The sequence below is a fragment of the Pseudomonas sp. FFUP_PS_473 genome (assembly GCF_002858665.1).
Lineage (GTDB): Bacteria > Pseudomonadota > Gammaproteobacteria > Pseudomonadales > Pseudomonadaceae > Aquipseudomonas > Aquipseudomonas defluvii.
Map to the genome: position 1 here is coordinate 57,672 of NZ_PJQQ01000005.1, position 115,343 is coordinate 173,014.

At 60.1% G+C, this 115,343-nt stretch carries 96 protein-coding genes, 5 pseudogenes and 1 riboswitch (2 of these 102 cut by a window edge); of the genes and pseudogenes, 76 read left to right on the forward strand and 25 right to left on the reverse strand.

Going from position 1 to position 115,343, the window contains the following annotated elements:
• Both CYD26_RS04795 and CYD26_RS04800 read left to right on the forward strand, forming a co-directional pair.
• On the forward strand, positions 1-283 hold the 3' portion of the coding sequence (locus tag CYD26_RS04795; RefSeq protein WP_102051914.1) for a hypothetical protein. The gene continues 74 nt to the left of window position 1, outside the view; 283 of the gene's 357 nt are visible here — the last part of the coding sequence; the start codon falls outside the window, past its left edge; the stop codon is at positions 281-283.
• A gap of 3 nt (positions 284-286) precedes the next feature.
• Positions 287-469: a DUF1289 domain-containing protein gene (locus tag CYD26_RS04800; protein WP_102051915.1), complete on the forward strand. Its 183-nt coding sequence runs from the start codon at positions 287-289 to the stop codon at positions 467-469.
• Positions 470-567: 98 nt separating this feature from the next.
• On the opposite strand, the gene CYD26_RS04805 is transcribed toward CYD26_RS04800, so the two are convergent.
• From CYD26_RS04805 to CYD26_RS04815, 3 genes are all read right to left on the reverse strand, one after another.
• Complete coding sequence (locus CYD26_RS04805) at positions 568-1,419, reverse strand: CAP domain-containing protein (RefSeq protein ID WP_102051916.1); 852 nt, start codon at positions 1,417-1,419, stop codon at positions 568-570.
• Positions 1,420-1,487: 68 nt separating this feature from the next.
• Positions 1,488-2,348 carry a CAP domain-containing protein gene (locus tag CYD26_RS04810; protein WP_102051917.1) on the reverse strand — a complete coding sequence of 287 codons (861 nt, stop codon included), beginning with the start codon at positions 2,346-2,348 and terminating at the stop codon, positions 1,488-1,490.
• Positions 2,349-2,568: 220 nt separating this feature from the next.
• Positions 2,569-3,822 carry an aspartate aminotransferase family protein gene (locus CYD26_RS04815; RefSeq protein ID WP_099775178.1) on the reverse strand — a complete coding sequence of 418 codons (1,254 nt, stop codon included), beginning with the start codon at positions 3,820-3,822 and terminating at the stop codon, positions 2,569-2,571.
• Between the two features lie 386 nt (positions 3,823-4,208).
• Here CYD26_RS04815 and CYD26_RS04820 point away from each other — a divergent pair, with 386 nt between their 5' ends.
• The 5 genes and pseudogenes from CYD26_RS04820 (at position 4,209) to CYD26_RS04840 (ending at position 10,884) form a co-directional block, all read left to right on the forward strand.
• Positions 4,209-5,609, forward strand: coding sequence for an amino acid permease (locus CYD26_RS04820; RefSeq protein WP_102051918.1), 1,401 nt, complete (start codon positions 4,209-4,211; stop codon positions 5,607-5,609).
• Positions 5,610-5,638: 29 nt separating this feature from the next.
• Positions 5,639-5,841, forward strand: a riboswitch (cobalamin riboswitch).
• Between the two features lie 58 nt (positions 5,842-5,899).
• Positions 5,900-8,091 (forward strand): annotated as a pseudogene (locus CYD26_RS04825) (TonB-dependent receptor).
• 20 nt (positions 8,092-8,111) lie between these two features.
• Positions 8,112-8,897 carry an ABC transporter ATP-binding protein gene (locus tag CYD26_RS04830; protein WP_102051920.1) on the forward strand — a complete coding sequence of 262 codons (786 nt, stop codon included), beginning with the start codon at positions 8,112-8,114 and terminating at the stop codon, positions 8,895-8,897.
• Positions 8,894-9,865, forward strand: coding sequence for an ABC transporter substrate-binding protein (locus CYD26_RS04835; protein ID WP_102051921.1), 972 nt, complete (start codon positions 8,894-8,896; stop codon positions 9,863-9,865). The genes CYD26_RS04830 and CYD26_RS04835 overlap by 4 nt, the downstream gene beginning before the upstream one ends.
• Complete coding sequence (locus CYD26_RS04840) at positions 9,865-10,884, forward strand: iron ABC transporter permease (RefSeq protein ID WP_178081688.1); 1,020 nt, start codon at positions 9,865-9,867, stop codon at positions 10,882-10,884. The genes CYD26_RS04835 and CYD26_RS04840 overlap by 1 nt, the downstream gene beginning before the upstream one ends.
• 57 nt (positions 10,885-10,941) lie before the next feature.
• Here CYD26_RS04840 and CYD26_RS04845 read toward each other — a convergent pair whose 3' ends face one another.
• Positions 10,942-11,844 carry a LysR substrate-binding domain-containing protein gene (locus CYD26_RS04845; protein WP_065758631.1) on the reverse strand — a complete coding sequence of 301 codons (903 nt, stop codon included), beginning with the start codon at positions 11,842-11,844 and terminating at the stop codon, positions 10,942-10,944.
• 108 nt (positions 11,845-11,952) lie between these two features.
• On the opposite strand from CYD26_RS04845, the gene CYD26_RS04850 reads away from it, so the two are divergent.
• From CYD26_RS04850 to CYD26_RS04875, 6 genes are all read left to right on the forward strand, one after another.
• Entirely contained in the window at positions 11,953-13,044 is a 1,092-nt protein-coding gene (locus CYD26_RS04850) for a tartrate dehydrogenase (protein ID WP_065758630.1), read from the forward strand.
• 193 nt (positions 13,045-13,237) lie between these two features.
• The gene (locus CYD26_RS04855) at positions 13,238-14,839 is read left to right on the forward strand and encodes a BCCT family transporter (protein ID WP_102051922.1); all 1,602 of its coding nucleotides are present in this window, start codon (positions 13,238-13,240) and stop codon (positions 14,837-14,839) included.
• A 141-nt stretch (positions 14,840-14,980) separates the two neighbouring features.
• Complete coding sequence (locus tag CYD26_RS04860; protein ID WP_065758628.1) at positions 14,981-16,102, forward strand: aromatic ring-hydroxylating dioxygenase subunit alpha; 1,122 nt, start codon at positions 14,981-14,983, stop codon at positions 16,100-16,102.
• 51 nt (positions 16,103-16,153) lie between these two features.
• Positions 16,154-17,602: an NAD-dependent succinate-semialdehyde dehydrogenase gene (locus tag CYD26_RS04865; protein WP_065758627.1), complete on the forward strand. Its 1,449-nt coding sequence runs from the start codon at positions 16,154-16,156 to the stop codon at positions 17,600-17,602.
• Positions 17,603-17,664: 62 nt separating this feature from the next.
• Positions 17,665-18,636, forward strand: coding sequence for a PDR/VanB family oxidoreductase (locus CYD26_RS04870; protein ID WP_102051923.1), 972 nt, complete (start codon positions 17,665-17,667; stop codon positions 18,634-18,636).
• 180 nt (positions 18,637-18,816) lie between these two features.
• Positions 18,817-19,899 (forward strand): helix-turn-helix transcriptional regulator, encoded by a 1,083-nt coding sequence (locus CYD26_RS04875; protein ID WP_065758625.1) that lies wholly within the window; start codon positions 18,817-18,819, stop codon positions 19,897-19,899.
• 6 nt (positions 19,900-19,905) lie between these two features.
• On the opposite strand, the gene CYD26_RS04880 is transcribed toward CYD26_RS04875, so the two are convergent.
• Positions 19,906-20,256: a hypothetical protein gene (locus tag CYD26_RS04880; RefSeq protein WP_102051924.1), complete on the reverse strand. Its 351-nt coding sequence runs from the start codon at positions 20,254-20,256 to the stop codon at positions 19,906-19,908.
• A 316-nt stretch (positions 20,257-20,572) separates the two neighbouring features.
• Between CYD26_RS04880 and fdnG the strand changes: the two genes are divergently transcribed.
• Genes fdnG through fdhE form a run of 4 tightly spaced genes read left to right on the forward strand, consistent with a single transcriptional unit; the run spans position 20,573 to position 26,084 of the window.
• Complete coding sequence (gene fdnG / locus CYD26_RS04885) at positions 20,573-23,623, forward strand: formate dehydrogenase-N subunit alpha (RefSeq protein ID WP_102051925.1); 3,051 nt, start codon at positions 20,573-20,575, stop codon at positions 23,621-23,623.
• Between the two features lie 18 nt (positions 23,624-23,641).
• Complete coding sequence (gene fdxH, locus CYD26_RS04890; RefSeq protein ID WP_281182059.1) at positions 23,642-24,532, forward strand: formate dehydrogenase subunit beta; 891 nt, start codon at positions 23,642-23,644, stop codon at positions 24,530-24,532.
• On the forward strand, positions 24,529-25,176 hold the full coding sequence (locus tag CYD26_RS04895) for a formate dehydrogenase subunit gamma (RefSeq protein ID WP_065758622.1): 648 nt from the start codon (positions 24,529-24,531) through the stop codon (positions 25,174-25,176). Before fdxH ends, CYD26_RS04895 begins: the two co-directional genes overlap by 4 nt.
• On the forward strand, positions 25,173-26,084 hold the full coding sequence (fdhE, locus tag CYD26_RS04900) for a formate dehydrogenase accessory protein FdhE (protein WP_102051926.1): 912 nt from the start codon (positions 25,173-25,175) through the stop codon (positions 26,082-26,084). The genes CYD26_RS04895 and fdhE overlap by 4 nt, the downstream gene beginning before the upstream one ends.
• Before the next feature lie 61 nt (positions 26,085-26,145).
• Here the strand turns inward: fdhE and CYD26_RS04905 are convergent, their stop codons facing one another.
• Positions 26,146-27,111 (reverse strand): toxin-antitoxin system YwqK family antitoxin, encoded by a 966-nt coding sequence (locus tag CYD26_RS04905; RefSeq protein WP_102051927.1) that lies wholly within the window; start codon positions 27,109-27,111, stop codon positions 26,146-26,148.
• A gap of 216 nt (positions 27,112-27,327) precedes the next feature.
• On the opposite strand from CYD26_RS04905, the gene CYD26_RS04910 reads away from it, so the two are divergent.
• From CYD26_RS04910 to CYD26_RS04990, 17 genes are all read left to right on the forward strand, one after another.
• Positions 27,328-28,026 carry a YoaK family protein gene (locus CYD26_RS04910; RefSeq protein WP_102051928.1) on the forward strand — a complete coding sequence of 233 codons (699 nt, stop codon included), beginning with the start codon at positions 27,328-27,330 and terminating at the stop codon, positions 28,024-28,026.
• 115 nt (positions 28,027-28,141) lie between these two features.
• Entirely contained in the window at positions 28,142-28,699 is a 558-nt protein-coding gene (locus CYD26_RS04915) for a cytochrome b (RefSeq protein WP_102051929.1), read from the forward strand.
• Between the two features lie 406 nt (positions 28,700-29,105).
• Positions 29,106-32,264: a calcium-binding protein gene (locus CYD26_RS24960; protein ID WP_145991781.1), complete on the forward strand. Its 3,159-nt coding sequence runs from the start codon at positions 29,106-29,108 to the stop codon at positions 32,262-32,264.
• Positions 32,265-32,432: 168 nt separating this feature from the next.
• Positions 32,433-34,142 (forward strand): type I secretion system permease/ATPase, encoded by a 1,710-nt coding sequence (locus tag CYD26_RS04925; RefSeq protein WP_102051930.1) that lies wholly within the window; start codon positions 32,433-32,435, stop codon positions 34,140-34,142.
• 23 nt (positions 34,143-34,165) lie between these two features.
• Complete coding sequence (locus CYD26_RS04930; RefSeq protein WP_256587497.1) at positions 34,166-35,485, forward strand: HlyD family type I secretion periplasmic adaptor subunit; 1,320 nt, start codon at positions 34,166-34,168, stop codon at positions 35,483-35,485.
• Between the two features lies 1 nt (position 35,486).
• The gene (locus CYD26_RS04935; RefSeq protein ID WP_102051931.1) at positions 35,487-36,818 is read left to right on the forward strand and encodes a TolC family outer membrane protein; all 1,332 of its coding nucleotides are present in this window, start codon (positions 35,487-35,489) and stop codon (positions 36,816-36,818) included.
• Positions 36,819-37,259: 441 nt separating this feature from the next.
• Positions 37,260-40,721, forward strand: coding sequence for a T6SS effector BTH_I2691 family protein (locus CYD26_RS04940; RefSeq protein ID WP_102051932.1), 3,462 nt, complete (start codon positions 37,260-37,262; stop codon positions 40,719-40,721).
• The gene (locus CYD26_RS04945) at positions 40,718-41,497 is read left to right on the forward strand and encodes a hypothetical protein (protein WP_102051933.1); all 780 of its coding nucleotides are present in this window, start codon (positions 40,718-40,720) and stop codon (positions 41,495-41,497) included. Before CYD26_RS04940 ends, CYD26_RS04945 begins: the two co-directional genes overlap by 4 nt.
• Before the next feature lie 209 nt (positions 41,498-41,706).
• Positions 41,707-42,960, forward strand: a complete 1,254-nt coding sequence (locus tag CYD26_RS04950; RefSeq protein ID WP_102051934.1) for a ferric reductase-like transmembrane domain-containing protein — start codon at positions 41,707-41,709, stop codon at positions 42,958-42,960.
• 235 nt (positions 42,961-43,195) lie between these two features.
• Positions 43,196-43,786 (forward strand): amino acid synthesis family protein, encoded by a 591-nt coding sequence (locus CYD26_RS04955; protein ID WP_065761139.1) that lies wholly within the window; start codon positions 43,196-43,198, stop codon positions 43,784-43,786.
• A 25-nt stretch (positions 43,787-43,811) separates the two neighbouring features.
• Entirely contained in the window at positions 43,812-44,645 is an 834-nt protein-coding gene (locus tag CYD26_RS04960; RefSeq protein ID WP_065761138.1) for an alpha/beta fold hydrolase, read from the forward strand.
• Positions 44,642-46,123: an aldehyde dehydrogenase gene (locus tag CYD26_RS04965; RefSeq protein ID WP_065761137.1), complete on the forward strand. Its 1,482-nt coding sequence runs from the start codon at positions 44,642-44,644 to the stop codon at positions 46,121-46,123. Before CYD26_RS04960 ends, CYD26_RS04965 begins: the two co-directional genes overlap by 4 nt.
• Before the next feature lie 12 nt (positions 46,124-46,135).
• Positions 46,136-46,621: a flavin reductase family protein gene (locus CYD26_RS04970; RefSeq protein WP_102051935.1), complete on the forward strand. Its 486-nt coding sequence runs from the start codon at positions 46,136-46,138 to the stop codon at positions 46,619-46,621.
• A 68-nt stretch (positions 46,622-46,689) separates the two neighbouring features.
• On the forward strand, positions 46,690-48,141 hold the full coding sequence (locus tag CYD26_RS04975) for an NAD-dependent succinate-semialdehyde dehydrogenase (protein WP_102051936.1): 1,452 nt from the start codon (positions 46,690-46,692) through the stop codon (positions 48,139-48,141).
• A 20-nt stretch (positions 48,142-48,161) separates the two neighbouring features.
• Positions 48,162-48,551 carry a carboxymuconolactone decarboxylase family protein gene (locus tag CYD26_RS04980; RefSeq protein ID WP_065761134.1) on the forward strand — a complete coding sequence of 130 codons (390 nt, stop codon included), beginning with the start codon at positions 48,162-48,164 and terminating at the stop codon, positions 48,549-48,551.
• A gap of 89 nt (positions 48,552-48,640) precedes the next feature.
• Positions 48,641-49,393 carry a GntR family transcriptional regulator gene (locus CYD26_RS04985; protein WP_102051937.1) on the forward strand — a complete coding sequence of 251 codons (753 nt, stop codon included), beginning with the start codon at positions 48,641-48,643 and terminating at the stop codon, positions 49,391-49,393.
• Position 49,394: 1 nt separating this feature from the next.
• Positions 49,395-49,958, forward strand: a complete 564-nt coding sequence (locus CYD26_RS04990; protein ID WP_065761132.1) for an NUDIX hydrolase — start codon at positions 49,395-49,397, stop codon at positions 49,956-49,958.
• Between the two features lie 18 nt (positions 49,959-49,976).
• On the opposite strand, the gene CYD26_RS04995 is transcribed toward CYD26_RS04990, so the two are convergent.
• Positions 49,977-50,270 (reverse strand): DUF1330 domain-containing protein, encoded by a 294-nt coding sequence (locus CYD26_RS04995; RefSeq protein WP_099775199.1) that lies wholly within the window; start codon positions 50,268-50,270, stop codon positions 49,977-49,979.
• A 70-nt stretch (positions 50,271-50,340) separates the two neighbouring features.
• Between CYD26_RS04995 and ribBA the strand changes: the two genes are divergently transcribed.
• The 5 genes from ribBA (at position 50,341) to CYD26_RS05020 (ending at position 55,675) form a co-directional block, all read left to right on the forward strand.
• Positions 50,341-51,450 carry a bifunctional 3,4-dihydroxy-2-butanone-4-phosphate synthase/GTP cyclohydrolase II gene (gene ribBA, locus CYD26_RS05000; protein WP_102051938.1) on the forward strand — a complete coding sequence of 370 codons (1,110 nt, stop codon included), beginning with the start codon at positions 50,341-50,343 and terminating at the stop codon, positions 51,448-51,450.
• A 270-nt stretch (positions 51,451-51,720) separates the two neighbouring features.
• Positions 51,721-52,746 carry an ABC transporter substrate-binding protein gene (locus tag CYD26_RS05005; protein WP_065761129.1) on the forward strand — a complete coding sequence of 342 codons (1,026 nt, stop codon included), beginning with the start codon at positions 51,721-51,723 and terminating at the stop codon, positions 52,744-52,746.
• Complete coding sequence (locus CYD26_RS05010; RefSeq protein WP_065761128.1) at positions 52,743-53,687, forward strand: ABC transporter permease; 945 nt, start codon at positions 52,743-52,745, stop codon at positions 53,685-53,687. The genes CYD26_RS05005 and CYD26_RS05010 overlap by 4 nt, the downstream gene beginning before the upstream one ends.
• Positions 53,688-53,693: 6 nt before the next feature.
• Complete coding sequence (locus tag CYD26_RS05015; protein ID WP_099775202.1) at positions 53,694-54,503, forward strand: ABC transporter permease; 810 nt, start codon at positions 53,694-53,696, stop codon at positions 54,501-54,503.
• A 17-nt stretch (positions 54,504-54,520) separates the two neighbouring features.
• The gene (locus CYD26_RS05020; protein ID WP_065761126.1) at positions 54,521-55,675 is read left to right on the forward strand and encodes an ABC transporter ATP-binding protein; all 1,155 of its coding nucleotides are present in this window, start codon (positions 54,521-54,523) and stop codon (positions 55,673-55,675) included.
• Between the two features lie 487 nt (positions 55,676-56,162).
• On the opposite strand, the gene CYD26_RS05025 is transcribed toward CYD26_RS05020, so the two are convergent.
• On the reverse strand, positions 56,163-57,569 hold the full coding sequence (locus CYD26_RS05025) for a cytosine permease (RefSeq protein ID WP_102051939.1): 1,407 nt from the start codon (positions 57,567-57,569) through the stop codon (positions 56,163-56,165).
• A gap of 322 nt (positions 57,570-57,891) precedes the next feature.
• Here CYD26_RS05025 and CYD26_RS05030 point away from each other — a divergent pair, with 322 nt between their 5' ends.
• A complete protein-coding gene (locus CYD26_RS05030) occupies positions 57,892-58,377 on the forward strand; it encodes a flavin reductase family protein (RefSeq protein WP_065761124.1) in 486 nt (161 codons plus the stop codon).
• Positions 58,378-58,570: 193 nt separating this feature from the next.
• Positions 58,571-59,614: an LLM class flavin-dependent oxidoreductase gene (locus tag CYD26_RS05035; RefSeq protein ID WP_099775204.1), complete on the forward strand. Its 1,044-nt coding sequence runs from the start codon at positions 58,571-58,573 to the stop codon at positions 59,612-59,614.
• Positions 59,615-59,684: 70 nt separating this feature from the next.
• Here CYD26_RS05035 and CYD26_RS05040 read toward each other — a convergent pair whose 3' ends face one another.
• From CYD26_RS05040 to glnT, 5 genes are all read right to left on the reverse strand, one after another.
• Positions 59,685-61,010 carry an ammonium transporter gene (locus CYD26_RS05040; RefSeq protein WP_102051940.1) on the reverse strand — a complete coding sequence of 442 codons (1,326 nt, stop codon included), beginning with the start codon at positions 61,008-61,010 and terminating at the stop codon, positions 59,685-59,687.
• A gap of 128 nt (positions 61,011-61,138) precedes the next feature.
• On the reverse strand, positions 61,139-62,461 hold the full coding sequence (locus CYD26_RS05045) for an FMN-binding glutamate synthase family protein (RefSeq protein WP_065761881.1): 1,323 nt from the start codon (positions 62,459-62,461) through the stop codon (positions 61,139-61,141).
• A 15-nt stretch (positions 62,462-62,476) separates the two neighbouring features.
• A complete protein-coding gene (locus tag CYD26_RS05050; protein WP_099775206.1) occupies positions 62,477-63,160 on the reverse strand; it encodes a protein glxC in 684 nt (227 codons plus the stop codon).
• An 11-nt stretch (positions 63,161-63,171) separates the two neighbouring features.
• The gene (locus CYD26_RS05055; protein WP_065761883.1) at positions 63,172-64,077 is read right to left on the reverse strand and encodes a glutamine amidotransferase family protein; all 906 of its coding nucleotides are present in this window, start codon (positions 64,075-64,077) and stop codon (positions 63,172-63,174) included.
• Positions 64,078-64,144: 67 nt separating this feature from the next.
• Positions 64,145-65,479, reverse strand: coding sequence for a type III glutamate--ammonia ligase (glnT, locus tag CYD26_RS05060; RefSeq protein ID WP_065761884.1), 1,335 nt, complete (start codon positions 65,477-65,479; stop codon positions 64,145-64,147).
• A 298-nt stretch (positions 65,480-65,777) separates the two neighbouring features.
• Here glnT and CYD26_RS05065 point away from each other — a divergent pair, with 298 nt between their 5' ends.
• The 8 genes from CYD26_RS05065 to CYD26_RS05100 all read left to right on the forward strand — a co-directional run bounded on the left by CYD26_RS05065 (position 65,778) and on the right by CYD26_RS05100 (position 74,359).
• Positions 65,778-66,377, forward strand: coding sequence for a helix-turn-helix domain-containing protein (locus CYD26_RS05065; RefSeq protein ID WP_065761885.1), 600 nt, complete (start codon positions 65,778-65,780; stop codon positions 66,375-66,377).
• Between the two features lie 279 nt (positions 66,378-66,656).
• Positions 66,657-67,523, forward strand: a complete 867-nt coding sequence (gene purU, locus CYD26_RS05070; RefSeq protein ID WP_102051941.1) for a formyltetrahydrofolate deformylase — start codon at positions 66,657-66,659, stop codon at positions 67,521-67,523.
• Positions 67,520-68,419, forward strand: a complete 900-nt coding sequence (gene folD, locus CYD26_RS05075) for a bifunctional methylenetetrahydrofolate dehydrogenase/methenyltetrahydrofolate cyclohydrolase FolD (protein WP_102051942.1) — start codon at positions 67,520-67,522, stop codon at positions 68,417-68,419. Before purU ends, folD begins: the two co-directional genes overlap by 4 nt.
• The gene (locus tag CYD26_RS05080) at positions 68,401-69,642 is read left to right on the forward strand and encodes an FAD-dependent oxidoreductase (protein ID WP_099775209.1); all 1,242 of its coding nucleotides are present in this window, start codon (positions 68,401-68,403) and stop codon (positions 69,640-69,642) included. The genes folD and CYD26_RS05080 overlap by 19 nt, the downstream gene beginning before the upstream one ends.
• A gap of 14 nt (positions 69,643-69,656) precedes the next feature.
• Positions 69,657-69,962, forward strand: a complete 306-nt coding sequence (locus tag CYD26_RS05085; protein ID WP_065761534.1) for a sarcosine oxidase subunit delta — start codon at positions 69,657-69,659, stop codon at positions 69,960-69,962.
• Complete coding sequence (locus tag CYD26_RS05090; protein WP_102051943.1) at positions 69,959-72,862, forward strand: 2Fe-2S iron-sulfur cluster-binding protein; 2,904 nt, start codon at positions 69,959-69,961, stop codon at positions 72,860-72,862. The genes CYD26_RS05085 and CYD26_RS05090 overlap by 4 nt, the downstream gene beginning before the upstream one ends.
• 3 nt (positions 72,863-72,865) lie before the next feature.
• Complete coding sequence (locus CYD26_RS05095) at positions 72,866-73,459, forward strand: sarcosine oxidase subunit gamma (RefSeq protein WP_102051944.1); 594 nt, start codon at positions 72,866-72,868, stop codon at positions 73,457-73,459.
• 90 nt (positions 73,460-73,549) lie between these two features.
• Positions 73,550-74,359, forward strand: coding sequence for an IclR family transcriptional regulator (locus CYD26_RS05100; protein ID WP_102051945.1), 810 nt, complete (start codon positions 73,550-73,552; stop codon positions 74,357-74,359).
• Here CYD26_RS05100 and CYD26_RS05105 read toward each other — a convergent pair.
• On the reverse strand, positions 74,356-76,521 hold the full coding sequence (locus CYD26_RS05105) for a methyl-accepting chemotaxis protein (RefSeq protein ID WP_102051946.1): 2,166 nt from the start codon (positions 76,519-76,521) through the stop codon (positions 74,356-74,358). The genes CYD26_RS05100 and CYD26_RS05105 overlap by 4 nt on opposite strands.
• Before the next feature lie 1,001 nt (positions 76,522-77,522).
• Here CYD26_RS05105 and CYD26_RS25810 point away from each other — a divergent pair.
• A pseudogene (locus CYD26_RS25810) lies at positions 77,523-77,753 on the forward strand (HAMP domain-containing protein); the annotation flags it as partial.
• Entirely contained in the window at positions 77,754-78,617 is an 864-nt protein-coding gene (locus CYD26_RS25815) for a methyl-accepting chemotaxis protein (RefSeq protein ID WP_371917192.1), read from the forward strand.
• A gap of 80 nt (positions 78,618-78,697) precedes the next feature.
• Here CYD26_RS25815 and CYD26_RS05115 read toward each other — a convergent pair whose 3' ends face one another.
• Together CYD26_RS05115 and CYD26_RS05120 are read right to left on the reverse strand one after the other, a co-directional pair.
• The gene (locus tag CYD26_RS05115; RefSeq protein ID WP_102051948.1) at positions 78,698-79,648 is read right to left on the reverse strand and encodes a magnesium transporter CorA family protein; all 951 of its coding nucleotides are present in this window, start codon (positions 79,646-79,648) and stop codon (positions 78,698-78,700) included.
• A gap of 67 nt (positions 79,649-79,715) precedes the next feature.
• Entirely contained in the window at positions 79,716-81,245 is a 1,530-nt protein-coding gene (locus CYD26_RS05120; protein WP_256587955.1) for a RimK family protein, read from the reverse strand.
• Between the two features lie 149 nt (positions 81,246-81,394).
• Here CYD26_RS05120 and CYD26_RS05125 point away from each other — a divergent pair, with 149 nt between their 5' ends.
• Together CYD26_RS05125 and CYD26_RS05130 are read left to right on the forward strand one after the other, a co-directional pair.
• Positions 81,395-82,522, forward strand: a complete 1,128-nt coding sequence (locus CYD26_RS05125; RefSeq protein WP_102051950.1) for a GNAT family N-acetyltransferase/peptidase C39 family protein — start codon at positions 81,395-81,397, stop codon at positions 82,520-82,522.
• 260 nt (positions 82,523-82,782) lie between these two features.
• Positions 82,783-84,684, forward strand: coding sequence for a potassium transporter Kup (locus tag CYD26_RS05130; RefSeq protein ID WP_102051951.1), 1,902 nt, complete (start codon positions 82,783-82,785; stop codon positions 84,682-84,684).
• Between the two features lie 85 nt (positions 84,685-84,769).
• Here the strand turns inward: CYD26_RS05130 and CYD26_RS05135 are convergent, their stop codons facing one another.
• The gene (locus CYD26_RS05135) at positions 84,770-85,063 is read right to left on the reverse strand and encodes a hypothetical protein (RefSeq protein WP_102051952.1); all 294 of its coding nucleotides are present in this window, start codon (positions 85,061-85,063) and stop codon (positions 84,770-84,772) included.
• Between the two features lie 81 nt (positions 85,064-85,144).
• Positions 85,145-86,029, reverse strand: coding sequence for a methyl-accepting chemotaxis protein (locus CYD26_RS25700; protein ID WP_102051953.1), 885 nt, complete (start codon positions 86,027-86,029; stop codon positions 85,145-85,147).
• A gap of 466 nt (positions 86,030-86,495) precedes the next feature.
• Here CYD26_RS25700 and CYD26_RS05145 point away from each other — a divergent pair, with 466 nt between their 5' ends.
• Entirely contained in the window at positions 86,496-87,827 is a 1,332-nt protein-coding gene (locus tag CYD26_RS05145) for an OprD family porin (RefSeq protein WP_099775212.1), read from the forward strand.
• Between the two features lie 325 nt (positions 87,828-88,152).
• Positions 88,153-88,371, forward strand: a complete 219-nt coding sequence (locus tag CYD26_RS05150; protein WP_102051954.1) for a hypothetical protein — start codon at positions 88,153-88,155, stop codon at positions 88,369-88,371.
• Between the two features lie 26 nt (positions 88,372-88,397).
• Here CYD26_RS05150 and CYD26_RS05155 read toward each other — a convergent pair whose 3' ends face one another.
• A complete protein-coding gene (locus CYD26_RS05155; RefSeq protein WP_102051955.1) occupies positions 88,398-89,339 on the reverse strand; it encodes a LysR substrate-binding domain-containing protein in 942 nt (313 codons plus the stop codon).
• Positions 89,340-89,806: 467 nt separating this feature from the next.
• On the opposite strand from CYD26_RS05155, the gene CYD26_RS05160 reads away from it, so the two are divergent.
• The 10 genes from CYD26_RS05160 (at position 89,807) to folE (ending at position 98,256) form a co-directional block, all read left to right on the forward strand.
• Positions 89,807-90,577, forward strand: a complete 771-nt coding sequence (locus CYD26_RS05160) for an ABC transporter substrate-binding protein (protein WP_065759650.1) — start codon at positions 89,807-89,809, stop codon at positions 90,575-90,577.
• Between the two features lie 132 nt (positions 90,578-90,709).
• Positions 90,710-91,399, forward strand: coding sequence for an ABC transporter permease (locus CYD26_RS05165; protein ID WP_065759651.1), 690 nt, complete (start codon positions 90,710-90,712; stop codon positions 91,397-91,399).
• Positions 91,396-92,109: an ABC transporter permease gene (locus CYD26_RS05170; protein WP_065759652.1), complete on the forward strand. Its 714-nt coding sequence runs from the start codon at positions 91,396-91,398 to the stop codon at positions 92,107-92,109. Before CYD26_RS05165 ends, CYD26_RS05170 begins: the two co-directional genes overlap by 4 nt.
• Before the next feature lie 30 nt (positions 92,110-92,139).
• Positions 92,140-92,907 carry an ABC transporter ATP-binding protein gene (locus CYD26_RS05175; protein WP_102051956.1) on the forward strand — a complete coding sequence of 256 codons (768 nt, stop codon included), beginning with the start codon at positions 92,140-92,142 and terminating at the stop codon, positions 92,905-92,907.
• Positions 92,908-92,980: 73 nt separating this feature from the next.
• Positions 92,981-94,102 (forward strand): DUF2817 domain-containing protein, encoded by a 1,122-nt coding sequence (locus tag CYD26_RS05180; RefSeq protein ID WP_102051957.1) that lies wholly within the window; start codon positions 92,981-92,983, stop codon positions 94,100-94,102.
• 203 nt (positions 94,103-94,305) lie between these two features.
• On the forward strand, positions 94,306-95,379 hold the full coding sequence (locus tag CYD26_RS05185) for an aromatic ring-hydroxylating dioxygenase subunit alpha (RefSeq protein ID WP_102051958.1): 1,074 nt from the start codon (positions 94,306-94,308) through the stop codon (positions 95,377-95,379).
• A 1-nt stretch (position 95,380) separates the two neighbouring features.
• The gene (locus CYD26_RS05190) at positions 95,381-96,508 is read left to right on the forward strand and encodes an FAD-binding oxidoreductase (protein WP_102051959.1); all 1,128 of its coding nucleotides are present in this window, start codon (positions 95,381-95,383) and stop codon (positions 96,506-96,508) included.
• 180 nt (positions 96,509-96,688) lie between these two features.
• A complete protein-coding gene (locus tag CYD26_RS05195) occupies positions 96,689-97,072 on the forward strand; it encodes a VOC family protein (protein ID WP_065759657.1) in 384 nt (127 codons plus the stop codon).
• A gap of 147 nt (positions 97,073-97,219) precedes the next feature.
• The gene (locus CYD26_RS05200) at positions 97,220-97,699 is read left to right on the forward strand and encodes a thiol-disulfide oxidoreductase DCC family protein (RefSeq protein WP_102051960.1); all 480 of its coding nucleotides are present in this window, start codon (positions 97,220-97,222) and stop codon (positions 97,697-97,699) included.
• On the forward strand, positions 97,696-98,256 hold the full coding sequence (gene folE, locus CYD26_RS05205; protein WP_102051961.1) for a GTP cyclohydrolase I FolE: 561 nt from the start codon (positions 97,696-97,698) through the stop codon (positions 98,254-98,256). The genes CYD26_RS05200 and folE overlap by 4 nt, the downstream gene beginning before the upstream one ends.
• A gap of 50 nt (positions 98,257-98,306) precedes the next feature.
• Here the strand turns inward: folE and CYD26_RS05210 are convergent, their stop codons facing one another.
• Together CYD26_RS05210 and CYD26_RS05215 are read right to left on the reverse strand one after the other, a co-directional pair.
• The gene (locus tag CYD26_RS05210; protein ID WP_102051962.1) at positions 98,307-98,453 is read right to left on the reverse strand and encodes a DUF2256 domain-containing protein; all 147 of its coding nucleotides are present in this window, start codon (positions 98,451-98,453) and stop codon (positions 98,307-98,309) included.
• Positions 98,450-99,988: a cryptochrome/photolyase family protein gene (locus CYD26_RS05215; protein WP_102051963.1), complete on the reverse strand. Its 1,539-nt coding sequence runs from the start codon at positions 99,986-99,988 to the stop codon at positions 98,450-98,452. Before CYD26_RS05215 ends, CYD26_RS05210 begins: the two co-directional genes overlap by 4 nt.
• Positions 99,989-100,288: 300 nt before the next feature.
• On the opposite strand from CYD26_RS05215, the pseudogene CYD26_RS25820 reads away from it, so the two are divergent.
• The 3 genes and pseudogenes from CYD26_RS25820 to CYD26_RS05225 all read left to right on the forward strand — a co-directional run.
• A pseudogene (locus tag CYD26_RS25820) lies at positions 100,289-101,005 on the forward strand (PAS domain-containing protein); the annotation flags it as partial.
• 108 nt (positions 101,006-101,113) lie between these two features.
• Positions 101,114-101,548 (forward strand): annotated as a pseudogene (locus CYD26_RS25825) (methyl-accepting chemotaxis protein); the annotation flags it as partial.
• 247 nt (positions 101,549-101,795) lie between these two features.
• Entirely contained in the window at positions 101,796-102,566 is a 771-nt protein-coding gene (locus CYD26_RS05225) for an EAL domain-containing protein (RefSeq protein WP_102051965.1), read from the forward strand.
• Positions 102,567-102,669: 103 nt separating this feature from the next.
• Here CYD26_RS05225 and CYD26_RS05230 read toward each other — a convergent pair whose 3' ends face one another.
• Positions 102,670-103,176: a DUF1993 family protein gene (locus tag CYD26_RS05230; protein ID WP_102051966.1), complete on the reverse strand. Its 507-nt coding sequence runs from the start codon at positions 103,174-103,176 to the stop codon at positions 102,670-102,672.
• Positions 103,177-103,359: 183 nt separating this feature from the next.
• Here CYD26_RS05230 and CYD26_RS05235 point away from each other — a divergent pair, with 183 nt between their 5' ends.
• Positions 103,360-103,746, forward strand: a complete 387-nt coding sequence (locus CYD26_RS05235) for a hypothetical protein (RefSeq protein WP_245704329.1) — start codon at positions 103,360-103,362, stop codon at positions 103,744-103,746.
• A gap of 340 nt (positions 103,747-104,086) precedes the next feature.
• A complete protein-coding gene (locus CYD26_RS05240; protein WP_102051967.1) occupies positions 104,087-105,769 on the forward strand; it encodes a SulP family inorganic anion transporter in 1,683 nt (560 codons plus the stop codon).
• A gap of 139 nt (positions 105,770-105,908) precedes the next feature.
• Here CYD26_RS05240 and CYD26_RS05245 read toward each other — a convergent pair whose 3' ends face one another.
• Complete coding sequence (locus tag CYD26_RS05245) at positions 105,909-106,793, reverse strand: LysR substrate-binding domain-containing protein (protein ID WP_102051968.1); 885 nt, start codon at positions 106,791-106,793, stop codon at positions 105,909-105,911.
• A 104-nt stretch (positions 106,794-106,897) separates the two neighbouring features.
• On the opposite strand from CYD26_RS05245, the gene CYD26_RS05250 reads away from it, so the two are divergent.
• Both CYD26_RS05250 and CYD26_RS05265 read left to right on the forward strand, forming a co-directional pair.
• Complete coding sequence (locus CYD26_RS05250; protein ID WP_102051969.1) at positions 106,898-107,857, forward strand: DMT family transporter; 960 nt, start codon at positions 106,898-106,900, stop codon at positions 107,855-107,857.
• 749 nt (positions 107,858-108,606) lie between these two features.
• Positions 108,607-109,515: a LysR family transcriptional regulator gene (locus tag CYD26_RS05265; RefSeq protein WP_102051971.1), complete on the forward strand. Its 909-nt coding sequence runs from the start codon at positions 108,607-108,609 to the stop codon at positions 109,513-109,515.
• A 6-nt stretch (positions 109,516-109,521) separates the two neighbouring features.
• On the opposite strand, the gene CYD26_RS05270 is transcribed toward CYD26_RS05265, so the two are convergent.
• A complete protein-coding gene (locus tag CYD26_RS05270; protein WP_102052011.1) occupies positions 109,522-110,325 on the reverse strand; it encodes an SDR family oxidoreductase in 804 nt (267 codons plus the stop codon).
• 16 nt (positions 110,326-110,341) lie between these two features.
• The gene (locus CYD26_RS05275; protein ID WP_102051972.1) at positions 110,342-111,472 is read right to left on the reverse strand and encodes an FAD-dependent oxidoreductase; all 1,131 of its coding nucleotides are present in this window, start codon (positions 111,470-111,472) and stop codon (positions 110,342-110,344) included.
• A 244-nt stretch (positions 111,473-111,716) separates the two neighbouring features.
• On the opposite strand from CYD26_RS05275, the gene CYD26_RS05280 reads away from it, so the two are divergent.
• The 4 genes and pseudogenes from CYD26_RS05280 to CYD26_RS25835 all read left to right on the forward strand — a co-directional run.
• Positions 111,717-112,496, forward strand: coding sequence for an alpha/beta fold hydrolase (locus CYD26_RS05280; RefSeq protein ID WP_102051973.1), 780 nt, complete (start codon positions 111,717-111,719; stop codon positions 112,494-112,496).
• Positions 112,497-112,563: 67 nt separating this feature from the next.
• Entirely contained in the window at positions 112,564-113,787 is a 1,224-nt protein-coding gene (locus CYD26_RS05285) for an NAD(P)/FAD-dependent oxidoreductase (RefSeq protein WP_102051974.1), read from the forward strand.
• 963 nt (positions 113,788-114,750) lie between these two features.
• Positions 114,751-114,939 (forward strand): annotated as a pseudogene (locus CYD26_RS25830) (HAMP domain-containing protein); the annotation flags it as partial.
• A gap of 144 nt (positions 114,940-115,083) precedes the next feature.
• Positions 115,084-115,343: the 5' portion of a methyl-accepting chemotaxis protein gene (locus CYD26_RS25835; protein ID WP_371917193.1), read on the forward strand. The gene runs 454 nt beyond the window's last position; 260 of the gene's 714 nt are visible here — the first part of the coding sequence; its start codon is at positions 115,084-115,086; its stop codon lies beyond the right edge, outside the window.

The following is a 115,343-nucleotide window of genomic DNA, read 5'->3' on the forward strand; positions in this document are numbered from 1 at the left end:
GGCCAAGGCAGAAATCGTCGGGTTCTGCTGGCTAACCCACACGGTGGATTACCGGGCGTTCCCCTCCAGCCTGAGGGTGACCTGGGTCTTCGATACCCTGACCAACAAGCAACAGGCCCTGGCCAGCGGGCAAGGCGCGCGCATGGTTGAGCTGACGGCAATGGCGCTGGCTGAAGCCGGGATTGCCCTCGACCCCGTGTCGACACATGTGCACTACGACACGGAAGAACAATGCCAGCGCACCCATGCGGGAAACTGGCAGCAGCGTTTGGCGCGGGGTTGAAGCATGGCCAAGGATATCGAGAACCCGTGTATCTCCGTCTGCCAGCTCAGCGGCGACCTGTGCCTGAGCTGTGGTCGCAGCAAGGAAGACATCAAGAAATGGAAGCGCATGAAGCGGCCGGAAAAGATGGCCGCCGCACAGCGCGCAACCCAGCGCCTGAAAAGCCTGCAAAAGAAACGCCCCTAAGCCAAATACCGAAAGCGCAGTGCTCCTGTGGGAGTTGGCTTGCCAACGATGCAGGCACCGCGCACGTACTGACACCGCGCCGATACCATCACAGGCGCTCACGGCGTACCGAACATCGCGGTCCAGTAGATCCCCGCGTCACTCTTGGGGTCGACTGCGTAGGCTGCGCCCAGTTCGCGGAACCGTGGGTTCATCAGGTTGGCACAATGGCCAGGGCTGGCCAGCCAGCCGTCGACCACCTTGCGTACGGTGTCCTGCCCGGCGGCAATGTTCTCGCCAATCAGTTGGCCGCTGTAGCCTGCCAGTTCAGCGCGGTCACCCGGTGTACGGCCCTCGCGGTCCTTGTGATCGAAGAAATTGTTGTTGGCCATGGATCGGGTATGGCCTTCAGCCGCCGTTGCCAGTGTCGCATTCCAGGTCAACGGTGTTGTCGCGCCAAAGGGCTGGGTGCCGCACTGGCGGGCCTGCGCACGTGCGCTGTTGATCTGCTCAAGGAGCTTCTGGCCCTCGGCTTGCCAGTCGCCCAGTCGCCCCGCCAGCAGCGGCCGGGCCAGCACGATGCGCCAGGCACGGTCTTCGCGGCTGACGCCGATATCGACGAACTGCGGGTCGAGCACAATCTGGCAGAAACTCTCCTGTACCGCCTTCATCGCCGCCTGCGCATCACGTGGCCCGGACAAGCTGATCGCCTGCACATTGACCATCGGGTACGAGGCTCGCGCCAGTGCCTGCTGCAGGTCACCGACACCACTGGCAGACAGCACCAGACGCGGATCGGATGCAAGTGGCGGCAACTCCTGCGAGGCCTGCCCCGCACAGCGCTGCACCTGGCTGCGGTAGGCATTGATCGACTGGACCAGTTGCGTCTCCTCGGTCGCGGCTGCCGTGGCGGCTAACACCAACCCCACAGACAACGCGGCAAAACGCAAAGCGGATGATAGGACGCGCATGTAACTCTCCCTTTTGCTGATGGTGCTAATAATGCGCGAAATCCCCCCCTGCGGCACAAGGGCTTTACTCAGGGCGCACCGAACACCATCGTCCAGTAGACCCCCGCATCGCTACGCGAGTTTGTCGCATAGGCCGCGCCAACCTGGGTAAATATCGGGCTCATCAGGTTGGCGCAGTGGCCAGGGCTGGCCAGCCAGCCCGCCAGGGCCTTGTTCGCTGAACCTTGCCCGGCGGCGATGTTCTCGCCAATCTGCCGGCCACGGTAGCCAGCCGCCCATGCCCGGTCTGCAGGCATGTCACCATCAAGGTCCCGATGGGCCAGGTAGTTGCCGCTGGCCATCGACCGGCTATGCCCTTGCGCTGCGGCCCCCAGGGCGCTACTCCAGGTAAGCGGCCGGGCGGCGGCAAACCGTTTACGACCACAGAGGCGCGGCTTTGCCCGCGCCGCATTGACCTGTGCCAGCAAGGTAGCGCCCGCTGCTCGCCGATCCTCCAGATGCCCCTCGAGCAAGGGGCGCGCCAACACGACTCGCCACTCACTGTCGTCACGACGGATGCCGATATCCGCGTACTGGTTATCGAGCAAGGCTGCGCAGTAATCACGCGCTAGCTGGTCGAACGCCTCATCAGCGTCGTAGGCACCCACCAAGCGGATACTCCGCACTGCAACGGCCCGATAGCCGGAATCCTTCAGCGCCTCGCGCATTTCACCGTGATAGCGAATCGGCAACGCCAGGCTCGACTTCAGCGCCAGTGGCGGCAAGGCGCGGCCCGCACTTCTGCTGCAACGCTGGGGATGAGCACGGTAGTCGTTGATCGCCTCCGCCAGTTGCTGTTCCCCGCGCGCATGGGCGGGGCTGGAAAGCAGCGGCAACAGCGGGACGAGGCAGAGCGAAACAACGCGGGAACAGTGGACGGCTTGGCGCATGAGGCAGACAGCTCTGAAGAGGTGACGACAGAAAAGGCAGTAACGCAGCCAAGGCAAGACATGCCAAGGCAGGGCCTAAGACTGGAGCCGCTGCACAAGGTTCATGGGGTGAAGGGTATTTTTTACCGAGGTGGCAAGGTCGCCAGCCGGGTCAGGGTCTTCAGGACGTGGTGCTACAGCGGCCCGAGGGCCGCTGCGAGCAGTAAGGCGGGCAATGATGTCAGGCGCTGAGTCCAGCCAGGCAGCGTTCGAGAATATCCAGGCCTTCCTCGAACACCTCGGGTTCAATGGTGAGCGGCGCCAGCAGGCGCACGATATGCCGGTATTTGCCACTCGGCATGATCAACAGCCCCGCCTCACGGGTGGTTTGCAGCAACGTGGCCAGCGCCTGAGGCGCTGGCGAGCCGTCCGCGTTTACCAACTCGATGCCGCGCATGGCGCCCGTGCCGGTCAAGCGCCCCAGGTAAGCGGACAAACCGGACGCTTTCCAGCGCTGATAACGCTCGACAATCGCCTTCTCTTGCCGCTCGCCCCAGGTGGCGAGGTTGCTGTCGCTCATTTGCTCCAGGCTGGCCAACGCCGCCGCACAGGCTATTGGGTTGCCTGAATAGGTACCGCCCAATGCGCCGCGCTGCAGCGTGTCCATCAATTGCCGACGGCCCACCACCGCGCCCAGCGGAACCCCGCCAGCAATACTCTTGCCCAGCAGCAGCAGGTCCGGCTCGATACCCAGGCGACCGAAGCCGAAACGCTGCCCGGTGCGGCCGAAGCCAGACTGAATTTCATCGACAATCAGCAGAATCCCGCGCTCATCGCAGAACTGACGCAGGTGCCGGGCAAACGCTGGCTCCAGCGCCAGGAAACCACCCTCGCCCTGAATCGGCTCCAGGATAAAACAGGCCACCTCGTTGACGTCGATTTCGACACTGAACAGGCGCTCCATGGCCTTCAGCGCCTGGTCGACACTGACGTCGTTGTCCGGGCTGGGGTATGGCAAGTGATAGACCGGCCCCGGCAACACACCAATGCCTTGTTTGTACGGGGCGACCTTGCCATTGAGGTTCAGGGTGGCCAGGGTGCGGCCATGAAAACCACCGTCGAACGCCACCACTGCAGTGCGCCGGGTAACGCCCCGGGCAATTTTCAGGGCATTTTCGGCTGCTTCGGCACCACTGTTGGTGAGCATGCCACTGGCTGGGTAGCTCAGGCCGATGAACGCCACAAGCCGCTCCATCAACTGAAGGTAAGGCGTGTGCGGCACAGCGTTGAACGCCGAGTGGGTCAAGCGTGCTGCTTGCGCCTGAATCGCCGCCACCACCGCCGGGTTGCAATGGCCCAGGTTGAGCACGCCGATACCGCCGACAAAGTCGATGTAACGCTTGCCATCGACATCCCAGACCTCGGCATTGCAGCCATGATCGAGTTCGATCGGGTGAACTATTGCGATGGAATTGCTGATGGTTTGCGCAGGCATGACAAGCGCCGCTCCCGTGGCTTGAGGGTCGTGTATGGCGGCTATCTAAGCGAGTGACGGTGGCCTGGCACAAGCGAATAAAAATTCTACTGTCATTCCTAAAAGTATCGAATTTGGCGTCACCGGTCACAAAGCACTTAGCAAGAAGGTTTTCCTTAAGACCTCGCACGGTCGTCCCAGGCACACCTTGAATTCCTCCAAGGAATGATGTTCTGAGTATTGCTCGTTTGTTGAAGCCCCGTTCGTCGACCAATACTGATCTGGATCAATTACCAGGACCAGGACGCAGTACCGACACGGAAGGTTTCCTTACTAACGATTGTTCAGCGCCGGCTCACCCCGAACGGACCTGTGAGCCAGGGGGCTGCTGAACCGAGGGTTGATGCATGAGTTCAAACAATAACAACCGCGGGCAACGCTCGCTCAAGCATGGCCTGACCACACGCCAGGTCTCGATGATCTCCATCGCAGGCATTATCGGTGCGGGTCTATTCATCGGCTCCTCCAACGCCATCGCCACCGCAGGCCCGGCCATCCTGATCTCCTACGCACTGACCGGCTTGCTGGTGCTGTTGGTCATGCGCATGCTCGGCGAAATGGCCGTTGCAAACCCGAACAGCGGTTCGTTTTCCACCTACGCCGGCGAGGCCATCGGCCCTTGGGCCGGCTTCACCATCGGCTGGCTGTACTGGTGGTTCTGGGTGTTGATCATCCCGGTCGAAGCCATCGCCGGTGCCGACATCCTGCATGCCTGGTACCCCGCCATCCCGTCCTGGGCCTTCACCTTCCTGATCATGGTCACCCTGTCGGCCACCAACCTGATCAGCGTGCGCAATTTCGGCACCTTCGAGTACTGGTTCGCCCTGATCAAGATCATCGCCATCCTGGCCTTCATCGGCGTATGCAGCGCGGCCGTACTGGGCTACTGGCCGCTGGCTGAAGTCTCGGGGGTCGGCCAACTGCTGAGCAATGGCGGCTTCATGCCGAATGGCTTTGGTGCGGTACTGGGCGGCATTCTTGTGACCATCTTCTCGTTCTTCGGCGCCGAGATCGTCACCATCGCCGCTGACGAAACCGAGAACCCCAAAGAGAAGATCCGCCGCGCCACCAACCTGGTGATCTACCGTATTGCGATCTTCTACATCTTCTCGATTTTCTTCATCGTCTCGCTGGTTGCCTGGAACGATCCACGGCTGCTGCAAGTCGGCTCGTTCCAGCGCGCACTGGAAGTGCTCAATGTGCCAGGCGCGAAACTGATCGTTGACCTGGTGGTGTTCGTCGCCGTGACCAGTTGCATGAACTCGGGCCTGTACACCGCATCGCGCATGCTTTACTCGCTGGGCGCACGCGGCGAAGCACCGACTGCAACCCGCTACATTTCGCGCAGCGGCGTGCCGACCGTGGCCGTGCTGATGTCCACCCTGGCAGGCTTCGTCGGCTGCCTGATCAACTACCTGTTGCCGGGCAAGGTCTTTGGCTTCCTGCTCTCGACCACCGGCGCCATCGCCCTGCTGGTGTACCTGGTGATCGCGGTGTCACAACTGCGCATGCGTAAACAGCTGGAGCAGAAAGGCCAGACCCCGGTGTTTCGGATGTGGCTGTTCCCATGGCTGACCTGGTTCGTCATCGCCTTGATCTGCAGCGTGCTCGGCTACATGTTGTTCAGCGCTGCATATCGCTATGAAACCCTGATGACCGCAGCGGTCGCCGGCATCGTCCTGATGATCAGCCTGGTGCGCAAATCGAGCACGACAACACCTGCCACTGCTGCCGCGCAACGCGGCTAAGTGATTGACTGAGCTGGCGTTCGATGTTCAGATGCGCGCCAGTTTCAGGTGTCCTGCGCCGCCGTGCGCAGGGTGAAACGGGAAGCCGGTGCGTCTCTTTGACCAGTCCGGCGCTGCCCCCGCAACGGTAAGCGAGCGAGGCCTTCGACAGACCACTGTGCCACGGCATGGGAAGGTGAAGGCCTCATGACCCTCGCAAGCCCGGAGACCGGCCTGAAGCCTTGTTTGGCAACCCCGCGGTGGGCGGGCGCAGGCCGGTTGGCGGGCGCCTGCGTGCTCGTCATGCCTCTATGCGTTATTCCCCCGGGATTCATTCATTCCTGTTTCAGCCTGGAACGACATGTCCCGCAATTACCTGTTTCACACCCTTGTGTCCTCTGCTTGCCTCTCGCTTTCACTGCCGACACTGGCCACCGATGATGCCGAGCGCATCCTCGCCCTGCCCTCGACAGCCATCACGGGCGATCGTGATAGCGAACGCGAAGCCATCAATCTGGCAACGCCACTGCCGACCGGCTCCCGACTGAACCTCAGTGCGCTGGAGACGCCTGCCAGCACCAGCAGCCTCGCTGCCGAGGCCATCGACGGGCGCAACAACCGCAGTGTGCAGGACGCGGTCAGTCGCTCGCCGGGTATCACCTCTGTGGGCACCCCGGGCAACGGCAACACAGCCCTCTCTGCCCGAGGCTTCAGCGGTCACAGCTCGGTGATGACCCTGTTCGACGGCTCGCGCTTGTACACCGGTGCAGGCACCCAGAGCTTCCCGGTAGACCCGTGGATGGTCGAGCGCATCGACATCATTCGCGGCCCAGCCTCGGTGCTGTATGGCGAAGGGGCAACCGGGGCCGTGATCAATGTTATCCCGAAGAAGCCCTTCACCGGCGAGATCCGTAACCACCTGCGCCTGGGCTATGGCTCGTATGACCGCCAGCAATTGGGCCTGGACAGCGGTGGTTCGTTAAACGAGCGGCTGAGATACCGGCTCACCCTCAACCGTGAGCAGAGCAACGGCTGGATTGATCGCGGCGACTCGGAAAACCTCGCCGGCAGTGCCGCGCTGCGTTGGGATGCCAGTGATGACCTGAGCTTCACCCTGGCCCATGAGCGTGGCGACAGTGAGCCGATGAACGACTTCGGTACTCCGCTGATCGACGGCCACTACCGCGACAGCCTGCGCAAAAAGAACTACAACCTCCATGACGCGGTACAGCGTTACCACGATGAATGGACGCGACTGAACAGCGACTGGTCGATAAACGAGAGCCTGACGGCCAGCAACCAGCTCTATTACATCAAGAGCCGCCGGCACTGGCGCAATGCCGAGGACTACAGCTGGGACAGCAGCCGCGACCAACTGCTGCGCCAGAGCTACCTGCACATCAAGCATGATCAGGAGCAAATCGGCGACCGCCAGAGCTTTTCCCTCGACCATACGTTGTTCGGCCTGACGAGCAAGACCGTGGTCGGTGCCGAATACAACCGGATTCGTTTCGACGTCGACAGCAACTCGCCGTACACCGACAACGGCGGCGACTACATCGACCCGTGGCAACCAGCCCCGGGATACTTCAGCAGCCAGGACCCCACCCGCCCACAAACTCACAGCACCACCCAGACCTTTGCCCTGTTCGCGGAAAACCGCACGCAATTGTCAGAGCGCTGGTCGCTGGTCACCGGTATTCGCCGCGACCAGAACCATATCGACCGCGACAACCGGGTCGACGGCACGCGCAGCGACCGCAGCCTCGACGGCGGCAACTGGCGTGCCGGGCTGGTGTATGCGGTCACCGATCAGCTGTCGCTGTACGGCCAGTACTCCACCAGTGAAGACGGGGTTGGCGACCTGATCAGCCTCAGCCCGGCTGCACAGCAGATGGACCTGACCGAGTCGAAGCAAACCGAACTCGGCCTCAAGCAGCAGTTCTGGAACGGCCAAGGCGAATGGACGCTGGCGGCTTATCAGATCGTGAAAAAGAAGCTGCCGGTGGTCACCGACAGCCACACGCGACTCACCCAGCAAGTCGGCCAGCAGTCTTCCGAAGGCCTGGAGGCGACCCTGGAGCTGGCCCTTGCGCAGCAGTGGCACGTCTCGGCAAACGCCTCGCTGGTGCGTGCCGCGTATGATGACTTCGACGAGGTGGTGGCCGGTAATATCGTGTCCCGCTCGGGCAACCGCCCGATCGGTGTACCACGGCGCACCGCCAACCTCTGGCTCAGCAAGGCCTTGCGCAACAACCTCGATGCCGGGCTGGGCTTGCGTTACGTTGATGCGCGCTATGCCGATACCGCCAACACCGCAACGGTACCGGGCTACACCGTGATCGATGGGAATCTCGGCTGGCAACTGCTGCCGGAGGTGCGTTTGGGCCTGCAACTGAATAACCTGCTCGACCGCCGCTATGCCGTCACGGCCCATAGCGCTGAGCAATGGCTGATGGGGGCGCCGCGCTCGTACTTCGCCACCCTCGATTACCGTTTCTAAGGCACAAGGAACCGCCGCTCATGGCCGCATTGAATATCCACCAACTGCGCTGGACGCCGGCAGCACTCGAGCGTCGCCAGCACTGGTTGCTGCACGGTATCGACCTGCACGTGGCGGCCGGTGAGTTCGTCGGTCTGATCGGCCCCAATGGTAGTGGCAAGACCAGCCTGTTGCGCTGCGCCTACCGCTTCAACCCGCCCTTGGCCGGGCACGTCAGCCTGGACGGCACTGACCTCTGGCAACAGCGCCCGCGCTGGAGCGCGCAACGCATCGCCGTCGTGCTGCAGGAGTTTCCCCAGGCGTTCGGCCTTACCGTGGCTGACGTCGTGGCCATGGGCCGCACGCCCCACCTGGGGATGTTTGCCGGCGACAACGAGGCAGACCGCCAACTGATCGCACAGACCCTCGACGCCGTTGGCCTAGGCAACCTTGATCAACACGATTTCGCCACCCTTTCCGGTGGCGAAAAACAGCGCGTGCTGCTGGCCCGTGCACTGGTGCAGCAACCGCAACTGCTGATACTCGACGAGCCGACCAACCACCTCGACCCACGCTACCAACTGGAACTGCTGGGCCACTTGCGCCGCCTGGGCTTGAGCACCCTGGCCAGTTTCCACGACCTGAACCTGGCTGCGGCATTCTGCGACCGCCTTTACGTCATCGACAACGGCTGCATTGTCGCCAGCGGCACACCGGCCGAGGTGTTGACGGCCGAACGCCTGCACCAGGTATTCGGTGTGCATGCACTGGTCGACACCCATCCACTGGCCGGCTACCCGCGCATTACCTGGATCACCGAACCATGAAACGAGCGCTTCCCTACCTCGCCTGGCTTGCGCTGCTGCCGGCCCTCTCGACCCAGGCCAGCCATTACCCGCTGAGTGTGCAGAGCTGCAACCGCCAGGTCACATTCAAGCAGGCGCCGCAGCACGTGGTCAGCCATGACATCAACCTGACCGGGATGTTACTGGCCCTCGGCCTGCGCGAACGCATGGTCGGCTACACCGGCGTCAGCGGCTGGAAAACCCTCGACCCGAGGCTCAGCACGGCCCTCGAGGGTGTGCCGGAACTCGCCAGCCACTACGCCAGCGAAGAGAACCTGCTGGACGCGGGTGCCGACTTCTTTTTCGCCGGTTGGGGCTATGGCATGCGGATTGGCGGCCCGCTCACCCCGGCCAGCCTTGAACCGCTGGGGATCAAGGTCTATGAACTGAGCGAGTCCTGCTCGCGGATCATGCCGCAACGCGAGGCCAGCCTTGACGACCTGTACCGTGACCTGGGCAATCTCGGGCGAATCTTCTCGGTCGAAGCCCGCGCCGAGGCGTTGATCAACGAGCTGCGCCAACGTATCGCCCGGGTTCAGGCGCGGCTGACGGCAACGAACGAAACGCCGCGCGTATTCCTCTACGACAGCGGCGAAGACCGCCCCATGACCTCTGGGCGCCTGGGTATTCCGCAGGCGCTATTGACGACGGCAGGTGGCCACAACGTGATGGATGACATCGCCGCCAGCTGGACCCAGGTCAACTGGGAAAGTGTGGTCGAACGAGACCCCGAGGTCATCCTGATCGTCGACTATGGCCCACGCACCTGGCAACAGAAGCGTGATTTCCTGCTGCAGCACCCGGCCCTGCAGGGCGTGAGCGCAATCCGCACGCAACGCTTTATCGTGCTGCCCTATGTGGCGGTGACGCCGTCCGTGGACAACGCCGAGGCCATCGAAACCATCGCCAACGCCCTGCATCCGCAGACCGTGGCGCGGGCAGGTCAGTGATGCCGATACGTAGCGTGGCGGCGTACCGCCTGTTGGTGTTTGGGTTACTGGGCGTGCTGCTGGTGTCGTGCCTGACGGCGCTGGCCTTTGGCTCGGCGAGCGTACCGTTGGCGTACGTCTGGGGGATTGTTGGCGAGCAGTTGGGGCTACGCGGTGGCGGTGAATGGACGCAGGGCCAGTCACGCATCGTCTGGCTGATTCGTGCACCACGGGTGGTGCTGGGCGCACTGGTTGGCGCCGGCCTGGCCCTGGTCGGCACCGCCCTGCAAGCCGTGACTCGCAACCCGCTGGCCGACCCGCACCTGCTGGGGGTCAGCTCCGGTGCGGCGCTGGGCGCAGTACTGGTGGTGCTGTTCCTCGGCGATTTTGCCGGGGTGTTCAGCCTGCCGCTGGCCGCCTTCATCGGCGCCCTGGGCAGCATGGCCCTGGTGCTGGCGGTAGCCAATCAACAAGGCCGCTTGAGCAGCGAACGGTTGTTGCTGGCCGGGGTGGCGGTGTCGTTCGTGCTGATGGCACTGGTCAACCTGCTGCTGTACACCGGCGACCAACACGCCAGCAATTCGGTGATGTTCTGGATGCTCGGCGGGCTTGGCCTGGCACGTTGGGAGATGCTCTGGCTGCCGGCACTGTGCTTGCTGCTCGGCCTGCTCGCCTTGCTGGCCCTGGCCCGTGGCTTGAATGCATTGATGAGCGGAGAACATACGGCCGTGAGCCTGGGGTTCAATGTCCAGGCGGTACGCGTGCAGGTGTTCGTCTGCACGGCATTGCTGACCGGGGTGCTGGTGGCGTTGTCCGGGGCGATTGGTTTTGTCGGGTTGATGCTGCCGCACCTGGCCCGGCGCCTGGTGGGCGCCGAACACCGGCGACTGCTGCCGGTCAGCGCCTTGCTCGGCGGTTTGTTTCTGGTCTGGGTGGACGTTGCCGCCCGCACCCTGATCGCCCCGCAAGACTTGCCCATCGGCATCGCCACGGCAGCGATTGGCGGGGTATTCTTCATCGCCCTGCTACGGCGCCGATAGGTAAGCCAGCTTTGCTGGCGATCCAGAAGCCGCGCACAGGGCGTGAGAACACAATGACTACCCAGGTAAAGTGTAGCGTTCGGCAAAGTACTGACGGAAAAACTCCACCGCAACGCGAACCTTCGCCGAACTGGCCAGCGGCGAAGCGTACACCGCCCAGATGTCCGCCGGCTGGTGGTACTCACTGAGCACCTGCACCAACCGCCCTGCCGCCAGGCTGTCGTGCAGGTCCCACCAGGAGCGCAGCAGTATCCCGCGACCATCCAGGCACCACTGGTGGGCCACTTCGCCATGGTTGGTCGACAATGTGCCAGTCACCCGCACGCTCTCCTCGCCCTGCAGTCCTTCCAATTGCCAGATCCCGAACGGGTGGTCACGTTCCTTGATCACCAGGCAGTCATGGCTGGCCAGTTCCGCCAGGGTTCGCGGCGTGCCACAACGTTCGAGGTAGTCTGGGGAGGCACAGAGCACACGGCGGTTCTTCGCCAGCGGCTTGGCGATCAGGTTCGGGGCGATGGTGTTGCCCACGCGGATATCCAGGTCGACCCCTTCGTCGATCAAGTCAACCAGGCGGTCATGCACGTCCAGCCGGATATCCAGCTTCGGGTAACGTTCGGCCAGTTCCGACAAGGCCGGGGCAACGAAACGTCTGCCCAGCCCCAGGCTGCTGGCAATGCGCAGTTGCCCTACCGGCTCGCGGTGCTGGGCACTGATGTCGTCGCCCATGCGCTGCACCGCATCAAAGATATGCAGCGCCCAGCGGTAGACACGCTCGCCCTCTTCACTCACCGACACACGCCGGGTGGTGCGGTGCAGCAACCGCACGCCCAGGTTGTCTTCAAGCACGCGAATGCGCTTGCTGATGAACGCGGCAGACATTCCAAGCTCATCGGCAACTGCCGCAAAGCTGGCACGTTTGGCGACCTGAACAAAAATGGTCAGGTCTTCAAGGCTCGGCATATTGTTCACGATACGTGTACTAAGAATCCATGATTGACGAGATTATCTCTAAGCGAAGCCCTTATAGCATGGTCCGCACCTGTTCCCTAGACAACGAGTGTGTCCCCCATGAGCAAGACATTCCGGATCGCCGCAATCCCTGGCGATGGCATCGGCAACGAAGTTCTCCCAGAAGGTATCCGCGTGGTCGAAGCGGCTGCGCGCAAGCACGGCCTGAACCTTGAGTTCGAATTCTTTGAGTGGGCCAGCTGCGACTACTACCTGGCGCACGGCAAGATGATGCCGGACGACTGGTTCGAGCAGCTCAAAGGTTTCGATGCGCTGTACTTCGGCGCAGTCGGCTGGCCGGACAAAGTACCGGACCATATTTCCCTGTGGGGTTCGCTACTCAAGTTCCGTCGCGATTTCGACCAGTACGTGAACATTCGCCCGGTTCGCCTGTTCCCTGGCGTGCCGTGCCCACTGGCCGGACGCAAACCTGGCGATATCGACTTCGTGGTGATCCGCGAAAACACCGAAGGCGAATACTCGTCGCTGGGCGGACGGATGTTTGAAGGCACCGAGAATGAGTTCGTCCTGCAGGAGTCGGTGTTCACCCGTCGTGGTGTCGACCGTATCCTCAAGTACGCCTTCGACCTGGCCCAGACCCGCGAACGCAAGCACCTGACTTCAGCGACCAAGTCCAATGGCATGGCGGTCAGCATGCCGTACTGGGATGAGCGTACCGCCGCCATGGCGGCGCACTACCCTGACGTCAGTTGGGACAAGCAGCACATCGACATCCTTTGCGCACGTTTCGTCCTGCAGCCAGAGCGCTTCGACGTGGTGGTGGCCTCCAACCTGTTCGGCGACATTCTCTCCGACCTGGGCCCGGCCTGCGCCGGCACCATTGGCATCGCGCCGTCGGCCAACCTCAACCCGGAACGCAAATTCCCGTCGCTGTTCGAGCCGGTACACGGTTCGGCGCCGGACATCTTCGGGCAGAACATCGCCAACCCGATTGCCATGATCTGGTCCGGTGCACTGATGCTTGAATTCCTTGGCAACGACGGTGCCGACCCACGCTACCGCGCCGCCCACGACGACATCCTCAAGGCCATTGAACAGGTCATCGCCGACGGTGACACCACCCGCGACATGGGCGGCAACGCGTCCACCCAGCAGGTCGGCAAGGCGATCGCCGAACTGATCGGGGCCTGATCCCCCAAGGCCGGTTGTCAGGATTGTCCGACAACCGGCCTTCGCGTGCTTGCAGTCCTCGACGATTCTATGCAAACTGTTAACCGAAAGATTCACGTTAACTTTTGGTTAACGACAAGGAGGTAGAGGTACCGCAGTACCCCGGACTTGCTCCGGGCCAAGCACTACGTACGCCAACGTCCAGGAGACGATGATGTCCCACAAAAATAAAAAGATTGATGTGTTTCTGATTACCGTGAGCCTGATTGCCGTGCTGCTCACTGTCATCGGGTTAGCCTTGTTCCCCACCCAGGCCGAAACCACGGCCAACCTGTTGTTCGAGTTTTCCACCCGCACCTTCGGTACCAGCGTGCAGTTGCTGGTGTTCATCAGCTCCCTGGCGGTGCTGTACCTGGCCTTCAGCAAGTACGGCAACATCCGCTTCGGCAGTGGTAAACCGGAATACTCCACGACCACGTGGGTATTCATGTTCATCTGCGCCGGCATGGGCTCCTCGACCCTCTACTGGGGCGTCATGGAATGGGCCTACTACTACCAGACGCCGGGCCTGAACATTGTTCCGCAGTCGCGCCAGGCACTGGAATACAGTGTCAGTTACTCGTTCTTCCACTGGGGCATCAGCGCCTGGTCGATCTACGCGCTGGCATCCCTGGCCATGGCCTACCACTTCCATGTCCGCAAGAAGAGCGGCCTGAACCTGGCCTCGATCGTTGAAGCGGTAACCGGCTTCAAGGCCACCGGCCCGGTCGGTCGTACCGTGGACCTGATCTTCCTGCTGACCATGATGGGCGCACTGACGGTATCCCTGGCCCTGACCGCCTCGACCCTGACCCGAGGCCTGGCTGACCTGGCCGGCACGCCCAACACCTTTACCGTGCAACTGATGGTGATCGGTGCCGTGGCAGTGCTGTTCTCGCTCAGTTCCTACATCGGCATCGATGGCGGCCTGCAGCGTCTGAGCAAGATGGTCTGTATCGGCGCGCTGGTGTTTGCCGGTGTGGTACTGCTGGTCGGCCCAACGCAGTTCACCATCAACAACACGGCCAACGCCGTCGGCATCATGATCCAGAACTACGTGCACATGAGCCTGTTCACCGACCCTGCCGGTGACGGTGCATTTACCCGTAACTGGACGGTGTTCTACTGGCTGTGGTGGGTGTCCTACGCACCGGGCGTGGCCATGTTCGTGACCCGCGTTTCCCGTGGCCGGCAGATCAAGGAAGTGGTCTTCGCCCTGCTGCTGGGTGGCAGCTTCGGGTGCTGGTTCTTCTTCGGCGCACTGGAAAGCTACAGCATGCACCAGTTCATCACGGGTGCCATCGACGTGCCGAAAATCCTGACGGAACAAGGTGGCGAAAGCGCCGTGAGTGCGCTGCTGACCGCCCTGCCGCTGGGCAAGGTGTTCCTCGCCGTGTACCTGTTCATCATGGCCGTTTTCTGCGCCTCGCACATGGACGCTGCTGCCTATGCGGTCGCAGCCACCAGCACCCCGAACCTGCGCGAAGGTGAAGACCCAACGCCAACCCACCGCCTGTTCTGGTGCCTGGTGTTGACCCTGGTGCCACTGGCCATGCTGTTCGCCAAGGCTTCGCTGTCGACCATGAAAACCGCTGTCGTGCTCACTGCGATCCCGTTCATGCTGATCCTGCTGGTGAAGATCTACGGCTTCTTCAAATGGATGCTTCAGGACTACAGCCATGTGCCGGCATACCGCATCGAAGAAGAAGCGGCGCGGCTGGCAGGTGAATCCCCTGAAGAAAAAGCCCCGGCCCCTGCGGTTGTCGCAACGCCGTAACCACGGCGACGGTCTGCTCGCCCTCAGGGACCGAGGCGGCAGGCTATTTTTTTTGCCCTGCTTGTTAACCAATAGATACTCGTTAACCAACAAGTAAAAAGTACGACGCTAACGCGTCAGTGCCTGTAAGAGGAAACCACCATGAACGATTTCAAACGTCTGCCCGCCGACTTCTGCAGCAACGCCGATGAAGCCTTTACCATTCCGGCGAACTTCTACACCCAGCAATCGGTGTTTGAGCACGAGAAAGAAACGATCTTCGCCCATAGCTGGATCTGTGTAGGCCACCGCAGCGAAGTCGCCGAAAACAACGCCTACATCACCCGTGAAGTGATCGGCGAAAGCATCATCGTTGTTCGTGGTCGTGACAGCGTGCTGCGCGCTTTCTACAACGTCTGCCCACACCGTGGTCACCAGCTGCTCAGCGGCAGCGGCAAGGCCAAGAACGTCATCACCTGCCCTTACCACGCCTGGACCTTCAAGCTCGATGGCGAGCTGGCCCATGCCCGTAACTGCGAAAACGTGGTGAACTTCGACAAGGAAAACTCCACCCTGGTGCAGTTGCGCGTCGAGGAGTACGCCGGTTTCATCTTCATCAACATGGACATGGAAGCCGGCACCGTTGAAGAACAGCTGCCTGGCCTGGAGGCGCGCATGCGTCAAGCCTGTGCGGTCATTGATGACCTGCACCTGGCTGCCCGCTTCGTCAGCGACACCCCGGCCAACTGGAAGTCGATCGTCGACAACTACCTGGAGTGCTACCACTGCGCGCCGGCCCACCCAGGCTTCGCCGACTCGGTAGACGTTGGCCAGTACACCCACACCACCTTCGGTAACTGGACCCTGCAATACGGTCTGGCCAAACCGTCGGAGCAGTCGTTCAAGTTCGACGATTCGGTGAAAGACCCATCCTTCGCCGGTTTCTGGACCTGGCCATGCACCATGTTCAACGTACCGCCAGGTGCGAACTTCATGACCGTGATCTATGAGTTCCCGGTCGATGCTGAAACCACACTCCAGCATTACGACATCTACTTCCTGAACAAGGACATCACCGAAGAGCAGCAGAAGCTGATCGACTGGTACCGCGAAGTGTTCCGTCCTGAAGACCTGCGCCTGGTGGAAAGCGTGCAGAAGGGCCTGAAGTCGCGTGGCTACCGTGGTCAGGGCCGGATCATGGCCGACCGTCAGCGCAGCGGCATGAGCGAGCACGGCATTGCCCACTTCCACAACCTGATCGCCGTCGCCCATATCAACGACTGACCCTGCCAGCCGCCGACCTACGGGTCGGCGGCGGTATACGGAGTGCCTTGCGTGAAACTTAACGATTCCAAACTGTTCCGCCAGCAAGCCTATATTGCTGGCGCCTGGTGCGAGGCCGATGACGGTCGCCACCTGGCCGTGACCGATCCGGCCAATGGCAACGTGCTCGGCAACGTACCGCTGATGGGCGGCGCCGAAGCGGTGCGGGCCATCGAAGCCGCTGAAGCCGCACTGGACGGCTGGCGCGGGCGCACCGCCAAGGACCGCGCGCAGGTACTGCGCCGCTGGTTCGAGCTGCTGCTGGAACACGAACAAGACCTGGCCCAGTTGATGACCCTGGAACAGGGCAAGCCGCTGCACGAAGCCCTGGGTGAAATTCGCTACGCCGCCTCGTTTGTCGAGTGGTTCGCCGAAGAAGGCAAACGTGTCTATGGCGATGTCATCCCAAGCCCGGCCAGCGACAAGCGTCTGCTGGTGATCAAGCAAGGCATCGGTGTCTGCGCCGCCATCACCCCGTGGAACTTCCCGGCGGCGATGATCACGCGCAAAGTCGCCCCGGCGCTGGCCGCCGGTTGCACCATCGTGGTCAAACCGGCCAACGAAACGCCCTTCTCGGCCCTGGCCCTGGCCGAACTGGCCGAGCGCGCTGGCGTACCGGCGGGCGTGTTCAGCGTGGTCACCGGTGATGCGCCGGCCATTGGTGCGCAACTGACCCGTCACCCGGCCGTGCGCAAACTGAGCTTCACAGGGTCGACCCCGGTTGGCCGCCTGCTGATGGGCCAATGTGCAGAAACCATCAAGAAGGTGTCACTCGAGCTGGGCGGCAACGCGCCGTTCATTGTGTTTGAAGACGCCGACATCGACGCCGCCGTGGAAGGTGCCCTGATCGCCAAGTACCGCAACGCCGGGCAAACCTGCGTCTGCGTGAACCGCTTCTATGTGCATGACCGCGTGTATGCACAGTTCACCGAGCGCTTCGTCGAGCGCGTACGCGCCCTCGGCGTCGGCCATGGCCAAAGCGACGGCACGCAGGTCGGACCGCTGATCAGCGACAAGGCCGTGGCCAAGGTCCAGAGCCTGATCGACGACGCGGTGAGCAAAGGCGCCGAAGTCGTACTCGGTGGCAAGGCCCATGCCTTGGGCGGAAATTTCTTCGAACCGACCGTGCTGGCCAACATCGGCCCAGGCATGGAACTGCTGGACGAGGAAATCTTCGGCCCGGTGGCGGCACTGGTGCGCTTCTCCAGTGATGAAGAGGTGATCACCCTGGCCAACGACACCCTCTATGGCCTGGCTGCGTACTTCTACAGCCGTGACCTGGCGCGGGTCTTCAAGGTGGCCGAGCGCCTGGAGTACGGCATGGTCGGGGTCAATACCGGGCTGATCTCCAACGAAGTCGCCCCCTTTGGCGGGGTCAAGCAATCCGGCCTGGGCCGCGAAGGCTCGAAGTACGGCATCGAGGATTATCTGGAAATCAAGTACCTGTGCCTGGCCGTTTGAACAGGCATTGAGTTACAGCGCGCGGCAGGGCCTGCCGCGCGTTGCTGCAGTCGAGGTGAACCATGGCCAACCCCTATGAAATGTTCAACGTGCGGGTAACCGCAGTAGAGCAAGCAACACCCCTGATCAAGCGCTTCACCCTGGCGCGCGACGATGGCGCAGCGATGCCAGCCTTTACCGGTGGTAGCCACATCATCGTACAAATGCAGGGTGCCGACGGCAGCCAGTTCAGCAATGCCTACTCGCTGATGAGCGACCCACGCGACACCCGCAGCTACCAGATCGGCGTACGCCTGGAAGAGCAGTCCAAGGGTGGATCGGCGTTCATGCATCAACAGGTCGAGGTCGGCAGTACCTTGACCATCTCCAGCCCGAACAACCTGTTCGCCCTGGACCCGACCGCAGGACGCCACGTGCTGATCGCTGGCGGTATCGGTATCACGCCGTTCCTGGCGCAACTGCATGAACTGGAAGGTGGCGACACCGACTACGAACTGCACTACGCCTTCCGCAGCCCGGAGCATGGTGCCTTCCAGGATGACCTCTCGAGCGGCCCCCATGCCGGGCGTACCCGGTTCTATATTGACAGCCTGGAGCGCAAGCTCGACCTGGCCGCACTCTGCGCAGGCCTGACCGACGATGCCCACCTCTATGTCTGCGGGCCCAAGCCACTGATCGATGCGGTGATCGCCACTGCCGCCAAGGCCGGCATCGCCGAGCAACGCGTACATTGGGAGCAATTTGCCGCCACGCCGGCCACCGGCGCAGCATTCACCGTGGTGCTGGCACGTTCCGGCCAGGAGCTGCTGGTGGAAGAAGGCATGACCATCCTGCAGGCCATCCAGAAGTCCAAGGCCGCCAACGTCGAGTGCCTGTGCCGGGAAGGCGTATGCGGTACCTGCGAAACGCGGATCATCGACGGCGAGGCCGAGCATTTCGACCAGTACCTGAGCGATGAAGAAAAAGCCGCCCAGCAGAGCCTGATGGTCTGTGTGTCGCGGGCCAAATCGGCACGCCTGGTGCTGGACCTGTAACACCGCCTCACCGACAAGCCAGCCCCAACCCTGTGGTCCTGTGATCCTGTGGTAAAGGGGTGCTGGCTTGTCGGCGCTGCAAGCCCCCCCCTGACGACTGACACTGGCGCACACCGTCAACCTCAAGTTGACAGCTTAGGTATACTGCAGGCTCTGTACCTGACCAGGACACCCCTGCGCATGATGGAAAACAGCTTCGCGTTTCGCCTGAAAGAATTGCTTGAACACCACAAACTCACCTTGCAGGCGGTGGGTACGGCATTGGGCATTTCGCGTACGGCGGTACACAAATGGACCCGTGGCGGCGAAATCGATTACGACAACCTGCGCAAGCTGGCAGCCTTCCTCAAGGTCAACTGGATCTGGCTGCGTTATGGCGAAGACGCGCTGCAGGATGTGCAGACTACCCAGGTGGTCGAACTGCCGATGACCGATCTGCGTCGCCGCTATACCGCCGAGATCATGGAAAGCGAAACCCGCATGAAGCTGGCCCAGGAAGGCGCCCGCATCGTGACCTGGGAATGGAACCTGATCAGCGATGAAGTCACCTATTCACCTAACGTCGAAGCGGTCTACGGCTGGCAAGTCAACCGTAACGAGGACTTCTGGGTTCACCTGCCCGAAGAGGATGTCCTCAACATGCAGGCCATGTACGCCCAGGCCGTGGCTGAAGGCACTGGCTGCGAGTGTGACTTCCGCATCTACCAACCCGACGGCGAACTGCGTTGGATCTCTTCGCGTGCCACGGTGGTCCGCGACAGCGCCGGGCGTTCGATCAGGATGGTCGGCATCAGCATGGACACCACGGACCGCAAGGTGGCTGAAGAAGCATTGCGCAACAGTGAAGAACGCTTTCGGGCGATCTTCGAGCTGGCCTGGGGCGCCCTCGCGTACATTGATCTGGACGGCACCTGGAAGCGGGTCAACAGCAGTTTCTGCGAGCTGTTGGGCTACCGCGCCGAAGCACTCTATGGCATGACCTTCCAGCAACTCACCCACCCTGACGACCTGGCGACCAACCTGACCCTGCTGCAGCGTCTGTTGGCCGGCGAGATCGACCGCTATGTCGTGGAAAAGCGCGTGCGCCATCAAGACGGGCATTATGTCTGGGTACGGGCGCGTACCGCCCTGCAACGCTGCCAGAACGGTGAGCCGGAACAACTGATCAGTGTGTACGAGGACATCAGTGCCCAGCGCGAAGAGCAGGCGCGCCTGCAGGCACGCATTGCCGACCTGGAAGCCCAGCTGGCGGCAACACACTGACCCCGTTCAGAGGCAGGTGGCCAAGGCGGCCATGCGACGCTGGGCAACCGCGTCAGGCTTCACCGCGTAGTAGTTGACGCGCGAGGCCGCCCCTTGGCTCTGGATGTCTGCAAACGACTCCGCACCGCGGGTGTAGACGGTAAAGCCGCCTTGTTTGCCGGGTTCCAGGTAACCACTGGCATCGACACCGAACACGGCTTCGTCCTGCCAGGAAAACTGAATGCACTGGGCAACGACGTCCGCCGACTTGGCCGATGAAAACGTTTTGCCCGGTGTCTTGCTTCGTGCTTCATCCATCGTCGAGGACGCACAGCCCGCCAACAACGCTGCGGCAACAACCGCGATGACTACCCGCATGGTCCATCCTCTTTGAGAAAACGCGACTGTATCACTGCGCGGGGCTGATGAGCGTGCCTGCCCGTGAAAACCTCCAGCCGGGCCTGTACATGCGTCACCGATAGAGCGTGTCGATGGCGCCATCGACAAGGTCAATTAGTCTTACATTTAGTAAGGCAATAGACTGCGGCGCAAGCGCGCACTCAGCCCTGCGCAGAATGGGCACCGGCGCACCCTCTGATTTCCAGCCTGTAAACCGAAGACCACCATCGACATGTTGCTGTCGGGCCTGGCCCCGACGCGCCATGCCTGACGTCGTCTGTATAAGGAGATAACCATGGGTCTTGGCAGAAGACAGTTCTTCAAGCTCTGTACCGTCGGCGCTGCCACCGCCACTTGTGCCACCCTCGGCTTCGCCCCCGGCGTAGCACAAGCGACCCAGTCGCGGCAGTACAAGCTGCTGCGCGCCAAGGAAACCCGCAACAACTGCACCTACTGCTCGGTGGGTTGCGGCATCCTCATGTACAGCCTGGGCGACGGCGCAAAGAACGCCAAGGCCCGCATTTTCCACATTGAAGGCGACCCGGACCATCCGGTCAGCCGTGGCTCGTTGTGCCCGAAAGGGGCCGGGCTGGTGGACTACATCCACAGCGAACAACGCCTGCTCTACCCCGAATACCGGGCACCGGGCTCGGACAAATGGCAGCGCATCACCTGGGAACACGCCATCGAGCGCATCGCCCGCTTGATGAAGGACGACCGCGACGCCAACTTCATCGAGAAAAATGCCAAGGGCACCACGGTCAACCGCTGGCTGAGTACCGGCATGCTCTGCTCCTCGGCCGCCAGCAGCGAGACCGGCTCACTCGATCAACGCTTCACCCGCGCCCTGGGCATCCTCGGTACCGACAGCCAGGCGCGGGTCTGCCACGCCCCGACCGTGTCAGCCCTGGCGCCGACCTTTGGCCGTGGCGCGATGACCAACAACTGGGTCGACATCAAGAACGCCAACGTGGTGCTGATCATGGGTGGCAACCCTGCCGAAGCGCACCCGGTAGGCTTCAAGTGGGTGATCGAGGCGAAGATTCGCAATGGCGCCAAGGTCATCGTGGTCGACCCACGGTTCAACCGCAGTGCCTCGGTAGCGGACATCTATTCGCCGATCCGCGCGGGCTCCGACGTGACCTTCCTGATGGGCGTGGTCAACTACCTGATCAGCCACGACAAGATCCAGCATGAATACGTACGTGCCTACACCAACGCCAGCCTGATCGTCCGCGAGGACTACCACTTCGACGATGGCCTGTTCAGTGGTTACGACGCGCAGAAGCGAGCCTACGACCGCAGTTCGTGGAACTACGAACTGGACGCGCAAGGCTATGCCAAGCGCGACCTGACCCTGAGCCATCCACGGTGCGTGTGGAACCTGCTCAAGGCCCATGTCAGCCGCTACACCCCGGAGATGGTCACCACGGTTTGCGGCACACCGAAAGACGATTTCCTGAAGATCTGCGCGATCCTGGGTGAAACCAGCGCCCCGGACAAGACCGCGACCTTCCTCTACGCCCTGGGCTGGACCCACCACACCAACGGCGCGCAGATGATCCGTGGCTCGGGCATGATCCAGTTGCTGCTGGGCAACATCGGCATGGCCGGTGGCGGGGTCAACGCCTTGCGCGGGCACTCCAACATCCAGGGCTACACCGACCTGGGCCTGCTTTCGCTGCGCTTGCCGGGTTACATGAACCTGCCGTCCGACGCGCAAACCGACCTTGAAACCTACCTCAAGCAGATCACCCCGACGGCGCTGCTGCCTGATCAGGTCAACTACTACAAGCACACCCCGAAGTTCTTCGTCAGCCTGATGAAAAGCCTTTGGGGTGACAAGGCGACCCGGGAGAACAGCTGGGGCTTTGACTGGTTGCCGAAGTGGGACGACAGCTATGACGTGCTCAACTTCAGCAACCGCATGTATGAAGGCAAGGTCAACGGCTACATCGCCCAAGGCTTCAACCCGGTCGCGGCGTTCCCGGACAAGAACAAGGCCCAGGCTGCCCTGGCCAAGCTCAAGTTCCTGGTGATCATCGACCCGCTGGCCACTGAAACCTCAAGCTTCTGGCAGAACCACGGCGAACAGCATGACGTCGATACCGCCTCGATCCAGACCGAGGTGTTCCGCCTGCCCTCGTCCTGCTTCGCCGAAGAAGACGGCTCCATCGTCAACTCCGGGCGCTGGCTGCAATGGCACTGGGCGGGTGCCGCACCGCCCGGAGAAGCCTGGCACGACGGCAAGATCCTCGGCCACCTGTTCCTCAAGATCCGCGAGCTGTACGAGAAGGAAGGCGGCGCCAACCCGGCACCGATCCTTAACATGGCCTGGGATTATGCCGACCCGCTGGACCCGAAACCTGAAGAAGTGGCGAAGGAGTCCAACGGTCGCGCCCTGGCCGACCTGCACGATGACCAGGGCAATCTGATCCTGCGCAAGGGCCAGTTGCTCAACGACTTCTCGCAACTACGCGACGACGGCAGCACCAGCTGCTTCAACTGGATCTTCGCCGGTTCCTGGACCGAGCAAGGCAACCAGATGGCACGGCGCGACAATGCCGACAGTGGCCTGGGCTGCACGCCGGGCTGGGCCTGGGCGTGGCCGCAGAACCGCCGCATCCTCTATAACCGTGCCTCGGCCGATCCGCAGGGCAACCCTTGGGATGCCAAGCGCAAACTGATCGGTTGGGACGGCACGCGCTGGAGCGGTGTCGACGTACCGGACTTTGCCGTCACCGCCGCACCGGGCAGCAATACCAACCCCTTCATCATGCTGCCAGAAGGCCTTGGCCGGCTGTTCTCGGTCGGTGCCATGAACGACGGGCCATTCCCGGAACACTACGAGCCAACCGAAAGCCCGCTGGCGAAGAACCCGCTGCACCCCAACGTCACCTATAGCCCGACGGCACGGCTGTACGAAAGCGACCGCCTTCGCATGGGCACCCGTGAAGAGTTCCCGTATGTGGCGACCACCTACTCGATCACCGAGCTGTTCCGTCACTGGACCAAGCACTCACGGCTGAACGCCATCGTCCAGCCCGAGCAGTTCATCGAGATCGGTGAAAAACTGGCCAGCGACAAGGGCATCGTTCAGGGCGACACGGTCAAGGTCAGCACCAAGCGCGGCTACATCAAGGCCAAGGCAGTGGTGACCAAGCGTATCCGCCGCCTGACCATCGACGGCCAGGACGTCGACACCATCGGCATCCCCTGCCACTGGGGCTACGAAGGCAGCACACGCAAGGGATTCCTGGCCAACACCCTGACCCCGGGTGTCGGCGAGTCGAATACCCATACGCCGGAATACAAGGCGTTTCTCGTGAATATTGAAAAGGTGTAACGGAGCGAACCCATGTCCATGCAATCCCAAGACATCGTCAGGCGCTCCGCCACCAACGCCTTGACCCCGGCGCCACATGCACGCGATCACCAGGCCGAAGTGGCCAAGCTGATCGACGTCAGTATCTGCATCGGCTGCAAGGCCTGCCAGGTCGCGTGCAACGAATGGAACGACCTGCGTGACGAGGTGGGTCACAACGTCGGCGTCTACGACAACCCGGCCGACCTCTCGGCTGAAACCTGGACGCTGATGCGCTTCGACGAAGTAGAAGACGAGAGCGGCAAGCTGGAGTGGCTGATCCGCAAGGACGGCTGCATGCACTGCGCCGACCCGGGCTGCCTGAAGGCCTGCCCGCAGCCGGGGGCAATCATCCAGTACGCCAACGGCATCGTCGACTTCCAATCCGAGCACTGTATCGGCTGCGGCTATTGCATCGCCGGCTGCCCGTTCGATGTGCCGCGCATCAGCCAGAAAGACAACAAAGCCTACAAGTGCACGCTTTGCGTCGACCGTGTTTCGGTCGGCCAGGAGCCGGCCTGCGTCAAGACCTGCCCGACGGGCGCGATCAACTTCGGCAGCAAGCAGGACATGCAGCACCTGGCCAGCGAGCGGGTGGTCGAGTTGCAGGGGCGCGGCTTCGCCGGGGCAGGCATCTATGACCCGCAAGGCGTCGGCGGCACCCATGTGATGTATGTGCTGCAACATGCCGACAAACCGCACCTGTACCACAAGCTGCCGACCGACCCGCGTATCAGCAGCGCCGTTCATGGCTGGAAGGGCTGGCTCAAGCCTGCTGCCGCAGTGGCGTTCTTCGCCACCCTGGCCGGCACCCTCTTCCACTACGTTGGCGTCGGGCCGAACGAGGTGGATGAACAGGACGAAACGCACGAAGAGGACACCCACGCATGAACAAGGACAAACTGATCCTGCGCACCCGTTTCATCGAGCGTGCCAGCCACTGGTTCATGGTCATCTGCTTCTTTGCCGTAGCGCTGTCGGGGCTGTCGTGGTTCTTCCCGTCGCTCAATGGCCTGAACGCAGTGTTTGGCACGCCGCAACTGGCGCGCATCCTGCACCCGTTCTTCGGGGTGGTGGTGTTCTTGCTGCTGATGTTCCTGTTCATCCGCTTCGTCAAATACAACCTGCCGGAGCGCGAGGACCTGACCTGGTTCAAGAACATCAAGCAGGTACTGGCCGGCAAGCATGAACCGGCGCTGCAGATCGGCAAGTACAACGCCGGCCAGAAAGTGCTGTTCTGGGGCATCATGGCCCTGATCACCCTGCTGTTGATCAGTGGCGTGGTGATCTGGCGACCGTACTTCGCGCCGCTGTTCTCGATCCCGATTATTCGCATCGGCCTGTTCGTCCATGCCCTGGCCGGCATCAGCCTGATCCTGCTGATCATCGGCCACGCCTACCTGGCGTTCTGGGTAAAAGGCTCGATCCGTGGCATGGTCACCGGTTATGTCTCGCATCGCTGGGCCAAGACCCACCATGATCGCTGGTACCGGCAGATCAGCAACAAGCAACCAGGGAGCGGTCGCAAGCAATGAGCAGCATTCAACTGACCCCGGTCGAGCCGCGCTCGCCGGGTATCACCGAGATCCCCGCCGTCCTGCTGCCAAGCCTCAAGCAACGCTATGCACCGCGTGCCGCGCGGCTGCGTCAGTTGGCTGAAGAGCATGTGATGGCCGATTACCTGAACTTCGCCGCCAACATCGTTGCAGCACAGCAACACCTGCTCGACACGCGGCCATTACCGGCGGCCTGCGTCGACGGTTTGGCCGAACGCTTGGGCCGCGCACAACCACCACTGGCCTATCACGAGTACCCGCGTGCGCCTTACTGGCAAGACGTGCTGGAGCAGTTGCTCAATCAACTGACTGCCGCGGCAACGCCCACCGTAAGTGCCGCCCTGGACGCGCTGCGCTCGCAAACACCTGCACAACGTGAGCAGCAAGCCAGCGCCCTGCTCGCAGGCGACTACACGGCAGTCGACAGCGGCCAGGCAGTATTCCTCTGGGCAGCCTTGTCGCTGTACTTCACCCAGTTGGCGGCGCACCTGCCCGCCTCAGCCAAGGCCCAGCCGGGTGAGGCTCGCCAGCATTGCCCGGTGTGCGCCAGCGCGCCGGTCGCCAGTGTGATCATGACCGGCGCCCAGGCCGGGCTGCGCTACCTGCAGTGCGGCCTGTGTGAAAGCCGTTGGCATATGGTGCGCCTGAAATGCAGCAACTGCGAAGCCACCGGCGCGCTCGACTACTGGTCGCTGGAGAATAAAGAGGCACCGATCAAGGCCGAGAGCTGTGACGACTGCCAGAGCTATCTCAAGGTGTTCTACCCAGAGCGTGACCGTGACCTGGAGCTGGTAGCCGATGACCTGGCCTCACTGGCGCTGGATGCGGAACTGGAACGCGAAGGGTTCGGGCGCAGTGCGCTGAATCCCTTCCTGTTTCCTGGCTAGGCGCTACCTGCCTGGGCAATACCCCCTGCGGCGTCAACGTCAAAGGGGGTATGTTCAGGCCTCAAAGCTGACGGCACATGGCGGCCCACTCATCCAGCATACCGGCCCGCACCACTGCCCCCGCCCCCGCTTCCTTACGGTACTCGGCCGCCATTTTGCTGACGCAATCATCACTGCCAGCGGCACGAGCGGTCGGCCGCGCGACGACTTTGACGCCGTCCTTGTAAGTGGCCTCTTCCACCAGCGTGCCTTGGGCATTCCACTGCTTGACCACGCCATTGAGCTGACCGTTGGCCCATTCGGCTGAAACCGACGGCTTGCCGCTGTCGGGGTAGAACTCTTCATGCAGGCCGACCTTTGCCCCGTCGGCATAGGTGCCGCGATAAATCAATTGGCCCTGCTCGGTAAAGCGCTGCATCTGACCGTTGTACTTCCCTGCAACCGCACCAGCAGACAGGACCCGCTTGCCGGTCTTGGCACTGAAACTCTCAATCGTGCCCTGGGTCTGGTTATCCTTGTACTCGGCGCGGTACAGCGGCTTGCCGGTCTCGGGATGGAGCACTTCCAGTTCACCGTCGAGCAGGCCGCCCTTCAGATGGCCTTTGGCAAGCGTGCGCTTACCGTCATGGCTGAAGACGGTGGTCTCACCCTCGAAGGTGCCGCCGGCATAGCGGGCCTGATAACGCACCAGTGTGGATCGTGGGGTAAAACAGGTCACCGGCCCGTCGAGCCGACCTTCGTCGACCTTGATGGTGCACAGCAGGTTCTGCCCGAGCAAACCATCGGTGGTATTCCCGATCAGGTTCAACAGCCGGTTCAGTGTGTCGAGCAGGTCGTTATGCCCGACCTGAAAGGCCAGCAAGCGCTCAGGAAAGTTGGTGACTTCACCGGTCAACGGCTGGTTGGCACCCTTTTCGTAGACGGCGCCGTTGACGATTTCGGTATTGCGAAACTCGATGCTTTTGCCACAGCCCGCCAGCAAGACGGAACCGGCCACCAGTAGGGAAGCCGCTATTTTCTTGAACATGTGTTCCCCGCGTGCAGATGATCAGCCAGCCAATCGATCTTCATTTGCCGCTTAAGTTCCATGGAGCGGCCTGCACGGGGGACGCACCGGCTCGGCGAGCCGGATCAATAGACCAAGGTATTACTGCCGGGCTGCCCGGCTGTGGTAGAAATACAGGTACGGCGTAATGAGCGTGTAGGGTTCCAGCTCATTTACAAGGCTCACTCAGGGGGACCAATGCTGCCCGATTCAACCCATACCAGCGTCCGTACCGTTCATTCCGCGAAGTTACGCGGCCGTGTGGGCCTGTACTTTGTTGCCGGCCTGTCGGTACTCGCGGGGATGACCGACGCCATCGGCTTCATGGCCACCGGCGACTTCGTCTCCTTCATGAGTGGCAACACTACCCGCCTCGCCGTTTCACTGGGCGAACAGCAGTTTGGCCCGGCCCTGCGTATCGTGTTGCTGATCGCAGCCTTTGTGCTGGGGAATGCCTTGGGTGTCATCGCCGCCCGCCTTAGCGGTCGTCGGCCATGGCCATTGCTGCTGACAATTGCCACTCTGCTCTGCATCACCGCCCTCCTGCCCACATCACTGCAACTGCTGGCACTGGTCACCGCAGTGGTTGCCATGGGCCTGGTGAACACCGTGGTGGAGGAAGTGAACGGCCTGCCCATCGGCCTGACCTACGTCACAGGGGCATTGTCGCGCTTCGGCCGCGGCCTGGGCCGCACGTTGCTCGGTGAGCGTCGGCACGGCTGGCGTGTGCAGTTGGTGCCCTGGACCGGCATGTTCGTAGGTGCCGTCATCGGCGCCCTGCTGGAAACAACCTTTGGCCTGGGCGCCATGTTGTTCAGCGCACTCCTGACACTCAGCCTCGGCCTGATCTCGTTGAAGATCCCTCGACGCTGGCAACTGCGCTACATGCCACGCTGAGGCCGAAGCTGAGGCGCCGTTGCCCGACAACTCATGGCCTTAAGCTATGCTTAAGCTCCCCCGATTACCGTCTGCGGCGAACCCACCCACAATCGCGCAAAACTAGGGAATCGTTATGACGCGGAACAACAATGAACAGCGCTATGGTCGCCTCACCATTGCCCTGCACTGGCTGATGCTGGTGTTGATGGTTGGCGTGTACGCCTGCATAGAACTCAAAGGTAATTTCCCCAAGGGCAGCGAGCCTCGTGAACTGCTCAAGCAATGGCACTTCATGCTGGGCCTGGGCATTTTCACTCTGGTGTGGATACGCCTGCTCAGCCGCCTGATTGCCCCCACGCCGAAAATCACCCCGACACCACCGCAATGGCAGACGGCACTGTCCCATCTCATGCACTTGGCCTTGTATGCATTGATGATCGGCGCACCGCTGGCCGGCTGGCTGGTGTTGAGCGCTGCCGGTAAACCCATCCCGTTCTTCGGCCTGGAATTACCCCCGCTGATTGGCAAGAACCCTGAGCTGGCAGGTCAAATCAAGGAGTGGCACGAACTGGCCGGCTCGGCGGGTTACTGGCTGATCGGCTTGCATGCCGTGGCTGGTTTGTTCCACCACTACGTCAACCGCGACAACACCCTCAAGCGCATGCTGCCGGAGCAGGTTCGCCTGAAGTAATGTTTGATCGGGTCCTGGCGCCGTACGTGTAACGCGTGCGCCAGGACATTCCCACCATCGGGCCATCCCCCCGATAGACACTCGCCGTATACCTCCCGCCTGAAACGTCTGCCGAAAAATGCACGCCTGCGCGCAACCATTTCGCCTTAAAGATTGCCTGGAATGGGCCGATACAGGTTGCAATTCCCTGTCGAGGCGACGACCAGAGCAGCTCGTCCAAGCGCTTTACATAACGCTAGTTAATGCCAGAATGCCACCATCAAAGGCCTGCTGGTGGTAAAAGCTGCGCTTTGAATAACCACTAAACACAACCGTTCTCGGAACTGACGCCCAATCACGACTGTTTATCCCAATACCCGATCGTCACGGCACCAGCGCCGTACCTGGTCATGCAAGGAAATGGAATATGAGCACCTCGGTTACATTTAACGGAAATCAAACGGACACCAGCGCCATCATCGCCTCCGGCAACGTAGAAAGCCCAAACCTCACGGGGCTTACCGACAACGGCTATGTAGTTGCCTGGTCGGTGGACAACGCCGACTTCGAGGGAATGGTGGTCAATCGCTACGCGGCCAATGGTGACTTGCTGAAAAGTACCCAGATCCGCTCCAACGATGTCGACGATCCATCGGTCACCGCCTTGCCCAATGGCCAGTTCATTCTGGCCTGGAGCTCGGAAAATGATGCGACCCACACCTCTACCGTTTACACCCAGCGGTTCGATGCCAATGGCAATAAAAGCGGCAGCCCGGTGGTCGTTACCACCTCCCCGCTTGAGCTTGAAGACGCCAAAGTCACCGTACTGAGCGCCACCCAATACATCGTCACCTGGGGCGAGACCCATGAAAGCCCTTCGGGTGACGAGCGCGAAGACACCTCCGACCTCAAGGCCGTGGTGTACACCAACAACGTGGCCGGCACTGTGCAGACCCTCGCCACCGCCAATCCGGCCGACGGCGAAGCGGACGACATGACCGTGCTGCCCACCGGCAACGGTAGCTACTGGCTGGCGTACAGTGTTGAACGCGGCGAGGTGATTGACGCCACCACACCGCCGACCTATCAGTACACCTCCAAGTACCTGATCAGCCAGATCGGTGCCGATGGCAAGGTGGTCACAGGCACGGCAAAAACCCTCGACACTGTCACCAGCAACTATGGCAATGCTGCCTATTTCAACGTTGTCGACGTCACCGGTGGCTATGTGGTCAGTTGGGTTGACCAAAGCGCCTCCGGCATGAACCGGGTCATTCATACCCAACGCTACGACAGCCAGTTCAATCCCGTCGGCACGCCATCGGAAGTCGAGAGCGCCTATTCGGTCAATGGCGCCAGCATCACCTCACTGCCGAATGGCGGTTACCTGCTGGCCTGGAACGAATACGCCATGGGCGAAGCCAATGTCTATGTCCAGCGCTTCGCCGCAGACGGCACGGCCAGCGATGCAACACCGATCAAGGTCGCAACCGCAGGTGTCGATGAAATCCTCTGGGACACCCCGGCAGTGACCGTCCGGGACGATGGCACGATTTCCATCAGTTGGGAAACCGGTACCCAGACAAACGACAGCCCTACCGCAATCTACCTGCAAAACATCAGCAGCACGGGCGAGCTGCTGGGTGTCGACACGACCATCGACACACTGAACAACGTCATCATCGGCGACAGCGCCAAGAACACCCTGACCGGTGCTGCAGGCAACGATACCCTGGACGGTGGTGCCGGTGTCGACAAGCTGAGTGGTGGTGCCGGCGACGACACCTACCTCGTTGACCTGCGGAGCAAAGGTGCAGGCAGCAAGGCAACCGTGGTACTGGAAGACACGGTCCTCGAGACTGCCAATAAGGGCTCCGACACCCTGAAGCTGCGCATGGACACCAACCTGGCCCAGAATTTTGCCGGTAAAGCCGCACTGACCCTGGGTGCGAACCTGGAAAACCTCGATGCCTCCGCAACCGGCAAGCTCAACATTGGCCTGACGGGTAACGCCCTGGTTAACCGGATCGTCGGCAGTGATGGCGACAACCTGCTTGACGGCAAGGCCGGCATCGACACCCTGATCGGCGGCAAGGGCAACGATACCTACCTGCTCGACAACGTTGGCGAACTGGCGCTGGTTCAAGAAAACGCGAACGAGGGCACCGACACCCTGAAAGTTGGCTACGTCAACAAGGGCAAGGCACTGACCATCGACTTGAACCAAAACAATCTGCTGAACTTCGAGAACGTCACCGTGGCCGGTGCAGGCCTGTTTAACCTGACGGGTAATGCGCAGAACAATATCCTGATCGGCAACATGGGCAACAACACCCTCAGCGGTGGTGCCGGGGATGACGTGCTTGACGGTAAAAAAGGTGTCGACACCCTCAAGGGCGGCACGGGCAATGACACCTACTACGTCTACAGCAACAAGGACGTGGTCATCGAGAACGCCAGCGAAGGTACCGACACCGTGCGGGTCGTGTCTTACCTCAAGAACAGCTACACCTTGGCCGCGAACGTTGAAAACGCCATCGTCGACTCCAAGGCTGCGATCAGCCTGACCGGTAACGCACTGAGCAACACCCTGACCGGTAACGACGTAGCCAACACCCTCAACGGCGGCCTTGGTGTCGATACCCTGATCGGCGGCAAGGGCAATGACACCTACGTCGTCGACAACGCTGGCGATAGTGTGATCGAGAACGTCAACCAAGGTGCGGACACTGTCAACGCCTCCATCGACTACGTACTGGGGGCCAACATTGAAAACCTGACCTTGCTTGATGGTGCCCTCAACGGTACCGGCAACGCCCTGAAAAACACCCTCATCGGCAACACGGCGAACAACACGCTGGACGGCGGTGCGGGCGTTGACAAGCTGGTCGGCGGCGCTGGCAATGACACCTACATCGTCGACCTGCTGGCCAAGGGCGCTGGTGGCAAGGCGACCGTGGTGCTCGAAGACACCGTCATCGAGAGTGCCAAACAGGGCGTAGACACCCTGGCACTGCGCATGAGCGACGCTTCCGTCAACGCCTTCCAGGGCAAAGCAACCATCACGCTGGGCGCCAACCTGGAAAACCTCGACGCACGCGCGACCGGTAAACTGGGCATCACCCTGACCGGCAATGCTGCAGACAACACCCTGTGGGGCAACACCGGCAACAACACCCTCAATGGCGGCGTGGGCAACGACACCCTGTATGCCGGCGATGGTGGCAACAACGTGCTGATCGGCGGCACCGGTGCCGACACGCTCTATGCCGGCAGCGGTGTCGATACCATCAAGTTCAATGCGTTGAAGGAACTGGGCCTGAACAACAAGCAGGACGTCGTCCATGGCTTCACCACCAATGCAGTGAGCCCAGGCAAAGGCGACAAGCTCGACTTCTCCGCGCTCAAGGGCTACACGTTCATCGGTGAAGCGGCCGACTTCAGCGGGGCGGCCAAGGAACTGCGCTACGTGACGGATGGCTCTTCCGTGACGCTGTACGGTACCTCGAACGCTGACCACAGCGCCGATTTCTCGATCAAGCTGGTGGGTGTCACTGCTCTGACCGCTGCAGACCTGGTGCTCTAAGCATCAGTGACCGCTGTCTCTGTGGCCTTGATGGTCACAGAGACAGCACACACTAGTGCCCACCCCTGACGGCCAACACTGATGTGTGGCCGCCAGGGGTGGGCATTTGTTCACTCTACAGACAATGATTTTTTGAGCCCCCCCCTCGCGGGCCTCAGGTAAGGGACCATGTCAACGCAACCCAGGACTGAACTGGAAAGCGCCCTCGCAGCATGCAGGGAGAGTTTTCTATCGGTCGGTTTTTTCAGTTTTTTCGTCAACCTGCTGATGCTGGTGCCCTCCTTCTACATGCTCCAGGTGTATGACCGCGCCGTAGGCAGCGGCAGCCTCTCGACACTGCTGATGCTGACGCTGATCATGCTGCTGTTGATGGTCACCCTCGGTAGCCTGGAGTGGGTGCGTTCACGAGTCATGGTGCGCATCAGCACCCGCCTGGACACCCTGCTGAACCAGCGACTGTTCGATGCCAGCTTCAGGCAGGCGCTGAACAGCGGCGGCATGAATGCGTCAGCCCAACCCCTCAACGACCTCAGTAGCCTGCGCCAGTTTCTGACCGGCAATGGCCTGTTCGCCTTTTTCGACACCCCCTGGATTCCGATCTACCTGGCGGTCATGTTTATCTTCCACCCCTGGTATGGCTGGATGGGCGTGATCAGTGCCCTGCTGCTGGGTGCGCTGGCCTACCTCAACGAAAAACTCACCCAGGCACCCCTGCAAGCGGCCAACCGCGAGCAGATGGCGGCCACTACCTTCACCCAGAAAAGCCTGCGCAATGCCGAAGTCGTCGAATCGATGGGCATGCTTGCAGACCTGCGCCAGCGCTGGAGCCAGCGCATCAACAAGGTCTTGATGCTACAAAGCTGTGCCAGCGATCGCGCTGGTGCCATTGCGGCGGTCTCCAAGACCTTCCGCCAGATTGTCCAGTCACTGGTACTGGGCCTGGGCGCCTACCTGACCATCAAGCATGAGATTTCTTCCGGTCTGATGATCGCAGGCTCCATTCTGCTGGGGCGCGCCCTGGCCCCGATCGACCAGCTGATCGGTATCTGGAAAGGCTTCGTTGGTGCGCGTGCACAGTACTCACGGCTGCATGAACTCCTGCAGAAAGTTGCCGCTGAACCGGTGCGCATGTCACTGCCGGCACCACACGGTGCCATCACGGTCGAGAGCCTCTCCGTCAGCTCGCCAGGCAACCGCACGCCATTGGTGCGTAACCTGAGCTTTCGCGTGGCTGCTGGGGAAGCCGTGGGTATCATCGGCCCCAGCGGTGCCGGCAAGTCGACCCTGGCCCGCGCCCTACTCGGGATCTGGCCAAGCCTGGCCGGCACGGTACGCCTGGACGGCGCCGACATCAGCCAATGGCGACGCGACGAACTGGGCCGCTACATTGGCTACCTGCCACAAGACATCGAGTTGTTCGAAGGCAGCATCAGCGAAAACATTTCCCGCTTCGGTGAAGTCGACGCTGCCGCCGTTGTCGCTGCGGCCCGAATGGCTGGTGTGCATGAGTTGATTCTGCAATTGCCACAGGGCTACGACACCCTTATCGGCGCCAATGGCGGCGGGCTTTCCGGTGGCCAGCGCCAACGTATCGGCCTGGCCCGCGCCCTGTATCGGGCACCGCGACTGGTGGTATTGGACGAACCCAACTCGAATCTCGACGACACCGGTGAACAGATGCTCGCTGAAGCCTTGCGCAAACTCAAGCAAAGCGGTGCCACGGTATTTGTCATCACACACCGCTCGGGCGTGCTGGCAAACGTGGATAAATTGCTGGTGTTGAGCCAAGGCGAACTGAGCCTGTACGGGCCACGCGACAAGGTCTGGGCGCACCTGCACAGCAATATAACCGCGCACGCGCAAACCGCTCAGGCCTAACGAACAAGCAGATGATCAACGCCATGCAAGACTCTATGCACGCCTCCGTCACTACGGCGCAATTGCCTGTCGATGACCGGCCAACCCGTCGTGTCGGTTTCCTTATTGTGATGGTGACCTTTGGCCTGTTCGGCGGCTGGGCGGTCTTTGCCCCCCTGGAAAGCGCTGCACTGGCGCCCGGTGTCGTCACCGTTAAAAGTTACCGCAAGACCGTGCAACACCTGGAAGGCGGCATCGTCCGCGAATTGCGGGTACACGACGGCGACCGAGTAACGGCAGGCGACGTCTTGCTGGTCCTGGACAACACCCAGGCCCGCTCCGAGACAGAGATGATGCGCAGCCAACTGATCGCCGCACGCGAACTGGAAGCACGACTGGTCGCCGAACGCGACGGATTGGCAGAGCCTGCCGCCGTGCCCGACCTCGACGCCACTGATCCGCGTGTACGTGAAGCCCGCGACAGTGAAGCGCGTATCTTCCAGACCCGCCGCAACGGGCTGCTGGGCGAGATCGGCATACAGGAAAAAGCGATCCGTCAGATCGAGGAACAGATTCGCGGCTTCCGGGCGATCATCGCCAGCAAACAGACCCTGGCCACCTCCTACCAGGAAGAAATCGTCGACCTGCGCGCCTTGTTGGCCGAAGGCTACGTTGATAAACAGCGCCTGCGCGAACAGGAACGCAGCCTCGCACGCCTGCAGGCCGAAGTGGTCGAGCATCAATCAGCCAGCGCCCGCGCCCAGGTACAAATCGGTGAGGCCGAGCTGAAGATTCTCCAGTTGAAAAAGACCTTCGCCACCGAAGTTGCCGGGCAACTGGGTGAAACCCGCACCAAGATCTACGACCTGCGCGAGCGACTGGCCACCGTACAAGACCGCGACAAGCGCACGGAAGTGCTGGCACCAGAGTCGGGCATGGTCATGGGCATGACCGTGCATACCTTGGGCGGTGTGGTAAACCCGGGCACGCCGCTGATGGACATTGTTCCGGCCAACGAAGAACTGATTGTCGAAGCACAGCTATCGCCCACCGATATCGACCGTATCGTGGTCGGTCAGTTGGTGGACATTCGCTTCAGCGCCTTCAAAAGCAGCGCAACCCCGGTCATTGAGGGGCAATTGCTGCAGGTCTCCGCCGACCGCCTGACCAACAAGGAGACCGGGACGGCGTATTACCTGGCCCGTGTAGCGCTGACCGAAACGGGTCGAAAAACCCTCGGCAACCTGGCGCTGGTACCGGGTATGCCTGCCGAAGTCCTGATCAACACCGGCGCCCGTACCCTGCTGCAGTACCTGATACAACCTGCCAGCAATGCCTTCGCCCGCTCGCTGATCGAGGACTGACATGAAGTACCTGATCGCGATGTGCTTAACCGTGCCACTGGCAGCACTGGCCAACAGCCCAGTTGAAAGCAGCGCCGCAGGCCACGCCGTCGACCTCTGGCAACTGCAGCAGGAGGCCAGCAGCGCCGACCCACGCATACTGCGTGCGAACGCCTTGATTCGCAGTGGCGAAGGCCGCCAGCGCGAAGCGTTTGGCCAACTCCTGCCGCAGCTCAGCGCCGGTGCCAGCGTCAACCGTAGCCGGCGTGATGACGACCTGAGCCGAACCGAGTACACCGGTCGGCGCGCTACCCTGAGCCTGAATCAGGTGATCTATGACCCGCAGGTCTGGCGCAGCTACCAGAAGTACACGCAACTGACCAAGCAGCGTGAGTACGAGTCGGACGACACTCAGGTACAAGCCAGCATCGACTTGTCCGAACGTTACTTTGCCGTGCTCGCCGCCGAGGACGAGCTTTCCCTGGTGCGTAGCGAACGCAGCGCGACCGAGCGCAACCTCAAGCAAGTGAAAGCCATGTTCGCCCGGCAAATGGCGATGATCACCGACGTAAACGATCTTGAGGCACGGGTCGACACGCTGCTGGCCGATGAGATCGAGGCAGGCAACAAGGTCGCGAACAGCCGCGAGGCCATCTCCGAACTGGTAGGGCGTGACGTTCAGGAACCGCTCAAACGGCTGGGCGACAACCCGAGTTTCAGCCTGCCGGCTCAAGCCCAGGATTACTGGGTAGAAGCGGCCCTGAGCAGCAATCCGGCACTGCTGGCCCGCCAACAAAGCGTCAATGCCGCCGATGCGGCAATCGCCGAAGCCAAGGCCGGGCACCTGCCCCGTCTTGGGCTGAACCTGACCGCACTGCGCAGCGACATCGGCTATGAGGGCACCCTGACACCGCGCTCGGAAAACTATGTCGCGTCCCTCGACCTGCAAGTACCTCTGTACAGCGGCGGCTCCACCAGCGCCCGCGTGGTCAGCTCGGAAGGCGACAAGGACGCCGCCCAGCAGGAAATGGAAGCCCTGCGCCGCGAGATCATCAAGGAAACCCGTACAGCCTACATCGGCATGAGCGCCGAACTCGGACGTATCAAGGCCACCCGCCGCGCGCTGGAATCGGCAACGAAGTCACGCATCTCGACGGAAAAAGCCTTTGGCTACGGGGTCAAGAATGCAGTCGATGTGCTCTACAGCATCAAGGAAGAGTTCCGCGCCCGCCGTGACCTCTACCAGGCGCAGTACCGCTTCATCACCAGCATGCTGGTGCTGCACCGCTGGAGCGGACGCTTGGCACAAGCCGATATCCGCAAGGCCAACGAGTGGCTCGTAGAGCCACTCTAGTGCTGCACAAGCGGCCTGAGTGCCCTGACAGTTCGTCTTCCACTCCCGATACACCGCTCTGGATACGCTAACCTGCAGGGATGAGCACCTGCAGGGGCTTTCGATACCGGTAGCAACCGGACCGGATACCAGCTCATCCCCCGGCAACAGCTTGAGCCGCGCGTTCAATCATTGCCCAGACGGTAACCTCGACCTTTGCCCCCTTCCCGTCCTCACACTGCAATGTGAGGCGAAGCTGCCGACACCAGCCTTGTAACAACTTTCGGAAGCGTCCTACATCCCTCCAGAAGTGCATCTGCTAGCGTTCCAGTCCTTTGCCATTCGAGGTGTTCCGCTATGCGCGAGCACCCCACTCATTACCACTGCAGTCAGCAAGGCCACTGTCGGCAAGACCTTCATGGATGACCACTGCCTGGCAATCGAATTAGACAAGGATGCAACATGAATCAGGAAGCCAGTCCGGCAGAGCTTAGGCAGGCGCGTCTCAGGCAAGCCTTTGACAATGTTCCGGTGGGGCGCGGCTGTTGCCCGATGAAATCCCCCGAGGTTGCCATCTTTCCGGTGCGCTACGCGATTGACGCGTCCCCGGAAAAAGGCCAAGCACAAGGCCCGCATCCACTGCCCAAAGGCTGGGCACCCAAACTCCAGCCCACCTTGAAAACCCGCAGCTACACCCTGCGCCAACTGCGGGACGGCTGGTTGTATGTCTGGGACAGCGTCGACAAGACCTTCCACGAGTACCAGGTCATCGGGCGGATGTTTACCCGCCACACCTGGACCGCGCTGGAAATTGGCCAGGACCTGCGAACCAACCCCGGCGAATCACGGCCGTACCTGCTGTACCCCCGCCGCAGCATCTTGCGCCTGGCCTTTTCGCCGGTGCAATGGACCTGGCGGCTGTGCGAAGCCATGCGTTCCGGTGGCCTGCAAACGCCCTGGTTGCGCGACCTCGACCTGCCGGACTACTGCGACACCTACCAGGTTGCCCACGGTGCGCCACTGGTGCAACTGGGCCAGAGCGTGGCCGATATCCGCGTACAGGACCAGCCTGCACCGAACCTGCTCAGCACCACGCTGCCCACCGATGCCGACCCATCCGACCCCGACCGGCCGTTCAAGCGGGATTTCGAGGAAGCGCTGATTCGTGGCTACGTGCCAGACCAGAACACGGCACTGTTCATCGCCCTCGACGACCCGTTGGCGCTGGTTGACGACCTGAGCCTGAACCTCACCGGGCGGCGCCTGGAACAGGCACTGTTCGAGCAGGAGCACCAGGAGAAACTGCAAACGGCCACCGCGGTGCAAGCACTGTGCGGCTTTGATTGCACACCGCTGCTACCCGCGCACGTCGCCCAGGACCCGGCACTGACCCGTGCCTACACCGATGACCTGTACACGTTGCTCAAGGCCGATGATGAATCCGAGCGAGCCCGTGAGGTCGGCAGTGCGGGTGATGCGCCCATGATCGAGACGTGGCGCTGGGAGATCGAGGCACATGAGGCGACGTTCATTCAGCGTTGGGGCACACTGCCGCACCCCGGCACCTGGCGGCGCACCCTGGCCGAGTGGCGCGACAAACGCCTGTGGCGCGAAGACGTCCACTTCGATGAACTGCAAGGCTTCCTGAGCCGGGCCACGGCCCAGGCGGCCCAGCTTGAGGCCCATGCCCAGCGCAGCGAACGCGACCTGCTCAACTGGCTGGAGCGGCTTGCACCGAATGCCGACACCCTGTTCTTCGACACCTGCAACCCGGCCCACAGCCGCGCCTTGCTGGAGACTGCCGAAGGCCTCGCAACCCTGTTGGGTGGCGGCGAGGCCGGGCAGGACTGGCTGTGCCGGCAGGCGGTGAAACCGAGCACCCTGCTGGGCACGGCGCTGTTCAACTTCAACCCGGAAATTGCCGCGCTGGTACGCACGGTCGCGCACAACTTCGCCACCACCGGCCTGCTCGATGGCCGTAGCCAGGGCGATGGCAGCACCCGCCCCGTCGACCCCGAAAACCCGGCGGATGTCACCAGCGTTGCCACCCGGGCGAACGAACTCAAAGGCGTGCTCGACCTGCCCTCGGTCAAGCAGAGCAAGGCCTACCAGGCGCTGAGCACGACAGCCCGGCGGGCGTTCGACACCTTGGTGACGGTGGCCAACAGCAGTGCCGAAGGGGCCTGGCACACCCTGAGCATGACCCTGGCGCCGGCCTTGCAACGGGCTTACGCCAGCGCGACGGACGTGCTCACTCAGGTGGCTACCCAGGCCTTGATCTCGACCCAGGCCTCTGACGCTACCCAACTGCGCTTCAACCCCGACTTCAAGGCGCAGTTCCGCCGCTGGCAGCAGCAGGTCCTTGGCTTGCAACGGCAGATCGACGCCCAGCAGCGCACGCTGACACGTCCCGGCGCGCCTCACGATCAGGCCGCGACCCGCACCGCGCTACGTAGCTTGACCCTGCAACTGCAGGACCTGCATTTCAGCCGGCCGCATCAACTGCTGTTCACACTGTCCCCGGTCAACCGCCTGAATGTGCCTGTCGATCACCTCCACCAACAACTGGGCGACCTCGGGCAACAGGAGGCCCTGGCCCAGCACCGCCTCAAAAGCCAACAACGCGAGCGCTTCAACGCCCGCAGCCGCGAATGGATGGGCAAGCACTTCGGCCAGGCGCTGCCGCTGATGCTGGTCGGGCTGAATGTCTGGAACACCCTGTACAGCCTTGAACAAGCGAGTGCCGACGGCCTGTTCAACAACAGCGAACTGCGGATGATGACCGCCAATGCGGCCTATACCGGTAACGCAATGATGGCCGTGTGCGTGGGCCCGGCGTGGAATCGGGCGCAGGGGATGTCTGCGCCGTTGGGCAACGAGATCACGAAACTGACGAAAGCGGGCGCCAGGGCATGGCTGGCTCAAGGCGACATCAACTTCGCGCAGGCCGCCAAGCGGTTGATTGCCCGCACGGCGACCTGGGCGGCGCTCGGCGCGATTGCTGCAGGTGTTGAGGCGTGGCAGGTATCGAAGGATATTGCGGGGGCGAGTAGTGAAGACGAGAGGAATGCACTGGAATGGAAGTACGGCACTCTACGTATGATGAGTTTCGTTGCAACTATCCAATTTACCGGCGCTATTTTGGGCTACTGGTTGAACTTTGCCTGGATCATGTCCTCACCGGTCACCATTGTTCTGGGCGCACTCGGCATTGCCTATCTGCTGTTTTCAGTACATGCCAACCGCTACAAGCGCGAAGGCCTAAGGCTGTGGCTGTACCGCTGTAGCTGGGGCAAAGCTCCAGAGGAAAACTGGGTAGGCATTGACGGCCATAAAACCCAATTGACGGCCTTGCTGGAGATCCTGCAGCGGCCCAGCGTCTGGGCCCGAGCGGTGTACACCTATCCGGACCGAGGGCCGCAACGTTGCCTGGGGTTCTGGGTGCAACTGCTGTTCCCCGCCACGCTGGCGGGCAGTATTGTCCAGCTGCAACCGGTGGTGATCGACAGCGAAGGCTCACCGGTCTATCACACGCCGCAGCAGCAGAGCCCACTCTACGAGCACTTTCTGCGCGGTCATTGGGTTGATCCTGAGTTGGCCGGGCAACTGCCGGAGGCCGCCGGTGGCCAGCAATTACAGAGCGACTTTGCCTATCAGGCCAAGGATCCATACCGCGTATGGCAGGCCTGGGTGGCGACACCCACGAGCAATGCAGCACTGGAACTGGAGGTGCATTACCCGCCACCGCTCAATCAACGTGCAGACGCCCGTGGCTACATGTTCCGTGTGGCCTTGCGCGACGATTTACGTGAGGCCGAGCGCCAAAATACGCTGTTCACCGACATGCTGCCTGAAGAACAGAAGTTGGAGAAACACAGTCTCTATGGGTTGAACCTTCAGGTGCCAGAGGGGATTGAAAAATGAAGGCTTCAGAGGGGTTGTCTCGCGTGAAGTCCCTGCTGGGCAACTGGGCCACGCCACGAGAACTGCCGCCACAACTGACGTGGAAGTATGCACATGAACCAGAGCTGCTGGGGTGGAGGATCAAGGCACGAAACTACAATACCGTTATTGCTAACGGGTTGTTTTTTTTCTGGCTGGTGGTTGCTGTTTGGTTTGGGTTTTCTATGCACTCAAATTTTGAAACATATGATGAGCCTGTGCGTTCATTATGTGCCCTCCTGTTTTTCTCTTTATTGATCATTACTGTATTAAGCATGACCCATCAACGCATGAATTTTGCCTACCGTTTTACAAAGTCTGGAGCAGAATTTTGCAAATGGAAGGTTTTTCCGGAGTGGACACTCACTTTCTTGAAGGGTTTGGCAGCATTCACGGCGATTGCATTTATGTGTATGGCAAGTGCATATAACGATCCGGCGCTTCTGATCGGTGCTATTGGCGGATCAGGTAGCGTGATGTTGACACATGCCTCCATGAATTCAGCGCGCTACCGTGATTTGCAAACAGACTTTCATCACCATACCTACGAGTGGTCGAGGTTCACTGAGGTAGCCATAGACCGAAAGCAAAAATTGGTTGGCTTGGAGTTCGCTTGGTACAACGATTATCTGAACAAACACTCGCGCAGTACCTTCCCACTTTTTGCCAAGCGTAAAGCGTTCGAGTCGATCTTGGGGCTTGTTGAGCAGCACCTCCCGAATGTACCTCGGGCCGACAGGTACGTTGACCGTGGTTAACGCGCACTGGGCGGAGGGAGATGGCTAAATGACTGCAGTCAGCGGTTTATCTAACGTGAAGTCCGTGCTGACATACTGGGTTGGAGCATCAAGGCACGGGACTACAGTAGCGTTATTACTGACACCGTCGTGACACCCGTGACCCAGGTCAGAGCCGACAGCCTCGAAAACCGTTAAGCTATTAACGTTGATAACTGGAGGCTAACCGTTTGAAAAGCTGGCACTGCGTCGTGGGTATCCTGCTGATCACCACGCTCACCATTTTGCTCGAAATTCCTTCCGATACCTGGATGACCTCGGCCACCCTCAGCTTGGTGCTGGGCGCTGCGGCGTTGGCCAACATGGCGGTTTCATGCCTGCTGGCCGCTCGCTGGCATCTCATCGAGCGACTGTTCGGCGGGCTGGATCGGGTGTATGAAACGCACAAATGGCTGGGCATCTGGGCGTTGGTCTTTGCCAGCTACCACCTGGTGTTCAAAGCCAACCTGGACGCCTGGAACAGTGCTGCGATTGTGGAGTTTTCCAAGTACTGGACGCGCATGGTGCGCCAACTGAGCTATGTGGCACTGGGCATGATCGTGTTGCTGGCCCTGAACCGAAACATCCCCTATAGCGTCTGGCGCTGGTGGCACAAACTCTCTGGCCCGCTGTTCCTGATCGTCATTGCCCATTGGCTGAGCTTCAAGTCACCGATTACCCTGAACAGCCCTTCCGGCATCTGGTTGGCCGTACTCTGTGGCCTGGGGGTCATTGCTGCCCTGTACAAGCTGGTGCTCTACCCCTTCATTGCCACAGCCGGCGAGTACAAGGTTGCTGCGGTGTCCATTGCCAAAGGCTCCCTGCACCTGGAACTGGCACCGGTCCATCGCGGCTTCCCGTTCAAGGCCGGGCAATTCGCATTCCTGGCCATGAAGGAAAAGGGCTTGCGTGAGCCCCACCCGTTCACGATCGCCAGCGCCCATAAAGACAACGGCCACATCCACTTCGTGATCCGCGCCTTGGGCGACTACACCCAGGCGCTGCGCAAACAGGTCAAGGTCGGCATGCTGGCGGATATCTATGCCCCTTACGGGCACTTCAAGCGCCTGCCCGATGCCCAGCGGGAAATCTGGATTGGTGGCGGGGTGGGCATTTCGCCGTTCGTTTCCTGGTTGCAGGACAAAGCTGCCAAGCGCTTCGACAATGTCACGCTGGTTTACTGCTTCAACCCTTCGCGGGCGTTCCCCAGTGTCGAACAGATGAAAACGATGGCTGAAGAACGCGGCGCCGAGTTCGTCGGCCATGACAGCAGCGCCGACAAACTGGCTGAGACCTTGCGCCGGGTTGCTGGCGAAACCAATCCAGAGCACATCCAGATCAGCTTCTGCGGCCCCAAAGGGCTGCTGGCCCAGGTCAAGGAACTGATGCGCGAACAGCGGATTCCAGAGGGCAATCTGCGTTATGAGTTCTTCGAGTTCCGCTAACAGCCGTCACTGAATCTCTCGCGCTGCTACGCCAAGGCCGATTGGCGTAGCAGCTACATCACGCCCTCGCTTTTCCCCCTCGCCCTCCCAGCACACCTCCAGCAGACAGCGGAATCCCTGTTTGCAGGCCATCTGTCGCCTTCTTGCTCTACAAACTCATCTGAGGGACTTGCGCTTACAGTATTATGGTATACCATCATACGCACAAACCTTATTCACTCAGATGGAGCCGCTCATGAGTTTTGAAATTCGCAAAATCGTCAGCTATGTCGAAGAAACCTTCATCGAAGGCGGTAAAGCTGCAGACAAGCCGGTGACCATGGTCGGGCTGGCTGTGGTCATCAAGAACCCTTGGCTGGGCCGCGGCTTCGTTGAAGACCTGAAGCCGGAAATCCGTGCCAACTGCTCCGACCTCGGTGCCCTGATGGTTGAGCGGCTGGTGGCAACCATTGGCGGCGCGGAAAAGATCGAAGCCTACGGCAAGGCGGCCGTCGTCGGTGCCGACGGTGAAATCGAGCACGCTTCCGCTGTCATCCATACCCTGCGCTTTGGCAATCATTACCGTGAAGCGGTCAAGGCCAAAAGCTACCTGAGCTTCACCAACAAGCGCGGTGGCCCTGGCACTTCGATCCAGATTCCGATGATGCACAAGGACGACGAGGGTCTGCGTTCGCACTACATCACGCTGGAAATGCAGATCGAAGATGCACCGCGTGCCGACGAAATCGTTGTGGTCCTGGGTTGCGCCGACGGTGGCCGCCTGCACCCGCGTATCGGCAACCGCTACATCGATCTGGAAGAACTGGCCGCTGAGAAAGCGCAGTAACCCACACAGCATGTAGGAGCGCTCCATGATTCGGCTCACTGCTGAACGCACACCGGCTGGCACCAGTTACCTGGCGACCGGCCAAGGCCAGCCCGTGATATTGATCCACGGCGTGGGCCTGAATAAAGAAATGTGGGGCGGGCAGATCGTAGGCCTGGCCACAAAGTACCGTGTCATTGCCTACGACATGCTCGGGCATGGCGCCAGCCAGCGCCCGCCCACTGGCACCGACCTGCTGGGCTATGCCGATCAGTTGCTGGAGTTGCTTGAGCACCTTGAGCTGCCGCGGGCGACCGTGATTGGCTTCTCCATGGGCGGGCTGGTCGCTCGCGCCTTTGCGCTGCACTATCCGCAGCACGTGCAGGGGCTGGTGATCCTTAACAGCGTGTTCAACCGTAGCCTGGAACAACGCGCTGGCGTCATTGCGCGAACCGCCCAGGCCGCTGAGCACGGGCCGGACGCTAATGCCGAAGCGGCGCTGTCACGCTGGTTCAGCCGCGAGTATCAGGCTGCCAACCCGGCACAGATCGCAGCCATCCGCCAGACACTGGCCAGCAATGATCCACAAGGCTACCTGACCACCTACGAGTTGTTCGCCACGCAGGACATGTACCGCGCTGACGACCTCGGCAGTATTCGGGTGCCCACCCTGATTGCCACCGGCGAACTGGACCCCGGTTCGACCCCGGAGATGGCCCGGCAATTGGCCGAGCGCATTCCCGGCGCACAAGTGGCAATACTCGACGAACAGCGGCATATGATGCCGGTAGAGTCGCCGCGCCTGGTCAATCAGGTGCTGCTGAACTTTCTGGATAACGCACAAAACCAACACAACCAGATAGAGGGGATCGTTGCATGACACTCGCACGCTTCCAGATGTGCATCGGCGGCGAATGGGTCGATGCCCTTAACGGCAAGACGTTTGAAAGCCTGAACCCGGCGCTCGCCGAGCCTTGGGCGGTGCTGCCCGATGCTGACGAAGCCGATGTCGAACGTGCCGTTCAATCGGCCCAGGCAGCCTTCGAGGGCGCAGCCTGGCGGGGCCTGAGCGCTACCGCACGAGGCAAGCTGTTGCGCCGCCTTGGCGATCTGATCGCCGAGAACAAAGAGCAACTGGCACAACTGGAAAGTCGCGACAACGGCAAACTGATCCGCGAAACCCGCGGCCAGGTGGGCTACCTGCCAGAGTTCTTCCACTACACCGCGGGCCTGGCCGACAAGCTCGAAGGCGGCACGCTGCCGCTGGACAAGCCGGACATGTTTGCCTACACCGTGCACGAGCCCATCGGCGTCGTGGCCGGGATCATCCCGTGGAACAGCCCGCTGTACCTGACCGCGATAAAACTGGCGCCAGCATTGGCCGCAGGTAACACCATCGTGCTCAAGCCGTCCGAACATGCCTCGGCGACTATTCTTGAGCTGGCACGCTTGGCCCTGGAAGCCGGCATTCCGCCTGGCGTCGTCAACGTCGTGACCGGTTACGGCCCCAGCACGGGTGCTGCACTGACCCGTCACCCCCTGGTGCGCAAGATTGCCTTCACCGGTGGTGCGGCCACGGCGCGCCACGTGGTACGCAGCAGCGCCGAGAACTTTGCCAAGCTGTCGCTGGAGCTGGGCGGCAAATCGCCCAACATCATCTTTGCCGACGCAGACCTCGACAGTGCAATCAACGGAGCCATCGCGGGTATCTATGCGGCCTCCGGCCAGAGTTGCGTGTCCGGTTCGCGCCTGCTGGTTCAGGACGAAATCTACGATGAGTTCGTTGAGCGCCTGATTGCCCGCGCCAAACGCATTCGTATCGGCAACCCGCAGGACGACAGCACCGAGATGGGCCCGATGGCCACGGCCCAACAACTGGCAGTCGTCGAAGGCCTGGTGGCCGATGCACTGGCCGAAGGTGCTCGCCTGCGCCTGGGAGGCAAGCGCCCGGACATTGCCGGCGGAGGCTGGTTCTATGAGCCGACCCTGTTCGAGTGCGACAGCAACTCGATGAAGATCATGCAGGAAGAGGTGTTCGGCCCAGTGGCCTCGGTGATTCGTTTCAAGGACGAAGCCCAAGCCCTGGCAATCGCCAACGACTCGCAATTCGGCCTTGCTGCCGGTATCTGGACACGCGATCTGGGCCGCGCCCATCGCCTGGCCCGGGACGTACGCTCCGGCATCATCTGGGTCAACACCTACCGCGCGGTATCGGCCATGGCGCCTATCGGCGGCTTCAAGAACAGCGGCTACGGTCGCGAGAGCGGCATCGAATCGGTGCTGGCCTATACCGAACTGAAAACGGTATGGATCAACCTCTCGCAAGCACCGATGCCCGACCCGTTTGTCATGCGCTAGGAGACCTGCATCATGATCGAACCCGGCATTTACAAAGAAGTCATGGGCTCCTTCCCTTCCGGGGTGACAGTGGTCACCACCCTGGACGCGCAGGGTGACATCGTCGGCATCACCGCCAGCGCGTTCAGCGCGTTGTCGATTGACCCGGCACTGGTCCTGTTCTGCCCTAACTACGCGTCTGATACCTACCCGATTCTGCGCAACAGCAAGCAGTTTGCCATTCACTTGCTCGCAGCCGATCAGCAGGCCGAAGCCTATGCCTTTGCCGGCAAGGGCAAAGACAAGGCCAAAGGCATTGAGTGGCACCTCAGTGCGTTGGGCAACCCCTTGCTGAGCAAGGCCACTGCGATCATTGAGTGCGAGCTCTGGCGCGAATACGACGGCGGCGATCACGCCATCATCGTCGGCGCGGTAAAAAACCTGATCCTGCCCGATCAGCCAGCCACGCCGATGATCTACCACAAAGGCAAGCTGGGCGCGCTGCCCACCCTGGCCTAAGCGTTTACTCCGGGGCCGCTCGCTACCCTCCCCCTCGGTAGCGGCCCCTTTTTATTCCGGGAGCCGGCATGACACCTGCAGCCTCGCAACTATTCCGCCAGCAAGCCTTTATCAATGGCCAATGGCTGGACGCGCCAGACGGCGCCTACCAGCAGATTTTCAATCCGGCCAACGGCGAAAAAATCGGCCAAGTCCCCAACCTCGGTGCCGACCACGCCCGCTTGGCCATCGCTTCGGCAAACGCGGCCTGGCCGAGCTGGCGCAGCCTGACGGCCAAGGAACGCAGCACCCTGCTCAAGCGCTGGCACAGCCTGATGCTCGAACATGCCGACGCCCTGGCCGAAATCCTCACGCTGGAACAGGGCAAACCACTTGCCGAAGCCAAGGGTGAGATTCTCTACGCGGCCAGCTTTATCGAGTGGTTTGCCGAGGAAGCCAAACGCATCTACGGCGATACTATTCCCAGCCACAAGGCTGATGCACGTATCGTCGTCAGCAAGGAGCCGATCGGTGTCGTGGCCGCCATCACACCGTGGAACTTCCCGGCCGCGATGATCACCCGCAAAGCCGGCCCGGCCTTGGCGGCAGGCTGCACATGTATCGTCAAACCGGCACCGGAAACCCCCTTCTCAGCGCTGGCCATGGCCGCGCTGGCCGAACAGGCCGGTATTCCGCCCGGCGTGTTCAATGTCATCACAGGCGACGCCGTGGCGATTGGTGCAGAACTGACCGGCAGCCCCGTGGTGCGCAAGCTCTCCTTCACCGGCTCCACCGGCATTGGCAAATTGCTGATGGCGCAGTGCGCACCGACCCTGAAGAAAGTTTCGCTGGAACTGGGCGGCAATGCGCCCTTTATCGTCTTCGACGACGCCGACCTTGAGCGCGCCGTGGAAGGCGCATTGGTCGCCAAGTTCCGCAATGCCGGACAGACCTGCGTGTGTGTCAACCGCTTCCTGGTTCAAGACGGCATTCACGATGCGTTTGTAGCACGCCTTGCCGAGCGTGTTGCAGCACTCAAGGTTGGCAATGGTTTCGAGCCCGACGTCCAGCAAGGGCCACTGATCAACGAACGCGCCGTGGCCAAGGTTGAAGAGCATGTTCAGGATGCACTGGCATTAGGCGCGCAGCGGGTCTGCGGAGGCGCACGCCATGCGCTGGGGCATGGCTTTTTCCAGCCAACTGTCCTCGCCGGGTTGACCCGCGACATGAAGGTCGCGCAGGAAGAAACCTTCGGGCCATTGGCAGCGGTATTCCGTTTCGACACTGAAGCCGAAGCGATTGCGCGTGCCAACGATACCGAATTCGGCCTTGCGGCCTACTGTTACACCCGCGACCTGGGGCGTGCCTGGCGCATGAGCGAAACCCTGGAGTACGGCATGGTCGGCATCAACGAAGGGTTGATTTCCACCGAAGTGGCGCCCTTTGGCGGGGTCAAGGCATCGGGCCTGGGCCGTGAAGGCTCGAAGTACGGCATCGAAGACTACCTCGAAATCAAATACACCCTGATGGGCGGGCTTTGACCCGACAGGAGCAGCACGACATGAGCAACGAAAAATATGAAAAGGGCCTGGCGATTCGTACCCAGGTACTGGGCGAAGCCTACGTCAACCGCTCAATCGAGAATGCCGACGACTTCAATCGCCCCCTGCAGGAGCTGGTCACAGAGTACTGCTGGGGTCACGTCTGGGGCCGCGAGGGCTTATCGCTTAAAGAGCGCAGCATGATAAACTTGGCCATGATATCGGCCCTTAACCGGCCTCACGAACTCAAGCTGCATATCCGTGGCGCCTTGCGTAATGGACTGAGTCGTGAACAAATACGCGAAATTCTGCTTCAGGTCGGCATCTACTGTGGCGTACCCGCTGCCGTAGACAGTTTCCGGCTTGCCCGTGAAGCCTTCGCCGAAGCCGATGCAGAGGCCTCCAGTTAAACCTGGGCTGCTGATCCAAACGGAGCACGGACGATCCCGATGATCGACGTACGCCTTTTACCTGGACAGCCCAACTCAGAGCAGACCCCATGAAACGCCTGCCACTCGACGACAGCTTCAAGGTCAATCGCAACCCCGTTACCCTGCGCGAAATCGTGCTGGATAAACTGCGAAGCGCCATCATGAATTTCCAGCTCCTGCCCGGAGACCGCCTGGTCGAACGCGACCTGTGCGACCGCCTAGGCGTCAGCCGTACCTCGGTTCGCGAAGCCTTGCGCCACCTGGAATCCGAAGGGCTGGTGGAATTCGCCGACGCCAAGGGCCCTCGGGTGGCAATCATTACGCTGGACGATGCGGTCGATATCTACGAGCTGCGCTGTGTACTGGAAGGCATGATCGTCCAACTGTTCACCCTGCGTGCCAAGGCCAAGGATATCAAGGCCCTGGAAAAAGCCCTCGAAGAAAACCGCAAGGCCCTCGCAGAGGGCGAACTGCAGCAGGTCATCGATTCGGTTCAAGGGTTCTATGACGTGTTGCTCGAAGGCTCGGGCAACCACATCGCCGCGACCCAGTTACGCCAGTTGCAGGCCCGTATCAGCTACCTTCGCGCCACATCGGTGTCTCAGGAGAACCGCCGTGGCACCAGCAGCCACGAAATGGAACGTATCGTCGAGGCCATCAAGAGCGGCGATCCACTGGCCGCGCACCAGGCCTCGGTCGACCACGTCCGCGCGGCGGCGAAGGTGGCCTTGGAGTACCTCAAGCGCAAGCAAGGGGAAACCGGCGACATCCCCGAGATCATTGCACCCATCGCCCTTAAAGAACCGCGTATAGGCCGCTGAAATGATGACCCCGCGCTTTTGCCCGCAATGCGGTGGCAATGACCTGGTTCGCCAGCTGCCACCGGGGGATACCCATGAGCGCCAGATGTGCCGCAGTTGCGGCTACATCCACTACGTCAATCCAAAAATCATTGCCGGCTGCATCATCGAGCAGGACGGCAAGTACCTGCTGTGCCAACGCGCCATCCCTCCTCGCCCGGGCACCTGGACACTGCCGGCCGGTTTCATGGAAAGCAATGAGACCACTGAACAGGCTGCCTTGCGCGAAGTGTGGGAAGAAACGGGTGTGCGAGCGGAAATCCACTCACCCTACTCGATCTTCAGCGTGCCGAAGATCAGTGAGGTGTACATCATCTACCGCGCCATCGCCCTGGAAGTCACCGGCCAGTTTGGCCCGGAAACCCTCGACTACAAGTTCTTCGCGCCCGAGGATATTCCCTGGGACAGCATCTATTACCCGGCAATACGGCAGATCCTCGAACGCTACATCGAGGAACGCCGCGCGGGTGTCTATGGCATCTACATTGGCAATGATGACTGCGGCAAGATCCACTTCATCCGCTGACCCCACCGCGCCCGTCATTCAGGGTGCTATGCCCTCGACTATAATCACTTCAGCCCGAGCAACACCTTCACGGTAGCCCTTGGCCTCTTGGTACTGCTGCGAGTGGTAGCAGGCCAGCGCCTGCGCGTAGGAGTCAAATTCGATGACAACGCTGCGTTGTGGCGTTGCTCGCCCTTCCAGCGCTTCGCTGCGGCCGCCTCGAGCCAATAGACGCCCCCCATAAGCAGCAAACGCCGCAGGTGCACGACGGGTGTATTCGCTGTAAGCGTCCGGGTCGGTGACATCCACATGCGCAATCCAGTAAGCCTTCATCGTGACCTCCTCAGTCAACCTGTATTATGGTATACCATAGAATTTCATACCACACACTGAGAGTCCAGCCATGGCCTTCAACAGCATCGAAGAAATCATCGAAGACTACCGCCAGGGCAAGATGGTGATCCTGGTCGATGACGAGGACCGCGAGAACGAAGGCGACCTGCTGATCGCGGCCGACCATTGCGACGCCAGGGCCATCAGCTTCATGGCCTGCGAGGCCCGTGGCCTGATCTGCCTGACGCTAACCGACGAGCACTGCCAGCGTTTGGGTCTGGAGCAAATGGTGCCCAGCAACGGTAGCGTGTTCAGTACCGCGTTCACCGTCTCCATCGAAGCCGCCAGCGGCGTCACCACAGGCATTTCTGCTGCCGACCGGGCCCGTACCGTGGCCGCCGCAGTGGCCAGCAATGCCGTGCCAGAGGACCTCGTACAACCCGGGCATATCTTTCCGCTGCGCGCCAAGGAAGGCGGCGTCCTGACCCGCGCCGGGCATACCGAAGCGGGCTGCGACCTGGCGCGACTGGCGGGCCTTACCCCGTCCTCGGTCATTGTCGAGGTCATGAACGACGATGGCACCATGGCCCGGCGCCCTGACCTGGAAGTGTTCGCCCGCCGGCACGGCATCAAGATCGGCACCATTGCCGACCTGATCCACTACCGCCTGAGCACCGAACACACGATAGTCCGTATCGGTGAGCGTGAGCTGCCGACGGTACATGGCACCTTCCGCCTGGTCACCTATGAAGACCGGATTGAAGGCGGCGTACACATGGCAATGGTGATGGGCGAACTGCGCCGCGAACAACCAACCCTGGTACGGGTGCACGTCATCGACCCACTGCGTGACCTGGTGGGCGCAGAGTACAGCGGGCCAAGCAACTGGACACTCTGGGCGGCCCTGCAGAAAGTCGCCGAGGAAGGCCATGGGGTTGTGGTAATCCTGGCCAACCATGAATCCTCACAAGCGCTGCTTGAACGCATACCGCAGTTGACCCAACCGCCACGGCAGTACAGCCGCTCACAGTCGCGCATCTACTCGGAAGTCGGCACTGGCGCGCAGATCCTGCAGGATTTGGGGGTGGGCAAACTGCGTCATCTTGGCCCACCGTTGAAGTACGCAGGGCTGACCGGCTATGACCTGGAAGTGGTTGAAAGTATTCCATTTTCTTCCTGATAACTGCTGTTTCAAGCGCGGCAACGCGCGATGTTGTCCATAAACACAGCATTTTGCCGGATGGTCGGTACGGCAAAATGCTTGCAGAAAGTTTGGAATACCATAATATGATATTCCGTAGACCGGACACTTTTGCCAGGTGCGCCCGCCAGGGACAGCACAAATAACAGCCCTTGGCACGGTCGCCTTTCAAGGCCCCGATGGACCTACTGCTCCCGATAAGCGGGTGTCTACAGCCCGCTCAAAAACACAACAAATGAGGGCGTGAAAATGGTGTTGAACAAACGTGTAGCCGCAGTACTTGTTGCAGGCATGCTGTCATCGGCCTGCTCATTCGTCTCAGCGGCCGAGAGCGTCAACTTTGTCAGTTGGGGCGGTACAACCCAGGATGCGCAGAAGCAGGCCTGGGCCGACTCCTTCACCCGCAGCAGCGGCATCACCGTGGTTCAAGACGGGCCAACCGACTATGGCAAGCTCAAGGCCATGGTCGAAAGCGGCAATGTGCAGTGGGATGTTGTGGATGTAGAGGCTGACTTCGCCTTGCGTGCAGCGGCTGAAGGCTTGCTCGAGCCACTGGACTTCAACACGATTCAGCGCGACAAGATCGACCCGCGTTTCGTCTCTGATCACGGCGTCGGCTCGTTCTTCTTCTCCTTCGTGCTGGGCTACAACGAAGGCAAGCTGGGCGCCAGCAAGCCAGTCGATTGGAGCGCACTATTCGACACCAAGACCTACCCCGGCAAACGTGCCCTGTACAAATGGCCAAGCCCTGGCGTGCTTGAACTGGCCCTGCTGGCCGACGGCGTGCCCGCCGACAAGCTCTATCCACTGGACCTGGACCGCGCCTTCAAAAAACTCGACACCATCAAGAAAGACATCGTCTGGTGGGGCGGCGGCGCGCAATCGCAACAACTGCTTGCCTCGGGTGAAGCCAGCCTCGGGCAGTTCTGGAACGGCCGGATCTATGCCCTGCAGCAAGATGGCGCCCCCGTGGGCGTAAGCTGGAAACAGAACCTGGTCATGGCCGATTTCCTGGTAATCCCCAAAGGCTCCAAGAACAAGGATGCGGCCATGAAGTTCCTGGCCAATGCCAGCAGCGCCAAAGGCCAGGCCGACTTTTCCAACCTGACCGCCTATGCGCCGGTCAACGTCGACAGCGTCGCGCGCCTGGACTCCGTGCTGGCACCTAACCTGCCGACTGCCTACGCTAAGGACCAGATCACTCTCGACTTCGCATACTGGGCCAAGAACGGTCCTGCCATTGCGACACGGTGGAACGAATGGCTGGTCAAATGAAAATGGCGGCCACTGCGTCCCGTCACGCTAACCCGAGCAGCAGCGCCAAGGGCGCTGCAGGCTCGACCACTGGCAAGGCAGTCACCATGAAGCAATCCCCCACCCTGGCCCAACGCTGGCGGGGCGTCGGCAACCTGATACCGGCCCTGCTGTTCCTTGGCCTGTTCTTCCTGGCGCCATTAATCGGCCTGTTGCTGCGTGGCGTACTGGAACCCACACCAGGGCTGGGAAACTACGAGCAGCTGTTCGCTAACTCGGCCTATGCCCGGGTGCTGCTGAACACGTTCTCAGTGGCCGGGCTGGTCACGCTGTTCAGCCTGCTGCTGGGCTTTCCGCTGGCCTGGGTGATCACGCTGGTACCTCGCGGTTGGGGTCGCTGGGTGTTGAACATCGTCCTGCTGTCGATGTGGACCAGCCTGTTGGCGCGCACCTACTCCTGGCTGGTGCTGCTGCAGGCTTCCGGGGTCATCAACAAGGCGCTGATGGCCTTGGGCATCATCGATCAACCGCTGGAAATGGTGCACAACCTGACCGGCGTGGTGATCGGCATGAGCTACATCATGATCCCGTTCATCGTCCTGCCACTGCAGGCCACCATGCAGGCAATCGACCCGATGATCCTGCAGGCCGGCTCAATCTGCGGCGCCAGCCCCTGGACCAACTTCTTCCGGGTGTTCTTGCCGCTGTGTCGTCCGGGGCTGTTCTCTGGCGGGCTGATGGTGTTCGTGATGTCCCTGGGTTACTACGTGACGCCAGCGCTGCTGGGCGGTGCGCAGAACATGATGCTGCCCGAGTTCATCATTCAGCAGGTGCAATCGTTCCTTAACTGGGGCCTGGCCAGCGCCGGCGCCGCACTGCTGATCGTGATCACCCTGGTGCTGTTCTACTTTTACCTGAAGCTTCAACCGGAGTCTCCGGTTGGTGCCAGTAACGCGAGGTAAGCGATCATGCTCCTGACTCCCAATGCCATGGGCCGGCGCATGCGTCTGGGCCTGTACCTCACCACCGGCCTGATCGCGCTATTCCTGCTGCTGCCGATCGTGTTCATCGTGCTGCTGTCATTCGGTTCTTCGCAGTGGCTGGTGTTCCCACCACCGGGCTGGACGCTGAAATGGTATAGCCAGTTCTTTTCCAATGCCGACTGGATGAACGCCGCACTGGCCAGCCTGAAGGTGGCGGTGCTGACGACAATCTGCGCCGTTGCACTCGGCCTGCCGACGGCCTTCGCCCTGGTTCGCGGGCGCTTTCCTGGCCGGGAAATGCTCTATGGCCTGTTCACCCTGCCGATGATCGTGCCACTGGTGATCATCGCCGTGGCGGTGTATGCGCTGTTCCTCAAACTGGGCTACACCGGAACCCTGTTTGCCTTCGTGGTAAGCCATGTGATCGTCGCGCTGCCCTTTACCATCATCTCGATCATCAACTCACTGAAGCTGTTCGATCAGTCTATCGAAGACGCCGCGGTGATCTGTGGGGCGTCGCGTCTGCAGGCGGTGGTCAAGGTGACCTTCCCGGCGATCCGCCCGGGCATGGTTGCCGGCGCACTGTTCGCCTTCCTGGTCTCGTGGGACGAAGTGGTGCTCAGCGTGATGATGGCCAGCCCGACCCTGCAAACCCTGCCCGTGAAAATGTGGACCACCCTGCGTCAGGACCTGACACCTGTGATCGCCGTCGCTTCGACGCTGCTGATCGGCCTGTCGGTACTGGTCATGGTGATCGCCGCCGCGCTGCGCCGGCGCAATGAAATCAGCGCCTGAGCGCCTAGGAGTACGACATGAGTGCCGTCATCAAAGATCCTGCACAGCAGCGCGACAAGCCCCTGGTCAGCCTGCGCAACCTGAACAAGCACTACGGCGACTTTGCCGCCGTGGACAACATCTCGCTGGACATCCAGGACGGTGAGTTCCTCACGTTCCTCGGCTCCAGCGGCTCGGGAAAGAGCACCACCCTGTCGATGCTTGCCGGGTTCGAAACACCCAGCAGCGGCGAGATCCTGGTCAATGGCCAATCGCTGGTCAATGTCCCGCCGCACAAGCGCGACATCGGCATGGTGTTCCAGCGCTACTCACTGTTCCCGCACCTTTCGGTACGCGACAACATCGGTTTCCCCCTGGCCATCCGCAAATTGGCGGCCAGCGAGCGAGACAAACGTGTCGATGCCATGCTCAAGCTGGTACAACTTGAGAAATTCGCCCATCGGCGCCCGTCCCAACTCTCCGGCGGCCAGCAGCAGCGCGTGGCGATTGCCCGTGCGCTGGTCTACGAGCCACGCATCCTGCTGATGGATGAGCCGCTCGGCGCCCTGGACAAGAAACTGCGCGAAGACCTGCAGGACGAACTGCGTCAACTGCACCGTCGCCTGGGCATTACCATCGTTTATGTCACCCACGACCAGGAAGAAGCCATGCGCCTGTCTCAGCGCATTGCGATTTTCAGTCACGGCAAGATCGTTGGGCTGGGCAGTGGCTACGACCTCTATCAGAACCCACCGAATGCCTTTGTCGCCTCGTTCCTCGGCAACTCCAACTTCCTCAAGCTCAAGGCCCAGGGTAATGCGGTGGCCAGCTTTGAAGGCCAGCCATTGTCGATCCGTCTGACTGGTGGTCTGCAACTCGACCAGGACGTACTGCTGATGATCCGGCCGGAGAAAGCACTGGCCCTGAGTGTGGAGCAGGCCCAGCGGGAACCACTCGCTGCGGGCTGGAACGAAGTCTCGGCCAAGGTCAGCGAAATGCTCTTCCTCGGTGAAAGCCAAACCTGCAGCGTGGTTACACCGGGTGGTACGGCGATGACCGTCAAGGCCCTGTCGGCCACCGGCATGCCACTCACCGCTGGCGACACCGTGCGGGTACGCTGGGCAACCAGTGATGCCTGCGTGTATACCCAATGGTCTGAAAGCGACCTGAACAAGGCCGCTGGCGCGCATTAACTCCCCTCCACGTTCCCGTGCCCTGCACGGGAACGCCCCTACCGACGGTACTGGTCGGCCTGCATCGCCCCCCCCTTTCCTACGCTACATAAAACACGACACCCTCTCCTGCCTTCGCTAATCCTCACGAGACTTCGCGCTTAACCGCCAGCGTAGCCATACAGCGCGTCGGTACCGTGCCTGTCCGCGAGCCAGGTGTTCCGGAGCCGATCCGCCTGTATCAATTGAGAGGTATGAACGCTGAGAGGGTATGAAGCGTGATGCCCGAAAGCGGCAGCGAAGCGCAGGGTGCAGGCAACCCGGCCACTAACCTGAGCACTGCACGCCAGGTCAGTAAGCGGTATTGGTTCGATTATTCGAGGGGGGGATTATCGGTTCGTCATCGACGCAGCGGGGCTGACGCTTGAAACGCAATACGCCGTCGCCGAGCACCCCGGGTGTGAACCCAGCTGCGCCCAGCGACGGCGAGTAACAGTAACGCGCTTGATCAGTCGGTAAAGCCCAGTTTGACGGCGCCGCGTGCTGCTGGCTGACTACGGGTAGCCAGGCAGTAGTACAGCGGGCAGGTCACTGCCAGCCCGACCAGCCAGGACAAGTCAGCGCCTTCCACCAGATTGGCGTAGGGCCCGACATACAGCGAGGTATTGGCAAACGGCAGTTGCACGAGGGTGCCGATAAAGTACGCAACAATCGCATGCAGATTGAAACGCCCATACACGCCGCCGTCGGCACTGAAAATCGAGCTGATGTCGTACTGACCACGCTTGATCAGGTAGAAATCAATCAGGTTGATCGACGCCCACGGCACCAGCACCAGCAGCAGCGCCAGAACCAGGCCGATAAACTGCGAAATGAAGTTCGGCGACGTACCCAGCGCAACCACGCAGCACCCCGCCAGGATCAGCGTCGACAACACTACCCGTACCCTGATGCTTGGGGTCCACTGGCTGGCAAAAGTCTGGATCGAGGTAATGATCGACAACACAGCGCCATACAGATTCAGGGCGTTGTGGCTGATGATGTTGAGCAGGAACAGCACCATCAAAATCGGCCCCAACCCGCCCGTGGCCTGCTTTACAGCAGCCATGGCTTCAGTACCGTCGGGCGTGGCCAGCACGGCGACGACACCGAAGGTGAACGACAGAATGGTACCCAGTGTCGCGCCCAGGTAGGTGGCCAGGAACGGTCGGGCGATGCCGATATCGGCGGGCAGGTAGCGCGAGTAATCCGACGTGTAGGGCGAAAAGCTGATCTGCCAGATGATCCCCAGTGACACCGTGGCCAACCAGCCAGAAAGGTTGAAACCGCCACGGCTGAAGAAATCAGCAGGCACATCGTGGGCAAAGATATAGACGAAACCTGCCAGCAAGGCACTGCCCATGACCCAAGTGCCGATACGGTTCAAGGTATGGATAAAGCGGTAGCCGATCACGCCGATTGCCGTAGCGCTCAACGCCCCGATCAGAATGCTCGCCGGTACCGGCACCGAAGGCGCGATGCCGGTAATGGATTTTCCGGCCAGGACGATGTTGGAAATGAAAAAGCCGATGTAGATGATTGCAGTGAAGAACACGATCAGTAATGCACCGTAGCGGCCGAATTGACCACGGCTCTGGACCATCTGCGGAATCCCCATGCATGGGCCTTGCGCCGACGCCAGGGCAATCACGATGCCGCCGATCATGTGCCCGAGGATGATCGCCATCACTCCCCAGAACAGGTTGAGGTGGAACACCTGAACCACCATCGCACCGGTCACGATGGGTAATGGCGCAATGTTGGTGCTGAACCACAGGGTGAAAAGATCGCGCGCCTTCCCATGGCGCTCCGCAAGCGGTACGTAGTCGACCGTATGGTTCTCGATCAACGGGTCTTGTTTGGACATCTGGGACATGTTCATCAACTCGAGTTTGTCTGTTTTTATCGTTGTACAAAGCCAAACCGGGGCGGCTCTGCGAGCCACCCAAGATGAACACCATATTATGGTATTCCAACTTTTTAACAAGACTGAGCCGGTCTTTTGCCGAGCAGCTGATCTGCCCTCGTGCCGTGGAACGCCCGATTTTAATGGCCAAAACCCCCGAGAACACGGGGCCTGAAGCGCCTTTGTGACACTCGTCGTGTTGTACGTAAAAGGCGTTGCAAAGATCATATTATGGTATACCATCATACCTGAAGCCTGACCCAATCCTTCCTGCTGCTTCGAGGACAGTCCAATGATCGATGCCACCCTCTACAAACAAGTCATGGGTTCATTCCCGTCCGGGGTGACCGTCATCACCACCCTCGACGACGATGGCCAGGTCGTCGGCCTGACTGCCAGCGCGTTCAGTTCGCTGTCGATGGACCCGGCACTGGTGCTGTTCTGCCCCAACTACAGTTCCGACTCCTACCCGGTCCTGATCAAGAACAAACGCTTTGCCATCCATGTGCTGTCCGGCGTCCAGCAAAAAGAAGCCTATGCCTTCGCCCGCAAGGGTAAAGACAAGGCGCAAGGGATCGAATGGACCCTCAGCGAACTGGGCAACCCACTGTTGAGTAACGCCACGGCCATCATCGAATGTGAACTGTGGCGCGAGTATGAAGGCGGCGACCACGCCATCATGGTTGGCGCAGTCAAGAACCTGATTGTGCCGCAGCGCGACAACGGGCCGCTGGTGTACTGCAATGGAAAGATGGGCGCATTGCCAGTACTGGCTTGAGCCTGGGCACAGAAGACAAATCGCTTGCAGATATCCCGTATTATGGTATACCAATAATTCAGTGCCCGGGCCTTCCTGTTCCACTCGGTACCCGGTGATAACGGCCAGACACCACCCGGCAGCGCACAGCGCTCTTTCCTGATATCAGGCCTGCAGTCGACAGGCCCACAACAAAAGATCCGAGGTAAGCGTCATGAAATTTTCGTTGTTCGTACACATGGAGCGTTGGGACGAAAGCGTCAGCCATCGCCAGTTGTTCGAAGACCTGACCGAGCTGACCCTCATGGCCGAAACCGGCGGCTTCAGCACCGTCTGGATTGGTGAACACCACGCCATGGAATACACCATCTCGCCAAGCCCGATGCCGCTGCTGGCTTACCTCGCGGCCAAGACCACCACCATCCACCTGGGTGCAGGCACGATCATTGCGCCGTTCTGGCACCCTTTGCGCGTCGCGGGTGAATGCGCGCTGCTGGATGTGATCAGTAACGGGCGGATGGAAGTCGGCCTGGCCCGCGGTGCTTACCAGTTTGAATTCGACCGCATGGCCGGTGGCATGCCCGCCTCCTCCGGTGGTCAGGCCCTGCGTGAAATGGTCCCGGTCGTCCGTGCCCTGTGGCAGGGTGACTACGCCCACGACGGTGATATCTGGAAATTCCCGACCTCCACCAGCGTGCCAAAACCCGTACAGAAACCCATGCCACCCATGTGGATTGCCGCCCGCGATCCAGACTCGCACAACTTTGCAGTCGCCAACGGGTGCAATGTGATGGTCACGCCACTGATGAAGGGCGATGAAGAAGTCCTGGACCTCAAGAACAAGTTCCAGACCGCCTTGAACAACAACCCCGAAGTACCACGCCCGCAACTGATGGTACTGCGCCACACCCATGTACACGCCGTTGACGACCCTGAAGGCTGGAAAGTCGGTGCCCAGGCCATTTCGCGCTTCTACCGCACCTTCGATGCCTGGTTCGGCAACAAGCAAACCCCGGTCAATGGTTTCCTTGAGCCAAGCCCGGAAGAAAAGTTCGCCGAACGTCCAGAGTTCGAGCTGGAAAACATCCGCAAGAACACCATGATCGGCACCCCGGAAGAGATCATTGCGCGCATTCGCTACTACCAGGAACTGGGCGTGGACGAGTTCAGCTTCTGGTGCGACAACAGCCTGCCGCATGCCGAGAAGAAGAAGTCCCTGGAGCTGTTCATCAAGCACGTGGTACCCGCCTTCAGCTAAGCGAAGCGCAGGCATCTGTCACAAAAACGCCGGGGCATGCCCCGGCGTTTTTGCACTCAATTGCTACAACTCAATGGTTGTACGCCCGCTCGTTGTGCTCGGCGAGGTCCAGCCCCATCTCCTCTACCGACTCATCGGCACGCAAGCCCGTCAGCGCATTCACCACTTTCAGAATGAGCCAACTGACCACAAAGCAGTAAACCGTGGTCATCAAAACACCCTGAACCTGCGCCCACACCTGCGTGCCCATGCTCACGCCCTCAACCAGCCCACCCATGGACGGTACGCAGAACACGCCGGTCAGCAGCGCGCCAATGATGCCGCCGATACCATGCAGGCCAAACACGTCGAGGCTGTCGTCATAACCCAGGCGCCGTTTCAGCACGGTGACGCTCAAGTAACAGAGCACGCCGCACAACACGCCGATGGCCAATGCCCCGCCAACCCCCACGTAGGCACACGCCGGGGTAATACCGACCAAGCCGGCCAAGGCACCGCTGGCCAGGCCCAACGCACTGGGTTTACCGACCTTGAACCATTCGGTGAACATCCAGCCGAGGATGCCGGCGCACGCCGCCAGTTGGGTGTTAAGCATGACAATCCCGGAGACGCCGCCAAGGCCACCACCCGAACCGATATTGAAGCCGAACCAACCGACCCAGAGCATGGCCGCACCAACCATGGTCAGGCTCAGGTTATGCGCTGGCATCGGCGTATTGGCATAGCCCTTGCGCTTGCCGAGCATCAAGCACGCAGCGAGCGCTGCCACCCCGGCATTGATGTGCACCGCTGTTCCGCCGGCGTAATCCAGCACCCCCCAGTTGTGCATCAACGCTCCCGCCCCACCCCAGACCATGTGCGCCACTGGCGCGTACACCAGGGTGAACCACAGGGCCATGAACAACAGCGCCGCCGAGAACTTCATGCGCTCGGCGAAAGCACCCGCGATCAACGCCGGGGTAATAATGGCGAACGTCATCTGGAAGGTGACGTAGACGCCCTCGGGAATTTCACCCACCAGGCTGTCAGGCGTCATGCCAGCCAACATCGCGCGGCTCAGACCACCGACAAAGCTGTTGAAGGTCACCTCCCCTTCAACCATCCCAGTGGTATCGACCACCATACTGTAGCCATAGATCACCCACAGCACGCCCACCAGACCGGCGATACCAAAACACTGGGTAAACAGCGAAAGCATGTTCTTCGCCCGCACCAGGCCACCGTAGAAAAGCGCCAGCCCCGGCAGGCACATGAACATCACCAGCACTGCTGCGCTGATCATCCAGGCGGTACTGCCAGTATTGAGTGTCGGTGCCTCGGCGGCCTGGGCCAGCGGCACAACCGCGCCCAATGCCATCAGGCTCAAGAGGAGATTGCCAGAAAAGCGCTTGACCATTTTCGAAGCTCCTGCAAAAAAAGGGTTTGCTGGCAGCACGTAAAAAGACACTGATAGACGGGCTTTTGTAAGCCTCTAGGCATGCACAACACCCCTCCGGGGAGGGGTGCTGCGTTTACAGCGCTGGCTCAGTACTGTTGGCCAGGTATCCAATGGGTGCCTGCCAGCGGCACCCGTGCCATCGCAGCCGCCTCCACCGTCAAGGCCACCAGGTCCTCAGGATCGAGGTTGTGCAGGTGCGACTTGCCGCAGGCACGCGCCATGGTTTGCGCCTCAAGCACCAACACCCGCAAGTAATTGGCCAGACGACGCCCACCTTCAACAGGGTCCAGGCGCTTCGACAGTTCCGGGTCCTGGGTTGTGATCCCAGCCGGATCACGACCGTTCTGCCAGTCATCGTAGAAGCCTGCGGCCGAGCCGATTTTCTTCAGTTCCTCATCCAGACGCGGGTGGTTGTCACCCAGCGCAATCAGCGCCGCAGTGCCGATCGCAACAGCATCCGCGCCCAACGCCATGGCCTTGGCGACATCGGCGCCGTTGCGGATACCACCAGAGACGATCAACTGAACCTTGCGGTGCATGCCCATCTCCTGCAAAGCCTGTACCGCTTGCGGGATGGCCGGCAGGATCGGAATGCCCACGTGCTCGATAAACACTTCCTGGGTCGCCGCCGTGCCGCCCTGCATACCGTCGAGGACAATCACATCAGCCCCGGCCTTGACCGCCAGCTTGACGTCGTAATAAGGACGGCTGGCACCGATTTTCACGTAGATGGGCTTTTCCCAGTCGGTGATTTCACGGATCTCGGCGATCTTGATCGCCAGGTCGTCCGGTCCGGTCCAGTCCGGGTGGCGGCAGGCACTGCGCTGATCGACACCAATTGGCAGGGTGCGCATACCCGCTACCCGCTCGGTCACCTTCATACCCAGCAGCATGCCGCCACCACCCGGCTTGGCGCCCTGCCCCAAAACGATCTCGATGGCATCGGCCTTGCGCAGATCGTCCGGGTTCATGCCATAGCGCGATGGCAGGTACTGATACACAAGGTGCTGCGACTGGCCACGCTCTTCCGGGGTCATGCCGCCGTCGCCGGTGGTGGTGCTGGTACCGGCAATGGTCGCGCCACGGCCCAACGCTTCCTTGGCGTTGGCCGACAAGGCGCCGAAGCTCATCCCGGCAATGGTCACGGGAATTTTCAGGTGAATCGGTTTCTTGGCAAAACGGTTGCCGAGCACAACATCAGTGCCGCACTTCTCGCGGTAGCCTTCCAGCGGATAACGCGAAACGCTGGCACCGAGTAGCAGCAGGTCATCAAAATGCGGCAGCTTGCGCTTGGTGCCACCGCCGCGGATGTCGTAAATGCCGGTTTCGGCGGCACGCTGGATTTCCTGAATGGCCAGGCGGTCGAAGGTGGCGGACTCGCGCAGCACTGGAGGGGTCTTTTCGCTCATTGTGGTTCTCCTGGATCAGTACGCGGAGGCGTTGTCGACTTTGAAGTTGTACAGCTGGCGGGCTGAGCCATAACGCTTGAAGTCAGCGGCCTTTTCATTGAGGCCAGCGCGATCTAGCAACTGCTGCAGCTCTTCCAGGTGCTCGGCACGCATTTCCTTGGCAATGCAGTCCGAACCCAGCGACTCGACCTTGCCTTTGACATAGATGCGGGTTTCGTACAGCGAGTCGCCCAGCGCATCGCCGGCATCGCCACACACCACCAGACGACCCGCCTGCCCCATGAAGCAGCTCATGTGGCCGATGCTGCCGCCGACCACGATGTCGATGCCTTTCATGGAAATGCCGCAACGCGCACCGGCATCCCCCTCGATCACCAGCAGGCCGCCATGTGCGGTGGCGCCTGCCGCTTGCGAGGCGCTGCCCTTGACCCGCACATACCCCGACATCATGTTCTCGGCGCAACCGACACCGACGTTGCCATGCACGGTGACCGAGGCTTTCTGGTTCATGCCTGCGCAGTAGTAACCGGCGTGGCCCTGAATATCGATAGAGACCTCCTGGTTGACCCCGACCGCCAGGTTGTGCGCACCGTTAGGGTGAGTCACGACCCATTCGCGGTCATCCACATGCTTGGCCTGGTCATGCAGGGCCTGGTTCAGATCACGCACAGAGGCGTTGGACAAATCGATAGTTTTCATGTGCGTGCTCCTTAAGCCGACTCGCGTTCCCAGATGTACATGGTGGCCGGGACCGGTTCCCAGACCTTGGCGTTCTCGATACCTGGCAGGCTGGACAACGCCTGATACTCCGAGGCCATGGCAACGTAGTCGTCAGTCTCGGCGAGGATCGCCGGCTTGCAGGCAATCGGATCGCGAATCACGGCAAAGCCGTTGCGTGTGCCGATCGCAAAGGTGAAGAAGCCATCGAGGTCTTCCAGCGACTTGTCCAGCGCTTGCTTGAGCGTGTCGCCCTGCTGCAGGCGCCAGGTCAGGTAACCGGCGGCCACTTCAGTGTCGTTCTCGGTTTCAAAGGTGATACCTTCGCGGCGCAGGTTCTGGCGCAGGCGCGAGTGGTTGGAAAGCGAGCCGTTATGCACCAGGCACAGGTCGGCGCCGGTGGAGAACGGGTGACTGCCTTCCATGGTCACCGCGCTTTCAGTGGCCATGCGGGTGTGACCGATGATGTGGCTGCCTTTCATGCTAGCCAGGCCGAAACGCTCAGAGATTTCTTTGGGCAAACCCATGCCTTTGAGAATCTCGATGCTCTGCCCGGCGCTCATGATGCGCACGCTTGGCGCCAACTCGGCCAACACGGCCCGCACCGCGGCTTCGTCCGCCTGTACTTTCAGGACAATGGCGCTGGCATTCTGAAACCAGTCCAGCGCGCAGCCCAGGCGGGCCTCGACGGCTGCAACCAAGGCCTTGAAGTCATAGCCCTCGGTGGTCGCCTGCAGGGTCAGCTTGACCCAGCCATCCGCCACTTCATCACCGTAGATGGCAAAACCGGCACTGTCCGGACCACGATCCGTCATGGCCTCGAGCATGGGTTCAAACAGCTTGCCCAACTGGGATTCAAGCTTGGGGTTTTTCAGGTAAAGACCCACAATTCCACACATATTAGAAACTCCAGGGCAGAAGACGCCCTCCCCACTCACCGGGCGTCAGGAACGGTTGATTAACGAATCAGAAAAACTCGGTGTAGCGCTGGATCTCCCAGTCGCTCACATGGCGGCTGTATTCCACCCACTCCATGCGCTTGAGGCGGATGAACTCGCCCACGATCTCCGGCCCCATGACCTCGGCGAACAGGGGGTCGGCCTCCAGGGCATCACAGGCTTCCTTGAGTGATTGCGGCAAGGTCTTGATGCCACGTGCGGCGATCTCTTCAAGGCTGAGCTTGTAGAGGTTCTCGTTGCAGACCTTGTCGATTTCGAGCTTGCGGTCGATGCCGTCCAGGCCCGCTGCGATGATTGCCGCGCTCACCAGGTACGGGTTGCAGCCCGCATCGGGCAAGCGAAACTCCAGGCGACCGTACGGCACACGGACCATCGCAGATCGGTTGTTGGCACCAAAGGCGATGAACGCCGGCGCCCAGGTTGCGCCAGACAGCGATTGACCAACCACCAGGCGCTTGTAGGAGTTGACAGTGGGTGCTGCAAAGGCACACAGCGCCGGGCCGTGCGCCAAAAGGCCTGCGGCAAAGTGATAAGCCAGCTTCGACAGGCCCATGCCGCTTGGATCACTGGCATCGTGGAACAGGTTCTTGTTTTCGGCACTGGCGATCGACAAGTGAAAGTGCATCCCGTTGCCGGCCCGCTTCGGGTCGGGCTTGGGCATGAACGAGCAGATCATGCCCAGGTCGTTGGCAATTTCACCCGCCGCCATGCGGAAGAAGGTGAAGCGGTCCGCGGACTCCATGGCTTCACTGTAGGTGTAGTTGATCTCGAACTGACCGTTGGCGTCTTCATGGTCAATCTGGTAAATGTCAAAACCCACCGGCTGCAAGGCTTCGGTCAGGCGCTCAAGGAACACCCGCGAACGCGACAGCCCCTTGTAGTCGTAGCAGGGCTTGTCCAGGGTATCGCTGCTGTCCACCAGCTGCAGACGCCCCTGCTCATCGCGACGCATCAGGTTGAACTCTGGCTCCAGCCCGGTGTTGAGCGTCCAGCCCTTATCGCTCAGGCGTTTGATCTGCTGCTGCAAGACATAACGGCTGTCATAGGGATGGGGCTTGCCATCGACATGGCCGATGCACACGATACGGCCGTAGCCTGGCTGCCACGGAACCGGCGTCAGCGTCGACAGATCGCCCCGGGCCATGAAGTCCGGGCCATGCGGCTCCATGCCCATGCCGCAGATGGCGAATCCCGCGAAGCCCGCACCGTCTTCGGCAACCATTTTCAGGCCAGAAACCGGCACTGATTTGGTCTTCGCCGAACCGTGAATGTCAACGAACTGAGCCAGCACGTACTTGATCCCATGCTTCTCGATCAAATGCTGGGTATCTGGTGGCAACATGGATCTCACTCCTCGTGAAAGGCAAAGCGTTGTGGAAGGTTGAAACGCCTGACTTCCCTGACAACCACATTATTCCAATCAGGAAAGTTACTTTCCCAATAGGAATGCAATCAGCTTGCCAACTCTGGGATACCACTGACCTGAATGCGCGAAGGGGAGCGTTGCTGCTGTCTATATGGGAAACTTGCTTTCCCACCGCGAATAATCGAGGGTGGACAGGCTCGACAGGGGTGTACATCGCACATTCCTGGTGCGAATATAAAATTATTGAAAAGAAATAGTGCAGGCTGTGATAACGATGACCGATGAAACGCAACCCCGCCTGAAGCTCGAGCAGTACCTGGGCATGCAAATCAAACGTCAGCGCCAGGCCCAGGAACTGAAACTGGCCGACGTCGCCCGTATCGCCGGTATCAGCCAGGGCATGCTGAGCAAGATCGAAAACGCGCAGGTATCCACCAGCCTCGATACCCTCAGCCGTCTCTGCGACGTGCTGGGCATGCCCATGTCGAAACTGTTCAGCCAGTACGATCAACAAGGCAGCAGCGCGCTACTGGTCAAGGCTGGTGAAGGCCTTGAAGTGGTCAGGCGAGGTACCGAGAAAGGCCACACCTACCACCTGCTCAACCATACCCGTGGGCCAAAGAAGAACTTCGAGGCCTACATGGTGAGCATGGATGACGCCAGCGAAGAGTTCCCGACCTTCTCCCACCCCGGTACCGAGTTTCTCCACCTACTTGAAGGTGAACTGATCTACCGGCATGGCAATCAGCTGTACCGCATGGAAGCCGGCGACAGCCTGACCTTCGACGGGGAGGTTCCCCACGGGCCGGAGCAACTGGTGCAGGTGCCGATTCGCCTGCTGTCGATCATGAACTACGGCAACCAGAACGAGTAAGCAGCACGCAAGTAAAACCCGCTCCTGCGCAGGGCCTCGGCGGGCCGGCGGTGACGCCCTCATCGCACCCGCCTGACCTCGCCCGCCCACCAAAAAAATTCCTGTAAGTAAAAAAAGTTTCCAGAAACCACTGGACGCTACGGCCCTCCTTCACCTATAAAAGCACCCACAGGAATATTTTATTCCCAAGGGTGATTTTTATTGACCCGTAAAAAACGATTTCACCGATGAACTTTTCCGCTCTGCGATGACCTGCCGCCATCTTTCCGAGGACCAGCCATGCAACACGAAAAGAACCCGTTCATTCTCAAGATCAGCTGCCCGGCGACGTCAGGCATCGTCGCCGCCGTTACCTCCTACCTCGCGGAAAACGGCTGCTACATCGGAGAAATGGCACAGTTTGACGATGAGTTCAGCGGCAAATTCTTCATGCGGGCGGTGTTTCGCTTCAACGACGGCCACGACGGCGACATTGACCAGCTCAAGCACGCGTTCCAGGCCGTCGCCGACGGCTTCGACATGCACTGGGAGCTCTTCGATAGCCGTGAACCGATGCGCGTGCTGCTGATGGTCAGCAAATTCGACCATTGCCTGACCGACCTGCTCTACCGCTACCACAAGGGCGAGATGGACATGACCATCACGGCCATCGTCTCGAACCATCTGGACCTGCGGCCGATGGCCGAACGAGAAGGCATTCGCTTCATCTACCTGCCAGTGACCAAGGACACCAAGGCGCAGCAGGAAGCCGAGTTGATGAAGGTCATTGATGAAACCCGTACCGATCTGGTGGTACTCGCCCGCTACATGCAGGTCCTCTCCGACGACCTGTGCCGGCAACTGTCGGGCCGGGCAATCAATATCCACCACTCGTTCCTGCCCGGCTTCAAGGGTGCCAAGCCTTACCACCAGGCCTACCAACGCGGGGTAAAGCTGATCGGTGCAACCGCCCACTACGTCACCAGCGATCTGGATGAAGGCCCGATCATCGAGCAGGAGGTCCAGCGGGTCGACCATGTCTACCAGCCGGACGATCTGGTAGCCACCGGACGGGACACCGAAACCGTCGCCCTCTCCAAGGCGGTGAAATACCACCTGGAACACCGGGTTTTCCTTAACAACGACAGAACGGTGATCTTCCGATGAGCCCGCTGAAACTGATTGATGGCAAGGCCGCTGCCGCACAGGTGCTGCAACAGGTGCGCGAAGACGTCCGAACGCTGAAAGCCGACGGTATTGAACCTGCACTGGCGGTGATCCTGGTAGGCGAGGACCCGGCCAGCCAAGTCTATGTACGCAACAAAATCCTGCGGGCAGAGGAAGCCGGTATCCGCTCGCTGGAGTACCGACTACCCGCCACCACCGGCGAAACCGAGCTGTTGGCATTGATCGGCAAGCTCAACGACGACCCGCAGGTACATGGTTTGCTCCTGCAACTGCCATTGCCGCCACACATCGAGGAAACCCGGGCCCTGCAAGCCATTGCGCCGAGCAAGGACGTCGACGGCTTTCACAGCGAGAACGTCGGTGGCCTGAGCCAGGGCCGCGACGTGCTGACACCTTGCACGCCCAGCGGCTGCCTGTACCTGCTTGAGCAGGTCCTTGGCGACCTGAGTGGCAAACACGCCGTGGTAATCGGTCGCTCGAACATCGTCGGCAAGCCCATGGCCGCCCTGCTGCTCAAGGCCCATTGCTCGGTGACCGTGGTTCACTCGCGCAGTGCCGACGCCAAAGCCTTGTGCCAGCTCGCCGACATTGTCATCGCCGCCGTCGGGCGACCACGGCTCATCGATGGTTCGTGGCTCAAGGAGGGCGCCGTGGTCATTGATGTCGGCATCAACCGCATTGATGACCACGGTCGCAGCCGACTGGTCGGCGATGTCGATTTTGACAGTGCCCTGCCCAAGGTTGCCGCGATTACGCCGGTGCCTGGCGGTGTGGGCCCAATGACCATCGCCTTCTTGATGAAAAACACCGTGATCGCTGCCCGGCAGCAAGCCCAACGCAGCCAGTCGGAGGCCGTATGCCTTTCAACCTACTGAAATACGGGCTGAGTTCGGAGTACCCGGTGGAGGTCGACTTGCCGGCCCCAAAAGCCCTCAAGCCTGCCTACGACGTGGTCATCATCGGCGGCGGCGGTCATGGACTGGCAACGGCGTATTACCTTTCCCGATACCACGGCATCAACAACATTGCCGTACTGGAAAAGTCATACCTGGGCGGTGGCAACACCGCTCGCAACACCGCCGTGATTCGCTCCAACTACCTGACCAGCGAGGGCGTCAAGTTCTACGCCGAGTCGGTCAAGATGTTCCAGGGCCTGTCCAACGAATTTGACTTCAACATCATGTATTCGGAACGCGGCCAACTGACCCTGGCCCACACCGACGCCACCGTGCGTGCATTCCGCCAGCGTGCCGAGGTGAACAAGCACTTCGGCGGGCGAACCGAAATGATTGATCGCCAGCAGATCCGCGAACTGGTGCCTACCTTGAACCTGGACCCAGGGCACCTGCCGGTACTGGCCGGCCTCTGGCACATCGACGGTGCGACAGCGCGTCACGATGCGGTGGCCTGGGGCTACGCCAAGCAGGCAGCCAAACGGGGAGTGGAAATCCATCAGTTGACCGAAGTCCAGGAACTGGTCATCGAAAACGGCACGATCAGCGCGGTGAAAACCAACCGCGGCACGGTGCGCTGTGGCTGCGTCGTGCAAGCCGTGGCAGGCATGAGCTCGCAGATGATGAAAAAGGCCGGTATTCGCTCGCCCATCCAGACCTTTCCCCTGCAAGCGATGGTCACTCAGCCGTTCAAGCCCTTCCTTGATCCGTTGGTGAGCTCTTCGGCCCTGCACTGCTACGTGCAGCAGACCGGTCGTGGCGAAGTGGTGTTTGGGGGTGGCTCGGACCCTTATCCCCTGTTCAACACCCGCTCGACGCTCGACCTCAAGGAAAGCCTGCTGGCCCACGCCATCGAAATGTTCCCGTTCCTGGCCAACGCCAAACTGATGCGCCAATGGGCCGGAATCACCGACATGACCCCGGACTACAGCCCGATCATGGGGTTGTCCCCGGTGAAGAACTATTACCTGGACGCCGGCTGGGGCACCTGGGGTTTCAAGTCCACGCCCATCTGCGGCAAGACCATGGCCGAGCTGGTCGCCAGTGGCGGCAAGGTACCGGACCTGATCAAACCGTTCAGCCTGGAGCGTTTCTCGACCTTTGCCCAAGTCAACGAAATGGGCGCCACGGCAGCCAGCCACTAACAGGAGAGCGTGAGATGAAAGTCATGATTTGCCCGCTCAATGGGCCTCGCAACATCAGCGAGTTCACCTACGGTGGCGAGTTCAAGCCAATGCCGAACCCAAACACCTGCAGCGACAGTGAATGGGCGGCCTATGTCTTCAACAGCGAAGACACCCTCGGCGTGGTTCGCGAATGGTGGATGCACAGCCCCTCCAGCTACTGGTTCCTGGCTGAACGCCACACCGTCACTGACGAGATCATCCGGACCTTCGACCCACGGGAACTGTTCAGCACGCGGGTTGAGTTCACTGCCGCGCAACCGCAGGAGATCGCAGGATGAGCCTCCCCAATCGCCTTCCAGCTCCCATGGGCCTGCTGATCGATCGCAATCAGCCGCTGACCTTCAGCTTTGATGGCACCGCCTATCAGGGCCTTCAGGGTGACAGCATCGCTAGCGCCCTGCTCGCCAACGGCCGTTTTCTGCTGTCACGCTCGTTCAAGTACCACCGCCCACGCGGCCCACTGAGCATGGCCGGGCAAGATGCCAACAGCCTGATCCAGTTGCCCCACGAACCCAATGTCCTGGCCGACTGCCAGCCGTTGACGCAAGGCCTTGAAGCCAGCGGGCAAAACTTCAACGGCTCGCTGGAGCACGACAAGGACGCCTACCTGGGCAAGTTCTCCAAGTTCATGCCGGTGGGGTTCTACTACCGTTCGTTCTACAAGCCCAAGGGCATGTGGAAAATCTGGGAGCCGATCATCCGCAAAAAGGCCGGCCTTGGCGTACTCGACCTCGACTTCAAGCCCGAGTACTACGACAAGGCCTACCTGTTCGCCGACCTTGCGGTGATCGGTGCAGGCCCGGCCGGTCTGCAAGCTGCCCTGACTGCCGCCAATGCCGGTGCCAAGGTGTTGCTGGTTGAACAGCAATCGATTCTCGGCGGCTCGCTGAACTATGCCCGTTTCGACATCGACAACCGACGCGCCAACACCCTGCGCAACCAGTTGATCGAGGCGGTCCAACAGCATGCCAACATCCGCATCCTTACCCAGGCCACCTGCAACGGCTGGTTTGCCGACAACTATCTGCCCGTGATTCAAGGCAAGCGCCTGTACAAGGTCCGCGCCAGCCAGTGCCTGATCTGCAGCGGCTCATTCGACCAGCCCGTCATCTTCCGCAACAACGACCTGCCGGGTGTAATGCTGACCAGTGCAGCCCAGCGCCTGATGAAACTGTATGCCGTGAAACCCGGCAAACGCGCCGTGGTGCTCACCGGCAACGACGACGGCTACCTGGCCGCCCTCGACCTGTATGAGCAAGGCGTTGAAGTTGCCGCACTGGTGGACCTGCGAAGTGGTCCGGGCAATCGCGATCTGCTGGTCGCGCTGGAGCAACGCAGTATCCGCTGCCACCTTGCCACGACCGTCTACGAAGCCCTGCACAGCAAAGGCATGCGCCACATTACTGGCGTCGAACTGCGCAGTATCACCGGCCAGGGCCAGGTGGCCAGCCAGGCCTTGACCCTGGACTGCGACCTGCTGTGCATGTCCGGCGGCTACATGCCGGTGTATCAGTTGCTTTGTCAGGCTGGCGGCAAACTGGCCTACAACGACGCATCGGCAGAGTTCACCTTGAGCGGCCTGCCGAACAACCTCGGCGTAGCCGGCTCCGCCAATGGCCGGCATACCCTGGACAACGTCCTGGCCGATGCCACCAATGCCACCGCCACGGCCCTGGCTGCGTTGGCATTACCCTACCCGGCGCAGCAATCGTTCAAGGCCGAAGCGCGGGTCAACTTCCCTTGGCCGATCTTCCCTCATCCCAAGGGCAAGGACTTTGTCGATTTCGACGAAGACCTGCAGGTCAATGACATCATCAACGCAACCCGGATCGGCTACCGCGATATCCAGCTGGTCAAACGTTACTCCACCGTCGGCATGGGCCCGTCCCAGGGCCGTCACTCGGCGTTGCCCACGGCTCGCCTGGTCGCGGCTTCGACACAGCGCAGCATCAGTGAAACCGGAATAACCACTGCCCGCCCACCCTTCGAGGCAGAAAAACTGGCCCACGTCGCCGGGCGGGCCTTCGACCCCTTCAGGCAAACGCCCATGCACGCACAGCATCTGGCTGCCGGCGCGAAGATGATGCCTGCCGGCATCTGGCAACGCCCTGCCTACTACGGCAAGACCAGCGAACGCGAGCGGTGCATGCAGGAAGAGGCACTGCACGTACGCACCAAAGTCGGCCTGATCGATGTGTCCACGCTCGGTGGCCTGGATGTGCGCGGGCCGGACGCCGGCGAGTTGCTCAACCGCCTCTACACCTTTGCCTTCCTCAAGCAACCGGTGGGCCGCTCACGCTATGCGCTGATGACCAACGAGCAAGGGGTGGTGATTGACGATGGTGTCTGCGCACGCTTTGCCGAGCAGCACTTCTACGTCACCGCCACCACCAGCGGCGTCGATCGCATCTACCAGCAGATGCTCAAGTGGAACGCCCAATGGCGCCTGAACGTCGATATTGCCAACGTCACTGCGGCCCTGTCGGCCGTGAACCTGGCCGGGCCGGATGCGCGCAAGGTATTGCAAACGCTCTGCACCGACATTGACCTGTCCAGCGCGGGCTTCCCTTACCTGGGGGTGCGCCAGGGCACGGTCGCCGGCATCAAGGCCCGCGTGCTGCGGGTCGGCTTCGTCGGTGAACTGGGCTACGAGATTCACGTGCCGTCACGCCATGGCGCGGCCCTCTGGCAGGCCTTGATGAACGCCGGCAAGGACTACGACATCCGTCCCTTCGGTGTCGAGGCACAGCGCCTGCTGCGCCTGGAAAAAGGCCATGTGATCATCAGCCAGGACACCGACGGCATGACCCATCCCGACGAAATCGACATGGGTTGGGCGATCAACCGGACCAAGCCATTCTTCGTGGGCCGCCGTTCACTGGACATCCTCCAAGCACAACCGGCAAAACGCAAACTGGTCGGTTTCACCCTGCCCAAGGGCAGCCCTAAACCACTGGAAGGCCACTTGGTACTGAACGGCCCCGACATCAGCGGCAACGTCACCTCCTGCGAACACTCGCAGACCCTGGGGCAGATCATCGGCCTGGCCTATGCCGCGCCCGAGCAAAGCACACCAGGGCAACAGATTCCCATCCGCGTCGACGGCGGCCTGGTGGTTCAAGCCACAGTGGTGCAGCTGCCGTTCTTCGACCCCGCCAACCAGCGCCAGGAGCTCTGAGCCATGTCTAACCTGCACGCACAGCCCTTACTCGATGTTGGCGCCCTGCAGCAGTGCGCCTTGATTGACCTGACCGCACTGCCCCGAATCGGCTTTCGTGGCACGCACAGCGCCGACTACTTGCGTGTACGCGGTTTCGAGCTGCCCGAAGCGCCCAACCGCGCCGTCCTCCAGGCCGACGGCAGCCAGGTCGCGCGCCTGTCCCAGACCGAGTACCTGCTGCTCGGTGGCTTGGCCGACCAGGGTCAACGCATTGCCGATGAAGAAGTCAGCTGGGAGCTGGACCACAACGCCAACTACCTGCTGCCACGCCAGGACAGCCACGCCTGGCTGCAACTGAGCGGCGCCTGCATCAGCGAGGTCATGGCCAAGCTCTGCGGGGTCGACCTGCGGCCCGAGGTGTTCCCCGTCGGTGCAGTGGCGCAGACCTCGGCGGCGAGGATCAACGTCATCGTGATCAACCTGGGCCCTGTCGGCCTGCCCTGTTTCCAACTGCTGTGTGATCGCGCCTCGCTGGCCTACTTCAAAGATGCCGTGCTGGACGCCATGAGTGAGTTCAACGGTGCCTTGCTGGCGCCTGAAGTGTTGATGGATTAAGCCGCACACGGGCTTGAACGAGGTACAACGCCCGGGTCGCCACCGCTGGCCGACCCGGCTACCCGACGCGCAACACCACTGGAGCTGATGATGCCAAGCCTTGAAAAGGAAACCGACTACAGCGTACCAGCGCTGCAACGTGGGCTCAGTGTGCTGGGGTTGTTCGACGCTCACACCCGCTCGCTGGGTATCAACGACATTGCCGAACAGCTTGGCGTAAGCAATTCGGCGATCTACCGCATTCTCTATACGCTAACCGACATGGGCTACCTGAAAAAGTACAACAATCACTATGAACTGGGCGCCCAGGTCATCTCCACGGGTTTCAGCTACCTGGCCAGCCGCGACATTGTCGAAATCGCCATGCCGCACCTCAATGCACTGCGTGACAGCACGTCCCTTTCATGCCACTTGAGCACCCGGGAAGGCACCGACAGCCTGTACCTCTACCGAGCCTTTGCCGCCCAACGCTTATCAGTGAACATCCCGATTGGCACACGTATCGCCTGCCATTGCACCGCGATGGGTCGCGTGCTGCTAAGCGACCTGAGCACCGCGCAACTGCGCCTGCTGTACCAGCATGTGCGCCTTGATGACTACCCGGCACCAGCGCCGCGCACCCTGCCGGAACTGGAACAGCTCACAGCCGTGGACCGCGAGCGGCAATGGGTCGTGCATCGCTCGGACTATTCGACGGCTATCGCCACCGGCGTACGCGATCACACCGGGCGTATCAGCGCAGCAATCAACCTGTCCGGCCCCGATGCGATCATGGACCCGGCCGGCACGCAGGCACGCTTTACCGAGTTGCTGATGCACTGCGCACTGAAGATCAGCGAAGAGCTCGGCTATCGCAAGACAAACACCCCGCAAGGTATCAGCACAACGGGCACACTCTAGGCCGCATCCCGTTGCCGGGCATTGCTACTTACCTCAAACAGCCCTACCAGCTTCTGCAGCTTGTTGGCATCGAGCCTGACGGTTTCCGCGCTGGTCTGCAGCACGGTGACGGTCTGGCGCATTTGCGCAGACGACTGATCGACCTGCTTGATGGTCTTGCCGTAGTCCAGGCTGCGCTGATTCAGTTGCTGAATGATCGCGAACATGTTTTCCACGGCCTGGTGCAGTTGCACGTTTTCCGAAGACGCCTCTTCAGCCAGGCGCAGGCTGTTGTCGACATCCTTGACCCCATCCTCCATAAAACCAACCGCCTGCTGCGTTTCGCGTTGCAGCCCTTCGACCATCTGCCGGATATCGTCGGCTGCCTTCGAGGTACGTGACGCCAAGGTGCGAACTTCATCGGCGACCACGGCAAATCCGCGGCCATGCTCACCGGCGCGCGCCGCCTCGATCGCCGCGTTCAGCGCCAATAGGTTGGTCTGGTTGGTGATATCGCTGATCAGTCCGGTGATGGTGCCAATCTCACCCATGCGGCTGTCGAGCAACTGGACGCTGGAGGACGAGCGCTCGACGACATTGCGAATCGACTGAGTGCCCTTCTGAACCGCCAGAAACTGCTCTCGGGCGCGGGTGACCACTTCATCCATGGCCTGTTTCATCTGCTCGGCACTGGCCGAAGCCTGCTGGATCTCGCCCAACTGGTCTTCGACGATGATCATCATGCTGTGCACCGCCTGGGCAACTTCTTCAGAGGTGAGACTGGCCGCCTGGCTACGCCCCAGCATCAGCTGATTGGTCTTGCCGACACTTTGGCTGGCCTTGATCACCTGCCCGACGACGGCGTCCAGATGGTCGATGAAACTGTTGATCCAGCGCCCCATGTCACCGGTCTCATCGTTGGCCATGCGCGACGAGTCGAGGCGCTGGCGCAGGTTGCCCTCGCCTTCGGCGATGGTTCTGATGACGCCGGTCATTTCATTCAGGCGTGCCGCCAGGCGCCTAGGGCCCAATGAACGGAACAACAACGCCGCAGCCAACATGCTCGACATCTCGCAGAGGTCAATCAGGCCCTGGGAAAGACCGCTGTAATGCTGGATCAGGTAGTTGCAGCCAAACAGGCCTGCCATGGTTGCCAGGTAAGGCTTCATCAGCCCGTAACTCAGCGAGCGGCGGCGGTAGACTTCTTCCAGGTCAGCCTCGCACATCATCCCCCAACGGTCCGGTGAACCGGGCAACTGGAAGGTAACGCCCTTGCCGACCACCGGAATGTGCCGGTAGTCGGAGTAGCCGGGATAGGCGACAAACAGATTGGCGCCGGTGCGGATGGTTTCGCGCACACCAGGGTGCAGCTCCTGGGTCGACGGATCGGTGAAGCGCAGCTCCAGTTCAGTGTGACGCTGCACCTGAACAGTCTTCCAGGGCGTATGCACGCCGCTCTTGAGGTTTTCACCGTGGGTAAAGGTACCGTCTTCGAAGCGCGAGCGTGACAAGGCGACCCCCGGCTGAATTGCCGGATCGAAGCGCGACTGCACCATGAACAGGTAGTTGTCCCCTGACTCGGCAAAAATGTGCCCGGCCTCACGCTGGATCAAATCACCCAATACATCGTTCGGAACCCGTCCACAGAGGCAGCCGAGTACTTTGCCGTCGACCTTCAGGGGTTGATAGAACATCAGCGTGACTTCGTCATGAAAACGCGACGATGAAGGGCCAATCTGCAACGTCAGTGGGTCGCTGTAGGGGCCGTGCAGGAACGCTGCCTGCAACCCGGCGGCAAGGGCCTTGGCATTGCACGGCGACCGCCCGGCATGGCCATTCCAGGTCGAGGCAATCACCGCACCACTGGGGTCGACGACAAACAGTTCGGAAAAGTCTTCAGCCTGGGCCAGCTTCTCCAGCAACAGGCCCGGGCCAGGCTGGCCACCGTCGCGGCTCAAGGTAGCCGCCAGTTCAGCCAAATGGTCCCACTGCTCCCGCGCCCAGTTCTGCAGCAGCTTCACCCGGGTTTCGGCGATGGCTTCGAATGTCTGCTCAATCACCGGGTAAGCCGATCGATTGAGACGGCAAGACCACTTCATGGCCAGTTTTCCGGTCTTGCCAAACCAGGGCAACCAGCGTTTTTCGGCGGAGGATAACTGCATGGAATTGCTTGATAGCGACATTCACTTCTCCAGCTGCGACATTGGGCATCGAACCTGGAAGCAATTACCACGCCATGTTGAAAGCATGCTAACGATCAAACCTGAAAGAAACTGTCGATTTATGGCATCTATCCGTGCATATCCTCCAAAAAATATAGAATTTACAGCGTAATTTTCCGAAAAAAATAATAGCCAATAGCCCTCACCCGGCACCCAACGCGCAGCGCCAAGGGAGGCCCTTCGCGCATCAAAACGGTGCGTAAAGCGCTCCGCGCTCACTGACGGGGCATATGAAATCCTGAGAGAGGCGAGTCGACGCCATCAGCGTTCGATAATCGCACAAATCCCGTTTTACACGCTCAAGATCAACAGCCCGCCCAGAGATACAGAAGCAGCGGATCACTCTGATAACAACAATCCAGACGCGCCACTTCCCGCCCGGGATGGCCGAAGCATCCGCTGAAATTCTTTCGATCTTTGGAGCGATCGCCATGTTTCGTCATCTTAAAATCCGTACCGGGATGTGCTGGGTACTGCTGCTGTTTGTTCTGGCGCTGCTGTTCTCTACTGTCAACGCGTGGCGAGCAGCCGAACGAAGCGACGCCCATATCAGAGAGCTGCACAGTACTGCGCTGCAGGCCGACAGGCTCAACAACGCCTTGCTGCTGGCCATCCGTGCAAGTGCCAACGTGTCCTCAGCATTCATTGAAGACATCGGCGGGCAAAAGGACGCTGCCAAAGCCCGGCTCGTCCGCTCGGAGGATATCTGGCGTTCCGCCCTGGAAAAGATCGACAACTTTTCGTCCACCCTGTTAACCCCCGCGGACAGGGCCCTGGGCCTGCAGCTTGAAGCCTCGTTCAGCGAGTACGGCAAGGCCATCGAAGGGCAGCGCACAGCGGCGCGGGCGAATGATCTGGCGGGCTATTTCCGCGTCAACGCAGAGGCTTCAACAGCCATGGGCAAACTGCAGGAACAGCGCACAAGCATGATGCAGTCGCTGAACAGCCGCAGTGAAGCGCTGATGGCCGAGGCCAGTGTGAAACTCAAGCACGCGCAGATCACCGCCGGGGTACTGGTGGCCCTGACCGTGCTGCTCGCGGTGCTCTGCTGGGTGTTTATCGCAGGCCGCGTCTTGAGCCCGCTGGAGCGTGCAGGCCAGCATTTCAAACGTATTGCCAATGGCAACCTGCGCGAACCCATTGAGGTCGACAGCCAGAACGAGATCGGCCTGTTGTTCAGCGAACTGCAGCGCATGCAGGAGAGCCAGCGCCACACCATCATCCAGATCAGTACCTCGGCAGCGCAACTTGCCGCCGCCGCGACACAACTCAATGCCGTCACCGAAGAAACCAACCGGGGTTTGCAGCAGCAGGACCACGAACTGGAGCAAGCCGCTACCGCCGTGACCGAAATGACGACCGCGGTGGAAGAAGTCGCCCGTAATGCGGTATCGACCTCCGAGGCCGCCACCCACTCCAATAGCCTCTCCGCCCAAAGCCGGCAGCAGGTCAGAGGCACAATCGACGGCACCCAGGCCATGGCCGACGACATCAGGCAAAGCGCCGGGCACATCCAAAAGCTTGCGGGGCAGATTCTGGAGATAGGCAAGGTACTGGACGTGATTCGCAGTATCTCCGAGCAAACCAACCTGCTCGCACTCAACGCGGCAATCGAAGCCGCACGGGCGGGTGAAGCCGGGCGGGGCTTTGCAGTGGTAGCCGATGAAGTCCGTACCCTCGCCTATCGCACCCAGGAGTCGACACGCGAGATCGAGCAGATGATCAGCAACGTGCAAAGCGGCACCGAGACTGCCGTACAGTCAATGCGCTCAAGCACCGAGAAAGCCCAGGCCAACCTGTCCATCACCCAGGCGTGCGGCGAAGTGCTGGAGTCCATCTACACGGCGATTGGCGAAATCAATGAACGCAACCTGGTGATTGCCAGCGCGGCACAGGAACAATCGCAGGTGGCCCGGGAGGTCGATAGCAACCTGTTGAACATTCGTAACCTGTCAATGCAGTCAGCGGCGGGGGCTTCGCAAACCAACGCGGCGAGCAATGAACTGTCGCGTCTGGCGGCAGAGTTGAGTGCGGTGGTCGCCAGGTTTGATACCTAGCACGGGCATCGTACTCACTTTTCCTCCGAAGAAGGCCAAGACAAAGCCCGACGTGATCGTCGGGCTCTTGCCCGCGTGCCTCAGTGAGGACCATGCATACTGGTCGAGCCTTGCGTCAGACGCTTGAGCACGACCACCATCAAGCCGCCGACCATCAACATCGCCGCGAGAAACAACGGATAGGCAATCCACCAGGGGACGCCCGAGGTCATCATGCTGAATTCGGACATGCCACCAACGCTGGCGATCAGGTTGAGTGGCAAGAAGACCACATTGATCAATGTGAGTTTGCGCAACAGGTTGTTCATGCTGTTGTTCATCAGATTGCCACGTGCATCGATCAAGCCGGAAAACACCCTCGAATAGATTTCCGCTTGCTTGCTGCACTGGTTGTTTTCGATGATCAAATCGTCGATAAGCGCGATTGCCTCAGCGCCAAAGTGCTCTTTCTCGGCATGGTTGCGCAGGCGAGTCAGGACCGCGCCGTTGCTGTGAATAGCGTTGATGTAGTAGATCAGGCTCTCACTGAGGTTGAACATCTGAATCAGATGTTGGTTCTCCATGGAAGCGTTGAACTTTTTTTGCAACTCTCGGGCAACCATCTTGATGACCTTCAGGTGATCGAGATAGTGATGGAGGTTGTTGAACAGCATGTCCAGCAACACATCCAGTGGTGTGTGCAAGGGTTGCCGATCACCCAGCCCGCTCAACTGTGAGTCATCGGTGGCAATTACCAGCAAGCGCGTTTTCGAGAACAGCAATCCGAATGACGACACCTCGAAAGCGAGGCTTTCGGCACCCGAGTAACTCTCTGGACGCTTCCAGATCAAGAACAGGTTTTCCGGGTGAAACTCGATGCGCGAGACCTCGTCCGGATCTAGTGCAGAAGCCAGCGCGTGATCGTCCAGCTTGAAATCGCTTCGCAGCAGATCCCGTTCAGCAACATCGGGATTGCTGAACAACATCACCTCGGCATCGATGCGTTCAACCGGTATCAGCGCCCCATGGGCGAGTTGAAAACTCTTGATCACTTCTGTCCTCTACCGCTATCGACTACGGAAGCTCGGTATATAGCAGGGTTTGCCAGAGAACACCTACTCACCACGCCTGACCGCGACGCTTGAGTTCGAGGCGGCGGATAAACTCTTCCAGGATCAGCGCGTAGAGATCGTCTTGCAAATAGGCATCTTCAATACCCGCATCCAGGTTGGGATTGTCATTGACTTCGATCACCACCACGTTGTCACCCGATTGCTTCAGGTCGACGCCGTAGAGACCGTCTCCGATCAGGTTCGCGGTCTTCACCGCCAGATCAACCACTGCACGTGGTGCCTCATGTACCGCCAGGGTGCGGCACTCACCGTTAACATCCTGGCCTTTGGCTTTGTGGTTGTAGATCTGCCAGTGTCCCTTGGACATGAAGTACTGGCAGGCGAATATCGGCTTGCGATTGAGCACCCCGATCCGCCAGTCATACTCGGTGTAGAAGTACTCTTGGGCGAGCAACAGCACCGAGTGCTCAAACAGCTGTGCGGTAGCTTTCAACAGCTCTTCCTGGCTTTGCACCTTGACGACCCCGCGTGAAAAACAACCATCGGGGATTTTCAGCACCAGGGGAAAGCCCAAGCGCTCACTCACCAGTTCAAAATCCTGAGGCCGATCCTTGTAGAGAATTTCGGTAACCGGCATCCCCAACTGGTGGCTCTTGAGCAGATCCGTCAGGTACACCTTGTTGGTACAGCGAAGGATTGACGTTGGATCGTCCATCACCACCAGACCTTCGCTTTCTGCCTTCTTGGCAAAGCGATAGGTGTGGTTATCGATACTGGTGGTTTCGCGAATCAACAGGGCGTCATATTCGGCGATGCGCGAGTAGTCTTTCTTTTCGATCAGTTCGACATCAATGCCCAGTCCTTTGCCCACCCGGATAAAACGCTCCAGTGCTTTAGTGTTGGAAGGTGGCAACGCTTCTTGCGGGTCATGCAATATGGCCAGGTCATAGCGTGCCACCCGCCGTGATCGTGGTACTCGCCAAATCTTGCGACTGAAACGGTCCAACGCGTTGGCAAACTGATCTTCCTGATCTTCGCGCAGCTTGTGTAACGCGCCGAACTTAATGCCTTCAATACGCCAGTTCGTGCTTTTACGAAACTCGACGTGAAGAATCGGGCAAGGAAATATTTCGAATATTTGCCGTGCCAGCTCCTGAAGCGGTTCCAGGCTGGTCGTACCAAAGTACAGGGTTAGGGTGAACCCCTCGGTATTACTGTAAACGTGGTTAATCAATGCCCTGTCGATTGTTCTGCCTAGGTCATCAAGTGCTACACCGTACAATGACTTACGGGTCAGCTCGCTCATAGTCCGTACGGAGGGAATTACCTTATGACCGCGCGCTTCCGCCAATAATGAGCAGTAATAACCGTGCCCCAGGTACTTGTAGCTGCGGCACAGGTTAATTACTTGAACACGTTTTCCGCCTTCACTTTCCAGGTTTTTTTCGAGGTACTCCTGAGCCGTCATCAGGTCGTCACTTGGAAAATAAGAAGCCCAGTCATCTTTGCGTTCGACAATAATAACCAGCTGACTGGAACCCTGTACCAGGCCAGATGAACAATTAAGTCTCAACATTGCCGCCAACTGCTTTTTCTCTGATACTTCACGCACATCACGTTGTGCTACTGACATTTGAAGAAGTCCGCTAAAAGACAAGTTCCTGTCTATTAAACACGAGCCTTTCAGAAAGTCTCGTTTCGTTACGTAACTTTTACGGCGGCTATATGAACCTGCTATTTCGCAACGCTACGCAAGAAGACTTGAAGCCCCTGCTGGCGCTGGAAAACCAGTGTTTTACCTCTGACCGACTGACGCCACGCAGTTTTCAGTGGATGATCAGCCGCGCCCACGCCAGCTTGATCGTCGCGCAGGCGGGCAGTCAGTTGATGGGGTACTGCCTGGTGCTGTTTCATCGCGGCACCTCTCTGGCCCGACTCTACTCCATAGCCATTGCCACCCACAGTCGAGGCATGGGCCTGGGGAAACAGCTGCTGGACCAGGCTGAACAATGTGCCCTGGCGCACGACTGTGCCTACATGCGCCTGGAAGTCAGGTCGGACAATCCTGTCGCTATCACGCTCTATGAGCGCAACGGATACCGCCGTTTCGCCGAGGTCAACGACTACTACGAAGACCATGCGCAAGCGTTACGCCTGGAGAAGCGGATCCTGCAGCATCGCGAAAGCCGCAAGGTTCCGGTGCCCTACTACCAGCAGACCACTGACTTCACTTGCGGGCCGGCCTGCCTCTTGATGGCCATGTGTGCGCTGCAGCCGAACCGCTTGGCCGAGCGCAGAGAGGAGCTGCAAATTTGGCGAGAGGCCACCACCGTTTTCATGACCTCGGGTCACGGAGGTTGCAGCCCCCAAGGACTGGCGCTGGCGGCATGGCGCCGAGGGTTTCGCGTGCAGCTGCAGGTCAGCATTGACGGTCCGTTGTTTCTCAACAGCGTACGCAACAAACATAAAAAGGAAGTCATACGTCTGGTACACGAAGCGTTCTGCACTGAACTACAGCACAGCGATGTACAACAAATCAGTGGCAACCAGTTGGATCTGGCACGTGTTCTGCGCGACGGAGGCCAACCCTTGGTCCTGATCAGCAGTTATCGCCTGACGCGCTCGAAAGCCCCACATTGGGTGATCGTCACAGACTGCGATGAAGATTTCGTCTACCTGCATGACCCGGACATTGATCACAGCCAGCACCGACAAGCACTCGACTGCCAGCACCTGCCTGTCAGCCATGCGGCATTCGACAAGATGTGCGCCTTTGGCAGCAACAAGTTGCGCGCATACGTAATCCTTTACGCTCGAAAACACGCCAACAGTGAAGTAGCCCCTATGGCGTAATAGGAGACTAAAGTAAGTAGACAACGCTGAGTTTTACAGATTTTTTACGGTCGCCAATCGGATCTGCAACGATACTGGCGGCCGCAAAAATGGCAGCGCTTGTCGATTTCCCTCGCGACAGCTCACCTGATCGTCTTCATCACTTTGGCGTTTCGGGGCACCTTTCGTCTGCTAGCGTAAACCCAGCGTAAATGAAAGACCCCAGCACCAAGGTACCCGGTACGCGTTTTTCAGCATCCTCATTTTTCGAGAAACACCCAGTGAGCCAATCAGCAACCCAAGTAACCGAAAATTCACATGCAAAAACTTCAGCCGCAGGCCTGCTGGTCGCGGCAGTAGGCGTGGTGTATGGCGACATTGGCACCAGCCCCCTTTACACCCTCAAAGAGGTATTCGCAGGGCACTACGGGGTACAGGCCAATCACGACGGTGTGCTTGGGATACTGTCACTGATCTTTTGGTCGTTGATCTGGGTGGTGTCGATCAAATACGTGCTGTTCATCCTTCGCGCCAACAACCAGGGAGAAGGCGGCATCATGGCGTTGACGGCGCTGGCCCGTCGCGCCGCTACACCCTACCCGCGCTTGAGCAGAATGCTGGTCCTGCTTGGATTGTTCGGTGCCGCGCTGTTCTATGGTGACAGCATGATTACCCCTGCAATTTCGGTACTTTCCGCTGTAGAGGGGTTACAGCTGGCGTTTGACGGAATTGAGCACTGGGTCGTGCCGTTGTCCCTGCTTGTTCTGGTTGCGCTGTTCTTGATACAGAAACACGGTACCGCACGAATTGGCATCCTGTTTGGTCCGGTCATGGTGCTTTGGTTTCTGGTTCTAGGTGCACTGGGGATCTACGGCATCGTGCAGCGACCCGAAGTGCTGCATGCGCTCAACCCCGCTTGGGGCGTACAGTTTTTTATCGTTCACCCCGGGATCGGCGTCGCCATCCTCGGCGCGGTGGTGCTCGCGCTGACCGGCGCCGAAGCACTGTATGCAGACATGGGACACTTCGGCCGCAAGCCGATTGCTCGCGCGTGGTTCATGCTGGTACTGCCAGCCTTGGCGTTGAACTACTTCGGCCAAGGCGCGTTGATCCTGGGGAATCCCGAGGCCGTACGCAACCCGTTCTATCTGCTGGCACCGCAATGGGCTCTGCTGCCAATGGTCGGGCTCTCTACGCTGGCAACCATCATCGCCTCGCAAGCGGTCATTTCCGGGGCTTTCTCCCTGACCCGCCAAGCCATCCAGCTTGGCTATGTTCCCCGCATGTTCATCCAGCATACCTCCAGCCAGGAGCAAGGGCAGATTTACATCGGCATGGTGAACTGGGCACTGATGGTGGGCGTCGTGCTGCTGGTCATTGGTTTTGAATCGTCCAGTGCTCTGGCCGCGGCCTACGGTGTGGCTGTGACGGGAACCATGTTGATCACTACAATCCTGTCCGCCGCTGTCGTCCTGCTCCTCTGGAAATCGCCTCGCTGGCTGGCGATCCCGATGCTGCTTGGTTTTCTACTGGTGGACAGCCTCTACTTCGCAGCCAATGCTCCGAAAATTTTTCAAGGTGGTGCTTTCCCCGTCATCGCGGGCATTGCCCTGTTCATCTTGATGACGACCTGGAAGCGTGGCCGCAAGATCATTGTCGAGCGGCTGGACGAGACGGCCCTTCCTCTCCATCTATTCATTGACAGTCTCCACTCACAGCCCCCACATCGAGTGCAAGGTACTGCCGTCTTCCTGACTGCCCGCACCGACGCTGTCCCCCATGCCCTTCTGCACAACTTGTTGCATAACCAGGTGTTGCACGAACAGGTCGTGCTGCTCACCGTGGTGTCTGAAGATCGTCCGCGCGTGCCTGCAGACAAGCGGTTTGAGGTCCAGGCATATGGCGCCGGATTCTTCCGGGTAAACCTTCATTTTGGCTTTATCGAAGAGCCTGATGTACCTGCGGCACTGAACCTCTGCCACTTGCCTGAACTGGATTTCAGCCCGATGCGTACAACCTACTTCCTGAGTCGTGAGACGGTCATCCCTACCAAGCGTATCGGTATGGCACGTTGGCGAGAGTACCTGTTCGCTTTTCTTCTGAAGAACGCCAACAGCAACCTGAAATACTTCAATCTACCGCTGAATCGGGTAATAGAACTCGGCACTCAGGTTGAGATGTAGGGTTACTGCCGCGGATCAGGACACCTGCCTCGGGTGGTCAAATGACGTGCGATTTCGCACTAGCCAATTGCACTGCCCAGGCACCTCAATCTTCTGTCAGCTCGCAGACCCCTTTCGCCCCGTCCTTGCTGCTGTACGAGACTGAAGGTGTGCCATCGCGGTCGATGCTCAACGAGATGGTGATACCTTGGCCAGTGGCTTCATAGCTATTTTCATTCAACGTCTTCAGCTTGCCCTCTTCGCCATTGATGTAGATCGGCCCGCCTTCATCAGCGTGAACATCAATACCCCCTGGGCAGGTGGCATCCACCAATGGAATTTCGGCTTTCACGAACCCGACCATCGCGAACAGGGCAAGGCTCAACAGTACTCGCTTCATGGTTGCCTCCTCGGACCGGCGCTATGCCGTGACGTCTATGAACAGACTAGCCCACGGCATCCGCATGACGGCAAGGTCGGCTTACTCGATCAAACTCTGGGCTGCCCCGGACAGTTGCCGCTGCCCACTCAAGCCCACCATGACCCGTTCGACGATCTGCATGCGTTGCTCTGCGGCGCCGCGTATCTCGTCCATGGCGCGCAACGCGACGCTGGCTTGCTCCATGCCTGAACGTGTTGAAGCACCAAGCCCCTCAATTCCGGCTCGGGCGTCACCCGCCGATTGTTGCAGTTCGCCTGCAATGGTTTGAATCTGGGCACTGGAGTCGGCGACACGACGAGACAGGTTCCGAACCTCATCGGCTACCACCGCAAAACCGCGTCCATGGTCACCCGCACGTGCGGCCTCGATCGCCGCGTTCAGGGCCAGCAGGTTGGTTTGCCGAGCGATATCCTGAATGCTGCCGACCAACGCGCCAATGCGTACAGACTGCGCACCCAGTTCATTAAAGGTATGGGCGATCGTGCTCATCGACGTGTCGAGCTCACAGAGAATGTGCGAGGACGCCTGAATACTCTCGGCACTTGAACGCACATGCGCACCAGCAGCACGCGCCAACTGGTCGGCGAACTGCATGTCGGCCTCGGTCTGGATGATGGCGTCATCAAGCTTTTTCAGCGTCTTCTGCAGCCTGCCGTCGCTCCACAAGGGGGCAATTACTTCGGTTGTCGAAGCCACGGGCGCAGGCGCAGGCTCAGGCACAACCGCTGCCACACCGCTCGGCATGCATTCAACCGGCACCTCAATCACCGTCGCCGGGCGAAAGTGATACAGCAGCCCTGCACACACAAAACACAGTAACGCCACGCTGCCAAGGGCAGCCTGCGGCACCTCTGACATCAGTACCGCCGTTGCGATCAACACACCTGTCAGTTGCAGGATACCGGCCAGAAATCCACGACTCATCGTGACCTACTCCAAGACCAGCGGTTTGAGTGGGCACTGCAGGGTGTGAAACAGGCAGATGGCGTTACCGATAGCGCAGGTGGAACCCCGTCAAGCGTCCATCGGGAAGAAGGTATCGAAATCATAGGGCGCTCTTATTGTTCTTTATTCCACGATAGAGGCTGCAAGTAGTGGCAGTCCAATATTAGGTGGGTCTGGCGCCATACCTGAAAAGTATCATCGTCATGACGGACTGTTACTCAACAGGGAATAGTCTTTTACAAAACCTCGGTATTCAGAAAACGTTCATTTTCGGCAAGATGCCGGAAGATCCGTGCACACGGACGAAAAGAAGAACAATGTTTCAACGCCAACGCGCCTTCCAGGGCCAAACGCGGCGTACTTGTCTGCCATTTCCACAAGACCATTCATAACAATCTCAAACCGAGTGTCTGTCAGACATTTTGTGCAGAGGGGCGACCGAAAGATGAATCACCTGAAAAATGGCGTACTGCTATTGGCCGTGTCCGGTGGGCTGGTACCACTGGCCAACGCAGCACCCTTCGTTAGCGACCAGGCCGAAGCCAAAGGCATTGTCGAAGACAGCAGCCTCAAGGTGCTGCTACGCAACATGTACTTCGATCGCGATGGCAAGAACGGCAGTGACACACGCCGCGACTGGACCCAGGGGTTCATGGCCAACTTCAGCTCCGGCTACACCCAGGGCACCGTCGGTTTTGGTGTCGATGCCTTCGGCTACTGGGGGATCAAACTTGACGGCAGCTCAGGCCAGACCGGAACCGGCAACCTGCCGGTTAACCGCGACGGCAGCCCTGAAGACGAGTTCGGCCGCGCCGGTGGCGCACTCAAGATGCGCGTCTCCAAAACCGAGCTGAAGTTTGGCCAGATGCAACCCACCGCCCCTGTGTTCGCCGCAGGTGGTACCCGACTGTTGCCACAGACTGCCACCGGCTTCTCGCTGATGAGCAGCGAGATCCAGAACCTTGATCTGGAAGCCGGGCATTTCTACGCCGGCACCTCCAATGCCACCACCAGTTCCAGCGGCGGCCTGTGGGCCACCTATGCCAACGTCGAGACCAGCGATGTCGATTACCTCGGCGGACGCTATGCACTGAACGACAACCTCGGCCTGATGCTGTACGCCTCGCAGTTCAAGGATATATGGCGCCAGTACTATGGTGACTTGAACTATCAGTTGCCGATCTCCAGCAGCCAGTCCGTGGCACTGGACTTCAGCCTCTACCGCACACTGGATGAAGGCAGTGCCAAGGCCGGCTCGATCAACAACACCACCTGGTCGGCCTCGGCGGCCTACACCTTCCTCACCGCCCACACCGTTACCTTGGCCTTTCAGAAAGTCGATGGCGATACCCCATTTGACTATGTCGGGTTTGGCGATAACGGCGGGGGGGCTGCTGGTGACTCGATCTTCCTCGCCAACTCGGTCCAGTATTCGGACTTCAACGGCCCTGGCGAGCGCTCATGGCAAGTACGCTACGACCTGAAAATGGACACCCTTGGCGTGCCCGGCCTGAGCTTCATGGCCCGTTACATCAACGGTGACAACATCGACGGCTCGCACATGGCGGCAGACAGCGCCTACCGTGCCTATGGCTATGGTGACAACGGCAAGCACCACGAAACCGATGTGGAAGCCAAGTACACCATCCAGAGCGGGCCGGTCAAAGACCTGTCGTTCCGCCTGCGTCAGTCGTTCCACTATGCCAACGCCGACCAGGCCGAGAGCGACAACAATGAAATGCGCCTGATCATCGACTACCCGATCTCGATCCTGTAACGGCTGCACCAGCAGGCGTAACGCGGTGGTTTTTTCCACGCTGGGAACCCCATACAGCTGGATAAAACCGCCGCTACCATCGCGCGCCACAGAACCTCGCAAAACTCTATGGAATCGGTGCTCAATCGCAAATTACCGGGCACAAACGTACAAGATATCGATCACTCCTGTTCGCTAAACTGATCAGCGTCAACAACCCAACATGGCGAGCAAAAACTCTATTTTTTTTGCCATAAATTTGACACTCGCCTACACTGTAAGGGAGAGATGACTAAATACCTCCATACTGAGCAGGGTGAGCGGATTGAGTTGGGACAGTGGCGCAATGCGGCAGCACCTTGAAAAAATGCAGGCGGTGCTGTCTGCTGACAACGAAATACTGGACATCGAAGACTACGTCGATAAGTTCCTGCGGACACGCGGCTACGCCCTGACCAACGAAAACAGGCTTCGCGTTGCGATGCGATTGGAGCAAATCACCGAGTGGACCCATTACACCGTCAGTGAGCTGGATCATTGGCTTGATACGTGTTTCAAGGCGTAGCAGCACCGAAGCAACGCCACCTCGGTTTATGGAGCGGAACCGGCCAGCAACTGTTGGTTAATGAACATTTGCTCCCGTCCTCGCGCTACCAGCCAACGATGGAAGTCACGGCAGTGGGCATTGTCGAATGCGCCCTTGGCACCCACCAGCAAATACGATGAGGGCATCGGCAATGCGTGTGCAAAGGGCATGATCAAGCGCCCGTCCGCCAGCGCACCGGCGATCATCGAACATTGAGCCAGTACTACGCCCTGCCCCGACAATGCGGCCTGAATCGCCATTGATGACAATGAGTAAACACGGTAGCCGTCACGCAACGACGAGCAATCGACCGCCTGAGCCATAAACCAGTCGCGCCATGACGGCGGCGAAGCGAACTTTGGTAGCCAGTCAATCGACAATAACGGGTAGGCCAACAGATCGGCCGGGGTATCCAGTGGCCGATCATCTTGAATCAGGCCAGGGCTACACACCGGAACGACACAATCGCGAAACAACTCAATGGCATTTTCGGTCGACTCAAGATCACCGTACGTGAGCCGGAAGTCGACTTCGTAGCCATCAGGCGAGGGCTCGGCATGGCTGCCGTCGAGAAACAGATTGAGCCCCGGGTGATCGCTCTGCCACGCGTAAATAAGCGGTGCCAGCCACTCGGAAAGCAACGACGGCAGCGCGCTGATGCGCAAGTTGCTAGCGTTTTTCGAGCGTTCGACCTCTACCTGGGCAATGCGCAGGCTTTCGAATGCCGACGCACAGCTCTCATGGTAACGCTGCCCCGCCGCGGTCAACCGGATACGCTTGCCCACCTTGAAGGTCAGGCTCAGACCCAGGCTATCTTCCAGCAGTTTCATTTGCTGGCTGACCGCACCGGCAGAAATCCCCAGACGCCTGGCGGCCTCGATAATGCCTCCGTAGCGCCCGACCGCTTCAAAAACCTGTAAGGCGCGCAGAGAAGGCAAGTTGTTCATCAGTCTCTCCTTAAAGGGTGCTGACGGTTTGATACTTTAGCCCAGCTATACAAAGCAACAGCTTTCAGCATCTTTTCGCAAATTCAGACTCTCGTATGCTGGCCTTGGCACTGCCTCCCCTTCCCCTATCAAAAAAGCAAAAACAAGGAGAGCACCATGTCTATGCGTACTACCCCGTGTGTCGCGCGTTACTCGCCTAACCGATGGGATACCCCACGGGCTTCAGCGTGTACCGACGGGAACAAAAAAAAGCCTGACGTAACAATGCGTAACGAAACCGCGCACCTCCCCACCCCTTGGATTACCCTCCAGCACTCAAACCCCTTGGAACAGAGCCTTGCACCTACGCTGGCGCAGTTTGGCCTGCATATTGCTAATCATGTATATACAAGTACATGCATATCATGATGTATCTGTGCTTTAGCGCCGTACCCTCCGCCCCCTGTAACAGACAAAGGAAAACAACAATGAGAAAATTTGTCCTTGCCACTGTCCTTGCACTGGCTTCCACTGGCGCCCTCGCCAAGGACCTGAGCGTTATTCGCTTTGGTGTAGACCCGACGTTTGCGCCTTTTGAGTCGAAAAACGCTGACGGCGAGCTGGTTGGCTTCGACATTGATCTGGGCAACGCCATTTGCGCTCAGCTCAAGGCCAAATGTGTCTGGGTCGAAACGGCATTCGACAGCATCATTCCTGCGCTCAGGGCGAAGAAGTTCGACGGCGTGCTGTCGGCCATGACGGTCAACGAGAAACGCAAACAGAATGTCGCCTTCTCCGACCGCCTCTACAACTCGCCCAATCGCTTGATCGCGAAAAAGGACAGCGGCCTGCTGCCAACGGTCGAGTCGCTCAAGGGTAAACGTGTCGGGGTTGCACAAGGCACCACCCAGGAAGCCTTCGTCAAGGCCATGTGGGCACCACACGGGGTGATCATGGTCTCGTACCAGAACCAGGACGTGCTGTATCCAGACCTGGTCAGCGGGCGGATCGATGCCAGCCTGACCGATGCGGCCGTGGCCGATATCGGCTTTCTGCAAACACCGAGGAACACCGGTTTTGCGTTCGCAGGCGATGCCGTCAAGCACGACGAACTGCTGGGCGAAGGGATCGCGATCGGCCTGCGCAAGGATGACCATGAGCTGATCGAGGCCATCAACGGTGCACTGGCAGAAATGCACAAGAACGGCACCTACGACACCATTCAGAAGAAGTACTTCAGCTTCGACATCTATAACTGAAGACGGCTACAGCGCGCTCAATCGCCTGCTATCCAGCGCCTGAGCGCGCTGTAGATACACAGCCCCTCCCCGAACACTCAAGCCTCGCAATGGACGGCCCACGGCCCCCCATTGCCTACGGAGAGACAGAACATGCTTTTACAGGGCTATGGTTCGCTCATTCTCGACGGTACCTTTGCGACCATCCAACTGGCATTGCTCTCAATGCTGGTAGCCGTGACGATCGGCCTGGCCGGTGCCTCGGCAAAGCTGTCCAAACAGCGGCTGTTACGCAACCTGGCAACCGGCTACACCACCTTGATCCGCAGTGTCCCTGACCTGGTCATCATGTTGCTGTTGTTCTACAGCCTGCAAATCTGGCTGAACAACTTCACGGAATGGATGCAGGTCGAGCAGATCGATATCAACCCGTTCGTTGCCGGCGTTATCACCCTGGGCTTCATCTATGGTGCCTACTTTACCGAGACCTTTCGCGGTGCATTCCAGTCCGTACCTGCCGGCCAACTGGAGGCAGCCGTTGCCTACGGCATGAGCCGTCGGCAGATCTTTATCCGGGTGTTGTTTCCACAAATGATGCGATTTGCATTGCCGGGCATCGGCAACAACTGGCAGGTACTGATCAAGGCGACCGCCCTGGTCTCGATCATCGGCCTGATCGATATCGTCAAAGTGACACAGGATGCCGGCAAGAACTCAATGCAACTGTTCTTCTTCAGCATCATCGGTGCACTGATCTACCTTGCCATCACCACCGTCTCGAACGGCCTGCTGCTATGGCTGGAGCGCCGCTACAACATCGGCGTCAAGGGAGCCGCACTATGACCGAAATCATGAAGGACTACTGGAAAGCCTACCTCTGGTTCGATGGTTATCAGCTCTCGGGCGTCGCCATGACCCTGTGGTTGCTGGTCGTTGCCATTGCCCTCGGCGGCCTCCTCTCGGTGCCCTTGTCTGTGGCAAGGGTGTCGAGAAACCCACTCATCCGTGGGCCGGTCTGGTTCTACACCTATGTGTTTCGCGGAACGCCGCTGTACATCCAGTTGCTGATTCTCTACTCCGGTATCTACAGCCTGCAGATGGTCCGCGAGCAGCCGGTGCTGGATGCCTTCTTCCGCGAAGGGATCAACTGCACCTTGCTGGCCTTTGCCCTCAATACCTGCGCCTACACCACGGAAATATTCGCGGGCGCCATTCGTGCCACCCCATATGGCGAGATCGAAGCCGGGCGGGCCTATGGCATGTCGCCGTTCACCCTGTACCGTCGGATCATTCTGCCTTCGGCACTGCGACGCGCACTGCCGTACTACAGCAATGAAGTGATCCTGATGCTGCACTCCACCACCCTGGCGTTCACCGCCACTGTGCCCGACCTGCTCAAGATTGCCCGCGACGTGAACTCGGAAACCTACTCCTCGTTCGAGGCATTCGGCATTGCAGCCGTGCTGTATGCCCTGATGGTGTTTGCCCTGGTCTGGCTGTTCCGACGTTGTGAAATGCGCTGGCTAGCCTTCTTGAAGCCACAGACTCACTGACCCGCCGTAAGTAATAAGAGAGCATCGAACATGTACAAGCTGAACGTAGATGAACTGCATAAAAAATACGGCGCCCATGAAGTCCTCAAAGGGGTATCGCTCAGCGCCAAAGCCGGCGATGTCATCAGCATCATTGGCTCGAGCGGGTCAGGCAAAAGCACCTTTCTGCGCTGCATCAACTTCCTTGAACAACCGTGCAGCGGACGTATTGCCGTAAACAACGAAGAGATCCGCACCAAGCTGGATATCAACGGGGCCATGCAGATTGCCGACCCTCGCCAGTTGCAGAAAATCCGTACCAAACTGTCGATGGTGTTCCAGCATTTCAACCTGTGGCAACACATGACGGTGCTGGAGAACATCATCGAAGCGCCAGTCCACGTCCTCGGCGTGAAGCGCAAGGACGCCGAGCAGCGGGCACGCCACTACCTGAACAAGGTCGGGCTGGATGCAAGCGTGGCAAGCAAATACCCCTCGCACCTCTCTGGCGGGCAGCAACAACGTGTGGCCATCGCCCGGGCACTGGCAATGGAACCGGAGGTGATGCTGTTCGACGAGCCGACCTCAGCCCTGGACCCGGAACTGGTCGGCGAAGTCCTGAAAGTGATGCAGGCCTTGGCCGAGGAAGGCCGCACCATGGTCGTGGTCACCCATGAAATGGGCTTTGCCCGCAACGTCTCCAACCATGTCATGTTCCTACACCAGGGCCGCGTTGAAGAAGAAGGCCCACCCGGTGAGGTATTGAACCATCCGAAAAGCGAACGCCTGACGCAGTTCCTCTCCGGGCGCTTGAAGTAAGTCGGCACATTCCCCTGCTGGCCACCGGGTAACCTCTGGATGCCCGGGGCCGGCCTATCGATACGAGGCCACCATGCTCGCAGGTTTCCCTAAACATCCCGGTTTCGCCCAGCAACGTGAACAGTTTCTGGCGGCGGCCAACGCTGCCGGCGCACGCCTGAGCGAATACCGCCACCCCTTGCGCGGCCCCTTTGGCGAGCCGCTGAGCACCGACGTTGCCCTGCTCGGTGATCCCCAGGCCAAACGGGTGCTGGTTGCGCTCAGCGGCACCCACGGCGTTGAAGGGTTCTATGGTTCCGACTGCCAGATAAAATGGTTGAACGCCCTCGGCAACACGCCCCTGCCTGCTGATGTCGCGGTACTGATGATCCACCTGATCAACCCCTGGGGCACCGCCTGGATGCGTCGGGTCAACGAAGACAACATCGACCTCAATCGAAACCAACTGGACTTCTCTCAGGCACTACCAGACAACCAGGCCTACGAAGCGTTGCACCCTATCTACACCTGCGCCCAACTGCACGGTACGCAACGGGAGCAGGCCGATGCGCTGCTCAACCAGCGAATTCGCGCAGAGGGCTGGTCAACCGTGATGTCGATTGTCGAGGCCGGCCAGTACCGTCATCCCGATGGCCTGTTCTATGGCGGCCAGTCCCCCGCGTGGTCGAACACCACCCTGCACACGATCTTGCAAACCCATCTGGCTCACAGCGAGGTTGCCATGTGCTTTGACCTGCACACCGGAGCCGGCGACTACGGGCACCCGATGCTGATGACCATTGCCCAGTCTGCCTACCCGGCACTGCACGATGCCCAGGCCCTCTATGGCCCGTGGCTGTACACGTTGATGACCGGAGCCGGCAGCCACAGCGACACCGGCGTAGCGGCAACAGCTACCGGCTACACCTCACAGGCGATCCTCAACGCCCTGCCCCACGTACACCTGATGCCATTCGTCATTGAATGCGGCACCTACCCGGGCGAGCAGGTTCACACCGTGTTGCGCAACGACCAGTGGCTGCACCTGCATGGCAACCTGGACGATAAGGTCGCGGCACACATCAAACGGGAACTGGTCGAGCAGTTCTACCCGGCGGACCCTGACTGGCACGCCGTCGTCTGGCTGCGCACCCAACATATCTGGGAACGAGCCTTGAGTGCGTTACCCAAGATTCACCCTGCCGCCCGTCGCTAAACACAGCGCCTGACACCCTTGTACAAAGCGACGCTCAACGTAGCGTCGCTTTGGTTCGCCTGCAAAAAACGATTTAGTTTTTCTAAATCAATAAACAGTTTTAAGTATCTATTCTGACCTTATCAGCGCCTCGTATTCTGGCTTCGCCGAAAGCTTCGCCCTGCCGCACAGGGTGAAAACCAGAACAATAAGGAGAGACCCCCATGTTTTTGCGCAACGCATGGTATGTAGCCGCCAGTGAAGCCGAGTTGGGCGAAGCACTGTACCCCGTCACCCTGCTCAGTGAGCCCGTGCTGCTTTACCGCAAGACCGACGGCACCCCGGTGGCCCTTGAAGACGCCTGCCCCCACCGCAAGCTGCCGTTGTCCATGGGGCGTCGCCAGGGCGATGACATCGAGTGCGGCTACCACGGCCTGACCTTCGACTGTTCCGGCAGCTGTGTCCGTGCCCCCGGCAGCCGACACATCCCTCAGGGCGCCAAGGTTCGCAGCTACCCGCTTGCCATGCGCTACGGCCTGATCTGGATCTGGATGGGCGATCCCGAACTGGCCGACGAAGCGAAGATCTGTGAAGTCCCGGAATGGGGTGATCCGGCATGGGGGCTCAACCGTGGCGACAGTATGGTCGTGCCGTGCAACTACCTGTACGTGACCGATAACCTGCTCGACCCTTCCCATGTCGCCTGGGTACATCAGTCGTCCTTTGGCAATGCCGCGTGCGCCCAAGAGCCCCTGCAAACCCGGGTAACCGATACCGGAGTGATCGTTTCGCGCTGGATGCGCGATGTAGAAGTGGCGCCTTTCTACGCCAAGTTCGTCAAGTTCACTGGCAACTGCGACCGCAAACAGCACTACGAAGTGCACTACCCCGCCCAGGCCGTTATCAAGGCGATATTCACCCCGGCCGGCACAGGCAGCGACGAGGGCGAACTGCACGAGCAGGTGTTCCTGATGAACTCCTACAACTTCATGACCCCCATCGACGAGGAGAACACCCGTTACTACTGGTTCCAGGTACGCAATTTCGACCCCGAGAACCAGGACGTCTCCCGCCAGTTCGATGAAGACGTGCGTCACGCCTTCGCCGAAGACCGTGTCGTGCTCAGCGCCGTCCATCAAGGCATGGCCAACAAGCGCAGCCCCAACATCGACCTGGCCTCCGACTCAGGCCCGCTGCGCTTTCGCCGTAACCTGGAGCAGTTGATCGCCAACGAACAACGTAATGGCCTGATCGCCCGCAGCCAAGCGCAGGCCGAGCACGAAAAGACGGAGGCGTGAGATGAGCACTCAACCGAAGACGGCACTCAGCGCGCAAGGCTTCAGGGCCTTGCGGGTGATCGAAAAGAGACAGGAAAGTGCGGTCATTACCTCGTTCGTGCTGGCGGCGGACCATGGCACGTGCCCGCCGTTCGTGCCGGGTCAATTCCTGGTGGTTCGCCTGCCCACGGGCAACGGCGCCACACTGCTGCGCAACTACAGCCTCTCAGGCGACCGTAACGACCTGTCGCACCTGCGCATATCCGTCAAGCGCGAGCCCGCACCCGCAGACCAACCACAACTGCCACCCGGGCAAGGCTCCAACTACCTGCACGATCAGGTGCAGGTCGGTGATCTGCTCGAGGTCGCCGGGCCTGCCGGCGAGTTCGTCCTCGACGAAAAAAGCACACGCCCCGTAGTGCTGTTAAGCGGTGGTGTGGGCCTGACCCCCATGCTGAGCATGCTCCATCAGCTAAGCCGCCATTCGACCCGCACCGTGCACTTTATCCATGCCTGCGAGAACGGCGCCGTACATGCGTTCCATGATGAAGTACGCCAGTTGGCCGATCGGCGCCCCGGGATCAATGTGCATTTCTGCTACCGCAGCCCGAGCGTCGACGATCAGGCCAACCCGGCGTACCACAGCCAGGGCCTGATCAACCGGGAAACCCTGCAAGCGCTACTGCCATTGGACGACTACGAGGTCTACCTGTGCGGTCCACCACCGTTCATGCAGGCGAACTGGCGCCTGCTGCGCGACCTGGGAATCGACCGCCAGCGTATTCACTATGAGTTTTTCGGCCCGGCAACGGTTCTTGAGAACGATCAGGAGCGAGCCCCAGCGTCCGTGACGCCAGCCATCAGCAGCCCACCCACAGCGACAGACAACGCCTTGACTGTGCATTTTTTGCCATCTGGCACCCGCGTGGACTGGCAACAGGGCTGTCACTCACTGCTTGACCTCGCCGAGCAGGCCGGCCTGACGCCCTCGTTCAACTGCCGGGCAGGCCTGTGCAACAGCTGCCAGGTCGACCTCAGGGAAGGTACTGTCGAGTACTTCGAAGAACCGCTGGATGCCCCCATCAACGGCAACATCCTGCTCTGCTGCACACGCCCAACGAGTGCACTGACCATAGAACTGCGCGCGTAGGATCAACACCCACCAGTGGTTGGCGGAGAATCGCGTGGGCTACGCTTTCAAGTGCATCGGCGATATCACGCGTGCATGATGGAGCGCGAACCAGCAAGCTTGGCGACAACCCCTTGGGGAAGCACTCCCCTGGCCCCGCACGCCCCTGACCCTATTGTACAAACCCAAGAGAACCCAAAGATGAGCATCTTCACACACGTCACCGTTGGCACGAACGACCTGAACAAAGCCCGCGGCTTTTACGACAAGGCACTGGGTGAACTAGGCCTCAAGCGTATCGCCGACCTGGGCGACAATGGCTCGATCTGGGGCGAAAATTCCCCGGCCTTTTTCGTCCTGAAACCCGCCGACGGCAAGCCAGCCACCGTCGGCAACGGCGTCACCATCAGCTTTGAAGCACCGAGTCGTGCAGCGATCGACGCCTTCCATGCGGCCGCCCTGGCATCCGGCGGTCAAGACGAAGGCAAGCCGGGCCCACGCAGTTGGGCACCCAATGCCTACGCCGCCTATGTCCGTGATCTCGATGGCAACAAACTAGCCGTTTACTGCTTCAAACCGGCTTGATCAACAGCCGTATCAAATGCCCGAAGCACTGCTTCGGGCATTTTTCGTTATGGGCCATGACGACTGATGTGACGGCAAAAAACAAAGCCATTGTAACGCCGCATTTTTCGACCTATCTTATACAAAACCTATACAAGGCTATTAGTCGTGTACAAGATAGAGCAATGGCCCCTGACGCTTTACTTCGACGGTGACTGCCCGCTCTGCGCTCGGGAAATCAAGCTCCTGCGCCGACGTGCTACAGACGCCCGGCTGCTACTGGTTGATATCAGCCGCGACGACTTCGATGCGCCTGCACTGGGTTTCACCCTTGAGCGCATGCAATCAGTCCTGCATGCGCGCTTTGCCAATGGTCAATGGGTTACGGGCCTGGACGCCACCCTCTGGAGCTGGCGAGCGGCAGGCCTGGGTGCGTGGGCCGCACCACTGACATGGCGCCCCCTACGGCCACTGTTTGTCATCGGCTATCGCCTGTTCTGCCGCTTACGCCCCCATTTGGCCTGGTTACCTCATCCCGATGGCAGCCGTCGCTGTCGTGACAACCACTGTACGCTGCCGAAGTCGGCATCCGCGCCAGGCAACCCGCATACCCTTCAAACAACACATGGCTGCAAGGAGTCAAAATGAACCTGTCATTAGCCGAGCACTACCGTGAAATTCTCTCCGGCGTCGGCGAGAATCCTGAACGTGAAGGGTTACTGGACACCCCCAAACGCGCCGCCAAAGCAATGCAGTACCTGTGCAATGGCTACACCCTGAACCTGGAGGAAGTGGTTAATGGTGCCCTGTTCGAGTCGGACAACGATGAGATGGTCGTCGTGCGTGACATCGAACTGTACTCATTGTGCGAGCACCACATGCTGCCCTTCATCGGCAAGGCGCATGTGGCCTACATCCCTACCGGGCGAGTGTTAGGGCTGTCGAAGGTTGCCCGCGTGGTCGATATGTTCGCCCGTCGCCTGCAGATACAGGAAAACCTCACAAAACAAATTGCCGACGCCATCCAGCGCGTCACCGATGCCGCGGGTGTGGCCGTGGTCATCGAAGCCAAGCACATGTGCATGATGATGCGCGGTGTGGAGAAGCAAAACTCGGTAATGACCTCATCCGTAATGCTGGGAGCCTTCCGCGAGTCGTGCACCACGCGTCACGAGTTCCTGCAACTGATTGGGCGGCGCAGCTGATGCCAGGACCGGTGCAAGACGGCGTTACACCGACGTCACCTGCACCGCCCCTACCGCTCGACCGTGCTGCGCCTATGCCGCCGACAACGCTCTGAGCAGTAGCGCACCTCATCCCAACAGCGCGCCCACTTTTTACGCCAGACAAACGGCAGCCCGCAGACCACGCAGGTTTTGGCTGGAAGCTCGCTCTTTTTCACAACGCCTCACCGGCATCCAGCATGGCCAGTAACGCCTCGCCACGCTGCCAGAGCGCCTGCTGCTTGTCCTCTGACATGCGTGCGAGGTTTTTATACACCATGGCAAGGCGTTGATTGCGCTGCAGCAGGTCACGGTGGCGCATCAGAAAGTGCCAATAGAGCGCATTGAAGGGGCAGGCAGTGTCCGTTGTACTTTCACTGACGTTGTACGCACAGCCACTGCAGTAGTCCGACATGCGCTTGATGTACTGTCCGCTGGCACAGTAAGGCTTCGAGCCCAGATAGCCACCATCGGCATGCATGACCATGCCCAGGGTATTGGGCAGCTCGACCCAGTCGAAGGCGTCCATATAGACGGACAAATACCAGTCGCACACCTGGCTCGGCACGATGCCCGCTAACAGGGCAAAGTTGCCGGTCACCATCAGCCGCTGAATATGATGGGCGTAGGCATGCTCCAGTGTCTGGCCGATGACCTGGCGCATACAGTTCATCGGCGTGTCGCCCGTCCAGTAGAACGCTGGCAGCGGCCTGCTGTTGCCGAAAAAATCAAGGCCGGCATAAGTGGGCATCTGCAGCCAGTAGATACCGCGCACATACTCACGCCAACCAATCAGTTGGCGGATAAACCCTTCGGCAGCATTCAACGGGATCCTGCCAGACCAGTAGGCAGCCTCTACATCCGCGCACACCTGACGCACATCCAGCAGGCCGATGTTGAGCGCAGCGCTGATACGGGCATGAAACAGAAACGGCTCATCCTGGGCCATGGCATCTTGATAATCGCCAAAGGCCGCCAGGCCAAAATCCAGAAAGTAGTCCCACAATGCCTGCGCATCGGCATGTGTCACGGGATAGTCAAAGGCTTCCAGCGAACCGTAGTGGTCAGTGAAGTGCTCGGCCACCAGCGCAATCACCTCACGGGTCATTGCATCCACGGTAAAGCGCGCGGGCAATGGAGCCCGCTGGTGCTTGGGCAGCGCCTTGCGGTTGTCTGCATCAAAGTTCCAGGCCCCTCCGACCGGGCTGCCATCGCCATTGATGAGCAGCCCGCTCTTGCGCCGCATCTCGCGATAGAAAAACTCCATGCGCACCTGCTTTTTGCCTTTGGCCCAGGAAGCGAATTCGGCGCGACTACACAGGAAACGGCTATCAACATGCCAGTGGATAGGCAGGCCACTGCACGTGAGCGAATGCTCAAGACGCCAGTCGCCACACTCGGTCAGGTGCAGCGCTTCCGGCTGCAATAGCCCGTGCCAGCGGCGCAATTCCCCCGGCAGTGAGCCCGTATTATCCGGATCATCCAGAGCGACGTACTGCACACGGAAACCACGTTGGCGCAGCGCCTCGGCAAAGTGGCGCATGGCGCTGAAAACCAGCACGATTTTTTGCGGATGATGAGGCACGTGGCGGGCCTCCTCCATCACCTCGGCAAACAGCACCGTATCGCGTTCGGTATCCAGCCCTTGCAGTGAAGGCAGGTCGAAGGACAATTGATCGCCCAGAACCAGGCACAGCCGTCGAGTACCGCTCATACCACAGCGTCCGATGAAAAATGGTTGCGCGCGTTTTTTGCGTCTATCAGGTGTATCCACCCATTCAGCATGCTTCCTGCCTCGAGATCACACGTTTGACAGGCCCAACAGGTGCTCATAACGCTTTGCACACCGCCTCAGCCGGGGAAAACCTGTACAATTTTAACTTCTTGTACAAATTTTACATAGCGCTATTGATGACAGGTCAGATCTGTTGCCTGCCTGTAAACACTCATGGAGCCATTAATGTTCAACAGCCGCCTGAAAAAAGCACTCCAAGACCAGAGCGCAGAGCTGTACATGCTGCGCCAACTCATTGAGCAGATGAATCGCGGCATGCTATCGATACGGCTTGATGCGCAAACCCGTATCTGCGATTTCAACCCGCATTTCGCGCAAACGCTGGGCTACAAAGACGAGCATCTAAGAGGCCGCCCACTGTCCGAAATTGTGCCGCCTTACGTCAGTAAACTGCCCTGCTTTCACGCGTTCAGATCTGCCGTGGAAAAGTTCGAACCGATCAGCGACGACTACCGCTATCTGCGTGCAGATGGCAGCCTTGCTTGGTTGAAATTGCATTGGTTTCCCATTCGCGGCGAAAACGGCGAGCTCTCCCACATTCAGGGCTACGGCAGCGAAGTCAGCCGGACCATTGAGCAGATAAAAGAGAATGAGTCGTTCATCGATGCGCTTATCCGCTCTACTGCGGTAATCCAGTTCAAACTGGATGGCACCGTTGTAACCGCCAACCAGCAGTTCCTCAACGCCATGGGCTACTCGCTCGAGCAGATCAAAGGCAAACATCACCGCATGTTCTGCAGTGCAGAGGACGCTGCATCACCTCAGTACTCGGCGTTCTGGAAAACACTCAACAACGGAGAATACGTCGCTGACCGTTTCAAACGGATTGACAGCCGCGGTCGTGAGGTTTGGCTGGAGGCCACCTACAACCCCGTTTACGACACGGAAGGCAATCTGTGCAAAGTGGTGAAATTCGCCAGCGTCGTCACCGATCAGGTCGCACGGGAAACGGAGGTGAGAGAAGCGGCAGCGGTCGCCTATGACGTCTCATTACAGACCGATGTGAGCGCAGAACGGGGTGCGGCAGTTGTCCAGGAAACGGTACAAACCATGCAGCAGATCGCCGGACAGATGCAATCGGCCACCCATCGAATTGAGGCACTCGACAAGCAGTCACTGTTAATCAGTTCCATCGTGCAGACCATTGGCGGTATTGCCTCGCAGACCAACTTGCTGGCGCTCAACGCAGCCATTGAAGCCGCCCGAGCAGGTGAGCAGGGTCGCGGCTTCGCAGTGGTTGCGGATGAAGTCCGTCAGCTCGCTGGCCGCACAAGCGCGGCAACGGAAGAAATCGTGAGTGTCGTACTGCAGAACCAGGCGCTCGCCAGCGAGGCCGTTCAAGAGATGTTCAGCAGTCGAGAACAGGCCGAACAAGGGCTTGCATTGGCCAGCCAGGCCGGCGCCGTGATTGTGGAAATCCAAAACGGCGCCAAGCAGGTCGTTGGCGCGGTTGGACGTTTTGCCAATGAGCTACAGTGATCCGCACCGCCACAAAAGCCTGTTACGATCTGCGGCAGATCAGTTTTCAGGGGGCGCACCATGCGAACATCAGTACCACGGAGGGACTCGCAATCGCCTGAACATCCGGTAACGCCCCCATCGTTGTCTGCAACCGATAGGTAGAAGAAGGAACCTGTGCCTAGAGTGGTTATGAACACTGTACATTAGCGGGTTAAAAATCCGAGGAGCCCGCGAAAGCCCATGAGCACTAAAGGCCAGGTCCTAAATGATTGACGAAACACCTTCGACGCTCCCTTGCCAAGCCTGTAAAGAGGGCAAGAAACTGAATTTCGACTTCAGCATGGCATTCCAGCCGATTATCGATCTTCGCGACAACAGTGTTTTTGCTTATGAGGCCTTGGTACGCGGTACCGATGGCAGTGGCGCAGCCACCATTCTTGGCAATGTCACCGAAGAAAACCGTTATGCCTTTGACCAGGCGTGCCGGGTAAAAGCGGTTGAGCTTGCGTCCAGGTTACAGATCCCCTGTTTTGTCAGCATCAACTTCTTGCCTAACGCCGTATACAAGGCGGAAACCTGCATTCGTGCCACGCTTAACGCGGCGCGGCGCTTTGGTTTCCCTACTGAGCGCTTGATTTTCGAAATTACCGAAAATGAAGAGCTGGTGGACAAGGAACACCTGAAAAGCATTATTCGAGAATACAAGCTACAGGGTTTCAAGACCGCCATCGATGATTTTGGTGCGGGTTACTCCGGCTTGAATTTACTGGCAGAGTTTCAGCCGGATATTATAAAACTCGACATGAGCCTTGTACGGCGTATCTGCACCGACCCGGTACGGCAAGCGATTGTCAAAGGCATTCTAGGCGTCTGCGAGGCATTGAATATCAATGTGATCGCAGAGGGTGTAGAAACAACTGCCGAGCTTCAACAACTGCTGGCCTTGGGTATCAACCTCTATCAAGGCTACCTGTTTGCAAGACCAGAATTTGAAACCTTGCCGACAGTGAACTGGCCTGACCACAGCGTGTTGTAACGCTGGACACCGGGTTGATCCACCCTGCACGAATGCAGTTTTCTCGGCGCGCGGCTGATTCAGGCCGCCATCCCAAGGCGCATACGCCGCAATGGGGCAGTCATCACAGGCTGCCCAGATAATCCGCCTTGCCGATGTCCACCCCATTGTGGCGCAAGATGCCGTACGCAGTGGTCAGGTGGAAATAGAAATTGGGTATGGCAAAGCACAGCAGATAGTCCTGCCCGGCAAAGTGGATTTCCTTGTCGTGTACCTTGAGGGTAATCGGGCGTGCCTCACTGCCGTCCAGTTGCTGCGCGGTAATGCTCTGCAGAAACGTGACGGTTCTGGCAATGCGCGCCTGCAATTCGGGAAAACTGCTTTCAGTGTCGGCAAAACTCGGTACCTCTACCCCTGCCAGACGAGCAGCACACCCCTTGGCAGTATCGGACACTATCTGTACCTGGCGCACCAGCGCAAACATATCGGGGGCAAGTCGGGCGTTGAGGAAGAACGCCGGCATGATGTCCTTGGCATGAGCGTGGGCGGCGGCCTTGCGCAGAATGGCTGCCAGATTATCCAGCCCGCGGACGAATAAAGGGATAGAGGCTTGGTACATGGAGACAGACATACGCTTTCTCCGGAGAGAACGTGGTCTAACAGGCGTCCGACCCTTGCTGATGAGCATGCCGTCCTGTTTGGCGTCTTCTGTTAACGATAGCTGAAGGCGCTCACTTGTGTGGGGGCCGTCGGCAAGCAGCAGAGGCTGACTATACTTTCAGCTGCCCCGCGGTTTGAGCTTGGAGTTACCATCATGAAAAGCATGATACTTGGCAAGCTTTCAAAGCCCATCAGAGGTCGTAAAATTTCATGGATGTGCGCCCTACTCATTATCTCTGGATGCGCACACAACCCTGATATACGCGTTGGTCACGATACGGTTGATGGCGTTACGTCCAGGGACAATAACGCCTACATAGCGTGCGTAAAAAACGAGGTCAAGAATGGCGTCCCAACGTTTACCGTGGAAGATAACGGTAAAACCGATCTGTTTTTCGGCAGTACAGACCCCACTACAACAGAAGGGCTAGTTGTACTTTCCAGCGCTAACGGCCACAGCACCTACGCTGCCTACCAGAGAGACGCATGGTATGACAGAGGGCGGTTGCTCGATGCCGCACAAGCCTGCTCCAGAATCTAAGACCAGGTGTTGTATCGTTCGACAGTGGCTTGTGGCGCCGTTGAGGGTGCCATGGCCTGCTCGAGACCAGGGACGACTTGTCAGGGGCAACCAAGTCGTCTCGGTTTCATCTTCATTCGCGAGGCGCTTGGCTGTTTTTGCAGCGGCTCGCTGGCCCACACTGCAAGATCATTCGCTTTTTCCCATCTATCATTGATTCAGACAAAGAACCTGCCTTACCAACAGGCTTGGCTTACGTCAGGCCTCAGTACGACTGCTGAACGCTAAGCATTCGCTCAAACGTCACGGGAAAGGGAGTCATTCGGCGTTCCAAGCGGCTGAACCGACTAGGAGAGGCAGTGTGAAAACGCACCTGAAGGCTGAGAAAACCGCTCACTCCAACACCGCGTCACTTCGCCTGGATATCGTATCGGGCCTCACTGCAGCAGCGGTTGTGCTGCCCAAAGCCATGGCCTACGCCACTGTTGCAGGCTTGCCTGTTGCTGTCGGCCTGTATACCGCATTCGTGCCGATGCTGATCTACGCATTTCTGGGCACATCACGCGTACTCAGCGTCAGTACCTCAGCCACACTGGCGATCCTGGCCGGAGCACAGATCAGTTTGGCCGTCCCCGATGGCGACCCCGGAAAGTTGATCACGGCAACGGCAACGCTAACCGCACTGGTTGGTGTGATGCTGCTCGTGGCACGCCTGATACGCCTGGGGTTTCTCGCGAACTTCATTTCCACCCCGGTGTTAAGCGGCTTCAAAGCCGGGGTCGGCCTGGTGATCGTGCTGGACCAGGTACCAAAACTGCTGGGTATCCACATCACCAAACACGGTTTTTTTGTCGACATCCTCAACATCGTCCATCACCTGCCAGAAAGCTCGTTGATCACCCTTGCAGTGACGGCAGCAGCATTCCTGATACTCATCCTGATGGAGCGTCTATGGACGCATTCGCCTGCCCCGCTGGTGGTGGTCGGCGGCAGTATTGCCGCTTCCTGGTACTTCGGCCTGCAAGCACTTGGTGCCTCGACGGTCGGCATGATTCCACAAGGGTTACCCTCACTGACCCTGCCCGACCTGACCCTGGTCGAGCAGATGGTGCCTGGTGCACTCGGGATCGCCCTGATGAGCTTTACCGAGACGATTGCCGCAGGTCGTGCCTTTGTGCGGCCCGGCGACCCACCCATCAACGCCAACCGTGAGCTCGTTGCCACCGGGCTCGGTAACCTTGGCGGCGCACTGTTTGGCGCAATGCCGGCCGGTGGCGGCACGTCTCAAACGGCGGTTGTACGCGCCACAGGTGGGCAATCTCAAAAAGTTTCCATCGTCACGGCCGCAACCGCACTGGCTACCATGCTGCTGCTCTCGGGGCTACTCGGGTTCCTCCCACACGCTACCCTTGCTGCCATCGTCATCTACTACTCCGTGGGGCTGATCCAGCCGCAGGAGTTCCTGGCAATCCGCAAAGTACGGCCCATGGAGTTCCACTGGGCGCTCGTTGCCACGCTCGGTGTACTGCTGTTCGGCACACTGCAAGGGATTACCGTAGCCATCGTCGTATCGTTGGTCAGCCTGGCCTACCAGACCGCACGCCCGCACCTCTACGTCCTTGGCCGCAAGCCCGGCACCGACGTACTGCGTCCTCTTTCAGAAGAACACCCCGATGACGAGACGTTCAAGGGGCTATTGATCGTACGACCAGAAGGCCGCCTGTTTTTCCTAAATGCCGACTACGTGAAAGAACAAATCATCGCACTGGAAGCGCAGTACCAACCACACGTGATTGTCTGGGACATGAGCGCGGTGCCCGATATCGAATACTCGGCACTGCAGGCCCTTATAGAAGGCGAGAAAAACCTGACCGAACTGGGCGCCAGCCTCTGGCTCGCAGGCTTGAACCCCGGGGTACTGGATATGGTGCGACGTGCCAAATTCGATGAAAAACTGGGTTCTGAACGCATGCTGTTCAATGCCAATGCGGCAATAGAAAAGTATCAAGCTCAGGAAGGCGCGTCGGCAGGTGGCATCACTTGAGATTGACACGTCGCCCCCCAGTTCGGTGAGGCGTTAAGGTGACGCAATGAAAAAGAGCCGCAATTGCGGCTCCTTCACTGTTCACGCTTGTCCTGGCCTGGCCTGGCCTGGCGTGGCGTGACTTGGCTTGGTGCAACCCTCACTGCCCCGACAAATAACTCACCAACTGCCGCCCATGGGAACTCAACGTATCCCACCCGCGAAAGCACAGTCGCATTTCCAACGTCGCCCACCGTTCTTCCAGCGGCACCCAGCGGACGGACAGCTCCTGCGCGGCACGATGGGCTGCGGTTTCGGGCAGCATGGCAATGCCGGCACGCTGGGCTACGAGCTGCGCGATCGCCTCGAAACTGGGTGCGCGCACTCGAATCTTGAGCGGCATGCCAAGGTTCAGGGCCAGTTCTTCAATGAAGCGCTGCATCGCCCGCTCTGCAGGAAGGCAGACGAACGCGTAACCAAGTGCATCGCGCAAGTGCAACTGCTCACGCGCAGCCAAAGGATGATCCGCCGGCACCAACAGTACCAAGCGTTCGGTGCTGAACGGCAAGGACACAACCCCCTCATTGATGAGGCTGCCGTCATATACGCCAATCTCGCACTCACCGGCCCGAACCACCCTCAGGACATCAACGCTCCTATGTTCCACCAATTGCAGATCAACTTCTGGGTAGTTGGAAAGAAACGGCCCAAGCACTGCTGGCAGCAAGGTGTTGTTGGTCACGGTGGAGACCGCCAAATGCAGGGTAATACGTCGTTCCCCGGCCAGATCTTTTAGCGTGTCCTGCAGCTTCTGAGCCTCTCCGAGCACACTGCGAGCAGCCTCCAGGACCAAGTGACCGCCAGGGGTAAGCTGCATACCGTCAGACTTGCGGGTGAACAGGGTCAGGCCGCAGCGCTCCTCAAACAAACGCAACCTGGTGCTGGCGGCAGACACGGCCACCGGAAAGGTCGCTGCGGCCTTGCTCAGGCTCCCCGTGGCGGCGACGGCAGCAAGCAGGCGCAGGTCCTGAAGATCGAAGTGCATGAGGGTTTCTCCATTTCAGAAAGGCACCTTCACTAAAAAGCGATATCTAGTGAACGACCATTCTGTTCAGAATAACGCCTTGCACATCCTATCGCGTACTTCCTATGAAACCTTTGCACGCACATTTCCAGCGTTATCTCCAGAACGGCAGCGTGTTCGCGGTGCTGGCGGCCTTGGGGTTCAGCTTCAAGGCAATCTTCGTCAAGCTCTCCTACGCGGCCAGCCATGTGGATGCGATCACCCTCCTCGCCTTGCGCATGGGGCTGTCGTTGCCCCTGTTCATCTGGCTGGTGTGGTTAAGCCGCCAGCAAGCCAGCGCGCCGTTAACCTTGGGCAGCGTCGTGCGCGTGCTACTGCTGGGGTTGTTCGGTTACTACCTGGCGAGCCTTTTCGACTTCTACGGCCTGCAGTACATCAGCGCCGGGCTCGAGCGACTGATCCTGTTCATCTACCCCACGCTGGTGCTGATCTTTCAGGCGATCGCCCTGCGCGAAAAGCCAACACTGCGCACCTTGGCGGCCATGGGCATCTGCTACGCCGGCCTGGGCGTCGCCTTCGTCCACGACCTGAGCGTTTCGGGCCTGGGCAGCCAGGTGATCCTCGGCTCACTGTGGGTATTTGCCAGCGCCGTGGTCTATGCCCTGTACTACTCTGGCACCGGCATGATGCTCAAACACATGAGCTCCATGCGCCTGGCAGGCTTGGCAGGTGCTGCGTCGTCGATCATGGTCTTGGCCCATTACCTGATGGTGGCGGACACCTCACAACTGCTCGATTTACCTAAGGCGGTTTGGATCAACGCGGGGTTGATGGCGGTGTTTTCCACCGTGCTGCCGATCTACTGGGCGGCGCTGGCAATCCAGCGCATGGGCGCCACACAGACCGCAGCCGTGGGTAACCTGGGGCCGGTGCTGACGATGCTGGCTTCCTGGGCCTTGCTCAACGAAACGATCTCGACCTACCAAATCGCCGGCCTGGCACTGGTGCTGTTTGGCGTGTCACGGTTGAAGCCGGGTAAACCCAAGGCCGCACCACAAGCAGCTATGGCGGACGAGGCAGCATGAGCTCTGGAGGCGACACCGGAAAGGCAGAAACTCGCGCACCTGTCCAACTCGCCAACTTGCTTTTCTACGCGCAGGTTACGTCTTGGGAGCGGCGCTATGTGCGTTGCCGAACGGAATTGCGGGCAGAGGTGCCGTATCGTCTAAACAAGACACCGTGTGTGTTGCAATTCTGCTCAGATCAAGAGGTGGCGTTCATGAACAACATTGTCTATATCGTCGGGGCCGTCGTGATCGTCCTGGTTATCCTGTCATTCGTTGGGCTTGTGTAAGTTCGAAGAGCGTTTTTGCGCATCGTTTGGATTCGATTTCTGCGGATGCGCTCGCACAGTACAAGACACAGGGTGTCATCGGTGCCGCACTCAATGCCTCACGGCTCGGCCCCGAGCGCTTCCTGAAGGCCGACTCCCCTGATAGGCGCCTGGCTGAACTGGACCTGCATGTGGGGCACCGATCCAGGGGTGCAGCAACTCCCGGCCAGCACCCCATATATCAGATATCCGTTTTCCGCATGCGAGCTGCCGTCAGCCACCTGCCCAGCCTAACAACCCGATCACTAAATTATTGAAATAACTCTATTTATTCCTAACTCAAGCACATCCCCGCACCCATTTTTTCACCCCAACACCAGCCCGCCACACCAAGCCCGGACCTCGTGCACCCCTGCACCGTCCCGCGTAAGCTAGACCTCTAAGCCCTCCACATGGCCACACGCGTTGATCACGCGACCAAAAATAAGAATGAGGAAAGTGATGCAGCCTATCCTGGACCCCAAGTGGCACCATTTCATCAAGGTCGCCAAGCTGGGCAGCCTTACCCACGCCGCCGTGGCCCTGGACGTGCCGCAATCGATGATCAGCCGGCATATCTCGCAACTGGAACGCGACTGCGGCGTTCGCCTGTTCAACCGCACCGGCCGGGGCGTGACCCTCACTGAGTTCGGCAGGCAGATCCTGCCGAGGATCGAGGCGTTGGCGGACAGCTCGGAGGAAATCTCAGACGAGATACGCACCTCCGGCGGGGTGCCCATCGGCGAAGTGCGCATCGGCCTGCTGCCCTCCTCCGTGGAGCCCATAGTTGGACCGCTGTTCCGCGTCCTGCGTGATCGCTACCCACGGATCAGGCTGCAGATCTGCGATGGCAGCAGCGCGCACTTGGAAGAGTTGATCAACGAGGGGCGCATCGACATGGCGCTACTGTTGCGCGAAGCCGACATGAGCAATTCCGACGAGACCGTGCTGGTGCAGCCCAAGCTCATGCTGGTAGGCCGTGCCGGCGACCCGGCAGTGGCCCACGCGACGGTGGAACTCAGCGCGTTGCAGGGCCTGCCCCTGGTGCTGCCGTCGCGGCCACACCCGTTGCGCATGCGTCTGGAGAAACTGTCCAAGTCCCATGGCATCAACTTCGACTGCGCGGTTGAAGCCGACTCGATTCGGCTGCAATGGGAGATCGTCGCCGCCGGTGGTGGCTACGCCATCACCTCGGGATTGTTCGAACACGTCAACGACCCGCGCTTCTCGGTGGCGCGGATCGTCAAGCCGGAACTGCTGCGCAGCGTAGTACTGGCCAGCTCGCTGCGTCGCCCCAACACCCTGGCGACGCGCACGGTGCAGAAGCTGCTGGCCCAGGAAGCGCCGCTGCTGCTGAAGAACCGCAGCTGAGCCGAGTCAGTTCGGGCGGGTCAGCACCGCCCGGTTGAGCAGGCCCTGGTCGGCGACCACGGTCTGCCCGGTCATGATGCGGTTGGCGCGCGAGGCCAGGAAGGCGTAGAGCGGACCGTGATCTTCCGGTGTGGGTAGTTCGCTGAGCAAGCTCAGCGAGCGGAACATCGACAGGAACGCGTCCTTGGGGATGTCCGACTGTTTCTGCTCCTCCAGCCCCAACGCGCGCGGCCCACCGAGCTGGCTGTTGGCGATGCCCGCCGGCGCCACGGCATTGACCCTCACCTGCGGCGCGAACTCGAACGCCAACTGGTTGACCAGGCTGCGGATGGCGCCCTTGCTGGCACTGTACACGGCGCCACCACCGTCGGCGGCATAGGCCGCGGTGGAGGTGGTAAGCACCAACGCTCCCAGGCTGGCCTGCAGCAACTCGAGGAACACCCGCGCCGAGAGCAGGTAGCCTTTCACGTTGACCGCCATGACCTCGTTGAACAAGGCGTCCAGGCGCTCCTCGGGCATCTGCGCCAGCGGCAGGTTGCCATCGAAGATGCCCTGGGCACCGATCAGCGCGTCAAGCCGCCCGAAGCGTTCGACAATGGCGTCACGGCAGGCACGCAGGTCGTCCAGACGGGTCACATCGCCTTGCACGACCAGTACCTGGTCATCGAATTCTTCACGCAATTGCGCGACCTTGTCGGGTACCACCTCGAAGATCGCCAGTTGCGCGCCTTGTGCCAGGCAGTATCTGGCGATACCCAAGCCCAGGCCGGAGCCGCCGCCGGTTACCAGCACCACATGATTGTCCAGCATTCCCATCACTTTCTCCTCAGATCGCCTCGGCCAGCGCCGCAAACGAAGCATGCATGATATGCAGATGCTCAGCCTTGTCGCCGCCCAGAATTTCTATCTCGCCCAGACGCCGCGAGTTCTCCACCACCATCCGGCAGCGCGGCCAGCGCCGTTGCTGAAATGCCGACAGGGCCGACGCTACGCTGGATCCGCGCTCCAGTTCCTCGGCCAGCACCAGCGCATCCTCGATGCCGATGCAGGCACCAGAGGCCAGGTGTGGGGTGGTGGCATGCACGGTATCGCCAATCAGCACGCAGCGGCCGCGGTACCAGGGTTGCTCCACTAGCAGCCCCTCGAGTGGACGGAACACCACCAGCGACTGCTCGTCGAGCATCGCCGCCGCCGCGCGTACCTGTGCGGCCGAGAAGGGTTCAAGCAAGGCCCGCAGGCGTTGGAGAAACTGCTCCGGCGGAACGAAATCGTTGACCGGCCGGTCTTCGTTGACGAACAGGTACATCTGCTCTCGCGACACCGGGTTGAGGCCGACCTTGATATGGTCATCGACCCATAGCTGGGTGTGGGTCACAGCCGGGTCTAACGGCAGCACCGCGCGCCACACGCCCTGGCCGCTGTAATGGGGCTTGGGCGCCTCGGGCATCAGTTGCTGACGCAGGCTCGAATACAGGCCGTCGGCCCCCACCAGCAGGTCGTAGCGGCTCTGGCTGCCGTCGGTGAAGGCGACGCTGACACCTTCGGCGTCCTGCTCCAGGGCGGTGATGGTGCAGCCCAGGCGCACCTCGGTACCGCTAGCACGGGTGGCATCGGCAAGGATCTGTGCCAGCACCGGGCGCATCACCGCGCCACTGCCGGGCACCGCCTCGCCCGCCACCCGTGGCGTGGCCACCTGGGTCAGCAGGCGCCCCTCGGCAGAGAAGATGTCCAGGCCGTCGCAGGCGTAGCCTTCGTCGAGAAAGCGCTCCAGTACGCCCAAGGTTTTCAGCGCACGCAAGGTCGGGCCGCCGATACTGATGCCGGCGCCATAGTTACGCCAGTGCGGGTCGATCTCCACCAGGTCCACGGCAATGCCGCGCTTGCGCAGCTCGATCGCCGCCGCCATGCCGGAAAAGCCGCCGCCAACCACCAACGCGGTTCGAATGAGTGCTGCCATGTCTCGCTCCTGCGGCGCGGGCCTGACCCGTCCCGGCCGTCTGTTGTTGTTATCCGGTCGCTGCGTCTCGGCAGCCTTGGGCCGAGGCCGATCATAGGGCCTGCCGCGCCAATCTACCGCAGCAAAAAACGCAACTCAGTTTTCTATTGCCAGCCATGCACCGGCCGGATAGCTGCCATCGCTTTTCTCCGCTACCTGTGCGAAGCGCGGCTTTTTACCCTGCCCCCAGAAAAAGGAGTCAGCCATGACCACATTACCGCCGTTCCACCATGTACTCACCGGGCCAGCCGATGCGCCCTGCGTTACTTTCATTCCGGGCATCGGCAATGACGTCGGATTCTGGGCCGAACAGGCAGAAGGCCTGGCGACACATTACCGAGTGTTGCGCTTCGACCCCTGGGGCCACGGCGCCAGCCCGCAACCGCCAGAGGACTGCTCATTCGCCACCATCGCCAAGGGCGTGGTGCAACTCTGGGACCAACTAGGCATTGAGCGTTCGGCTCTGGTGGGGCTGGGCTTCGGCGGCTCGCTGGCACTGGCACTGGGTCTAGAACATGAAGAGCGGGTCAGCCGCATCGTCGCCTTCTGCTGTCGCCCGCGCCAGCCAGACGACCGTCGCCAGTTCTGGCGAGCACGCAGTGAAGCCGCCGAGCGCGACGGCATCGAGGCCCTGGCGGACATCACCGTCGATCGCTGGCTCAGCCCTGACTTTCGTGCCGGCCACCCACAGGTGGACAGCCTGCTGCGGCGCATGATGAAAGGCACTTCGCTGCAGGGCTATCAGGCCTATGTGCGGGCCTTCATCGAGATGGACTTCAGCGAGCGCTTCGCACAGTTGCGCGTGCCCACCTTGCTGGTGGCGGGCGAACACGACCACGGCGGCGGTCCGGTACCGGACATGCAAGCCATGGCCGCCCAGTGCCCCGCCGCCACGCTGCGGGTGATCGCGGGCGCCGGTCATATCTGCAACTACGAAGCACCGGCCGAGGTCGAGCGACTGCTCAACGACTTCCTGCGCCCCTGACAGCCACGCTCATCCAGTGCCCGCGGCGATCGCGGGCCACCTTTATCCAAACGACAGAGACAACAATATGACAAACAATGTCGTTATCGTCGGCGCCGGCCACGGCGGCGTCAGCCTCTGCGCAGCCCTGCGTAACCTTGGATTCGACGGCAACATCACCCTGCTCAGCGAAGAAGGCGACCTGCCCTACCATCGCCCACCGCTGTCCAAGGGTTTCATCGTCAACGACTCCGGCGACGCGGACGCCCGACTGCTGCTGGAACCGCAAGCCTTCTACCAGGACAAACGCATCGACCTGCGCCTGAACACCCGAGTCAGCGCCGTGCACCCGCAAAGCCGCAGCGTTCAACTGGCCGACGGCAGCCTGTTGCCTTACGACCACCTGGTCCTGGCCACCGGCGCACGGGCCCGCACCCTTACCCTGCCTGGCAGCGAACTGGACAACATCCTGGTGCTGCGTACCCAGGCTCAGGCGCGGGCCTTGCGCGAGCGCCTGGCGCACAGCCAGGCGGTGGTCATCGTCGGCGGTGGTTTTATCGGCCTGGAAGTGGCTGCCACCGCGCGCAAGCGGGGCTTGCAGGTAACCGTGCTGGAAGGCGCGGCGCGGCTGATGGAACGCTCAGTATCGCCGTCGGTTTCGGCGCACGTTGCCGAGCGCTTCCGCGCCCAAGGTATTGGCCTGGAACTGGGCAGCAGCGTGCAAGCGTTCGAAGGCGACAACGGCCGCGTGTCTGCGGTGCTCAGTGCCACTGGCCGCCACCCGGCCGACCTGGTGTTGGTCGGTGCCGGTGCCCTGCCTAACAGCGAACTGGCCGAAGCCGCCGGTATCGCCTGCACCAACGGTATCCTGGTGGACCCCCAGATGCGCACGTCGGTGCCCCAGGTCTACGCCATCGGCGACTGCGTGAACTTCGAGAGCCGCTACGCTGGCAACACCCGCCTGCGCCTGGAGTCGATCCAGAACGCCAATGACCAGGCGCGCCTGGTGGCCCGGCTGATCTGCGGCGAACAGGCACACTACGACGCTGTACCGTGGTTCTGGAGCGACCAGGGCGAGATCAAACTGCAGATGGTCGGCCTGGCCTATGGCCGCACCCACTGCGTGACCCGTGGCGACCCGTCGCAGGGCCGTTTCTCGGTGTTCCATTACCGCGATCAGCAATTGATTGCGGTGGACTCGGTCAACCAGCCGATGGAGCACATTCTTGCCCGCAAGTTGCTGGCTGCAGGCATTTCTCCGGATACCAGCCAAGCGGCCAATACCGTCTTCGAGCTCAAAAGCCTGCTCTGAATGGTATGCCTCTGAGCAGAGCGCCTCATCGTTCGCGGCCCGCTTCATGAGCCGCGCTCTGCCCCAGCCCCAACTTCCAAGGAACACCACATGTTCGACCGTCAACTGGGTAATCTCTCGGTGGGCGCCAAGCTCACACTCGGCTTTGGCTTGGTGCTGGTCTCGACACTCGCCGTGGCCGCTACGGCATTTTTTGCTTTGCATACACTGGAGCAACGTGGCCGGACCATCCGTGATGTCGGCGTCGCCCGCGGTCTGATGCAGCAGGTGCGGGTAGCGGAAAAAGATTTCACGTTTACCCTCAGCGCCGAATCAGCCGATCGCATCGCCCACATGCATACCCCTCTGGCCAAGCTACTCGCCAGCATCCCCGAGAGCGATGCGGCTACCCAAGCCTGCCAGCACTACTTTCAGCAGTTCCGGCAATACGCAGCGGCAAAACAACAGGAGCGCGCATCACGGATTGTCATGCAAGAACAGGCACAGACACTGGGAGAACGATTCAACACCCTGCTACTGAACCAATTGGACGCGCTCAGGGTGATGTCGGATCAGGGCCAATTGCCGACCAATCAGCGCACCAATCTGCTCGACCAGACAACGCAGTTGCGGGAAAGGTTGGCCAACCTGCGCGACAGCGAACTCTACTTCGCTCATGAGAACAGCCTGCAGGCCCAAGATGACTGGGAGACTCGCAGCACAGAGCTCTCCACCTGGCTAGACAGCTTGGAGCGGCAACTCGACGGCGATGACCTGCAGGCGTTACGTCAGGCCGATCACGCATTGCACGCCTACCGCGAAGCATTCGAAAGATTTGTCGACAGCCGTAAAGACGCAGCTGACAACCAGACCGCGATGGATCAGGCCAGCGAACAGGCCACGCACTTGCTGATGCGCATCGGTGAAGCTCAAGAGCTGGCCTGGCAGCGCACAAGCACGCAGGTTCGCGGCGTACTCGGCTGCATGCTGGCGGCTGCCCTGTTCTTGGGTATCGGGGCGGCTTGGGTGATCCGCTTGCTAGTGGTACGTCCATTGGCCCGGGTGCTTTGCACAACTCAGCGCATTGCGGCCGGTGACCTGGCCGAAGGCCCAAAGGGGCAAGTTCGGCACGACGAGTTGGGACAGTTGCAGGCAGCGGTGGACAGCATGCAGAAAGGATTGCGCTCATTGGTAGGCCACATCGCTGATGATACTGTTCGCCTCAAGCGCACCGCCGACGACGTCCTGCAAGTAGCAGAACGTACCCGCCAGGGCGTCGAGCAGCAAAATGCGAATACCGAATTGGCAGCCTGCGCGATGCAACAGGTGTCCGATAAAGCGCGCGACGTCGAACGTCAGGCGGGTGATACGTGCATCGCGGTCCGCCAGGCACGGCAACAGGCTAATCAAGGGAGCGACCTGGTTCGGGAGGTGAGCACGCGCATCGACCGACTGGCGCATGAAATGGCCGAATGCAACAAGGCCATGCAGGGCCTGCTGCAGCAAAGCAAAGCGGTTGGCAATGTGCTGGAGGTTATCGACGCTTTAGCGGCACAGACCAACTTGCTCGCCTTGAA

Excerpts from the sequence above, each read along its gene's own strand:
- CYD26_RS04915 (WP_102051929.1), top strand. The coding sequence starts at position 28,142 with ATGACGCGGAACAACAATGAACAGCGCTATGGTCGCCTCACCATTGCC.
- CYD26_RS04905 (WP_102051927.1), bottom strand. The coding sequence starts at position 27,111 with ATGTTCAAGAAAATAGCGGCTTCCCTACTGGTGGCCGGTTCCGTCTTG.
- CYD26_RS05195 (WP_065759657.1), top strand. The coding sequence starts at position 96,689 with ATGAGCATCTTCACACACGTCACCGTTGGCACGAACGACCTGAACAAA.
- CYD26_RS25700 (WP_102051953.1), bottom strand. The coding sequence starts at position 86,029 with ATGAGTCGTGGATTTCTGGCCGGTATCCTGCAACTGACAGGTGTGTTG.
- CYD26_RS05180 (WP_102051957.1), top strand. The coding sequence starts at position 92,981 with ATGCTCGCAGGTTTCCCTAAACATCCCGGTTTCGCCCAGCAACGTGAA.
- CYD26_RS04970 (WP_102051935.1), top strand. The coding sequence starts at position 46,136 with ATGATCGAACCCGGCATTTACAAAGAAGTCATGGGCTCCTTCCCTTCC.
- CYD26_RS04985 (WP_102051937.1), top strand. The coding sequence starts at position 48,641 with ATGAAACGCCTGCCACTCGACGACAGCTTCAAGGTCAATCGCAACCCC.
- CYD26_RS05225 (WP_102051965.1), top strand. The coding sequence starts at position 101,796 with ATGATTGACGAAACACCTTCGACGCTCCCTTGCCAAGCCTGTAAAGAG.
- CYD26_RS05270 (WP_102052011.1), bottom strand. The coding sequence starts at position 110,325 with ATGCTGGACAATCATGTGGTGCTGGTAACCGGCGGCGGCTCCGGCCTG.
- CYD26_RS05065 (WP_065761885.1), top strand. The coding sequence starts at position 65,778 with ATGACCGATGAAACGCAACCCCGCCTGAAGCTCGAGCAGTACCTGGGC.
- CYD26_RS05280 (WP_102051973.1), top strand. The coding sequence starts at position 111,717 with ATGACCACATTACCGCCGTTCCACCATGTACTCACCGGGCCAGCCGAT.
- CYD26_RS05185 (WP_102051958.1), top strand. The coding sequence starts at position 94,306 with ATGTTTTTGCGCAACGCATGGTATGTAGCCGCCAGTGAAGCCGAGTTG.
- CYD26_RS04810 (WP_102051917.1), bottom strand. The coding sequence starts at position 2,348 with ATGCGCCAAGCCGTCCACTGTTCCCGCGTTGTTTCGCTCTGCCTCGTC.
- CYD26_RS04860 (WP_065758628.1), top strand. The coding sequence starts at position 14,981 with ATGAACGATTTCAAACGTCTGCCCGCCGACTTCTGCAGCAACGCCGAT.
- ribBA (WP_102051938.1), top strand. The coding sequence starts at position 50,341 with ATGGCCTTCAACAGCATCGAAGAAATCATCGAAGACTACCGCCAGGGC.
- CYD26_RS05285 (WP_102051974.1), top strand. The coding sequence starts at position 112,564 with ATGACAAACAATGTCGTTATCGTCGGCGCCGGCCACGGCGGCGTCAGC.
- CYD26_RS04980 (WP_065761134.1), top strand. The coding sequence starts at position 48,162 with ATGAGCAACGAAAAATATGAAAAGGGCCTGGCGATTCGTACCCAGGTA.
- CYD26_RS04975 (WP_102051936.1), top strand. The coding sequence starts at position 46,690 with ATGACACCTGCAGCCTCGCAACTATTCCGCCAGCAAGCCTTTATCAAT.
- CYD26_RS05010 (WP_065761128.1), top strand. The coding sequence starts at position 52,743 with ATGAAAATGGCGGCCACTGCGTCCCGTCACGCTAACCCGAGCAGCAGC.
- CYD26_RS05170 (WP_065759652.1), top strand. The coding sequence starts at position 91,396 with ATGACCGAAATCATGAAGGACTACTGGAAAGCCTACCTCTGGTTCGAT.
- CYD26_RS04830 (WP_102051920.1), top strand. The coding sequence starts at position 8,112 with ATGGCCGCATTGAATATCCACCAACTGCGCTGGACGCCGGCAGCACTC.
- CYD26_RS05100 (WP_102051945.1), top strand. The coding sequence starts at position 73,550 with ATGCCAAGCCTTGAAAAGGAAACCGACTACAGCGTACCAGCGCTGCAA.
- CYD26_RS05275 (WP_102051972.1), bottom strand. The coding sequence starts at position 111,472 with ATGGCAGCACTCATTCGAACCGCGTTGGTGGTTGGCGGCGGCTTTTCC.
- CYD26_RS05175 (WP_102051956.1), top strand. The coding sequence starts at position 92,140 with ATGTACAAGCTGAACGTAGATGAACTGCATAAAAAATACGGCGCCCAT.
- CYD26_RS05160 (WP_065759650.1), top strand. The coding sequence starts at position 89,807 with ATGAGAAAATTTGTCCTTGCCACTGTCCTTGCACTGGCTTCCACTGGC.
- CYD26_RS04895 (WP_065758622.1), top strand. The coding sequence starts at position 24,529 with ATGAACAAGGACAAACTGATCCTGCGCACCCGTTTCATCGAGCGTGCC.
- CYD26_RS05165 (WP_065759651.1), top strand. The coding sequence starts at position 90,710 with ATGCTTTTACAGGGCTATGGTTCGCTCATTCTCGACGGTACCTTTGCG.
- CYD26_RS05090 (WP_102051943.1), top strand. The coding sequence starts at position 69,959 with ATGAGCCTCCCCAATCGCCTTCCAGCTCCCATGGGCCTGCTGATCGAT.
- CYD26_RS05050 (WP_099775206.1), bottom strand. The coding sequence starts at position 63,160 with ATGAAAACTATCGATTTGTCCAACGCCTCTGTGCGTGATCTGAACCAG.
- CYD26_RS05035 (WP_099775204.1), top strand. The coding sequence starts at position 58,571 with ATGAAATTTTCGTTGTTCGTACACATGGAGCGTTGGGACGAAAGCGTC.
- CYD26_RS04940 (WP_102051932.1), top strand. The coding sequence starts at position 37,260 with ATGAATCAGGAAGCCAGTCCGGCAGAGCTTAGGCAGGCGCGTCTCAGG.
- CYD26_RS05045 (WP_065761881.1), bottom strand. The coding sequence starts at position 62,461 with ATGAGCGAAAAGACCCCTCCAGTGCTGCGCGAGTCCGCCACCTTCGAC.
- CYD26_RS05235 (WP_245704329.1), top strand. The coding sequence starts at position 103,360 with ATGAAAAGCATGATACTTGGCAAGCTTTCAAAGCCCATCAGAGGTCGT.
- CYD26_RS04945 (WP_102051933.1), top strand. The coding sequence starts at position 40,718 with ATGAAGGCTTCAGAGGGGTTGTCTCGCGTGAAGTCCCTGCTGGGCAAC.
- CYD26_RS05120 (WP_256587955.1), bottom strand. The coding sequence starts at position 81,245 with ATGTTGAGACTTAATTGTTCATCTGGCCTGGTACAGGGTTCCAGTCAG.
- CYD26_RS04995 (WP_099775199.1), bottom strand. The coding sequence starts at position 50,270 with ATGAAGGCTTACTGGATTGCGCATGTGGATGTCACCGACCCGGACGCT.
- CYD26_RS25815 (WP_371917192.1), top strand. The coding sequence starts at position 77,754 with ATGCAGGAGAGCCAGCGCCACACCATCATCCAGATCAGTACCTCGGCA.
- CYD26_RS05020 (WP_065761126.1), top strand. The coding sequence starts at position 54,521 with ATGAGTGCCGTCATCAAAGATCCTGCACAGCAGCGCGACAAGCCCCTG.
- CYD26_RS05105 (WP_102051946.1), bottom strand. The coding sequence starts at position 76,521 with ATGTCGCTATCAAGCAATTCCATGCAGTTATCCTCCGCCGAAAAACGC.
- CYD26_RS04965 (WP_065761137.1), top strand. The coding sequence starts at position 44,642 with ATGACACTCGCACGCTTCCAGATGTGCATCGGCGGCGAATGGGTCGAT.
- purU (WP_102051941.1), top strand. The coding sequence starts at position 66,657 with ATGCAACACGAAAAGAACCCGTTCATTCTCAAGATCAGCTGCCCGGCG.
- CYD26_RS05135 (WP_102051952.1), bottom strand. The coding sequence starts at position 85,063 with ATGAAGCGAGTACTGTTGAGCCTTGCCCTGTTCGCGATGGTCGGGTTC.
- CYD26_RS04925 (WP_102051930.1), top strand. The coding sequence starts at position 32,433 with ATGTCAACGCAACCCAGGACTGAACTGGAAAGCGCCCTCGCAGCATGC.
- CYD26_RS05125 (WP_102051950.1), top strand. The coding sequence starts at position 81,395 with ATGAACCTGCTATTTCGCAACGCTACGCAAGAAGACTTGAAGCCCCTG.
- CYD26_RS04820 (WP_102051918.1), top strand. The coding sequence starts at position 4,209 with ATGAGTTCAAACAATAACAACCGCGGGCAACGCTCGCTCAAGCATGGC.
- CYD26_RS04880 (WP_102051924.1), bottom strand. The coding sequence starts at position 20,256 with ATGCGGGTAGTCATCGCGGTTGTTGCCGCAGCGTTGTTGGCGGGCTGT.
- CYD26_RS04935 (WP_102051931.1), top strand. The coding sequence starts at position 35,487 with ATGAAGTACCTGATCGCGATGTGCTTAACCGTGCCACTGGCAGCACTG.
- CYD26_RS04855 (WP_102051922.1), top strand. The coding sequence starts at position 13,238 with ATGTCCCACAAAAATAAAAAGATTGATGTGTTTCTGATTACCGTGAGC.
- CYD26_RS04870 (WP_102051923.1), top strand. The coding sequence starts at position 17,665 with ATGGCCAACCCCTATGAAATGTTCAACGTGCGGGTAACCGCAGTAGAG.
- folE (WP_102051961.1), top strand. The coding sequence starts at position 97,696 with ATGAACCTGTCATTAGCCGAGCACTACCGTGAAATTCTCTCCGGCGTC.
- CYD26_RS05150 (WP_102051954.1), top strand. The coding sequence starts at position 88,153 with ATGCGGCAGCACCTTGAAAAAATGCAGGCGGTGCTGTCTGCTGACAAC.
- CYD26_RS05230 (WP_102051966.1), bottom strand. The coding sequence starts at position 103,176 with ATGTCTGTCTCCATGTACCAAGCCTCTATCCCTTTATTCGTCCGCGGG.
- CYD26_RS04960 (WP_065761138.1), top strand. The coding sequence starts at position 43,812 with ATGATTCGGCTCACTGCTGAACGCACACCGGCTGGCACCAGTTACCTG.
- CYD26_RS04835 (WP_102051921.1), top strand. The coding sequence starts at position 8,894 with ATGAAACGAGCGCTTCCCTACCTCGCCTGGCTTGCGCTGCTGCCGGCC.
- CYD26_RS05015 (WP_099775202.1), top strand. The coding sequence starts at position 53,694 with ATGCTCCTGACTCCCAATGCCATGGGCCGGCGCATGCGTCTGGGCCTG.
- CYD26_RS05005 (WP_065761129.1), top strand. The coding sequence starts at position 51,721 with ATGGTGTTGAACAAACGTGTAGCCGCAGTACTTGTTGCAGGCATGCTG.
- CYD26_RS04910 (WP_102051928.1), top strand. The coding sequence starts at position 27,328 with ATGCTGCCCGATTCAACCCATACCAGCGTCCGTACCGTTCATTCCGCG.
- CYD26_RS05025 (WP_102051939.1), bottom strand. The coding sequence starts at position 57,569 with ATGTCCCAGATGTCCAAACAAGACCCGTTGATCGAGAACCATACGGTC.
- CYD26_RS05040 (WP_102051940.1), bottom strand. The coding sequence starts at position 61,010 with ATGGTCAAGCGCTTTTCTGGCAATCTCCTCTTGAGCCTGATGGCATTG.
- CYD26_RS05155 (WP_102051955.1), bottom strand. The coding sequence starts at position 89,339 with ATGAACAACTTGCCTTCTCTGCGCGCCTTACAGGTTTTTGAAGCGGTC.
- CYD26_RS04845 (WP_065758631.1), bottom strand. The coding sequence starts at position 11,844 with ATGCCGAGCCTTGAAGACCTGACCATTTTTGTTCAGGTCGCCAAACGT.
- CYD26_RS04990 (WP_065761132.1), top strand. The coding sequence starts at position 49,395 with ATGATGACCCCGCGCTTTTGCCCGCAATGCGGTGGCAATGACCTGGTT.
- CYD26_RS05030 (WP_065761124.1), top strand. The coding sequence starts at position 57,892 with ATGATCGATGCCACCCTCTACAAACAAGTCATGGGTTCATTCCCGTCC.
- folD (WP_102051942.1), top strand. The coding sequence starts at position 67,520 with ATGAGCCCGCTGAAACTGATTGATGGCAAGGCCGCTGCCGCACAGGTG.
- CYD26_RS04930 (WP_256587497.1), top strand. The coding sequence starts at position 34,166 with ATGCAAGACTCTATGCACGCCTCCGTCACTACGGCGCAATTGCCTGTC.
- glnT (WP_065761884.1), bottom strand. The coding sequence starts at position 65,479 with ATGTTGCCACCAGATACCCAGCATTTGATCGAGAAGCATGGGATCAAG.
- CYD26_RS04955 (WP_065761139.1), top strand. The coding sequence starts at position 43,196 with ATGAGTTTTGAAATTCGCAAAATCGTCAGCTATGTCGAAGAAACCTTC.
- CYD26_RS05080 (WP_099775209.1), top strand. The coding sequence starts at position 68,401 with ATGCCTTTCAACCTACTGAAATACGGGCTGAGTTCGGAGTACCCGGTG.
- CYD26_RS05265 (WP_102051971.1), top strand. The coding sequence starts at position 108,607 with ATGCAGCCTATCCTGGACCCCAAGTGGCACCATTTCATCAAGGTCGCC.
- CYD26_RS24960 (WP_145991781.1), top strand. The coding sequence starts at position 29,106 with ATGAGCACCTCGGTTACATTTAACGGAAATCAAACGGACACCAGCGCC.
- CYD26_RS04805 (WP_102051916.1), bottom strand. The coding sequence starts at position 1,419 with ATGCGCGTCCTATCATCCGCTTTGCGTTTTGCCGCGTTGTCTGTGGGG.
- fdhE (WP_102051926.1), top strand. The coding sequence starts at position 25,173 with ATGAGCAGCATTCAACTGACCCCGGTCGAGCCGCGCTCGCCGGGTATC.
- CYD26_RS05085 (WP_065761534.1), top strand. The coding sequence starts at position 69,657 with ATGAAAGTCATGATTTGCCCGCTCAATGGGCCTCGCAACATCAGCGAG.
- fdxH (WP_281182059.1), top strand. The coding sequence starts at position 23,642 with ATGCAATCCCAAGACATCGTCAGGCGCTCCGCCACCAACGCCTTGACC.
- CYD26_RS05095 (WP_102051944.1), top strand. The coding sequence starts at position 72,866 with ATGTCTAACCTGCACGCACAGCCCTTACTCGATGTTGGCGCCCTGCAG.
- CYD26_RS05145 (WP_099775212.1), top strand. The coding sequence starts at position 86,496 with ATGAATCACCTGAAAAATGGCGTACTGCTATTGGCCGTGTCCGGTGGG.
- CYD26_RS05215 (WP_102051963.1), bottom strand. The coding sequence starts at position 99,988 with ATGAGCGGTACTCGACGGCTGTGCCTGGTTCTGGGCGATCAATTGTCC.
- CYD26_RS05250 (WP_102051969.1), top strand. The coding sequence starts at position 106,898 with ATGAAACCTTTGCACGCACATTTCCAGCGTTATCTCCAGAACGGCAGC.
- CYD26_RS04875 (WP_065758625.1), top strand. The coding sequence starts at position 18,817 with ATGATGGAAAACAGCTTCGCGTTTCGCCTGAAAGAATTGCTTGAACAC.
- fdnG (WP_102051925.1), top strand. The coding sequence starts at position 20,573 with ATGGGTCTTGGCAGAAGACAGTTCTTCAAGCTCTGTACCGTCGGCGCT.
- CYD26_RS04815 (WP_099775178.1), bottom strand. The coding sequence starts at position 3,822 with ATGCCTGCGCAAACCATCAGCAATTCCATCGCAATAGTTCACCCGATC.
- CYD26_RS05055 (WP_065761883.1), bottom strand. The coding sequence starts at position 64,077 with ATGTGTGGAATTGTGGGTCTTTACCTGAAAAACCCCAAGCTTGAATCC.
- CYD26_RS04850 (WP_065758630.1), top strand. The coding sequence starts at position 11,953 with ATGAGCAAGACATTCCGGATCGCCGCAATCCCTGGCGATGGCATCGGC.
- CYD26_RS04800 (WP_102051915.1), top strand. The coding sequence starts at position 287 with ATGGCCAAGGATATCGAGAACCCGTGTATCTCCGTCTGCCAGCTCAGC.
- CYD26_RS05245 (WP_102051968.1), bottom strand. The coding sequence starts at position 106,793 with ATGCACTTCGATCTTCAGGACCTGCGCCTGCTTGCTGCCGTCGCCGCC.
- CYD26_RS05190 (WP_102051959.1), top strand. The coding sequence starts at position 95,381 with ATGAGCACTCAACCGAAGACGGCACTCAGCGCGCAAGGCTTCAGGGCC.
- CYD26_RS04840 (WP_178081688.1), top strand. The coding sequence starts at position 9,865 with ATGCCGATACGTAGCGTGGCGGCGTACCGCCTGTTGGTGTTTGGGTTA.